This window comes from Robiginitalea aurantiaca (assembly GCF_030380815.1).
GTDB classification, from domain to species: Bacteria; Bacteroidota; Bacteroidia; order Flavobacteriales; family Flavobacteriaceae; genus Robiginitalea; species Robiginitalea aurantiaca.
In genome coordinates, this window is the sequence record NZ_JAUDUY010000004.1 from 57,672 (window position 1) to 173,014 (window position 115,343).

Genomic DNA, 115,343 nt, shown 5'->3' on the forward strand with positions numbered 1-115,343 from the left:
TGAAAATGAATGTCCCAAAAAACCGCAGCATGGGGGGGTATGCCAGATCAGGTTTCATGAATCAGAAGTTCGGAGCCAGCATATGCCCTTTGTAAAAGCTATCTATCAATGAAACTACTTCATCTGCCGTATCTACCAGCCGTATTAAATCGAGATCCTCAGGAGAAATATTCCCGGCTGCCAACATCGTATCCTTGATCCAGTCCAATAAGCCGGACCAGAATTCCGTGCCCACCAGGATAATCGGGAATTGCGCAATTTTCTCAGTCTGTATTAGGGTAAGGGCTTCAAAGAGTTCGTCCAGGGTGCCAAATCCACCGGGCATGACCACAAAGCCCTGGGCGTATTTAACAAACATCACTTTTCTGACGAAGAAATAATCGAAATCCAGACTTTTATCCTTGTCGATATACGGATTGTCGTTTTGTTCGAAAGGGAGATCGATATTAAGACCAACTGAAGTTCCCCCGGCAATACTGGCACCCCTGTTCCCAGCTTCCATGATCCCGGGACCCCCGCCGGTGATGATCCCATAGCCCGAATTCGAGAGCTGTTGGCAAACAGACACAGTTAATTTGTAATAAGGGTGATCGGGTTTGGTGCGGGCTGAACCAAAAATACTGACACAAGGACCGATGACACTCATCTTTTCATACCCATTGACGAATTCTCCCATTATTTTGAATATCGCCCAGGAATCGTTGGTTTTGATCTCGTTCCATCCCTTGATTTGCTGTTCTTTTTTCATAATGTAGTATTAAACGTCTGTAAAGGCTAAAATGTATAATGAGCTATCAACTTGTGACTAATTCATCCGGGAAGAGTTCCCGTTTTAAAAATTGGGCCGTATAGCTTTTAGGATGCTGGGCCACTTCTTCCGGCGTGCCCTCACATACGATTTCACCACCGCCACGGCCACCTTCATATCCAATATCGATTATATGATCCACTATTTTGATAACGTCCATATTGTGCTCGATCACCAGGACGGTATTTCCTTTGTCCACAAGTTTGTGCAGCACGTCCATCAAGACGCGAATATCCTCAAAATGCAATCCTGTAGTAGGCTCATCCAGAATGTAAAAGGTGTTTCCGGTATCTCGTTTGGAGAGTTCAGTTGCGAGTTTTACCCTTTGGGCTTCTCCGCCCGACAGGGTGGTGCTTTGTTGACCGAGTGAAATATATCCAAGTCCCACGTCCTGAATCGTTTTGAGTTTCCGGTAAATTTTTGGGATATGTTCAAAGAATTCAACAGCTTCATCAACCGTCATCTCAAGAACATCCGCTATAGATTTCCCTTTATACCGAATCTCAAGTGTTTCCCGGTTAAAGCGTTTTCCGTTGCAGGTTTCACAATCTACGTAGACATCCGGCAGGAAATTCATTTCAATAACCCTCAATCCACCCCCCTGGCAAGTCTCACATCTTCCTCCCTTGACATTAAAACTAAACCGGCCTGGTTTATAACCGCGAATGGAAGCTTCCGTGGTTTTGGCAAATAAGGCCCGAATTTCGCTGAAGACACCGGTATAGGTCGCCGGATTGGATCTCGGCGTACGTCCGATAGGTGCCTGGTTGATGTCGATAACCTTATCGATATGCTCAAGGCCCGTAATTTTCTTGTAGGGTTTTGGCTTTTTTACCCCGTTAAAATAATGGGCATTCATAATGGGGTAGAGGGTCTCATTGATCAATGTTGACTTTCCGCTTCCGGAAACTCCGGTAACCCCGATCATTTTGCCCAGGGGAAAAGATGCTGTAATGTTTTTAAGGTTATGTCCGCTGCACCCCTGAAGGAGAATATGTTTTCCTGTCCCTTCCCGGCGTCTGGTCGGGATATTGATATCCTTGCGACCACTGAGGTAATCCGCAGTAAGGGTGTCGTGCATATGCAGCGATTCCGGTGGGCCTTCAGAAATGATCTTTCCGCCGTGTTTCCCGGCCCTCGGGCCTATGTCGATCACATAATCGGATTCTTCGATCATTTCCCGGTCGTGTTCCACGACAATCACTGAATTCCCCGTATCGCGAAGGGCTTTCAGGGATCGGATAAGGCGGTTGTTATCTCTTTGGTGCAGTCCGATGCTGGGCTCGTCCAATATATAGAGGACCCCAACAAGCTGGGACCCGATCTGGGTCGCGAGCCGGATACGTTGTGCTTCCCCTCCGGATAGGGTTTTAGAGCCGCGGTCCAGGGAGAGGTATTCAAGCCCCACATCGAGCAGGAACTTAAGACGGGTTCTGATCTCCTTGAGGACTTCCTCTGCGATTATTTTCTGATCCCCTTTGATATCCCCGGAAAGGTTTTCAAAAAAAACAGCCAGCTCTCCAATATCCATAGCGGCGAGATCCGCAATACTCTTCCCGCCAACTTTAAAGTAAAGGGCTTCTTTGCGCAGCCGGCTTCCTCCACAAGATGGACAGGGGATGCGATCCATATATTCTTTCGCCCATCTTTTGATATGTACGGAATTACTTTCTTTAAACTGGCTTTTTAAAAATGCCGCAATTCCCTCGTAATCAATTTTATATTGTCTGCGAACCCCAAGGCTCTTGGAATCTACTTCAAAACGCTCATCCCCTCCATTGAGGATTACGTCCAGGGCCTCTTCCGGTATGGCTGAGATCGGGTCTTCAAGCAAAAAGCCATATCGGAGGCCAATAGTTTCCAATTGCTTAAACGCCCAGGACTTCTTAAACTCCCCTAAGGGTGCAATCCCACCTCCTTTAATGGATTTTGAAGGGTCGGGAATTATTTTTCTGGGGTTAACTTCATAGATATGGCCCAATCCATTGCACTGTTCGCACATGCCCCTGGGGGAGTTAAAGGAGAACGTATTGGGTTCCGGAAGGGCGTAGGAGATACCGGACTCCGGACACATCAGGTCCCGGCTAAAATACCTCGGGGCATTTGATTCGGCCCCAAGTACCATCAGTACATCGTCTCCGGTATACATGGCTGTTCGAATGCTTTCATCCAGTCGTTTAAGGGTTTCAGCTCCCTTGGAGACCTGCAGACGGTCAATCACGATTTCAATATCGTGCGTTTTATAGCGGTCTACCTTCATGCCTTTTTCGAGATCGACTATTTCTCCGTCAACCCTTACTTTGACAAAACCCTGCTTGGCAATTTGTTCGAAAAGCTCCCTGTAATGTCCCTTGCGAGAGCGAATAACAGGGGCGAGGATACTAATCCGCTTGCCGTCGTATTCCGAGACTATGAGATCCCTGATCTGCTCATCGGTATAGCTAACCATTTTCTTGCCAGTATTGTAGCTGTAGGCTTCGGAAGCCCTGGCAAAAAGGAGCCTTAGAAAATCGTAAACCTCCGTTATGGTGCCAACGGTCGATCGGGGTGAACGGGAGGTCGTTTTCTGTTCGATTGCGATAACCGGGGATAAACCATCAATTTTATCCACGTCCGGCCGTTCCAGGCTTCCCAGGAATTGGCGGACGTAAGAAGAAAAGGTCTCGATATAGCGGCGCTGCCCTTCCGCATAGATGGTGTCAAAGGCCAGGGAGGACTTCCCGCTCCCTGAGAGGCCCGTAATTACCACGAGTTTTTCTCTGGGGATCTCGACATCGATATCCTTGAGGTTGTGGACTCTGGCGCCCTGTACGGAAATAATTTGATCGTTGGAAAACTTCATGATTTAGACAAGTCGCGAAATTACGATTTTGACATGTAATTACGAAGCAGCCCTTGTTTTAGTTGGTTAATAAAAATTGCCGACTTAATTTCGTTCTCAAAGACAAGCTTATGAAGTTAATGGGGATTGGTTCGAGAATTTCGCACCCGGATTTTGGCAAGGGTGTTATTATCAATGTGAGTTCGGATCACTACTGGGTGTCATTTATAGATTCGGGAATTGAGACTATCGATATAGGCTCCGATTTTGAGGTTATAGAAGCCGTGCGCGAAGAAGTAGATACCATTAGTTTTTCCGAGGTTGAAACCATTTTGACAGACATACTCCGGAAGTGGAGCGATGTTACCTCTTTGGTAGCCTTTTCTGACAAATGGAAGGGAGGGACTATGATTTTACAACCCGGAGATCCCAATCTGACGTCAAAGGAGATTTCCATCACCTCATTTTTTCATAAAATAGTCATGGTACGCGACCGGTTGCGAGTGCTTGAACAAAAAATCAATTCGAACAAGCAACTCGATGATCAGGAAAAGGTCGAAATGCAGCAATACGTTACCCGTATTTACGGAAGCCTTACAACCTTTAACGTCTTGTTTAAAAACAAAAGCGATCAGTTTGTAGGGGAACGCAGTGAAAAGTCCTAGTACATTGGCGACCTTAAACAGCCTGCTGCTCTATTTCCTGAGCCCATTTTTTATTTCTGCCCAACATTTGAGTTCGACCTCCTGAACTCGACGCCTCCTTCGATCTGACACCGGGCTTTATTTTTTGGAGGGTGTACTTCCTTTGTTTTTCAAGATTCCCGTAAGCGGTTGATGCCCTGTTTGGCCTATCAAACTGCTCAGCGGACGAAAGAAAGAGCCCTCCGGCCATAGCACTGAGGGCCTGATTACGCCGCCTATCCACGACAACCCAGGGATCTGAGTGAAAGCGGGATCTGCAAAACCGTGAGAGGAGTGGAAGTACATGATGTTCAGCACTTATTTCAGCAAACCAAATTCCATCATCCGTTTGTTGAAATTGCATGCGCTGTTCCAGGGTCAATTTTTCTTTCGAAACTTCCCTGGTAGCGGTTGACAGCTCAGCATTCATGGCGTTTTCTGGGACAGCCGTACTGTGCAATTCAGGGTTTAACTGCCTGATGATGTAGCGATATACGTCGGAAAGCAGGTCTTTATTTTTATGAAGGAAGCAGTAATAAACACGCTTCTGAACTTCAGTTCCCTTAAACCCCAGCTCATTCCAGATCCGTTTGGCTTTTGTATTATCGGTTTCAATCCTTGAATCCGGTCCAAATAGCTGAAGGGTATTCTGATCTTCTGCTCCGCTAAATTTTAAATGGGCGTACCCTTCAGACTGTCCCCTGGAAACCGCAGTTAAATATCCCGTGAAACTCCCGTCGAACATAAAAATTGGTTGCATAATAAATAGAATTGGAATATATCCAAATATATGGATATAAACCATAATATGGAAATAATCCTATATATTTAATGGATTATATCCAATTTTTAATAGTTTTGGGTATTCGGCACATGGTGTTTCACAGGATTAAAGGAAGTGGCAATTATGGAAAATGAAATTGTAATCAAGCGATTTACGGAAGTCAGAAGGGACTTGGGATTCACCCAGGCCGAGTTTGCCGGCAAATTGGGGATACCCAGTACAACGGCGGATATAGAACGCGGTCGTACCCGCCTTACAGGCAAGGTGGTAGCCGAGCTGCTGCGCCTTTATCGCATCAATCCGCTCTGGTTGTATGGGGAAAGCACCAAGCGGTATTTGGATACGGAATCCGTGAGCGTGATGCCAAAAGTGGTCAGTGTCGATTCTGCGGAAAATGAAAATATCCTTCTGGTGAACGCCAAAGCTGCAGCCGGATATCCTCAGAACATTCAGGATACCAGTTGGTACCGCAAACTTCCGGCCTTTGATTTACCCCTTCCCCAATTTCGGAATGCGTCCTATCGCGGTTTTCAGGTTGAAGGGGATAGTATGCTGCCTAACCTCAGTCCGGGTGATTGGGTTCTGGCCCGGGGGATTGAAAATTGGGATGATATTAATGGAAATCGGATCTATGTCATCGTGCTTAAGGATGCGGTAGTCGTAAAAAAAATAGAAAAAATTCCGGGAACAGAGCGGGTACGGATGATTTCGCTCAATGGATCTTACCTGCCCTACGAAGTGGATACGAAGGACATTCAGGAAGTATGGCTTGTGAGCAGCAAGATCACATTCGGACTGGAGGCAACTACTGAGAATGGATTGCTGAGGGAATTAAAGCAGTCCATGGAAGAACTCAAGGAGAAACTTGGGGCTTCATGAAAATGGCAATATGGATTTTACTGGCAGGATTGTTTTTTAACCCCTCATATGGGGCAGTGCCAACGGACACCCTTTTGGTCGGATATACCCTGGCACCTCCGTTCATTTATGAAGATGATAAAGGAGTTCTGGATGGGCTGAACTATCGGATCTGGGAGGAAATATCAAAAAGGGAAGGCTATACCAGCAGGTTTGTCCGATTGTCTTATGAACAGACGCTGACCTCCCTTGAGAGCGGCAGTATCGACATATCTATAACACCCCTGAGCCTGACGGCGGCACGCGGAGCTAAATTCCAGTTTACAACCCCTTACTACGCCTCTCACGGGGCGGTGGCCGTCATTGCTCCATCTGCCTGGCGAAAATTTAGCGATACCTTTTGGGGCTTGCTCAACTCAAATTTTTTGAAGGGATTTTTTATCCTTCTTGCCATTATTTTTGTTTTCGGAGTGCTGGGCTGGTATTTCGAATGGAAGAACAATTCTGATCATTTCAGGGAGGGGATCCCCGGGATATGGGATGGTATATGGTGGTCAGCAGTTACCCTGACCACAGTGGGTTACGGGGACAAGACACCAAAGACGTTTTTAGGTAAAATGGCAGCCCTGCTGCTGATGTTCGGGGGTTTGCTTTTCGTGTCCGGAATAACGGCGGGTATAGCATCCAATATTGCCGTGAATGAACTCTCCAATGATATTTCAACCCTCAACCAATTTAAGAGTGTGAAAATCGGCACGCTTTCCAATTCGCAAATACACGACTACCTGAAAATACATTTTTTTAAGGATGTACAGGCGTACCCCGGGATTGAAGAAGGATTAAGGGCACTCTCATCAGGCGATATCAGGGCATTTATGTACGATGAGGAAATTTTGCGATCGGAAATTGCCCTCATGTCACTGTCTGAAGAAATTCAGATTCTGCCCCTTAAATTCGATTCCAAGTTTTACGGTTTTGGGATTTCCCAGGGTCATGACAGTCTAAAGCTCAGGATATCCGAACAGATACTGGAGATACGGGATGATAACGACTGGCAAATGGTACTGCACGAATACGGTTTATCCGACTTTAATTAATACCCCGCCGCCTGGTCATCCCCCCTCGGATCGGCACCCCCTTCAAGACGTCCGTCTTCCAGAACTCTGATTGCGTCTACTTTTCCGATAATCGGGGTACGCCCTTCATTGATCTGATACCCCCTTTTCCTTAAATCTTCTTTTAACAAATCACCAAAACCTTCATTTTCAAAAGTAATGACGTCGGGCAGCCACTGGTGGTGGAAGCGTGGGGCATTTACAGCATCCTGCATGGAGAAACCAAATTCGTAGACGTTCAGTATAGTCTGTGTGACCGCAGTGATAATTGTGGAGCCGCCCGGAGTTCCAACCACCATAAAAAGGGATCCGTCCCGCTCGACGATCGTAGGGGTCATGCTGCTCAACATCCTCTTTTCTGGTGCGATGCTATTGGCTTCAGCACCGATCAGGCCAAACATATTCGGGGCACCCGGTTTGGAACTGAAATCATCCATTTCATTGTTCAAAAAGAATCCGAGCTCGTCACAGTATAGTTTTGAGCCATACGCACCATTGAGCGTAGTGGTTACCGAGACAGCGTTTCCTTCTGAGTCCACAATGGAATAATGGGTGGTTTCGTCGCTTTCTACAATTTCCACGGCTCCATGCGAAACAGCATCGGAAGCAGTGGCTTTTTCAAAGCTGAAATCCTCCATGCGCTGTTCCAGATAAGGTTCGCTCAGGAGAATATCCAGGGGAATATCAACATAATCAGGATCGCCGAGGAAATAATTTCGGTCGGCGTATGCGCGGCGGGCAGCCTCCGTAAACAATTGAACCGTTTGAGTCGTATTATGCCCAAATGTTTTAAGATCATAGGGCTCCATCATTTTTAAAATCTGGTTCATGGTAACGCCCCCACTACTCGGTGGACTCATCGAAATGATGCGCAGGTCTTTGTATGAAAACACAATAGGATCACGCCATTTAACCTCGTATCGCGCCAGGTCCTCCTCCGTGACAAAACCACCTTTGTCCTGTATAAAGCGAGCGAGAATTCGGGCCGTTTCCCCTGTGTAAAATTCATCCCTGCCATTTTGGGCTATACGTCTGAGGGTACGCCCCAAAGCGGGGTATCTTAGCGTATCACCCGGCTTACAATGATTGTAAAACAATGTGTTAGGGCCATTTACTTCTATAATTTGTTCACGATATCTTTCCAGGCGCTCGGCCTGTTTCTCCGTAACTTCAACCCCGTTTTCCACAAGATCGATTACCGGTTGTATGATCTCTGTGATCGGTAGGTTTCCAAAGCGCTTATGCACGGCAAAGATTCCGGCCACGGTACCCGGAACCCCGGTACCCGTGGCCCCCACAGTACTCATACCCGGGATCACATTACCCAGGGAGTCCAGATACATGTCCTTGTGAGCAGACAGCGGTGCTTTCTCCCTGTAATCCAAAGCGCCAATCGCTCCGTTGTTTTTTCGATATACCATAAAACCGCCACCGCCCAGGTTTCCGGCAAAGGGATATGCTACAGCCAGGGCGAGTTCTGTGCCTACCATGGCGTCAAAGGCATTGCCCCCTTTTTTCAGGATTTCGACTCCGATCTGAGACGCCTCCTTCCGTGCTGAAACCACCATGGCTTGCTCGGTAACCAATCCGGTGGGAGGGGAAGGCGGTTCAGCTTTTTTGCAGTGATTGAGCGTTATAAGGATAAAGGTGGCAAAGAGGAGTTTAAACAGGTGGTTCAGGCGGTCAGACATGTGATTCTAGGATTTTAAATGCACTAATTTTTCACGCGAAAAGATAACCAAATCCTCAAAGAATGTTCTAAAATCAGCCTCAAAATCACTGTAATACATTTCGAGGTCCTCTACAGCCGTATCCATACCGCTCTTGAGTTTGGTCCTTCTGTTCATGCCCTGAAAAACACGCTGGAGTCCGTCAAATTGACTGTAATTATACAACCAGTTGTCCTGCATCATATAGTGGGACATGCGCTGGATTGGCTGAGGCATCCAGTGTAAATTTTCCCGTAACAGCCCGTAGAAATCAGTTGTGTACTCCAATAATGGGACTTCTGAATATTCTTCCCAGAGCTTTGCCAGGAAATGATCGTAATAGATGTCCACAATGACCATGCTGTAATGGTGGTATCGGTTGTGCAGGAGTTTACTGCTGCGTCTGGGGATGGGATGGGAATCCGTGTAAGTGTCAATTTCCCGGTGTAATAGCAGCCCGTGCTGCACCTCCTCAGGATACTCCAGGTAGTCTTTACCACGAACCACATCTGCGATAAAATTCCCAAGGGTAACCTTGGGATCACCAAAAGAGAGGTAAATGTGGGCGAGATAGTTCACGGTCGTAAAAATACGCAGATAAAAGTAGTATTGTTCCGGTAACGGATTTGGGAAGTTATATTTGTGTTCTCAAAAACCGTACAGAATGACTTTAATAAAATCCATTTCCGGAATCAGGGGTACCATCGGGGGCGTTCCCTCTGAAAATCTCACTCCCCTGGATGCCGTTAAATTTGCGGCCGCATATGGTGTTTGGCTCAAAAACTATCGCAACAGGGAAGACCTCAAAGTAGTCATTGGCCGTGATGCCAGGTTATCCGGGCCCATGGTCCAACAACTCGTCGCTGCCACCCTCACGGGTCTGGGCATAGATATTATAGATCTGGACCTTTCCACAACACCGACTGTTGAGCTTGCCGTACCCCTAGAGAATGCCGATGGAGGCATTATTCTCACTGCAAGTCATAACCCGAAGCAGTGGAACGCCTTAAAACTTCTCAATGAAAAAGGTGAATTTCTCAATGCAGCTGAGGGAAAGATGATCCTGGAGATCGCGGAAAAAGAGGATTTTGAATTTGCCGAAGTGGATGATTTGGGACAGGTCAAAAAGGATGACACGTATTTGGACCGTCATGTGCAAGCTGTCCTGGACCTTGAATTGGTGGATGAGGAAGTTATTAGGAAAAAGGGGTTTAAAGTCGTTGTCGACGGGGTTAATTCAAGCGGCGGCATCGCTATTCCCAAACTTCTGGAAGCCCTTGGTGTGGAGGTCATCCCACTGTTTTGCGAACCAACAGGGCATTTTCCGCATAATCCCGAACCGCTTAAAGCGCATTTAGGCGCTATATGTCAAAAAGTACAGGAAACCGGGGCTGATTTCGGGATCGTAGTTGATCCGGACGTGGATCGGCTCGCCTTTATTACGGAGAAAGGAGAAATGTTCGGGGAAGAATATACGCTGGTTGCCTGTGCGGATTACGTCCTTGGTAAAACGCCTGGGAATACGGTGTCGAACTTATCTTCCACCCGGGCATTGCGGGATATCACTGAGAAACATGGGGGAGACTACACAGCGGCAGCTGTTGGCGAAGTCAACGTTGTGGCAGCGATGAAAGAAACAGGGGCTGTCATTGGAGGTGAGGGCAACGGAGGTATTATCTATCCCAGTAGCCACTATGGCCGGGATGCACTGGTGGGCTCGGCCTTATTTCTGATGTTGCTTTCTGAAACCAATACTAGCGTTAGCGAACTCAAAGCGTCTTACCCACAATACTTTATGGGCAAAAAGAAAATCCAGTTAACTCCTGGGTTGGATGTAGATGGCATTTTGGAGTCAATTGCCCTGAAGTACGGGGATGAAAAGCTCACTACAGTTGACGGCGTAAAAATTGATTTTGAGACGAGTTGGGTACACATGCGTAAATCGAATACCGAGCCCATTATCCGAATTTATACAGAAGCCCCATCCGAAGTGGAAGCGGATTTACTCGCAGACCGTTTTATTTCGGAACTGGACCAGCTGGCCAAAGGGTCTAATTGACCTGCAATCGCGCGTTTGGCCCCCCATCTCTGTGTTTCCAGCGCTTGTGTGTCCAGAAATAGTATTCGGGAGCCTCTTTGATAGCCGTTTCCACTTCCCGGAAGAAGGCATCCGTGATTTCGTATTCGGGTACCTCCTGTGGCTTTTCAGCCAGGACGATAAAGGTCCCCTGGTAATGCCCGCGCTTTAATTTTCTGACTTTCAGATACAGGGCGGGCAGATCAAATTTTTTGCACAGGGTTTCTGCACCCACATGCATAGGGACTTCAATCCCCATAAAAGGAGCCCAGTACCGGGCTTTTTTTCGCGTAGGAGACTGATCGCTAAGCATGCCATAAGTAGCAAGAACCCCATCCGCTTTATTCTTGGCCATTACCTTCCAGGATTCGGCTGTTGTAATCAGGGTGGTGCCCAAGCGGGCCCTAACCCGCCGAACCCAGCGGTCAAAATACCTGTTGTTTAAACGTTGATACACCCCATAACCCTTACTCCTGATGTAGGGATCCAAAGCGATTGTCCATTCCCAGCTCGCATAGTGCGGAAAAAAGGTTACCGTACTCTTGTTGTTTGCCTCGAAATTGCGGAAGGTTTCCAGATTTGTGAACACGAATCGCTTTTGTAATTCTTCGGCGCTAATCCCAAGGGTTTTAACCATCTCAAGAAACATATCGCACATGTGCAAATAAAATGCCCTTTCAATCTTAGACCGTTCTTTTTCAGACTTCTCCGGAAAGACAAGTTGGAGGTTTTCCCGCACCACTTTTCGCCTGTATCGCACAAGGCTATAAACAATCAAGAACAAACCGTCGGATAAGAGGTATATGAAGCGGAAAGGTAATTTTGAAATACCCCACAAAACAGGGAAGACCACCAAGTACACGAGTCTTTGCATGCAAAGTAATATGGGCAAATATAGCTATATTTGGACCGATTTAAAGAGTGCTTCATGAATTTGCATATCGCTACGATTGCCATTATTGCTGCTAATATCCTGGTGTCTCTCCGAGGCTTTAAGGATTATGGTTTTTTTGAACGATACAAGTTTAATATCGGTGCCATTCTGGGGGGACAGAAGGACCGGATGTTCACTTCCGGGTTTTTACATGTGGATGGCAGCCATTTGTTGTTAAACATGTTTACCCTTTATTTTTTTGCCAGTGTCGTTATTCAGTGGTTCGGGCCTGTAAAGTTTCTGATCGTTTACGTAATCAGCCTTCTGGCCGGCAGTCTCTTGGCACTCTCATTCCATAAAAAGGAACCTTTTTACAGTGCCGTAGGAGCAAGTGGTGCGGTGACTGGTGTGCTTTACGCGGCTATTTTGTTGCAGCCCGATATGCGTTTGGCACTGATGTTCATACCCATTCCATTACCTGCCTACATTCTGGGGATTGCCTACCTGATGTATTCGATCTACGGGATGAAGAAGCGCCTGGGCAACATCGGACACACGGCGCACTTTGGCGGTGCGGTGGGGGGATATATAACCACACTTATCTTTATGCCTTCAATCATCACCACACATCCCGTAATGGTACTCCTGCTGGCCCTTCCGATAGTCTTGCTTTTTATTCTTGAAAAAACCGGGAAGTTATAATTCACCCAAACAGGATTTACGGCTTACCGTTTGTGCCTCTGGAGTTTAATTACGTCGAAATCACCAATTTCTTTATACCAAAGCACATTTTAGATCGTTAGTGGGTTATCTATTGATAACAAACGTTCCTGAAATGAAGCATTTCTACAAAGGATTAGTGTTGGCAGCCCTTCTGGTTTGGACGGGATGTAGTGATGAAACCGTGGTTTACGAAGATGGTCTGAAAACAGATTTGTATGTCGAAACCAATGCGGCAGCATTGAAATCCGCAATTTCATATGACAAGTCGGGGGTTTTAAAAGTGATTCCACCCGGTGTTGGCATGCCTGAAGGGACTATGGCCATGGCAGGTGATTATCCGTTAACGCTCATTGCCACCGTAAATCCCCCATCTTTTCCAGGAGAAGAACCCTTAACGGCAACCCATGCCGATCTGGATGGGGACTACGTCTTTGTGGGGTACAATAAAGCGGGAGATGTCTATCAGGGGGCCATTGATGTCATCGATATTTCGGATCCGAACATACCACAGGTCAGGTCCCGACTTTTTTATTCGAACGCAGATATCAACAGTCTTGCCTTTTCAAACGGTTACATCTATGCCGTTGGGGCTATCAATGCCGAAACATCGGATATTGCAACGGGTAATTCTTTTATTGCCCGAATCCCCGTTTCTTTTGGGGTGTTCGATACTGAGAAGATTATATATGGATTTCAGCAGGGCTTTAATGCCAATGACGTTTTAGTCGATGGCAGCCGTGCTATAGTAACCAGCGGAAAGCAAGGAGTAGTCGCGGCTTACAACACCTCGGATCTGGCTATTGCAGAGGAGATGTATGTTGAAGATGCACGTTCCCTGACGACCTGGTTGGACGGTTATGCCGTCCTGGATGCCGGATCCGGTGTTCGCCTCCTGAATGCTGCCTTGACTGAAACCAGCCTGATTCCAATTGGCACCGACCTCGGAGAAACGAGCAAGAAAACCCTCGGTATTTGGGAGAATAAAATACTCGTACCCGAAGCAGCACAGGGAGCGGGAATTTACAACGGTACTTCAGGTACGCTCCTCCAATATGTTGCCATCCCGACAATACCATCTGAGGTTTCGCCTGATCAGGCGGTAACCAATGCCGTTTCGGTAAATGACGATTTGTTGTTTATGGCCAATGGAGGTGCCGGACTGGCCCTGGCGGAGCTTCTCGCATCAACCATTACCACGGCAGGGACCATCAATCTCGACGGCTCCGTGAATTACGTGATTTCCAAAGACGATTATGCCTTCGTCGCCTCCGGCAGCGATGGTTTGCAGATTATTCAATTAAACCGTCCGCCTAAAACCTTACTCAACGCCTGTTCGGACTTGTCGTCCTATGACGGAAGTAGCATACTCAATGTAGGATTTGGAGAATCCCTGGCGTTTCAGGGCGGAAAGCAGCTCGATCAAATCAACGATGAGGGCTTCCTTATTTTATGTGGTTCCTGGACTGTTTCCCAACATGTCGATATCGCGCCTGACGCCGTTCTCCGCTTATTTGGAACTTTGGCCATTGGGACCAATGCAGACAAGGGGTCACTAACGGTTTCCGCCGGCTCCCTGCTTCAGATAGAAGGGAACGTTACAATTTACGGGGATTTGATCCTTGAAGATGGGGCGCAGGTAGAATTTATCGGCAATTCAATCATCGATATTTTCGGGGATGTTTCCGCCGGCAGAGAAGCTACCGTGAGTGGAACCTTCCGGGACGTGCGAAATAAGTTTTCTAACTAAGATCATCCACAGCGGACTTTGAGTCCCTGCGTACGCATCCTTTAAGGGAGTAGTTCCGCTATTTTGGCTTCCAGGTCTTCCCCCCTGAGGTTCTTGGCGACAATGACCCCATTTTCATCCAATATAAAACTGGCAGGGATTGCCCGAACATTGTAGAGCTCGGCAATTTCATCGAAATAACGCACATTTGACACATGGTGCCAGTCGAGCCCATCCTGCTCAATGGCATTTTTCCAATCCGTGGCTTTCCTGTCCAGGGAGACTCCAAGTACGGAAAGCCCTTTGTCCTTATACTTGTTATAGACCTTAACAATATTGGGGTTTTCAGCCCGACAGGGACGACACCACGCTGCCCAGAAATCAACCAGGGTAACTTTTCCCAAAACCTGATTCAGAGAGAGGTTTTCGCCGGTAGGGGTGGGGGCGGTAAAATTGGGCGCTTTGGAACCTATGGCAGTAACGCGCTGTGAGGCGATTTGAGCCTCTATCTGGGATCCTAAAGCGGATTGCCGCAAAGACGGGTCCAATCCTTCAAAAAGCTCCGCCACTTCAGCTACGGGTGCGGATCCGGATTGCAACATCCTATTGACGAGCATGGCTGATATCAGCGCGTCCGAATGTCCTTGAATAAAAGTCTTTTCAAAATCGACAGCGCTTTGCTGAAACTCAAAGAATTCATCCCGAAGTGCAGTCATATTTGCCGTATCGCGATTCTGCATGGCTGCCTGCATTTCAGTATTAATGGAGTTCCGACGCGCCACCAGTTTACGCGTTCCTTCCACAAATGCCCTGTAGGCCTCATTCTGTGGTGTCCCCGTTACTTCTGCGGCACCGAGACTGTCGCGATGTGCAATAACGCGGATGGAACCATTTTCCACAATGACCGGAATCGCTGCATTTACTCCATCGACAAAGATATACCTGAGTTCAGGAGTTGTGGCATCACCGGTAAATTGGAATGTGCCGTTGGTTACTGAAGTGGTATCCCCGGGAACCGGACGCATATTTTCGTCGCTCTTCCTGAGAAACACCTGCGTGCCTTCTGCCACATCCCCTTCAAGGGACCCGGTAATTTCATAACCTGATTTCGTTTCTCCGGAACAACTAAAAAACACGATTAAAACGGGAAAAAACCAAAAAATACGCTTCATGCCAAGCTTTTACGAATTAGCAGGCAAAGGTAGGCAAGGGTAACATGAAAAAAAAGCCCTTAACAAAAGCTTATGTGAGCAGGAATTTTAAAGGGGTTAAAACTGATATCGGATTCCCAGGGCGATGTCGAAATTGAAGTTGTCGGTGAAGCCATCATATCCGATAATGCCAATTTCAGGGCGGAAATCAACTGAGAGGAGTAGAGGGATGTCAAAATTGTACTCAATCCCAATGTCTCCTGCAGCAAATAGAAAAAACCCTCCGTTGGAATCCGTGTCGTAATCCTCATTGAAATTCACATTACCAATGCCGCCGCCCACGCCGTAGAACCAATTGAAATTTCCGTCGAGGTTTCGCACCCACTGATGTAGCCCGACCAGCTTGAAGGCATTATAGTTTCGGGTATCCCGCCAACCCATATCAAATTCAAGGCGACTGGACCGCGTAAGGGATTTTTGGTATGAAATTTCAGCGCCAAAACCGTCGCTGTCCCCCAATCGAAGTCCGATAGCATGATTCGATATGCTCTGGGCGCTCATTTCGGTACAAGCAAAAACAAACAGGATAAAAAGCAGGGAACTAAATCGCATAGCATTGCATTTAAAAAGGTCAAAAAAGAAAATCTATTAGGCTCTACAGTGTATAAAAACTTAATTTAGACTCCAAAATTGTGTTGAGGTGAACAAAGAATACATAATCGCATTGGGTGAACTTTCAGATAAGCTGTCAGGGAGTTTGCGGTCAGATTCACTGCACAAACATCTCTATGCTACGGATGCTTCCGTTTACAGAATGCTGCCCGAGGCGGTGGCGTATCCCAAAAACGAGACAGACCTCAAACACTTGATTCAATTTGCGGCCACGCACGGAACCTCCCTGATTCCCCGTGCTGCAGGGACTTCCCTCGCTGGGCAATGCGTGGGAACGGGAATTGTCGTAGACCTGTCCCGTCACTTCACTTCTATTATACACCTGGACCGTGAAAAAAAGCAGGTACGCTTACAACCTGGGGTGATCCGGGATGAATTAAACCTCTTTCTCAAACCTTACGGCCTCTTTTTCGGACCGAATACTTCCACGTCTAACCGGTGTATGATCGGTGGGATGGTCGGGAATAACTCCTGTGGCACCACATCTATTCGTTACGGGGTAACCCGGGACAAAGTAGTGGGGTTAAAAGCACTTCTTTCGGATGGTTCATGTGTGGAATTCACTGGCCTGAATCCCCGGGAATTAATCCAAAAAACAGAAAATCCTGATCTTGAAGGAAATATTTATAAAAATATACTCAATGAATTAACAAACAAGCAAATAGCAGATAATATAAGAAATGAATTCCCCCGGCCTGAGATACACAGAAGAAATACGGGCTATGCCTTAGACGCCCTTTTGGAAAGCCTGCCGTCAGAGCGTGGTGAGGCAGTATTTAACCTTTCCGAATTGTTATGCGGGAGTGAGGGAACGCTGGCGCTCACCACCGAGATTACCCTGCAACTGGATGAGCTGCCCCCGGCCGAAGCTGCCATGATCGTTTCGCATTATGAGTCATTGGAGGAATGCCTCTCCGATGTAGCTCCGGTCATGGAGCATACGCTCTATATGTGCGAGATGATGGATAGGGTTATTCTGGACTGTACAAAGAATAATATAGAGCAGCTGGAAAACAGATTCTTTGTGGAAGGGGATCCGGCAGCCTTGTTGATGCTCGAGGTGCGGGCGGATGACGCAGATACCCTTCAGGCAGAAGTTGCCTCCGTATTAGCTATCCTTGGCGCCAACGGAAGGTCATATGCCAATCCTGTCCTCAAAGGTCCGGATATTTCAAAGGCCATTGCGCTGCGTAAGGCTGGCCTGGGCCTCCTGGGCAATATGGTTGGAGATAAGAAAGCGGTTGCCTGTATAGAGGATACGGCGGTTGCACTCCCTGACCTCAAGGATTTTATCTCGGAGTTTACCTCAATTATGGATTCATACGGGCAGAAGGCTGTGTATTATGCACATGCCGGAGCAGGTGAGTTGCATTTGAGGCCTATTCTGGATTTAAAAAAGTCTGATGACGTCCGGTTATTTCGGCAGATAACCACCGATGTGGCCTTGCTTACCAAGAAATACAGGGGTTCCTTCAGCGGGGAACACGGAGATGGGATTGTAAGGGCAGAATTTATCCCCTTAATGCTGGGTTCGGAGAATTACGAATTACTCCGTCGTATAAAAACGTACTTCGACCCCAAAGGAATCTTTAATCCGGGTAAGATCGTAGATGCTTATCCCATGGACAAGGCACTGCGCTATATCCCTGACCGGCCAGCACCCGATGTCCGGACATTGCTCGATTTCTCGGATAGCCAGGGCATCCTCAGAGCTGCTGAAAAGTGCAATGGGAGTGGGGATTGCAGAAAAACAGAGCATGTGCAAGGTGGAATGTGCCCCAGCTACCACGCCACAAGAAATGAAAAGGACACCACACGGGCAAGGGCGAATGCCCTCAGGGAAATGCTTTCAGATCCTTCAAATGGAAATCCCTTTAATCGGGGGGAATTAAAAGAAGTGTTTGACGTCTGCCTGAGTTGTAAAGCCTGCGCCCGTGAATGCCCCAGTAATGTGGATGTGGCAACCCTAAAAGCGGAATTCGCCTATCAGTATCAGGAAAAAAACGGGTATTCGCTCAGGAATCGCCTTTTCGCCTATAACACCTCTTTGAGCCGGCTCCAGAGCTCGGTTGCCCCCCTGTCCAACTTGATTACCCAGTCCGGGCCTACGGCAGGGCTTTTAAAAAGAATCTTGGGTGTGGCTCCGGAGCGGTCGCTGCCTAAAGTCTATAAGGAGGATTTTGACGCCTGCCTTAAGAAGGTTCAAAAACCCGGCAATGCTCATCTTGGGAAAGTAGTCCTCTACCTGGATGAATTCACACAGTTTCTCGATACTCAGGTAGGGCTGGATGCCATTGCCTTGCTCGTTGGCCTGGGCTACCAGGTAAAACTCTTCAAGGCTGAAAGTGGACGGGCCTTTATTTCAAAGGGATTTCTAAAACAAGCGAAGGCACTGGCCCATGACAACTCAGGTGATTTAGTCGATTTTGCGAATTCCGAAACCCCTGTAATCGGACTTGAACCATCGGCCCTCCTTACTTTTCGCGATGAATACAGGCGTTTTGGGCTGCCGGAGGATCAGGTGTCCCGAATGGCTTCCAATTGTTTTCTCATTGAAGAATTCATCTCCAGGGAACACCAGGCGGGGCGGATAACCTCGAAGCGTTTTGGACGGGATGTCCGTGAAATTAAAATTCATGTACACTGCCACCAAAAGGCACTCTCGAATCAGAAAGTAACTTTTGACATGCTGAATATTCCCGAGGGATATTCCCCAACACTAATAACAGCGGGCTGTTGCGGGATGGCAGGCTCTTTCGGATACGAAAAGGAGCACTATGAGATAAGTATGAAGGTTGGCGGATTGCGACTGTTTCCGGCAATAAAAAAGACGTCCCCGGAAGTAATACTGGCTGCAAATGGCACGAGCTGCCGGCATCAGATATTCGATGGCACCGGACGAAAGGCCCTGCACCCCGTAAGTATCCTGAAAGCCGCACTTGCCGTCTAAATACCTCAGGGCAGGTGTCAGGCGATACGATTTTTGGCAAGCAAGGCTGCTAAATTCATTTCCTTCAGGCCGGCATCTGCAAAAAAGGGTGCGCGTTTGTCTTCGGTGTAACGATAGGTTTTCCAGCGCTTAAAATTGTATTCAAGGGCTGTCAGGTTTTGGGTCCAGTCCCCGGCGCACAAATACTGGCACGGACCCTTATTGTTTTCCACCCATAGTCGGTCGGATTCCTGTGGTTTTCCGCATATGACAAATTCGCAGGCTTTTCGAAGGGCCAGTTTAGCCGCAGCCTCACCTTCTTGCGTGCGGGTTGCCATCTGGCGCTCTGCAGAACTCTCTTCCAGTAATTCCGAATTCCCGCCAGGAGGAGACTGCTTTTTCCAAAAAACCCTCATGGAAGCGGTTAGTTTGGCCAGAGCCGCATAAAGCCCATCGCTTAATTGGTTTGCCCATTTCGCCTTCACGAGAGGTGAGCTGAGAAAATCCCCGTGGGTAAACCATGCCCTTTTTCCATCGAGATCCAAAATGAGATCCCTGCTGAAGCTAAAATTACCCCTGGATCTTTCTCTTAATTGAATAAGGGCTGGATAGGGCCTTCCATGGATACAGTATATTTTGGTTCCTGAAGTGCCCATCTGGTATATTTTCTTCAAAACCCTGAGATCTTCCTCAGGGAATTGCGGACTTTGAGTGGGTTCCCCATCCAAAATCTGTCCATTGAGAACGAGTATCCTGGGTGAAATGCTACTGAGATAAGCCAGAAGCGGCGCGACCTGAGAGTTCAAGGACCCCAGACGCATGTTGGAAAGTACGGCAATTTCAATTCGACGCTTCTTCAAGACACCCTTTTTTTTGCAAAAATAGAACGATTGGTATCCCTGTAGAAATCCAGAGTGTCAAGATTAGAATACGTTAGAGTTACCAAAAGTTTAAGACCGCACCCTAATGTAAATTCAATATTACTGATCGGGTTTTTGGCAGGCATAACCGTAAGGCCTACCTTTGAAGGCACCGCGAATTCAAAACAAATTTCATGGCAGGGAATAGTTTCGGCACAGCATTTAAACTGACGACTTTCGGAGAGAGCCACGGCCTGGGCCTGGGAGGGATTATCGATGGATGCCCTGCCGGTGTTACCCTGGATCTGGAGGCTGTTCAAAAAGAACTGGACCGCAGAAAGCCCGGCCAGTCTGCCATTGTAACCCAAAGGAAGGAGCCGGACGAAGTCTCTTTTTTCTCCGGTGTATTCGAAGGGATAACTACGGGCACGCCTATCGGGTTCCTTATCCAGAACGCCAACCAGAAATCCAGGGACTACGCGCATATAAAAGATACCTACCGGCCTTCACATGCCGACTTCACCTATGACAAAAAATACGGAATCCGGGATTACAGGGGAGGGGGTCGCAGCTCGGCCCGGGAGACGGTTTGCAGAGTCGTGGCCGGGGCCATTGCCCGACAGCTGATACCAGAGATTCAATTTAACGCCTATGTGTCGCAGGTAGGGGCCATTACACTGAAGAAATCCTACGGGGAAATAGACTTTTCCTTAACAGAATCGAATCCTGTCAGGTGCCCTGACCCGGACCTTGCCGGGAAAATGGAAGCACACATCAGAGAAGTGCGCAAAGCAGGAGATACCATTGGCGGGGTTGTGAGCTGTGTCATTCAAAATGTTCCTGTGGGCCTTGGAGAACCCGTTTTTGATAAACTCCACGCCCGTCTGGGCCAGGCCATGCTATCGATTAATGCCGTAAAAGGGTTTGAATTCGGAAGCGGATTTGCGGGTGTGGAGCTGAGAGGGAGTGAGCATAATGACAGCTTTTCCTCGGATGGTACTACCCAAACAAATTTTAGTGGAGGTATTCAGGGGGGCATTAGTAATGGCATGGATATTTACTTTCGGGTAGCCTTTAAACCGGTAGCCACCTTATTGCAGGATTACGATACGATTGATAAGGAAGGAAACTCGGTACAACTGAAGGGCAAAGGGCGGCACGATCCCTGTGTTGTGCCTCGCGCTGTACCAATTGTAGAGGCTATGGCAGCCCTTGTAATGGCCGATTTTTTTCTTCTGAATCGACTTTCCAAAATTTAGAACCGAGGTGAGCGTTCTCCTTAAAAATAGTATCTTACCCTTTAAAATCATTATCTCTTTATGAAGAAACTCGAACTGCATTGGCAGATTCTGATTGGCATGTTATTCGGAATCCTGTTTGGTTTCGCGATGACGTACCCTGAATGGGGACCTCAATTTGTACAGGATTGGATCAGTCCGTTCGGTACAATCTTCGTAAAGCTTTTGAAATTAATTGCGATTCCGCTCATTCTGGCCTCCCTGATAAAGGGTATTTCAGATCTGCAGGATATCAGCAAATTCAAAAACATTGGACTGAGAACCATAGCTATCTATATTGTTACTACCGTTATTGCCATTACAATTGGGTTAATTCTGGTCAATCTCATGAAGCCCGGAGATGGCATCTCTGAGGACACGATCACCAAACTGACCGAGACATACGCCACCGATTCAGGGGTGACCTCCAAACTCGAGGAAGCCAACAGGCAAAAGGACAGCGGACCCCTGCAATTCCTGGTCGATATGGTGCCCGACAATGCGTTTCGGGCTGTAAGTGATAACAGCCTGATGCTGCAGGTGATTTTCTTCACCATCTTTTTGGGAATTTCCATGCTGCTGATCGGTGAAAAGGCTGCAAGGCCTTTAAAGGAATTTTTTGATTCCCTCAACGAGGTCGTATTGAAAATGGTTGATCTCATTATGCTGACTGCCCCGATTGCTGTTTTTGCCCTTCTGGCCAATGTCGTGGTTTCTTCCGGAGATCCGGATCTGTTATATGCCCTCTTGAAATACAGTGGGGTAGTGGTTCTCGGCTTGATGCTCATGATTGTGTTCTACAGTTTGGTGGTCTCTGTTTTTGTAAAATATAATCCGATCAAATTCCTCAGTAAAATCAGTCCGGCACAACTGCTGGCGTTTTCGACGAGTTCTAGCGCGGCAACGCTTCCCGTTACCATGGAGCGTGTAGAGGAGCATATTGGCGTGGATAAAGAAGTCTCGAGTTTTGTCTTACCGGTAGGCGCGACCATAAATATGGACGGGACCAGCCTTTACCAGGGGGTGGCAGCTGTTTTTATTTCCCAGGCGCTTGGCTTTGACCTTACCCTGGGCGGACAACTAACCATTATCCTGACTGCCCTTCTGGCTTCCATCGGCTCAGCGGCCGTGCCCGGGGCAGGAATGGTAATGCTCGTGATTGTTCTCGAATCCATTGGGTTCCCGCCGGATAAACTCGCCATAGGTTTGGCCCTTATTTTTGCTGTTGACCGTCCTCTGGATATGCTCAGAACCGTAGTGAATGTTACTGGAGACGCCATGGTTTCTATGCTCGTAGCGAAATCCGTCGGCAAGCTCGGGGAACCGGTTGAAAAAAAATGGAATGATCATTTGGATGAAGTAACACACAAAGACGACTGATGAATATTTGTTTCTTAATGTATCCCTGGGAGGAAATCGACCCTCTGAACGATACCAGCCTCGCACTGATTCACGAATGCGTCAAAAGAGATCACGGGGTCGCCCTTTGTACCCCTGCAAACCTGACAATTCGAAATAGTGTAACGAGTGCTTTCTGTACAGTGATCAACAGGATGGAAAAAGTGCCTGCCAATCTTAAGGCATTTTACAACAAAGCAAAGATTAGAGAGGAAATGCTGCCCCTGGCGGGATTTGACGTGCTCTTTATGCGGGCAAACCCACCCCTGGATCCCTTGATGCTCAATTTTCTGGATTCCGTAAAAGATGATGTCTTTATCATCAATTCGCTACAGGGCATGCGCGAAGCAAACAATAAACTCTATACGGCAGCCTTCGGGGACAGCCATTCCAATATTATCCCCGTTACCCATGTATCCAAAAACAAGAAATATCTTATTCAGCAAATCAGGGAGAGCAAATCGGATAAGATGATCCTTAAACCTTTAAATGGATTTGGAGGATCCGGGGTGATTTTAATCGAAAAATCGGCCATGTCCAATATCAATTCTCTTTTGGACTTTTACATCACCAATGGAGATGGAACCTCGAGTTATGTGATACTTCAGGAGTATATTGAAGGCGCAGACAAAGGAGATATCCGCATTCTGCTGCTCAACGGAGAACCTATTGGAGCAATGCGGCGTATTCCGGGTGAAGAAGATCACCGGTCTAATGTCTCTGCCGGAGGCTCCGTTGCAAAGCATAGCCTGACCAAAGAGGAAAAAGCACTTTGCAAGCAAATAGGGCCTAAATTGGTCAATGACGGACTCTATTTTGTGGGTATCGATGTGATCGGGGGGAAGTTAGTCGAGGTGAATGTGATGTCCCCGGGAGGGATTACCTATATGAACAAGGTGTATAAAACCAAGATTCAGTCCCGGGTCATCGATTTTATTGAAAGCAGAGTCCTGGACCAGTTACAGGCTTTTGACCGGAGATCCCGACTTCGAAAAGAGGTAGACGATGCGTAGGTTGCTTCCTGAGGAGATGGTAGGGTTAATCCGGTCGGAAACACCCTTTGAGGCTGTGGCTGCGGACTACTCCTTCACCTTAAAAGTAGATTCGTATGCCCCGTATATCTGCGCAGCCGTTCACGACGGAGGCCAGTTCCGTAAATCCTTATGGGATATTTGCACCCATAGCACCTATGAACGATGGTATGAGGAAGATCCCTGTACCCGTGAAATGGTGGCTTCACACCCTATAGTTATATCGGGATCCGATAGTCGTTTTGAGTACGATTTGAACCGGCCTCCTGAAGAATGTATATTCGAAGATGCCTGGGGCAAACCGCTTTGGAAGTCCAGGCTGCCCGATTCCGAGCGAAAGCTAAGTCTGGAAAAGCACAACGCCTTCTACCGGGTGGCCCACGCTTTGGTTGCCCAGATTGAGTCCAAATATGGGGCTGCATTGGTTTTTGACATGCACAGCTACAATTGGAAACGCTGGGAACGGCCGGTTCCTACCTGGAACCTGGGAACAACCAATATCGATACTGACCGGTACGGTGTACAGGTGGAGTCCTGGAGATCTCGCCTGGGGGAAATCCAATTCCCAAACGACATTCCCTCCTCGGCCCTTGTCAACGATGTGTTTTACGGGAAGGGATATTTTCTGAAATCCATTACGGAGCGTTTTGACAATACCCTGGTCCTGGCCACTGAAATTGCCAAAGTTTATTGCGATGAATTAACCGGGATTATCTATCCGGAAGTAGTGAATGCAGCTGCCCGGCAATTAAAAGAATTGATACCTTTGCAGTTAAATGATTTTCAGGAATCTCTATGACTGAAATAGCCTTACTCCCTCAGCTTAAGGAGGATTATAAAACGATCTTCGAAATTGATGCCCATCTGGACCGTTTGGTGCAGCGGATTGAGCTGCTCAGTTATATCAATCCCCTGAACGCCGAAAAGGAAAAACACCGGTTTTTTACCTCAAAGTATACCGTAGAGCCCCATTTTAAATACCCTAAACTAAAATTTGATCCCTACAGGCTCCATCGGTTGTTCTTCTCGCACCGCATTGACCGGATTGAAGATGAGGTGATCCGGAACTTGTATAAAGACATAATCTACTTCTATTCCAATATGGTGCAGTGCATCGAAACGATTGGAGAGGGCAAGGATTTTTATTACAACTCCCTGCGAGTCTATGGCACACCGACAGACCGGGATGTTCAGAACGCCAGGTTTATCCTTCACTTCGAAGAAGATCCTCCCTCGAAGGCAATGGAAAAAAACAAAAGCGCCGAACACGCCCGATCGTATTTCACAGAATTTTCCAAAGCGTATAATTTTCCCCTGAACATCAGGCTTACGCCTCATATTTCAGCAGACGCCATGGTGAGCAATACGACCCGGAGTTTACTTTTAAAGCGCAATACCCGTTTTAGTGACAACCAACTTCTCACCCTTGCACATCATGAAATAGGGGTGCATTTGGTTACCACTTTTAACGGCCTCCAACAGCCGTTGCGCATATTCTCAAATGGATTACCCAATAACGTAGAGACGCAGGAAGGATTGGCTGTTTTTAGTGAATACATGGGCGGCGCTTTAACAGTAAAAAGACTCAAAGAATTAGCATACAGGGTATTGGCTACACATACCTTAAGTAAAGGTTATACATTTTCAGATACCTTTGATCTGATCCATAATCAGTATAAACTCAACCGGGATGATGCTTTTAACATCACCCTGAGGGCGCATCGGGGAGGGGGCTTCACCAAAGACCGCCTGTACCTCAGTGGCCTGAGAAAGATCTATAAACGCTACCTCAAAGGGAAAGCACTGGAACCCCTCTTATTGGGTAAGGTCTCCATGGAATACGAAAGTGAAATCCTCCATCTGCAAAGCCTCGGATTAAGTCAGCACAGTGCGCATGAGTCCCATAGCTTCCTCGAAAAGCGTATCGACAACCCCACCCTTGATTTTATCCTCAATAACCTGAAGTGATCAGGAAGTCGTTAGGAATTTAGCTTTCAGCTCTGGCGTGGGAATCATGCATTCCTGCTTTTTACCAAAGAGACGGTACCTGTTTTTTGCTATGAAATCGTAGATGACATCCCGAAATGCCTTCGGGATCCAGGAGGTAATGGCCGGAAGAAAACCATAACCTTTTAAGTTCCGTGCGATCTCCAGGGCGGCGTCAGATTTGATATAATAGGCCACTCCCGGATCTATAAGGATAATGGAATCAATCCGTGAAGTATCGATGTTGCGCTCTTCTAAAAGTTTGCCGGAGGCCGCGCTCTGTAAGGGCGCAAAGCGAAAAACATCTTCCTTATCCCGCTGGATGATCCACTGCACGGCCCCATTGCAGAGGTTGCAGACCCCATCGAATAATATGATCTTTTTGCCAGTGGCTTCCTGCATAGTGCAAAGGTATGCATAAGGACCTAAATGCAACGTTTGATTTTATTTTGAATCAGGGCATGAAGCAAGCGCGAGACGTTTTGATGGCTTTGTGATTTTGTTTTGCAGGGTGGAGTCCTACCTTGTAAGTGGGAGGGAGGGGGCGCCCAATATAGGGGGTACACCTACTTACGACCACCACCCCCGAATTAAGCAAATAAAAGAGCTACGGCAGCCTATGGCTTCGAATTATAAGGCTCTAACCCTTTGAGGATTCCACGAGTTCAAGCTGCTCCACGGAAACCTCCGTGGTAAATAACCCGTAATTCACAAATGCTTTTTGCTTTTCAATGCGGTCAATACTTCCCACGGATTTGCTGTCCTGAAGGCGTACCCGGTCACCAACTTTAAGGATGGGTTTCGGCTTTTTGTCTTCCGCTTTTTCGGCCGATTTCTTCTCAGCCTTCTTCTTTTTCCGAATGGTTTTTACTTCCTTTTCAAGTTCGAGCCTGGCGGCTTTGTCATCAACTGCTTTAACGGTTTTAACCTTTGAGGGCTTCGGTTTGCGCTTGCTGTTTTCCGTTTCCACGATTCTGAGCAAATCCGAGATAAGAGGCCGTTTCTTTTTGTTCTTATAGTATTTTTCAGCTGCCTTATCGATCCGGGTACCCAGGTGAATCATGCGTTGATTGTAGTCATAAAGCTCCTGATAGCTGCTTAGTTTTGCCTGTATTTTCTCATTGAGTGCTTCAAGTTTAAGTGCTTCGCTTCGCGCTTTGGATTCTTCTTCGTGCAAGCGGTCTTCGGTTCGGGCCATTTTGTTGCGTTCCTTTTGCAATTTGGCAATGGTTTGGTCGAAGCGCAGTTTTCCCCTGGCCACCTTTTTGCGGGCCTTGTTGATTAAACTATACGGAATGCCATTTTTTTGCGCGACTTCAAAGGTGAATGAACTCCCCGGTTGCCCCATTTCCAGTTGAAAGGTAGGTTCAAGGGTCGTGCTATTGAACAACATATTGGCATTTGAAGCCTCCGGCAACTCATCGGCCAGAGCTTTCAGATTGGCGTAATGCGTCGTGATTACGCCATATGCACCACATTCATAAAAGGTTTCCAGGAAGGTTTCAGCCAGTGCCCCTCCGAGTTCAGGATCGCTTCCGGTGCCGAACTCATCAATAAGAAACAAAGTATGCCGATCGCACTTACGCAGAAATCGATTCATGTTTTTTAGTCGATACGAGTACGTGCTCAAATGGTTCTCGATGGACTGGTGATCCCCTATATCTGTAAGGATTTGATTAAAAAAACAACAGGTACTGCCTTCCTTAACCGGTATGAGCATCCCGCTTTGCAGCATCAATTGCAGCAGTCCGATCGTCTTAAGGGTGATGCTCTTTCCTCCTGCATTGGGCCCTGAAATTACGATTATCCTGTTTTCAGGACTAAGCTCAAGGGTTTGAGGCCATGTTTTTTCGCCCCTCTTCTTGTTATTGAGCAACAGCAGGGGGTGATATGCCTCAAGGAGTAAGAGGGTGTCAGATTTGTTGATCTCGGGCAGCGTAGCGTCCATTTGTTTGGCCAGAAGGGCTTTTCCGGAACAAAAGTCAATTTCTGCCAGAACGTCCTGATACCCCTCTAAATCCGGAATAAAAGGGCGCAGTTCCCTCCCGAGTTCACGTAAGATCCGTTGGATTTCTTCCTTTTCTTCCAACAGATAGAGTTGCAATTCGCGCGATATAGCCACCGCCGCCTCAGGCGCAATAAAGACGATACTGCCTGTTTTCGATGTGCCCAGGGCACTTCCTTTGACCTTTCGGCGATACATTGCCTTAACCGCAAGCACTCTCTGGTTTTCCAGCGTGGATTCGCGAATCTCGTCCAGATAATCCAGTTTTGCATAACGCGAAAGAGCGGCATTGAAACTTTGATTGACCTTTCCCTGAAGCCTTCGAATACTGCTCCTGATGACCGAAAGCTCCGGGGACGCTGAATCCTTGATTTCTCCATGCCGGTCAATCACTACATCGATACAATCTGAAATTTCTTTTTTGTAAGGCGCCTGGCTTACCCATTTCTCGAGGGTTGGAAAATAGTCCTGGAACTTTTTCAGGAAACGCTGGTGATTCTTTATCAATGCTGTAATCGCCGAGAATTTTCGAAAAGCCTCTACAGGCAGAAGGCTATTTTCAATACGAAGGGCGTGCAGTTCATCATCTATAGCTTCAAACCCGTGATTGGGTAATTTGTTTTCACTTTCCAATGAACTCAGGTATTCCCTTGTCCGCTCCAGGGCTTCCAATAGGGTTGCCTCATCCTGAATGGGACTCATATTCTCTGCCAGGAATCTTCCGGGTCCGGTTACACAGTGGGATTTTATGAGTGTACAGATCTCGGGGAATTCAAGGTCTTCAAGGGTCTTTTTCGAGACTTTTTTCATAGGGTATGGAAAACACCCCAAAGTTACACATTGAAATTCATACCATCTACAGAAGTAGGATGGCGCTTTGTTTGACATTTCGCATTTTAAAAAGACAGGTCTTTTGCGTATCTTTAAGATAGCGTAAAATCAAGTCATGAGCCTCGAATCAAATTATGAATCAGCCGCCTGGACGCGCATCTACCGACTGCCGTATATGGTTGCTATGGCCATGGAAGGCGCAGGCAGGAGTGGGGTGACCGGTTCCGCCAATGAACGCATGGCGATGGTTCGAGGCCTGGCATCAGGGGTCAAAGACTTCCCGGAGAACCCCTTGATACGCAGCATTGTTCAGGCTTCCGGGGAAGAGAATCAGTTATTGAATGTTACTTCCAGGACGCATGACGAAATTCTCGACTGTCTTGCAGATATAGGAATTGAAGACCATTCGGGCCTTTTAAAGCATTTATATGCTATGGTCCCCACAGTTTTAACGGATCTCGGATCCCGGGAAACCTCCGATACCATTGAAGGCTATAAAACCTGGGTGCTCAATATTGCAAAAGGAGTCGCCAAGGCAGGCAAAGAAGGGGATTTTCTAGGTTTTGGGGGAGAGTGGTTTAGTGCAGAAGAACGTGAGATTTATAAGGAATTGATGACGCTTTTGTTTTGATTTCAAGCCAATGAACGCGCACGCAATATGAAGGTGTCTATCCACGGCGGTTGGGAGCCGGTTTTGGAACCGGAATTCAATAAGCCCTACTTCACCGACCTCGCCTCCTTCGTGCGGGGTGAATATCAAAACCATCAATGTTACCCCGGGGCAAGTGAAATCTTCGCTGCCTTTGAAGCCTGCCCCTGGAAGTCCGTACGGGTTGTCATACTCGGCCAGGACCCTTATCATGGCCCAAACCAGGCAAACGGGCTTTGTTTTTCGGTGCGGGACGGGGTGCGTCATCCACCTTCGCTAATCAATATTTTTCGTGAAATTCAAACAGATACCGGAACTGCTTATCCCGAAAGCGGGGATTTAACCCGTTGGGCGCAACAGGGTGTACTCCTGCTTAATGCAGTACTTACGGTGCGGGCCTCTGAGGCTGGAAGTCACCAGAAACAGGGATGGGAAACGTTCACAGATACCGTGATTCGAACCCTCTCAGAGCAAAAAAAGGGTTTGGTATTCCTGCTATGGGGTGGATATGCCAAAAAGAAAATATCCCTTATCAGCGGAGCGAAACACCATATTCTGACTTCAGGCCATCCTTCCCCCTTAAGTGCCAACAGGGGGCTGTGGTTTGGGAATCGACATTTCAGCAAAACAAATGCGCTTTTGCGCAGTCAAGATGACACCCCTGTCACCTGGTAATGCGCTCGTCCTTGTTCCATAATTCGCCTTATTCCCAATAGGGTGTCAGCGTTCTTGTGCCCATGAAATTTTAGTTCCCTGGTCGATCAAATCATAAATCAATGGGTTTGGAAAAGCAATGCATCTGGGGTTAAAAGATTGGATAAAAGGTTCAAATTATCAAGCGTTTTAATCACATTATCAATGTCTTGAATATCAATTTGATCCTGACTCCACTGCGTTAAGGAAAGCCATTCCTGCACGTCGCTTAACTTCAGGCCATAGTAATTTGAAAGCGTTCGGTCAATGCTAGGGATTTGCCTGAATTCAACTGTGTAACTATTGATTACTTCAAGAAGATCCGACAACAGTCCGGAATGCGCTGATGCAAATTCCGTTCTTACGGCAATGACAAAACAGGGCCAGGGGGTAGGACATACTCCGATTCGCCTGAAAACCTTTTGATCCACCAAGGGCTGGGTGGTGAACTTTTCCCACATAAAATAATCGGCCCGGGATGCTCTGAGGGCTTCAACAGCCCCGTCCAGGGTGTTAACCACTTCAAAATCCAGCGCATTTTCCGGCCACCTGAGGTTTTTGGCATTTACAAATGCCATGAGATGGCTTCCACTACCGTATCTGCTGATGGCTGCTTTTTTAAATGGCAGTTCTGCCACGGAGGTATAGGGGCTATGAAAGTCCACATGAATCCCCCAAAGCAGCGGAGAAGCGATGTACTCCTGAGCAATGACAGCCGGCAGCCCATCAGAAATTGCCCTTACAAGGCCTTCTGTGAGAATCACAGCGAGATCAGCTTTCCCCGTTTTGAGTAACTCTACCATCCGACCTGTTCCTTCAGGAACATCGGTCCATTCCAGGTCTATGCCGCGATCCTGAAAAGCGTTGTCATCCATGGCCAGATGCCACGGAAGATTAAAATGTTCCGGAACACCGACAATCTGTACTTTCTGATCCATACTTGTGTGATTTTATGTGCCCTGTGCAGCCAGGCGCTCGAGGGTATATCGTATCATATGGTCTACAGCAGCACTTGGGTCTGGGCTAAAGGTTCCATCAGAGCGGTTGGCCAGGATACAGTTTACAGATGCCGCCTTGTGCCCCAGAAGACGGGCAAGGCCAAAGATCGCTGCCGTCTCCATTTCCATATTGGTAATCCTCAGGTTTTTAAACCGGAATGAAGCTAGAGTCTGATTACTGTCCGCATCCGTGGCCATTAAACGCAGCGACCTGCCCTGAGGCCCATAAAAGCCAGGGTGGGTAGCCGTGAAGCCCCGCACCATATTTTCGGAATACAACAGCTCATTTAGCTCCGGATCGGCTTGGACGACATAAGGCACAGCCTTCAGGACTGACCAGTCTGCGTATTGGAGAAAAGCGTATTGAATGTCTGCCCTTTGAACGGCTTCACTCTCGTAAAAATGGAGCAATCCATCAAAACCAATCGCCAGATCACTCAAGACCAAGGTGTCTGCCGGTATGTCGGCCTGTATTGCGCCTGAGGTGCCCAAGCGGATCAGGTTAAGGATGGTAAGGGATTTACGTACCGCCCGTCCCTCAAAATCAATATTGACCAGGGCATCGAGCTCATTGAGTACGATATCGATATTATCCGTGCCGATACCTGTGGAAACCACACTAAGGCGACGTCCTTTGAAGGTGCCCGTATGGGTAGAAAATTCCCTCTTTGATTTTTTAAGTTCTATATGGTCAAAATACCGGGATACTTTGGGAACCCGGTCCGGGTCTCCAACTAAAATAACGGTTTGGGCTATGTCTTCAGGACGTAAATTGAGGTGGTAAACAGACCCATCCGGGTTGAGGATCAGTTCAGAGGCCTTAAGGGACATGTTAGAGCTTTAAAATCCGTCCCGCGTCGGTATTGTAGAGGTAGTTGTATTTAAGCGCGCCACCCAGGTAGGCATCGGTATCGCGAAGGGATGCGTAGTAATTGTCCTTATTTTGAAGGATTTCCCTTCCCTTTTTGCTTAAACGCACTGGGTTAAAGGAGTGGAATAGCGGTCTGATATTTTTGAGTATCCGCTCATACTGCGTATCTCCGAAACCATACCATCCCTGGTCGGCTAGTAAACTACCCATTAGGGCCTTCTTGGAACGCGGCTTCGTCGTCGCTGCGACCTGCAGAACCCTGTTCTCTATCTCGTTAAGTCCGTTCTTGATGGTCGGGAACCGATGGAGGTGCGTTTTAATGGCTTCTTCGAGGTAGTCAAACTGATACAGGTCAAAATCTGAGAGATTCTCCAGGCGTATAGGGTTGTCACTGCAATACAATTGCCAAACGTAATCGGCGTACTCAATATCGTTCTGACTCAGGGCCACCCTGGTTTCGAAGAGTTCCCTGATCCGTTCATCGCTCAATTCGTTTAAACCGTACAAATGATCCGAATCATCTTCATAACCCGAGCAGATAAGGGAAATCTGAACATGTCGGCGATGGGTTTTCAACCAGCTGATGACGGCCAGCATATTGATCTGGCAAAAAAGGTCATATTCAAACCAAAGAATAATCTCGTCCTGCTGTTTGTGATTGCACAGGCTCCGATATTCTTTTAGTGTTTTTTCAACAAACCAGGATTTGCTGACATTGTAGTTCTTGTGAAGGAAATCAAAACGCGTTTTCCAAAAGGCTTCGCTACCCACTGAGGTCTCCGTTTTACCCTCGCACAGCATTTCCCTCCAGGTAATAATCTCCCCCTTAAACTTCAGCTCTTTGAGCTTTGAGGTGAAATTATCTCCGTTGGTAATATGCAGTTGGGAACTCATGACGGCATAATTGTTAGGCTTCTAATCTTTAAATGTAGCATTTAATCGAAAAAAAAGAAAATAATTAACAGAATGACGCAACCTCTTGGGAAATTTATCCTCCCACGCGCTTCACTTTAAAGCCAAGATCCCTGAGGAATTCCATAATCTGATCCCGATAGTCTCCCTGGATAAGGATTGTTTCATTTTTAGAGGAACCTCCAACACCGAGGTGCTGTTTGAGTTGTCGTGCCAATTTCTTGAAGTCTTCCGCAGCCCCGGTATAGCCTTCCAGGACAGTAACAGGTTTTCCTTTGCGTTTTTCGTACTTGCACAGGATGGGTTCCTGTTGAATCCATAAGTCGGTATGCGGGTCAGCACTTAGGGCTTCCTGATCGGATTCCTCGTGATCCGGAAACAGATTTTTGAGTTGATCTTTTAAATCCATTCAGTCGGTTATTTGGGTGGTGATCGGTTTTTATTCCTGGTTTTTAACGAGACCCAGTTCCACCAGGCGTTCGTGCAGATACGCTCCTGCTGTTATATCTTCAAACGCTTTTGGATGAGCTGCATCAATACAGTTTGGGAGGCAGTTCAACGGCATTGAGCTCACCGGGTGCATAAAAAAGGGGATCGAATACCTCGAGCTTCCCCAGGCTTCCCTTGGCGGGTTTACCACCCTGTGGATGGTTGACTTTAATCGATTGTTGGAAAGACGCGAAAGCATGTCACCTACATTTATCATGAGTTGATCCGGACGCGCAATGGCATCGATCCATTCTCCTTCGTGATTTTGGACCTGAAGTCCTTTCCCGTGCGCTCCCATCAGGAGCGTAATTAAATTGATGTCACCATGAGCGGCTGCCCGGACGGCATTTTTGGGTTCTTCCGTAATTGGGGGATAGTGAATCGGCCTGAGGATGGAATTTCCATTTATGACAAAGTCGTCAAAATACGACTCCTCAAGGTCGAGGTGGAGGGCGAGGGCTCTAAGCACATAAATCGCCGTCTTCTCAAGCATCTGGTAGGCTTGTTTACCCACGGAGTTGAACTCCGGCAATTCGGCTACCTGAACATTGTCAGGATATTCTGAGGCCAGTTCTGAATCCCCTGTCACGTACTGCCCAAAGTGCCAGAATTCCTTCAGGTCCCCTTCCTTTCTGCCTTTGGCGTGCTCTTTCCCAAAAGACGTGTACCCTCTTTGTCCACCGATCCCGGGGATTTCGTATTGGGCCTTCACTTCCGACGGGAGGTCGAAAAAGCGTTTGATTTCTGTGTAGAGTTGGTTGACGAGCGACTCAGGCAGGAAATGACCGCTCAGGGCCACAAAGCCTATTTCCTCAAAGGCACCCCCAAGTTGGGCAACAAAAGCCGCTTTCTGTTCCGGGTCGTCCGAGATAAACTCACGTAAATCAACGCTGGGTATGGTATTCATGGGACACGGTTTTAGGTGAAACTCAAAGTTACTAATTATTGTTCCTTCTCAACTTCGATTCCTTAGATTTGTCTTTCAATGCGAATGACACAAAACAATAGTGTTTTATGAACTTCAAAACTCATAAGGTTTCAGAAACAACCCAGTTGCGCTTGTTTAAAGACATGCTCCTGTCGCGGTTGATAGAGGAAAAAATGCTGATTTTATTGCGGCAGGGGAAAATTTCCAAATGGTTTAGCGGGATAGGGCAGGAGGCTGTAGCTGTCGGTGTAACGGCAAGTCTTGAGGAGGATGAATTCATCCTTCCCATGCACAGGAATTTAGGGGTTTTTACAGGGAGGAACATTCCCCTGTACCGGCTATTTTCCCAATGGCAGGGAAAGATGAGCGGTTTTACCAAAGGACGGGATCGCAGTTTTCACTTTGGCTCCAAAGAACATCATATCGTCGGGATGATTTCGCATCTGGGCCCCCAATTGGGAGTGGCCAACGGGATTGCGTTAGGGCATTTGCTGAAGGGTGAAAACAAGGTCACGGCTGTTTTTACCGGCGAAGGTGCTACGAGTGAAGGCGATTTTCACGAGGCTCTCAACATCGCGGCTGTTTGGGACCTACCGGTCATCTTTTGTATTGAAAACAACGGATATGGACTTTCAACCCCCACCCGCGAACAGTTTCGTTGTGAAAACCTGGCAGATAAAGGTATAGGATACGGTATGGAGGCCCATATTGTGGATGGTAATAATGTACTGGAGGTATATACCAAGGTTAGTGAGCTCGCCGCCGACCTCAGGGATAACCCGCGTCCCGTGATGCTCGAATTTAAAACCTTTAGAATGCGCGGGCATGAAGAGGCAAGCGGCACCAAATACGTTCCAAAAAACCTGATGGATCAATGGGCTGCCCGTGACCCCCTGGAAAACTACACAGAACACCTCAGGAACTCGGGAATCCTGAGCGAAGCCCTGGAGGTTTCCTATAAGACTGAAATTGCACACCGAATCAATGATCACCTCGATAAAGCCTTCGGTGAAGACCCTGTTTCATTCGATGAAATAAATGAGTTAAATGATTTGTATTATCCTTTTGAATATAAGGCTTTTGAAAAAGATAGCACCATCAGGAATATTCGCCTTGTAGATGCTATTTCAGAGGGGCTGAACCTCTCGATGAAACAGCATCCCAATTTGATCCTGATGGGACAGGATATTGCGGAATACGGTGGGGTTTTCAAAGTGACCGAAGGGTTCCTGGAAACCTATGGGAAAGCCCGTGTCCGGAATACCCCCATCTGTGAATCAGCCATCGTATCCACGGCCATGGGCCTGGCCATTAATGGCATGAAGGCTGTGGTTGAAATGCAATTCGGGGACTTCGTGAGCTCAGGCTTTAACCCCATTGTGAACTATCTGGCCAAAGTACATTATCGCTGGGGACAACCCGCCGATGTAGTGATTCGAATGCCATGCGGTGCAGGTGTGGGTGCAGGTCCCTTTCATTCACAGACCAATGAGGCCTGGTTTACGAAAGTCCCGGGCCTTAAAGTGGTTTACCCGGCTTTCCCGGCGGATGCCAAAGGACTTCTGGCGACTTCGATAAACGATCCGAATCCGGTACTCTTTTTTGAGCATAAGGGCTTATACAGGAGTATTTACGGAGATGTGCCTGACGGTTATTACACCCTTCCCCTTGGGGAGGCTGCCCTTTTGAAAGAGGGGAGTGCCCTGTCGTTGATCACCTACGGGGCCGGCGTGCACTGGGCCTTGGAAGCGCTGGAGGAAATGGGGATAACGGATATAGATCTTTTGGATTTACGAACCCTTTGCCCTCTGGACATGGCAAGCGTTTTTAAATCGGTACGCAAAACAGGTAAAGTCCTGCTCCTGCAGGAAGATACTTTGTTCGGTGGGGTGATGGCCGATATTGCTGCCCAAATCGGAGAACACTGCTTTGAAAACCTGGATGCGCCCGTAAAACGCGTCGGGAGCCTTGAGATTCCGGTTCCTTTCGCAAAAACCCTGGAGTCCGGTTACCTTCCCCAAAATCGTTTGCGCAAAGCACTTACCGAACTCCTTGCCTATTGAAGACCATCCTGCCGATTCATAAAACCCGAAATGCGATCCGATGAAAACAACAGAAATTATCATTGTCGGTGGTGGATTGGCCGGGTTAACAGCCGCGCGAGAACTGGCGACCAGTGGTCGGGAGGTTGTTGTTTTTGAAAAACAGAAACTGCCACATCACAAGGTCTGTGGTGAATACCTGAGTAGAGAGGTCGTGCCCTACCTCGCACAAATAGGGGTTCCCCTGGAGGACGCCCCCTCAATAGATCGATTGGTACTCAGCAGCCCGGGAGGCAGGAGCCTTACCTGCCAGCTTCCCCTCGGGGGTATCGGCATCAGTAGGTTTGCACTCGATTATCGCTTGTTTCAGGCTGCCCAAAAAGCCGGCGTCAGCTTTGTGTGGGAAGCTGTAGACTCCGTAGTTCATAAAGAATCCGGGTTCAGGGTAATTACAAGGGGAGGCGAGTGGCAGGCAGAACAGGTTCTTGGAAACTGGGGGAAGCGCAGTGTCCTGGACCGCGTTCAAAATCGCAGTTTCTTTACGAAATCGAGTCCCTGGTTGGGCATAAAAATGCATTATCGGGCAACATACCCTTCAGACCAGGTAGGTTTATACGGATTTAAAGGGGGCTATGGTGGCCTTTCCGTAACCGAATCGGGGGCTGTAAATTTCTGTTATCTGATTCACAAAAATCGGTTTAAAGAAACCCCGGATCTGGAAGGCTGTACAAAAGGATTGTTAAGGGAACATCCGGCCCTGCACGAAGTCCTGGATGCCGCAGAGCCACTTTTTGATAAGCCATTGGGAATCTCAAACATCTATTTTGGGCACAAAGGCCTGAGCGCAAATCGCGTTTTAATGTCCGGAGACGCGGCCGGGCTTATTCACCCGCTCTGCGGAAATGGCATGGCCATGGCGATTCAGGGGGGTCGGTTGCAGGCAGAAGTGCTACAGGAATACCTGAATGGAGACTTGGCTGACCGGGAGCTCTTGGAAGCGAATTACAGCAACGCCTGGCAAAAGGAATTCAGGACACGCCTTTGGATTGGGGAACGACTCCAGAATGTTCTTGTTAGTCCTAGTGGTTTAAATCTGGGTATCCGACTCGGAGCCCGGGTTCCGTTTCTGCCTCGGGCGGTTATTCGTAAAACCCACGGAACCCTATGAGTTTAAAGGCTTTTAAAACGCGCAGCAATGCCCCTGAACTGATGGATGACCTGGATTTACCGGAATCCGAACTCAGGGCAGCCCTTGCAGACCTGAGAAAAGTCAACACGCTTTTAGGAGGGCATGCCGTGGGTATTGCCGGGCTGAAACCCTACCTATCCGAAGCTTCGGAAACGCCCTGCCATATCCTGGACATCGGCTGTGGAGACGGAGAATTCCTCAGGCATCTCGCATCCTACTGCCAAAAAAAAGACCTTAAGGTGAAGCTCACGGGCTGGGATCGGAATGCAGAAAGCCTTGAGGCTGGCCGGAAGAAAAACGGAAAGCAAATCCAGATATCCTATGAACTCAGGGATGTGTTGGAATACCCGGAGTTACCCGAAGGCCCGTTTATTATCATCTGCAACCTGTTTATGCATCATTTCAGGGATGGAGAAATCCTGAAAATGATCGGACACTGGAAACTTTCAGGGTGCAAAGCCATTGTTATCAATGATTTAGACAGAAACCCTTTGGCTTATTACTTATTTCGGCTATTTGGGGTTATTTTTATGAAATCAAAAGTTGCTATACACGATGGGTTAGTTTCCATCCAAAGAGGTTTCCGCAGTTCAGATTTAATCCATTACAGCCAGGCCCTGGGGTTCAAGGCCTTCCAAATTCGCTGGAAATGGGCCTTTCGCTATCTCTGGGTCCTTAACATGAATGAAAAAGAATGACTGATGTTCGTATAACAGGAGCTTCAAAAGCCCTGCCGGAGTATGCCCGTTCCACTGCTGAGATTCTGCCCTTTGTTCCCTTGTGGCTTGAGGGGGAATCGGATCGGTTAATTCGGAAGGCTGTAAAAATCTTCGAAGGGGCCGGAGTTGATCATCGCTATGGAATCATGGACGCAGGGGTGGTTTTTACGCCGCTTTCCTTTGAAGATCGCAACCGTATCTATGCCCGGGAAGTTCGAAAACTGGGGGAGGAAGTGCTTTCAAAAGCCTTGCAAAAAGCCGCATGGGAAGCACAAAGTATCGATTACCTGATCACTGTGAGCTGCACGGGGATAATGATTCCATCCCTGGATGCCTACCTGGTCAATGCGCTTTCCCTCAGGGGGGATGTCTGCCGGCTTCCGGTCACGGAAATGGGGTGCGCTGCCGGAATTTCGGGGTTGATTTACGCCTATAATTTCCTCAAAGCCAATCCTGGGAAACGGGCTGCCGTCATTGCGGTGGAAAGCCCCGCAGCAACTTTTCAGCACTCGGACCACTCCATGGCGAATATAATCAGTGCCGCGATTTTTGGAGATGGGGCTTCCTGTGTACTCATGACCTCTGAGCCCGAATCCACGGGGCCCAGAATCCTCGGTGAAGGAATGTACCATTTCCCAAATACAACGCATTTAATGGGGTTTGACCTGACCAACTCAGGGTTGAAGATGATCCTGGACCCTGCCGTTCCCTCGACTATTGCAGACCATTTTAACCCTATGCTGGCTCCCTTTCTGAAAGACCATGGAAAACAGCTTTCGGACCTGAACCATCTTATTTTTCATCCCGGGGGTCGGAAAATCGTTCAGACCGTCTCTGAACTCTTTAAGGACCAGCAGGCAAACCTGGACGATACCCGTGAGGTTCTTCGGTGCTACGGGAATATGAGTAGCGCTACCGTACTCTATGTGCTCGAGTGTTTTCTCGAGAGGAATATCGAAGCAGGGGAGCTGGGGCTTATGTTGAGTTTTGGGCCCGGATTTACCGCCCAGCGGATATTGTTGGAGTTTTAATTAAGATGAAGGAATTCAAAGAAAATACAGCGGATTTTGCACTGGTCATAGGCGGCAGCCAGGGCCTGGGCCTGGCAACGGTCCACAAATTGCTCCAGGAGGGCATTCCGGTCATTGCGGTGCATCGGGATATGCGGAAGGATCTGGCAGGGATACAGGTCCATTTCGACCGGTTTACAGGTATGGAAGTGCCTTTTTATTCCATTCACAAAGACGCAATACAGGAGAAAGGGCAGGAGGAAATCCTCAATGAAATTAAAGGGATTCTCAAACCCGATCAAAAAATCAGGTTGCTGGTTCACAGCATAGCCAAAGGGAATTTGAAACCTATGGATCCCGGTGAGGGAGTTGCTGCCCTGTCAGATGTTGATTTCAAACTCACCGGGGAGGCCATGGCTTATTCTATTTACAAATGGGTACAACTGCTCTTTCGGGAAAATCTTTTCTCGGGAGATAGCAGACTGGTTGCTTTTACCAGTGAAGGAAGCAACAGGGTCATTCCGGGTTACGGGGCGGTCGCGGCGGCAAAAGCGGCTATGGAGGCGATCATCAGGCAGATCGCTGTTGAGTATGCACCCAGAGGCCTTCGTGCCAATTGCGTTCAAGCCGGGGTAACCCCAACGGCGTCCATGAAACGAATCCCCGGGAGCGCTGAGCTATTGGCCCACAGTACTGATCGAAATCCTTTGGGCAGGCTTACCCGGCCCGAAGACGTGGCCAATGCCGTCTACCTTTTAAGTCGTTCGGAAGCCGCCTGGATAACCGGCACAGTAATTAAAGTAGATGGAGGGGAAAGCCTTTGCTGAGCATGGAAAACGCCTTTGACCATATCATCGCACAATTGCCCTACAGTTCTCCATTCCTTTTTGTGGATGGGTTGACGGGCCTTACTTCCGAATATGTAGAGGGGTATTACCAGTTTCGACCTGAGAGTGATTTTTACAGGGGCCATTTTAAGGATGCACCGGTTACGCCGGGGGTGATCCTCACAGAATGTTGTGCACAAATCGGCCTGGTCTGTCTTGGCCTGCATCTTATCGAAAATCATATTCATGCCGCCAAAGGTGTGATTGCCATGACGGAGTCCCAAATGGAATTCCTAAAACCGGTGTATCCCGGGGAGAAGGTTAGGGTGCGGGGCGAAAAAATTTATTTTCGATTTAATAAGCTCAAAGCAAAGGTGCGGCTGTACACCGCTGATGGCACCCTCGCCTGTAAAGGCCAGATTGCAGGCATTTTAAATTCCACAGAGGGATGAAGCGACGCGTAGTGATTACGGGAATGGGAATTTGCGCCCCGAATGGCATTGGACTCTCCGCGTTTCGCAGGGCCATGTTTCAAGGGGTTTCCGGCCTGAGGCACCTTCCGGAACTCGAGGCCCTGGGGTTCCGGTGCCAGGTAGGTGGCCTACCCCAGGTCTCAGAAGAACATCTGAATAAATACTTCACAAAAATAGATTTAAGAGGCTTACTGTCAACAGGTTTGATTTACGGAACGCTAGCAGGCATGGAAGCCTGGGCGGATGCCGAATTACCCCTGGCCGATCCGGAAAACCCCGACTGGGATTCCGGGATTATTTTTGGGACGAGTATTCTGGGGGTAGATAAATTCAGGGAATCGATGTTAAAAATCGATGCCGGAAATGTACGCCGCCTGGGCAGTACGGCTGTACCCCAGACCATGTCCAGTGGGATCAGTGCATTCCTCGGAGGTAAAATTGGGTGCGGGAATCAGGTGAGCAGCAATTCTTCTGCCTGTAGTACGGGAACGGAGGCGATATTGATGGGGATGGATCGGATCCAAAGCGGAAAGGCCGAAAGGATGTTGGCAGGAAGTTGCGGGGACAGCGGGCCCTATGTATGGGGTGGTTTTGATGCCATGCGCGTCGTTCCTTCCACTTTTAATCAAACCCCGGAACGTGCGAGCAGGCCGCTATCTGCCACGGCGTCCGGGTTTGTCCCGTCGAGTGGGGCAGGGGCGCTGGTCCTGGAGTCCCTGGATAGTGCTTTAAAGCGAAATGCACCCATATATGCTGAAGTCCTTGGCGGGGCGACGAATTGCGGGGGGCAACGCAGCGGGGGTTCCATGACGGCATCCAATGGGAAGGCTGTACAGCGCTGTATTTCAGATGCCCTTAAGATCGCCGGGGTGGCGTCCGGAGAGGTAGATGTTATCAACGGGCATCTCACGGCTACTTCGAGGGATTCCGAAGAAGTACTCAACTGGACGGAGGCCCTGGGTCTGAAAGGTGCTGAATTCCCTTATCTGAATTCCTTTAAAGACGTATTGGGTCATGGTTTGTCAGCCTCCGGAAGCATGGAATGCGTAGCTGCTGTATTGCAATTCGCGGAAAATAAAATTATTGGAAACAGGAACGCCAAAGACCTCCATCGAGAAATAAGCCGACTTATCGATCCTGAAAAAGTCCCGACAGAAAACGTACAGGTAGCCCCGAACGTGATCGCAAAAGCCAGTTTAGGTTTCGGGGATGTCAACGCTTGTGTTATCTTTAAGCGCTTTGATCGCGACAGCCATGAAAAACACTGAATCCTATAAGGAGGTTTTGGAAATTATCAGCCCGTATCTGCCTGAGGATATCGATCCCAAATCCGTTACCCTCAACAGTCACCTAATCGATGAGTTAAATATCAACTCCGCCCATTTGGTGGATATTGTCCTCGACCTTGAGGATCGGTATGACATTCAGCTGGAAGATGACGATATGCAGCAAATGCAAACCGTTGGGGATGCCCTTTCCATTATCGCTGCCAAAAAAGAAAAGTAAAATCCCAGGTTCCCGAAAATAGGCGCAACAAGGAATGCCCGTACAGAATACACTGGGCTACATCACATATTCACCGGGAAAAATCAGGCGCGGCTTTTCATTTTATCCTTTCGCTTCCTCAATTGGCGTTCGAGGTCGCTAATGGTCTCAGAAATGGAAACTTCAAAAGTGCCGTGGCTCGATTCGGCAAAAATCAAGGGACCCGGTACGCTTAACCGAATCTTACAGATCATTCCCGTTTCAGGACTTGTGGTGTTCTCTTTCTTAAAAAAGACTTCGGCTCGAATGACGAAGTCGAATTTATCAAAAAGCTTCTGGAGTTTTTTCGCGGTAAGTATTTCCAGGCGTTCGCTGGCTTTGACTGCATCGTACTGAAAGTTGATATCCATGCACTTCGTTTTTGTGAAATTTACATTTAGTTCCTTCAATTTCCAAATTTAAAAGGGGTAGAAAAATGACTTATATCATTATGGGATATCATATTCCCGACAATTGTACGTTAGCCCATGGGACACTGGTGTAAAGCCCTGTTAAAAAACGCGCCAGGGAGAACCAATTAAATACCAAATCTTATGATTACGACACAGTTAAAAAACGTTCCAGCCGCAATTCCCTTACGGTTTCAATTAGACCGGCTCAGGGTCCTTGGAACTCAGTTAAAAGGCTCATTGGGTCGGTATCGCCAGGAACCCCGGACCCGTGACCAGTTCGTCCGGAGAGAAATGCTAAGGTCCAGGCTTCAGACCCTTGAGAAACGCTGTAACGAATTTCGCGTCAGGGCCGAGAATGATGCCGCCCTTAAGGATCGATCCCTGGAGGAATTGGACCTGCTTAGACGGGAATTCAGGAATTTGGAAATGCAGGTAAAAGGATTTACTCAGCGGTAAGTACGCCTATTGGATCTCCGGTTCTTCTCCTTTATCCGGTTTTTTTTCCGGGAAATAAAGCGAAGCAAGGATACCCCCTGCCAGCGAAAGGACAATTACAGACAGTGAAATCCACTCAGGTATGTGGATATAGTGGGAGAGGAGCATCTTCATCCCTACAAATCCAAGGATTACCACGAGGCTGAAATTGATAAACCGGAATTTCGATAACATTCTGGATATCAAAAAGTACATGGATCTCAAGCCCAGGATGGCCAGGATATTCGAGCTGAAGACTATAAACGGATTTGCTGTAATGGCCAGAATCGCCGGGATGCTGTCGAGGGCAAAGAGTATATCAGTAAGTTCAATAATAATAAGGGCGACAAAGAGGGGAGTGGCGGCCCGGATCCCGAGGCGCCGGATAAAAAAGTGATTCCCGTCCATACTTGAAGTAATGGGGAAAACCTTAGAAATTTGCCGGAAAACCGTTGATTCTTTTGGATTAAAGTCGTGGGAATCCGCCTTGAGCATTTTAAAGGCCGTATAAAGCAGGAATACTCCAAAAACATAGATAATCCAGTCGATCTTATTGATCAGTGCCACGCCAAACAAAATCATCAGGGCCCTGAATACGATGGCCCCGAGAATCCCCCAGAAGAGTACCCTGTGCTGATAGATGGGAGGGATGGCAAAAGCGGAAAAAATCACGGCAATAACAAATACATTGTCAATACTCAGTGACAATTCGATCAGGTAGCCCGTAATGTATTTTAAAACAGCTGTTCCCGGGGTCAATCCAGTAGGGTTATCAACGAGATTTGCCGAAAAAAGCCAGTAAATCACCCCGCTGAAAGAAAGGGCAACCGTAACCCATATCGCTGTCCACATACCCGCTTCCTTGGAGCGGATCACATGGTCATTTTTATTGAAAACACCCAGATCCAGTGCCAGAAAGACAATAATACAAGCAATAAAGGCGATCCAGATCAGCATGGACTCAATATAGTTTTAGGTAAATATAAGAATCGAAAGCGCTCATTCCATACTTGTAACGATCTAAATGCATAGCAGGACTCAGGGTCATTCAGGTGAATATTCTTTTGAAACTATTTTGACTGGCCCCCAGAAGCAAAAGTGACACCAGGCCACAAATGAGGAAACCTGAAAATAAGGGAATAACTGTCTGGTCGAGGAAGCTGCCAATCCAGGAACTCAGGCTCACTGAGATCACGGTTGCCAGAAATCCCGTTATGGCGGCTCCAAGGCCAGCAATATGTCCGAGAGGCTCCATTGCCATGGCCCGCAGGTTACCAAAAAGAAAGCCTATGGCAAAAAACTGAAGGCACAAAAAGACCATTAGCACCGCTAATGGCGGGTTTGTCCCTCCATAATATAGCAGGATATAGAGCAAAGGTATTGCAGTAAAGGTCAGGAGGGAGGCCCCAATCAACCGCTGCATGCCGTATTTCAAAACAAGGGAGCCATTCACCAGGGTTGCACCGCCGATAGTTACGGCAAGTGCTGCAAATAAATAAGGAAACAAATCCACGACCCCATATTGTATTTCAAAAATTACCTGGGTAGTGCTCAGGTATACCAGAAAGGAACCGGTAATCAATCCCCAAATCAGGGTGAAAATTACGGTCTTCCGGTATTGCAGGACTTCCCTGAAACCGGTCCATAGAATGATGGGGCGGAAGGTTTTGCGATTTCTTACGGGCAGGGTTTCAGGTTGGCGTAGCCAAAACCAAAGCGCTACAGCGATCCCAAAGACTACCTGGAAATGAAAAATGGCCTCCCAGCCGAAGGCATCCAGAATGGCTTTACCCAGGGCAGGAGCAACGACGGGGATCAGGATAAAAATCGCGGTGACGAAAGACATAATCCGCGCCATAAAGTCTCCGCTGAATTTATCCCGGATCATGGCGATGCTCACCGTGCGCGGGGCTGAAAGGGCTACCCCCTGGAGAAATCTTCCGAAAACCATCCAGCCAAAATTTTCAGCGCTTACACAAATAAAACTGGCCACAATAAACAGGGCAAAGCCTATATAGACAACCGGTTTTCGGCCGATGCTATCCGAAACCGGCCCAAAAACCAGCGGACCGCTTCCCACGCCGAGAAAGAAAATGATAACCAGCCACTGATTGGTTACCGGATTCGTGTTGCCTACTGCTTTTCCAATCAAATCCAGGGCAGGCAAAAGCGCATCCAGCGAAAGGGCCACAGAGGCCATCAATGCGGCCATGAGCGTAATAAACTCAAGTTGCTTCTGTGGCTGTTTTTCCATCGGGCAAAGGTACGTTGTTTCTAACGAAGCCCGTGGATCTGGAAATAACATTAGTTGTATCTTTATGGGGATTAATAAGTATTATGAAAATCAGAATTGAAGATAATTCAGTGCGCTATCGCTTACGTCGGTCAGAAGTCGATTCGCTGGCTGAAAAAGGGAGTATATGGGCAACCACCCAATTTCCGGAAGGCAATTTTACCTATGGCCTTCGCACCGTCGAGGGGTTATCCGATCTCCGGGCATCCCTGGAGGGCAGCAGCATCGTCCTTGAGATCCCGGCGGACTGGACTGCCGACTGGCCGGAATCCTCACGTGTTGGATTTGAAACCGAGATACGCGTAGACGGGAAGGCCCTGCATTTGCTCATTGAAAAGGACTTTGTGTGCCTGGACAGGGACATTGCCAGCCAGACGGATCAGTTTCCGAATCCCAAAATCTGATCGGCCTCAGTCCGAAAAATTGTAGCGATAAATAAATCGGACTCCAAAAAGGAATCCATCCCCAACAGTCTGGTTTAAAGGGGTTCGGTTGTCATTGAAAAAGAAATTCGCAATCGAAACGCCCGCCGTATCCCGGGAATCATATACCCTGTAACTTCTGAAAAACGCGTATCCCGCCCTTACGGCCAATAGCAGGGAAGGCGTCAGGTCAAAGCGCAGGTAGGCCTGCAAATCATTGGAAATCCGTTGTACATATGATGACCCGAACTGTGGTGACTGCAAATCGTGGGTGGAGCCCAGGCTATCGAAATAAAGGCCGAGGCGCAGCTGATCGGAAAGCCGATAATTGACGTCTCCCCGGGACGGAAAAAAGATCCGTAATTCGTATCGATCCTCCGGGTCCTTCAGGTAAAAACTGGCCAAAGGTACCAGCATCCACCCATAGGATTCTTCACTGGCATAGATTCCAAAACCATAGGTAGCAGTAGGGGATTTCTGTTTTTCGAAGAGTTGGATGGTTGCAATTTGAAATCCACTTCGGTATTCATTCAGGGCAGAGGAAATCCGGGGTATCAGGTAGTGTAACCCGGACCAGTTATTCGCATAGGGAATACGCACCCCCAGTTGAAGTCCTACTTTAAAGACCCCTGTGGATCCGTTGCTATCAGGGTCCAGGCTAAGTTGGTTTACCGTTGTGCTGAGGCCCGGAAGTAATACCACATCCTTCTTTAAGGGAACCGGGAGGGTAAGGCTGATATCCGCATTGTGTATGTTGGTTTTCTGGTCGGAAAATTCAAATGAAGCAGGGGGGCTATAGTTGTACGAGGCGGTAACCAGGTCTATATATGTCTGGGACAAGGTTACAGGGCCACTGAGGATTATAAGAAACACTATAAGCCCTCTTTTTATCATTTAATTGATTTTCAGTAAGATACATATTTTTTTGAAGTGAAGACAGGGATATGCGATTTTTCCAAACCGTTAATTTAACAGGGGCTATGCCCAGGCAGAAGAAAAAGATAATCCGCAATTCTTCGTATCTTTTACCTAATAATCATGCTTTTGTAAAATGAAATTATCGGGACGAATTGGGAGTGTTTTCTCATGCTTTTTAGTGTTGGTCAGCCTGAATACGGCCTGTAAATCTGCTACAACTCCTATGTCTGAAGCAGAACAACAGCGACTGGACCGGATTATAACGGACCGCAATTTTACGATGATTGCCCAGTGGGCTGAACCCACTCCTGATGCGGGGATCAATGCTGCCGCGAATGCCGGGCTTTTTCCGCCGGGAAGCAGTCCAAACCGGATAAATCTCGGGGAGAATTCCAATTACCTTAAAATGAAGGGGGATTCCGTGTTTATCCAATTGCCGTACTACGGGGAGCGGCAGGTTGTTAAAACATACGGCCAGGCCGAGGGAATTAACTACGAGGGCCTGGCAAATGACCTGAAAATCAATCGAGATTCAGATCGCAATTATTACGATATTGATTTCAAAGCCAAAGACCGGGGAGAAAGCTTTATCTGCAACCTCAGGTTATATGGGGGTACACGGGGTTTGCTGACCATTCAGAGCAATCAGCGAAATCAAATCAGGTATGATGGAACGATAACGATAGCAAAAGAATGAACCGCCACCGGATTTGTCCATTTATCTGGAGCGTTTAAAAATCCCTAAAGCGTCAAACATTATTTAGTTTTCAAGCAAATCAGTCATCATGAACAATACAGGTAAAATCATCTATAGTTTATTCCTCTCTGTGAATCTCTTGTTGCTTATGGGATGTGGTGCCTCAAAGGAGCCCATAACGGAAGCGACCTGGGAGCAGATGGAAAATATGGTGGAAGGACAAAATTTCACCTTTGTCGCCAAGACCATTGAAACCATGCGAACCGGTTCCGCCAATCGGATTGACAATCCGGGTTATCTGAAATTCGAAGGGGATCAGGTGGATATGGATCTCCGGTATTTTGGGTCGAGCCAAATGAGCCGGAGTTATGGTACTGCAGAAGGATTGCGCGTGGTAGGTACGGCCAAAGATCTGAGCAGCAGTCGCAATACAGCTACGGAATCCGTAGACCTCAAATTCAGCGTGGTCAATAAATCAGAAACCCTGCAATGCAACCTGAGGATTTATTCCGGCAAACGAGCAGTTCTTGATGTCAACAGCAACCTGCGCAGTTCCATTCGCTACGATGGAATCATCCAATAATTTCTATTTCGGCTTTTCTTTAAAACAAAATCACAAAACCCAAACAGGGAAGACCACACCCATATCCTGATATTTTCTATTTGACATAATATAAATTATGGTTCAAATACGTCAAATCCCGTAATACGAAGTATTCAACATAAAATGAGTTATAACCCGCATGGAATATAACGTCCAGGATTTTATGTTGAGGGATTTGCACGTTCCTTATGGTTCAATTCCACCAATTCCCGCAATACGAAGTATTTGGCATAAAATCAGTGATGACCTGATAAGGACATAACGTTACCGATTTTATGTCAAGGGAATTGTTTTATTACAGTTATTGTAAGGTTGTAAAAATGATTGATATCAGGTTTGATAACAGGGATATGGTTCTGGACAAACTGTTGTTGTAACTTCTGGAATTGTGAGATTAGTTATTGAATTAGCAATATTTGTATTGGCGACAATAGCAATATTCAACTCTGGACGACAAAAAATTAGCTATGCTTTTGCTCTTATTGTTATTATTCATTATTTAACCTCTTATGATAGAATTCTTTGGCTTTTGGAAAATTAGAATCACTTAAATGTTTTAAAAAATAATTGTTTATGGCAAATAAAGAAATAAAAACATCGATTGAAATTTCAGCTTCTCCGGAGTCAATATGGAAAATTTTAACCGATTTTGAAGATTATGAAAATTGGAATCCATTTATAACTAAAATAAGTGGAGAACAAAGAAAAGGAGGAAAATTGAAAGCATTAATAGGTGGCATGAAATTTAAACCATTGGTTTTGAAATATGACGATAATAAGGAATTAAGGTGGTTAGGAACTCTATTTTTAAAAGGTCTATTTGATGGCGAACATAGCTTCCAAATCATTGATAATATGAATGGAACTTGCACTTTTTTACAAGAAGAAAAGTTTAACGGAATCTTAGTTGGCCTTTTCGCTAAAAAATTAGAAACTGATACAAAATCTGGCTTTGAGCAAATGAATCTTAAACTAAAAGAATTGGCTGAACAAAAGTGACTACTGACAACAATGTATATGAAATCATAGCGGCCTATCATCGGCAGGCTAAGAGTCATATACCAACCGTTGTGCGTCATTTAAGAATAATGAATGATAATGAAAAAAATAACAATAGATAATTATTTGGATAGCCACTACATTCACCGAAGCAATTGGTTAAGAGCTGCAGTTTTAGGAGCAAATGATGGGATTATTTCTATTTCAAGCCTTGCCATAGGTATTGCCGCAGCTAGTTCAACAAGAGAACCTGTTGTTTTAGCAACAGTCGCTGGACTCGTGGCAGGTGCATTATCTATGGCGGCAGGAGAATATGTATCTGTAAGTTCACAAACCGATACTGAAAAAGCGGACATAGAAAGAGAAATTAAGGAACTTGAAGAAATGCCAGATGAAGAGTTAAATATATTGGCTCAAATCTATGAAAAAAGAGGGCTAAAAAGTGAAACAGCACGTCAGGTGGCAAAGGAACTAACTGAAGCAGATGCCTTAGGAGCTCACATTAGGGATGAACTGGGAATTAATGAAATAAGCAAGGCAAACCCTATTCAAGCTGCACTAGCATCTGGCGCAGCCTTTTTGATTGGTGGTGTTTTACCACTATTAATGATTCTTTTCGCCCCAATAAAAGAAATGGAATATTGGCTGTATGGGTCCACCATCATTTTCCTAATGATTTTAGGAGCAATGGCTGCAAAAACTGGAGGCTCAGATATTAAGAAAGCAATTGTCAGAATTACTGTTTTGGGAACCATTGCCATGGGACTTTCTGCATTGGTGGGTTATCTTTTTGGTGTAAATGTTTAAAAATTAAAAAATAGAAAAGCATTTAAAAAACGAAAGCACAACAATGGCCATAAGTAATTGCTTGTTCTCACCTACTTCTGAAAATTCAAAAGGATTTTCAGTTCCGTGCATACTGGAATAGTTAAGTCCTTACCCAAACAACTAATAATAACCTTGGCAGTTAGCAAGAACCCACACTAGACATTCCTATTCCCCTCAACCCACCCGCCAAGGCGGATTAACCCGGTTCTCCCCCGCATAATACAAAATGAGCTGATTCCCATCGGGATCTTTAAGCCTGGCCTCTTTCCATAAATAAGGCTGCTCCGTGGGCTCCTGCTCAAAAACAATCCCTTTTTCCTGTAACAAACGAACCTGATCCTCAAGATTTTCACATTCAAAATACACGTAGATCCCATCACCCGTGGGCAATGCTTCGGTACGGTGAATGGAAAAGGTTGAAGCCCCATTCGGGCATTGAAATCGGGCATAATGTGGTAATGCCTTTACAATTAATTGTAACCCCAGTGTTTCATAAAATGGGATCGCTTTTTCCAAATCTAACGAAGGAATAGTGATTTGATTTAAATCCATGGATTTAGATTTTATGTAATTTCATAGGCCAAACAGGATTCCGGTATCTCAACCCTTTAAAAGTTGAATGCTATAAAAATATCCTTTTTACACCAGGGAACACGAAATGAATACCCGCATCTTATGAGAACATTCACCCTCCTTGCCCTGACCCTATTACTCTGCTCCTGTAAGCAGGCCCCAAAAGATCAGTCCATTGAAATCGAAAGCGCCACTACCCTGTCGACTTCTGAGGTCTCCTTTAAGTGGCTCATGGGCTGCTGGGAGCGCACCAATGAAGCAGAAGGAAAAGCCACCTTTGAGTTTTGGGAGCCGGTAGATGAAACGGAATATTCCGGTTTTGGATTTACCCTCCAAAATGGAGATACCATCTGGCAGGAGCGCATGCAGCTTAAAAAGGACCAAGGTATCTGGGCACTGCATATAAAAGCGCCCGAAGACCCGGAACCGGTCGTTTTCAGGATGACCCACTCCGATAGTCTGGGCTTTACCTGTGAAAACCCTGAAATTGCATTTCCACAAAAAATCAAATACTGGAAGAGCGAAAATGGCATTCAGGCTGCAGTATCTGATAGTACAGCTGTAATCCCTTTTGAATTTAGCCCATGGAAAGACCAAAATTGAAAATTAAGTTGCAGCCTATAGATAATGTGATCGAATGGATTGGAATTTTAGGGCTCGTGATTCTGATAGGCCTGCCAATCTATTTTTATGACCAACTGCCTGATATTATTCCAACACACTTTGGGGCCAACGGAGAAGCTGATGCCTTCAGTGGAAAAGGAATGATTTGGACCCTTCCAATAATCGGATTCGTAATGTTTATGGGATTATTTTGGCTCAACAAGCACCCCCATAATTTCAATTTCCCTCAAAAAGTAACAAAGGAAAACGCCAAAAGATTATATACCACTGGAACCAGGATGATTCGGACTTTGAATGCTTTGATTACCTGGCTATTTACCTATATCACCTATTCCACCATACAAGTGGCCATGGGAAATCAGTCAGGTTTAGGCAAATGGTTTTTGCCGGTTTTTATGATCTCGACTTTAGGAACTACTGCATATTTCTTATACAGGTCCATGAAAAAAGATCCGCAAACCGCTGGGAACAAATAAAAGGACTATAAGGCAACTTCAAAAAGGCATTATAAGGCCAAACGCCCCCTTAACCCTACTACGAATGCACTATTCAAATTGGGGTCCAGGGCCGGGTTTTTAAAGTACTGCACGCTTGGGGTTATCGCAAAATTCTGGGAGAATTGAAATCTGTAAAACAGTTCCGAGGAGAACTGCCAAATATCACTTTGGGTTTGGCCCCAATTAACACCCAGGCCAAACAGGTCTTTATTTAAATTCGGTTTAAGGATAAACCCGCCTGTATAGGATTGCGAATAAATAGGTGCACTGCCCTGGGACCATCCTGCTTTAAAAAAAGGCATAAGGGTTTCGTGAAAAGTCCAGTTCCCCCCTATCGCAATCCCCTGGCTTTCTTCAAGCTCGGCCCTATCTCTTGCATCCGCATGCCAGTAGGTTACATGAAAATTTTTAAAAAACCTCATATCCCTAGAAGGGGACCATGATAGCTCAACGGACTTGTATAGTTCATCAAAATCGTTAAAAAACTTAACTTCCGTGCCCAATCCGTTAGCATCATTGACTGTGGCACTTATTAGGACTTGATCTGTGATCCAATGACTTGCTCCTATCCCTGTGCTTAGATCAGGAAAAGCAATACTGGGATTTAGGAGGATTGCAAGGTTTTGAAATGTAGTAAAGGGATTTACGTATCCTAAGACATCAAAATAATCATTGGGGTCATATCGTCCGATTATCACACCAGTTCGACCGTTATTGAATTTCTGTTGCCAGTTCAAATCAATAAGCATCCACTTAGCATCTGTAAATAGTAGGGCTGGTATTCCATTATAGCCAAGTTCAAAGCCTAGTGATCCTGGAGGAAAAGGAGAATAACTGTGACGATGGTCAACACCAACTGCTAAAACACCCGTATTCAATTTGTTTCTATTTACCAATGTCCACCTGGAGTAGAACTTTAAAAAACCACTACCGGAATAGTCCCAAACCTTTTCAGGCGATGATCTTCCCCACATATTGGTACTAGAGTACGTCAAGCTGTATATAAATCCGGTCCTTTCGTTTAGCTGTCGTTTCCAGTCATAATAGGGCTGAGATAAAGAGTCTATCAAAGGTAATCTCAATAGCGTATTTTTTTCCTTATCATCTTCAAGCATGAAAAAAGTAGTGATTGAATTAATTCCTTTTTGAAGGTCACTTGTGTATCCTGATTTCTCTGGAATTGTATCTAATTGCATTTTATCCTCCTGAGCAACAACCGATAATAAAGGTAGAAGCATCACAACCTCTAATAAGAATAGTTTTCTATAATTCATATGGCCTTAAACTCATTCCTTATTTTGAAGTAAGTCAGATTATTAATTATTCTTTAGTAGACCATCTACAGGCTATTCGTTACTCATTTATTTTGGATGATTTTATCTTGACCCATGCCTTTCAAAAGCTAACTTAGTCATATCTACTGCATCAAACACCTCTAAGCCGGTCACTTCTTCTACAGCACTTTTATACTGACACATATCGGTGCATTCCAAGATAATCTTTCCCACTTCTGGATTGTCCTTTACAAATTGAGCAGCTACTTTAACTAATGAGCGTTCCACAATTTTAGGATCATATTCATCACCTACTATCTTCATAAAATCAGCCCCGTCAGGTGATTCAGTCATCCCTTGAACGATCAGCATGTCATCGGTAATTCCCAGTTGCTTATATAATTGATCATCGTAGGCTCTAAGTACTCTGGAACTCACCGTTAAAACCCCTACTTTTTGCCCTTCTGGCAGATCACCATAAAGCTCTGGCACAAACACCATGGTTGAGGAGTACACAGGTATATTTACCGCATCCTGAAGGTCTTTTTGAATATTTCCAGTCAAACCACAACCACCAACAATTGCCTTGACTCCTTCTTGTTCCAATTCTTTAGCAGCCTGCACCCAAGATGGCAGGTTCCATCCACCCCATCCATCAGGACCTCCGCTGAATCCTTCAGGACCCTGATAGTTTGGAACGAATTTCAGATTTACAGGAAAATCGTATGTCTTTAAATTCACATGGTGCCCTGGGTAACTAATCGGTGGATACCATACATCAAAAAACAATATTCCTACATCCTGACCGAATGAGAATCTGGCTTTTTCTTCGCTATTCATGTTTCGCTTATAAACGTCATTAATAGCAGGGTCAAAGGCCAGAGTTGTTATTCGTTCCAGGTTGTTTGTACTGGTGTGTTCCTCAATATTTGATATTTCTTTACTGACTAAATCATTGTTACTTTTTTGACCTTCATTTTGGCATGTAGCAAGTAATAGCATCAGTATTATTTTAATTACATTTTTCATTTTGGTTAATTACATTTTTCATTTTGGATTAAACTATTTCCTTTTCCAGTCAAACCAGGAGACAGTAAGTGAATCCAATCCTGGAAATCTTAATAGCGTTTCTGCCACTGCATCGTCCTGCAATGCTAAGAAGGAGGTTAAAGAAGCGATTCCCTGTTCAAGTTCACTTGTATATCCCGCTTTGTCCTTCCTGGAAACCTGGAGTGAATCTTCCGATTGAGACCATCCGATTTGAGGCAATAGGATAAGGAGAAAGACAAAGAGGTATTTCATCATAAATAAAGGAACTTAATTCCCTTTGGGTACTCCCCCTCCGGTCTGTTTCTCTATTTCCAACAGTTCCTTACTTTTTACAAGGGCCTTGCTCATTTGGTCACTGGGCATCAGTTCGATGATATGATACGAAGCCAGAAGCCCCGTTGGAAGGCGCATTACATATACGGCCTGGATCAATTCGTTGTCGTTTGGCAATTCACAGATGATGTAATTTTTACCATCCCCCAGGCCAAAATAGTAACTGATGATCTTACCTCCTATTTTCTCGAATGCAGCCGAAACCGCTTCCTTGCGGTCGCCGGGATCATCCATCATCACTTTCCAGGCAGCCGCATTTGGTTCGCCTATAAACATAAAAGTACGGTTCTCTTGAGCTTGAATACCATAACTCATTATCACGATGAAAAAAATTAGAATAAAACGATTCATGATTAGTTTTTTAGAGTATTCTTATAAATCGTACCATCCTTCATGATGATTTTAAAATTGTTCTCATAGTCTTCCAGTACTTTGATGTTCTCAAGAGGATCGCCTTCTACCAACAATAGATCGGCATAAGCCCCTTCTTTTAGTACCCCGAGAGCTCCTTCCGTATATGGATTTAATTCTCCGCTTAGCTTTAATAGTTCAGCATTAGTAGAGGTTGCTTGTTTTAGAATTTCAAAAGAAGTCCAAGCCTCAAGCCTGTATCCAAATTCGTTATTTTGTTTCTTCAGGGCTTTAGAATCACCAATAATATCTGTTGAGAATCCGACCTTTTCGATGCCGTACTCCTTTAACAATTTCATTTGATTCCTGGCCCCATTTTGGACAATTAAAAACTTCTCAACAGCTTGTGCGCCAAGAACTTTTGTTACTACCTCCTCATCCAATCCCAAGATGGAGAAATAGGGCACTACAAAGACGTCTTTTTCTTTGATCAACTTTGCAGACTTTTCCGTCATGAGTGTAGCGTGGTCTAAACTCAATACACCCGCGTTTATTGACCTGATGATCGATTCATCATTGTAAACATGGACCAGTACGTAGGTATCGTAATCCTTCGCTGCCTTAACTGCTGCTTCCAGTTCCTCGGGCAAGTATTGTACTGTATGCAAGGGGTCTACAGCCGAAGATACACCTCCACCGGCCATTACCTTAACCTGCGAAGCCCCTAACCTCAAAACCTCGCGAGTTGCACGCAACACCTCCGGAACTCCGTCGGCCAAAAACTCCAGGTGTTGGTTCCAGAAATGTGGGGTATTACCTGGCATGTTGGGATGGGGTTCGGTATAATGACGGTGTTCTCCATGTCCGGAAGTTTGAGAAATCACGGGGCCTGAAGGGTAAACCCTAGGTCCAGGTAGCTTACCTTGGTCTATGGCTCTGGCCAAACCGATTGCAGGTCCGCCTGCGTCTCTCACAGTGGTAAACCCCCTCAATAACATAAATTCGGCTTCTTTTCCTGATACAGCACCCCAGTACATCCAATCTTGTTCATCTCTGAGTACATTAATGGGTTCTGTAATGGCCAGGTGAACGTGGGCATCTATCAAACCCGGCATCAGGGTCTTTCCTTGTCCGTCGATGACTGTGGTGCCTTCTGGCTTCTTCAGGTTGCTGCCGGTTTTGGATATGAGATTGTTCTCGACCAATACCTCCTGGCCAGTTGTCAATTTATCGGAGGTTCCGTCAAAGATGCTGACGTTGGTAAACAGGGTTTGTGCAAAAGTGGTACTGACTGTCAGCGCCATAGCGGCGATAAGTGTCAATATGTTTTTCATTTTTTCATTTTTTTGATTAGTCCGTTAACTTCCTATACTTCAATTGTCCATCTACCCAGGTTTCCAGCACATGGATTTGGTCAATTTGATTGGAAGAAACTTTCATTGGGTTGGCATCCAAAACCACAAAATCAGCGAGCTTACCTACTTCAAGTGAGCCCACTTCATACTCTGACATAAGCTGCCAGGCTGCAGTTGAAGTAATACCTCTCAGAGCCATTTCCCTTGAAGCGCGCTCTTGCGGAGCCAACACATAGCCCGGCTCAGCATACGTTTCGCGCATCACTGCAATCTGGACCATTTCTAATGGTGAGAATGTTGTAACGGCAGCATCTGAATGCAGAGAGTACGGTATGCCTGCTCGTTCAAAACTTCCGGTGCGATCCAGCTTTTCAGCCTTCTCTAACCCGAACACTGAGTTTTTGTACGCGGTACCCCAAAGTCTCACATGCCCGATAAGGAAGGATCCACTGACACCCAGCTGTTTGAATTTTTCGAATTGGTCATCTTGTACAAAAGAGCAGTGTTCGATTCGCGGGCGTATGAGGGTGGCACCATCTGCCTGTGCCCTATCCAGAGCAGATAGTATGTTGTCAATAGCGGCATCACCATTGCCATGCATCGCCATTTGAAATCCTTTGTTGGATTTATCTAAAATATACTCGTACAAGGCGTCTTCAGACATATAAGCCAACCCATAGTCGTTGGTACCCATGTATGGTTCACGTTGCAGACCTGTTCTTGCCTGGTTAGACCCATCTGCGGATAGTTTGTACCCAACGATCCTAACTTTCTCGTCACCGGTATTTACCCGATAGCCCCTTCGGTTCCATTCATTATCATACGAGGAACTCAGATATCCCCTTATCCGGACATTAAGACTTTCGGTTTTGGCGTAGTTCGAGAGTTTCTCAAATTCTTCAAAATCACCCGTATTCCCAATACCTGCATCTCCCATGGTTCCTATACCCGTTGACAACCAATGATTCGAAACTTTTTTGATGCCCTGATCCAGATCAAACTGGTTCCATGGATCCAAAACTTCCAGGGCCGACATAACAGCAAACCCATAAAGCACACCGTCTGGCTGGCCATCGGTTTTTCGACCAAACTTACCACCACTTTCAGGATCAGGCGTCTCTTTAGTGATCTTCATCAAATCGATCATTTTGCTATTGACAGATGCGATATGTCCCCCGGCATGAAACACAAATACCGGTAGCTCTGAAGATACTTGGTCTAACATCTCGGCAGTTAATTTATCATAGCTACTGGGTTGTGTTCCAAAATCAAGATTGACAAATAGCAGCCAATCTCCCTTCTTAGCCTTTTCTCCAATTTGAATCATATGATTCAACGCCTGCTCTATAGAATCAAATTTGGTTAACCCAACGTCCTCAAAAATATCATTCTGTGCAGCAGAAATTGTATGGACGTGAGGATCAATAAATGCAGGCATCACTGTCTTACCTGTTAAATCCACAATCGTAGCCTGACCACCAAATTTTGTTTCCACTTCTTGTTGAATACCGATCGCTACAATTTTATTTTCGGCAATGGCAAATGCCTCCACCTCTGAAAATGTGCTATCCATGGTCAATACTTCAGCACCCACAAAAATTTGGGTCTGAGATTTCTGGTTCTCACCTGATCGGTCATCGCAGGCCAGTAGGGATACCATTGCTATTGCAAGGGTTAAAACATGGTAAAGCTTATTCATAATCAATAATTTGAGCCTATTCCAATGTGTTTTTATAAATCTTTCCATCCTTCATGATAAGCTTTATTGAGGGTACATCCTGCTCCCTTGGCTCTGCGCCAAACCATTTATCACTTGCGCCAATTACTTTGATATCCTCCAGCGGATTGCCTTCTACAATCAGGATATCGGCATAGGCTCCTTCTTTAATAACACCCAGATCCCCTTCGGCATAAGGATTGCCCGGCCCTGTAAGTTTGGCCAACTCACCCCCATTCACAGTCAGGGTCTGCAAAGCCCAGAAATTCCCGAACTCCCGTGCCATATGGAATTTGGTAAAATCCATGCATTGCCTGTAGGGAACTCCGGTTAGCAAAACATAATCGGAATTAAAGACCATTTTGGGCTTATACTTTTTCACATAAGCCGTCAGGTTGGTACTTTGTTCTCTCAGCGTCATGAATTTTTTGGTCGAAGGAAAGTCAGGATCCTGATGTGCCGGATGCAGTAGTGCCTCAGGAGCCAATGCCGTTAGATTCGGAGAGAAGAAAGCGCCTTTCTCTACCAGTAATTTCATGTTTTCTTCTGAAATATTAAGTCCGTGATCGATCACTTTGACACCTAGTTCTAATGACCTTTTGAGATCGGGATTTTGAAAGACATGAACGGCCACATAAGATCCCCAATCTTCTGCTGTTTCCACCGCAGCACTTAACTCATCATCACTAAACTGCGAGGCATAAATCGGATCTTTTAAGGAAGTTACACCGCCACTTACCATGACTTTGGTATACACTGCACCCAGGGCATAATTGCGCCGAACCCCTTCCAGTACTTCATCTCTTCCATCAACCACCCGGGCTATTTCCAAACGCTCCATGTTCGTTTCCCCCTTGCGCTGGGTTAACATCCCAAAATCACCATGACCTGATGTCTGCGACACAAACCCACCTGCAGCATAAATTCTGGGACCATCTAATAATCCTTCATCAATTACATTCTTCAGGCCCACATGAGCGCCACCCATATCACGTATTGTAGTAAATCCCATGGCCAACATTTCCTGCGCAAAGGCGGCGGCTCGTGCACCTATTTCTTCCCAGGTAGTACCTTCAAACTCATGAAGTGAGCCCGTTTTATACATATTGAGATGCGTGTGACTATCGATAAGACCGGGCATCAGGGTCATCCCCTGGCCATCAATGATGGTCACATTATCAGTTTGAATAACCGCGAGTGGCTCCTCTGAAACCGCTTTAATCAGGTTGCCTTCCACTAAAACATCGCGATTTAAAAGCCTATCTGTAGTGCCGTCAAATACCTGTACATTGGTGAATAGTGTGATTTTTTTTGGAGTCCCAGATTGAGCCCCTAGCCAGGAGGCGGAGCCGATAAAACAGATAATAAGCAGGAGTTTTCTCATCGTAAATTCATTTTTCGAAAATTAGGAATAAATGAACTTACAAAAAGGTAAATATGATAATTATTGCGGTAAATTATGAACTAGCTTTTTCCTGAATTCCTTTGGCTTATGGCCGGTGCGTTTTTTGAAGTATTTACTGAAGTTACCTACCTCGGGGAACCCCAGATCAAAGGCAATTTCAGAAATGGTACCCGTACTGTTGTCCAGTGCAATTTTTGCTCGTGTAATTATATGATTATCAATATATTGCTTTAATGTCTGTCCTGATATTGATTTACATATATGATTGAGTTGACTGAAGTTCACGTTAAGCCTTTCTGCATAATAGCGGCCGTTTCTTGAGGATTTAAGGTCCTTTTGCAATAAAGATTGAAATTCCTGAAACAGCATTAGTTTTTCGGAAAACCTCAGGGAAGGATAATAGTTTAAATAATCTTCCTCCAGTTTCACCATAAATCCGGTAAGCAAAAAAGGTAAAATTTGTCGCTCAGACCTATTAAATCCTCTTTGAACTAAATCTAACAGATCGAAATAAATCTGCTGCCCAGGTAGTTGCCCGATCGTAAAATTGGGCTTGGGTAGTTTTAAATTTCGATTGGAGAATACCAAACTGGTATATCCTTCTGTAAAATTACTTTCGAACCCCTCGGAGAAAAACAGTAGAAATCCATTTTTATCGGGATTGGGGTACCAGTGATGGTATTGCTCATTTTTAATGATAAAGACACTCCCGGGTTCATATTCATAATCGATAAAATCTACATTGTGTATCCCGGAGCCATGGGTAAAAACAATAATCAGATCGAAATACAATTGATGCGGATTGTAACGGATGGAGTTGGGGATATTCGGGTTGTCGTTGAATTCCCGGATCGAAATAATTTGAAATCCATTAACGGGATTGGAACCGGTTAAGGGTCCCCTTGGCGTTTCTGAAATATGTTTTGATGTGGTTTTGGCCATCTGAAAATGCAATGTTACCTAAAATACACAATAAAACCGTCGGAGGTCCAGAATGCCTCCCCATCCATAAATTATTGTACCTTTTAGTCGCCAACCAGACTGAATTACCCATGGAGAATCCATCCGGTACACCAAAAAAATTCGGAACCTTCGGAGGGGTGTTTACCCCCACCCTACTGACCATACTCGGGGTCATCATGTACTTGCGTCTGGGCTGGGTCGTCGGGAATGCCGGGCTGTTAGGCGCCTGGTTGATTATCATCATTTCGTTTCTGATCACCTTGTGTACGGCCCTTTCCATGTCTGCGATTACCACGAATATTCGCATCGGCGCCGGGGGCGCCTATGCCATTGTTTCCCAGGCCCTGGGATTGGAAGTTGGCGGTAGTTTGGGCATCCCAAGATACATCTCACAGGGACTGGCCGTAACCATGTATATTTTTGGTTTCAGGGAAGGTTGGCTGGGTATTTTTCCGGACCATAACCCCTTTTTGGTGGATGTTATCGTTTTCGCCCTCCTGGTTACCATTGCTTATATAAGTGCCAACCTGGCGATCAAGACGCAATTCATCATTATGGGGATCATTGTCTTATCCCTGATTTCTATCGTTATCGCCGCCTATGAGGGTTCTATGACCATTCCCACGAGCGATGCCCTTAGCTGGGGTTCTTTTAAGGGCTCCATCGAAAATGGATTCAGCGGCAGTAACTTCTGGATCGTTTTTGCGGTCTTCTTCCCAGCAGCAACCGGGATTATGGCAGGGGCCAATATGTCCGGTGAGCTCAAAGAACCCAAACGCAGTATCCCCATTGGCACCTTATGGGCCATAGGCGTCAGTTTTGCGATTTATATGGGGCTGGCCTTCTGGATTTCCCGCAGTGCTACGGAAACCGAATTAGTAAGCAATTATTACGTCATGGTGGATAAGGCCTATTTCGGCCCCTTAATCATCGCGGGGATCCTTGGGGCCACCTTCTCCTCTGCCCTGGCCTCCATAGTGGGTTCTTCCCGTATACTCTTTGCCATGGGCGAACACCGGGTCCTCCCCTTCTCGGATTTCCTGGCCGGCAAAAGCGCCAATGGCCAACCCAGGAATGCGATGCTTGTTACGGGCATCCTTATTTTTGCCACCCTCTTACTGCGTAACTTAAATGCGGTTGCCCCCCTGGTAACCCTGTTCTTTCTGATAACCTATGCGATGATCAATATCGTGGTAATCATCGAACAGAACCTCGGGCTGATCAGCTACCGGCCCGTATTTAAAATTCACCGGTGGGTACCCTGGTTCGGCCTGATTTCATCGATTTTTGCGATGTTCATTATCAATCCGGCCATCAGCCTTGTATCCATCATGATTGTATTGATGGTGTATTGGTATTTGTCCCGCCAGAATCTGGAAACGCCCTTTGAAGATGTCCGATCCGGACTGTTTGTTTCTTTTGCCGAGTGGGCTGCCAAACATACCTGGGGCATGAAGAAGATGCAGCAGCGCGCCTGGAAGGCCAATCTAATGGTACCGGTCCGGGACCTGAACGGACTTAAGGGAACCTTCGAATTTTTAAGGAATATTGCCCGGCCTAAAGGTTCGATAAAGCTGTTGGGAATTGAGCCCTATTCCGAGGAAAGTTCGCTTGCCCAGGAATTGGAGGACATTTCTGAGTCTTTCCGGAAAAAAGGCGTCTTTTCATCCTCCGCGGTCATTCATACCGATGAATTTGCCAAAGGCATCAATTATGGAAGTCAGGCGCTTCAGGGGGCTTTTTTCAGACCTAATATCGTCTTTCTGAATTTGCAGGACCACGACGATTACGAAACGGAACTAAGACCGGTGATCAGAGAATCCATTCGTTTGGAAATCGGGGTGCTCCTGTACTTTTCGCATCCCGTTGCCCTGCTGGGCCGGCGCAATACGATCAATGTCTGGGTGAGTGACCGTAAAACCAAATGGGACCTCGGCTGGGATATCGGCAATCTGGACCTCTCCATTCTGGTTGCCTACAAGCTTAAAATGAATTGGGGGGCACGAATACGCCTGGTAACGGTCATTAATGACCCTGAGGAAGCTGAGAAAGCCCAGGACTTCCTCCAATTACTCATCAACCTGGCACGGCTTCCCGAAACGCTTACCGAGGTCATCGTAGGAGATTTTAACGCGGTTATCCTCAACGCCCCTTCAGCCGACCTGAATGTTTTCGGGATGGACGATGATTTAAAATTTGAGTTTGTACAGGATATGTCAAATAAGACAAAAAGTACCTGCCTGTTTGTGAAAGATTCCGGACATGAAAGCATTCTCGCCTGAAAAGGCGCCCATGGCAACAGAGAAAATAGTATTGGAATTCCGTAATTAGGCCCCTGCCCTATTCGACTACCGTTACATTGACGGCATTCATACCTTTCATACCCTTCCGAAGTTCAAAAGTGACTTTGTCATTTTCGGCGATTTCATCAACCAGACCACTGACGTGACAGAAATGTTTTTCCTGTGTGTCTGAGTCGATAATAAATCCAAAGCCCTTGGAGTAATCAAAAAAGGATACTTTTCCTTTTCGGATTGGATCAAAAGGATCTTCGTCCGTCTCCTCTTTCTTAGGTATGCCAAGTTCGATACTGGACGCATCGACCTTAATTTTTTCAGACGGATCCTGCGGCGTATCGGTTAAATTCCCGTCCTGATCCACATAGGCAAAAGGGATTCCGCCGCCACTTTCTTTGGCTTCAGCCCGTCTGGCATCTTTTTTCTTTTGTTTTTCTTCTCGTTTTTTTAAACGCTTTTTTTCCTTCTCGCGCTTACTGAAGGTTTGTTGTGATTTAGCCATAAATGTGTTTGAGCTGTAAAAGTTAGGATTTTATAGGCAACTACGGAAGGAATTGGGAATAAAAAAGCCCATCCAAGGGACGGGCTTTTCAGAAACTTAAAATATAGTGTCTTAGATGACTCTTACATTCAAGGCATTCAATCCTTTACGGCCTTCTTCTAAATCGAATTCAACCTGGTCACCTTCGCGAATTTCATCAATCAAACCGGTAACGTGTACAAAATGATCTTTTTCAACGCCTTCTTCAGTGATAAAACCAAAACCTTTGGCATTGTTGAAGAACTTAACTGTTCCTTTACTCATAATTACTCTACTTTAAAAATTAAATTAGCTGCAAAGATGGGGCTAATAATTTAATTATCAGTTTTTTATTTGGATTATTTTAACTCATTGTTTTTCAAACCTGAGTTTTCGCTACCGATACGGCCCATCCAGAGGCCTGAAAATTTACCTTCTGCTTTACGTGCCGCTGGGGTAATTTGATTAATTTGACGTCGCGAGTTGGCCAATGAATCCTAAAACCATACATTTTTGTATTCGTTCTATCTATTGAAGGGGTTATGCTGCTTGGGTCGTAACAGCAACGAATCTGCATTTAGAAACACCTATCCCAGGGTTGCATCGTCCGGATCTCTCTAATTAGCTGGAGGTATAATAATATGAGCACTTACAAATGATATTCCGTCTGTCCCCTAAATCTCGCAGGAATCTCTCGCGAATCATTCCCTACGGAGTGATCTGGCTGTTCTTGGGATGGTTTATCCTTACCCTTGAATTCTTGGCAACAGGGAATGAAAATCAGCGTCCCGAAACGGAGATCACGCTCTCCTTTGGAGTTTTGGTTTTTGCGTCGCTCGCTGTCTTTATTGCGGGCTTACTGATGGGTGTGCTCGAGGTTTTTGTATTTAAGAACCTGTTCAGATCGAAGGGTCTGGGGGCAAAAATCGCGCTCAAAATGGGGATTTATCTGCTCTTTATGTTAATCCTCAATGCCCTGACCTTCCCGCTGGCTGCAAGTCTGGAACTTGGAACTACCCTAACAGACGAGAAAGTCTGGGAAAAATTCTGGAGGTACCTCGGGAGCGTCACCTTCTGGAGTACGCTGATATCACTCTCCTTCCACATACTGCTTTCACTGATTTATTCAGGCTTTAGCGATCATTTGGGTCATGGTGTTTTGCTGAATCTTTTTACGGGCCGTTATCACCGACCGCTTGGCGAATCGCGGATCTTTATGTTCCTCGATATGCAGTCCTCAACTTCCCTTGCTGAAAAATTGGGCCATCAGCGTTATTTTGATTTTCTCAGTTCCTACTACAACGAACTCTCAGATGCCATAGTAGAACACGAAGGGTCCGTTTACCAGTATATTGGTGATGAAATTGTTATTACATGGGAAACGGAAAAAGGGTTGAGAAATGGGCAGTGCGTGGCCTGCTTTTTCGCCATGCGCAAACAGCTGGAATCCAAAGCCCGCTACTTTCAGGAAGTTTATGGGGTCATTCCCGCCTTCAGGGCCGGACTGCATTGCGGACAGGTTACCACGGGTGAAATTGGCGCCCTCAAAAAGGAGATCTTTTTTACAGGCGACGTCCTCAATGTCACATCCCGGATCCAGAAGCTCTGCAAAATTTACGGCAAAGAGCTCATCACAACGCAGGTCCTGAAAGATCAATTACCGCAAGCCATGGCAGATCAGGCGCAATCCCTGGGCGATTTGGAACTCGAAGGACGGGCTGAAAAAATAGAGCTGTTTTCACTGGCTTAACCCGGGCAGCAGGCTTAGTGTTCTACCGGCTCCAGGGTTTTAGTCAGTTTTTTCTGTACATGCTCCGGTACGGCTTCATAGGAGGAAAATTCCCAGTGAAAATTACCCTTCCCCTGTGTAAGTGACCTTAAATCCGCAGAGTATCCAAATAGTTCCGCTTCCGGGGCTGCACTTTTCAGGACCTGGTATTTATCCAGGCTTTCGATCCCTTGTATTACGGCGCGTCTCGATTGCAGGTCTGTCATGATACTTCCGACCATTTCCCCCGGCACTTTAACGGTAAGGCTTAGAATAGGCTCCAGGAGCTGGGGTTTGGCATTGAGGAAAGCGTCCCTGAATGCATGGGCCCCGGCGATCTTAAACGAGATATCGTTGGAATCAACAGTGTGCATTTTACCATCGTAGACCATAACCCTGACATCCCGTATATACGATCCGGTAAGTGGTCCTGATTCCATGACCTCAAGGATCCCTTTTCTAATTGAAGGAAGATACCGCAGGTCGATTACCCCACCGACAATGCAATTGTAGAAGACGAGCTTGCCTCCCCAGGGTAGCTCTACCTCCTCCTTACCTCGAATATTGAAGCCCTCGGGTTCCGGCATGCCTTCGTACCAGGGTTCAATTTTTAACTGAACCTGTGCGAATTGACCTGCTCCCCCGGACTGCTTTTTATGTCGATAATTCGCAGTGGAAGAACGTTTTATTGTTTCCCGGTACGCTATTTTAGGGGTTTCAAACACCGCCTTAACCCCATAGACGTGTTCCAGCATCCATTCGATTGTACTTAAATGCAATTCGCCCTGGCAGCCCAGGATCTGTTGTTTCAATTCATTTGAAAAGGATATAGAAACCGTAGGGTCCTGGCTGTGAACTTTCCGCAGTGCTTCATTGAGTTTTTCTTCCTCATGTTTATTCTCGGCATAGATAGCCCTTTTTGTCCGCGGCTCGGGATAGGCAGTGGGTTTGATCGTGATTTTTTCACCCTCGGCATGGAGTGTATCCGTAGTTTCGGTAAACTTCAATTTAAGGGTGGCACCAATGTCCCCTACTACAAGCTTGTTCACCCCTGATCGCTTCTTACCGTCCATGATAAAGAGTTGATTAAAGGTCTCCGTTTCCCCGTTCCGCGCATTGACCAACTTATCACCCACCCGGATCTCCCCGGACTTAACCTTGAAAAAGGTGACTTTCCCCACGTTGGGCATCTGCACCGTTTTAAAAGCATAAAGTGTTGTTGGGGCCTCCACAGTGGGTTGCACGACCTTACCTTCCACACTTTGTTCGGGTTTTAATTCTGAGGCCGCGGGGGCCACATTATCAATAAAACCCATCAACCGGCCACTACCCATATCCCGGAGGGCAGATACACAGAAAACAGGAAATAATTCATGATGCAACATCCCTGCTTTGATCCCCTGTCGCATTTCATTCTCCGATAAGGTGCCTTTTTCAAAAAACAATTCCATCAGGGCTTCGTCGTTTTCGGCTGCTTTTTCTACCAGTTCGTTGTGCAGGTGGTCGGCGAGCTCTTGCTGATCCTCAGGTATTGGGAATTTTTCGGGTTTCCCTCCCTCGGATGAGAACTTGTACATCTTCATCTTCAGCACATCGATAATACACTGTGCTCCGTCAACTTTAATCGGGTATTGCACTTTCACCGCATGATTCCCAACCAGGTTCCGGATTTCGTTAAAACTTTCCTCAAAATCTGCGTTTTCGTGATCGATCTGATTTACCACAAACAAGGAAGGCTTATTGTATTTATCGATATAATTCCAAATGATCTCGGTGCCGATCTCCACACCGTGCTGCCCATTCACTACCGTTACCAATGTATCGGCTACGCGTATGGACGATAGGATCTCGCCAATAAAGTCATCCAGACCAGGGGTGTCAATAATATTGATTTTGTAATTACGCCACTCCGTATGCAGGGGGGTTGCAAAAACGGAACTACCCCGCTCCTGTTCAATATCGTGGTAGTCAGACACGGTGTTCTGCTGCTCGACAGATCCCCGTCGGTTAATGAGGCCCGCTTCGAATAACATGGTTTCCGCCAGGGTTGTTTTTCCGCTGCTGTGCGCACCTACAAATACTACGTTCTTAATGTGTTTATCGTCAAATACCTTCATGTATATGGAACTTAGAATTGAAAATAATAGTAAAAATCAAGCCTAAATATACATTCGCCCAAGTCGGAAAAACATGACATTTACCCATGTTACAGCTAAATTTCCAGTTTTGAGCAGGGCGGTCTTCACCGGTTTTTCAAAGGCTGTGAATTTATCCATAGGACTTAAAAATAGGCTGGGTCCATTAAGGGGCTGGAGCAAGCTATTTATTGATTAGGAAGCCTTAGAGATAAACAAATAGATAAACAAAGATCCTGCAAGTGCTTAATACCGAACCTCCAGAGTATACCCAAGGCCAAGGCCTTTGAGTACCTTTTTCATTTCCACCTCCTTGGAGACCCGCTCAAAGGTGCCCCCGGTGAGCATACCCAGGGAAACGGCCAGGGCCTCCGTGGATCCAACCTCCGCTTCGGCATCGATCCATTCCAGGGTTACCAGGACATCTTCGGTCAGCACGATATCGTAAGGCCTTAAGTCGACGCCTATCCGCCCCGTCTCTTTGGACTCCACAGCAATAATGATGTTTTCCTTTAAGATGTTCTCAGTGGGTTTTCCCCTATCTAAACGATACATATTGAGCCTGAAATAGACTTTGCCACTAAACCGGTTATAGGAAACATGAAAGCTGAAATTATCCACAAGAAGCGGCTGCCGACCCACTTTCATGCGAATGCCCATCTCTTTTCCAAATTGCGAATAATGAAAAAGGTGGCCGATAAACTTAGATTCGGTATTATTCCCAAGGGTCTTGCGTTTCCATTCCCGGGCTGTTAGGACGATTTCGTCTAATTCTGAAATCGCCTCCTTCATCTGGATGGCTACAGGTTCGGAATTTGCCTGTAGCTCGCTAACAGGGAATTCCTGACTTTCATAGCCCACCATCGAAATTCTGAGTGTATCTAAGTAGTTTGCTTCTGTAAGCTCAAAACGAAAAACCCCCTGGGAATTGCTCACGGTTCCAATGGGTTTGCCGATTAGCCCGATATTCACGTAGGCCAGACCCTCCCCTGAGTTCTTATCAGTAATGTTTCCGGAAATCGTAAAGGAATCCAAAACCTCGGTTACGTATTCCAGCGGCTTATCCGTTTTGTCCGCCTCTTGAAGCAGTTCCCGGTAATAGGCCTCAAAGCCGCTCCTACCAGTTAACTCCTGCTGAAAAAAGCGCAGGGAAGCCGTCATAATTTCTTCGTAAACCTGCACTTCCGTAGGGCTGGTCTCTAAAACCCAGGCCAGGCTGGCAAAGTCTTCATGCCTGGCGTTTACAAGCCGTATATAATGAACCGGGCTTTGTATTTTTTTATAGTAGCAGTATTCCGAGGTGGGTGCGAATTCTGCAATCCGATCCCCGGCTTCCATATGGAGGAAAGCCGCCCGGGTCTTCTCCGGGTGCAGAACCCCGGCCTCGTAAATTTCAGAGAGATAGGCGTCATCTGCATCGGTGTCCCCGTAATAAAACGTATCCGAACCGTCCAGGGAAACCATGGCCTTAAAATCCGGGTGGCGGTCTAACAATAAAATGCCACTCATCCCGCCCCAACTAAGCCCGAGTATCCCCTTCCGGGACATATCCACAGCAAATTCGCCTGATCTTTTCAGGTATTCCATGGCGTGTTCGGCATCGTAAACCTGCTCCATGGTATTCTCAAGACCATTGGTCATGTCTCCCGGATAGGCACCGATTGAGGATATGGAAACAACCACAAATCCTTGTTCTGCCAATTGCTCCAGGAGTCGGAAACTCTCCCAGCCCATCCCGTTATACCCAGCCATATAAACAATTAAAGGAAAAGACCCGCTTGCCGCAGGGGCTCCCCGAAAACTGCTTGTTTGCTTCTTTAAAAGGCGTTTGCCTTCTTCTGCCTCCAGGCCAAAGCCCGCTGCCAGGTACATGATAAGTTCATCGGAATAACCCGCGTAATCGGTTTCATCCTGATAGGCGATCGCACGCTGTTCATGAAGCCGGAATAAGTCCTCAAAAAGCATGGCATCTCCAGATGCGCCCGCAGGGGCCGGATACCAGATATCCAAATCTAAAGGGCGGTAATGCAAGCGGTCACCCTCAGCCGTTCCGGGTTTATAGATGCGGGAAGAATCCACAAGGTGAACTGTCCTGAACCCCGCCGCATATTCCGGGGGTTCCTGAGAACATAAAGGGAGTACACCCCCGATCAGCAAGCAGAAAAAAAGACGGTTCATATAATTCGTCCGGGGAATCGGCTAAGCGCCTGTATATCGCACCCGGTATATCGCATTCCCGAAGTCATCGGAAATCAGCATGGAACCGTCCTCCAGCCAAAGGAGGTCAACAGGCCTGCCGAAGGCTTCCTGAGATTCTTCATCCAGCCAGCCATCAATAAATGGGGTGTAGCTTACGGCCTTGTCGCCTTCAAGTTTTACCATGGATATACGGTATCCGACTTTCGAAGAGCGGTTCCAGGAACCGTGTTCCGCGATAAAGGCATGTCCTTTATAGGCTTCCGGGAAATTATCCCCGGTATAAAACTTTATCCCCAGGGGAGCTACATGAGCCCCTAAATTCTGCACGGGCGCTACAAAATCTTCGCAGGGGCGCTGATCGCCGTATTCAGGATCAGCAATCGTGCCCCCATGGCAAAAAGGGTATCCGAAATGCTGTCCGGCCTCGCTGACGCGATTCAGCTCGCAGGGTGGAATGTCATCCCCCATCATGTCGCGCCCATTATCTGTAAACCAGAGTTCCCCGGTTTCGGGATGCCAGGTAAAGCCCACGGTATTGCGTACCCCATTGGCATATACCTCCCGGTTGCTGCCATCGGGATCCATCCGTGTAATGGAGGCATAGCGTTTATCGACCTGTGCTGAATCACAAATATTACAGGGTGCACCCACAGGTACATACAATTTATCATCTGGCCCGAAGGCGATATACTTCCAGCCATGGTGGCCTTCGGTAGGGTAATCCTCATAGATTACCTCCGGTTCCGGAAGTTTATCCAGGTTATCCTCAATGTTCGGGTACCGAAGCAGCCTGTTGATTTCGGCTACATAGAGGGCTCCGTCTCTGAAGGCAATCCCGTTGGGTACAATTAAGGTCGTATCCAGAATAAGGGTGCGATCCGCCTTGAAATCCCCATCCAGATCCTGAATGGCGTATAGTTTGTTCGCCTTACGCGTCCCGACAAACAAGGTTCCCTTGTCCCCTATCGCCATGGACCTGGCATCCTCGATGCCCTCTGCAAATGTTTCAATGGTAAAACCGTCCGGCAAGTTCAATCTCTCCAAAGGAAGGCCACTTGTAACGGCTTCGGCCACTGCATCTACTTCTGGCTTCGCCTCAGTGGGTTTTGATTCTTTACAGGAGAAAATGGTCAGGCATACGCAGCCCGCAGCCAACAATCTAAGTTTAAGTCCAGTGCGTTTCATAAAAATGGTCGTGTTTAGCATTTCAAACTTAACAATAGTGATAACACCAAGGGCCGGGTTTAACGCAGAATTTGCATTTTCCCTTGCTATCCGGACGTAAAATTATAAAAGCTGCCCCTAGAAATCAATGACAATGCCCAGGCTTGGAATCAACTGACCCCCTCCGTTTTGAATTTCCACCAGGCTTTGGGGTTCAATAATCATCCCTGAAGGATCCCGATTTAATCCGTATTCCGGAGGGCTTGGAATATCCTGGGCCAGCACATTCTGGATTTCGATAAAGACATCAAAAGCAAAATTTCTCAGGTTCCACTTTTTATCCAGCCGTATATCCAACTGACTGAAGATATCGAGTTTCTCCTCCCCGAGCCGGGAATAATCCAGGACGATTTCAGGATAGTTTTCAAGGGTGGCATCGAGATCGGTTGGCACAAATGGGGTACGCCCGGCGAAGCGATACCGGGCACTGAATTCCCAGTTTCTGCCAAACTTATATCCACCCACAAAAGAGAGCAAATGCCTGCTGTCCCATACCGAGGGCAGGTACTGCTTCGAATCGAAGCCTGTAAATTCACTGTAAAACCAGGTATAGGAAAGAATGCCGTAAAAATTATTTGTCAGTTTTTGCTGAAAGGATAATTCGGCCCCATAACTCCTGCCCTTACCAACGGTTTCAATGGGCTCGCTCCCAAGTACTTCGAACCCGCCCCCTTTGTTTGCAAGGGAAACACTATCGCGAACGGAGACGGGATAGTCGCTATACCGCTTGTAAAACCCTTCGAGGGAAATACTTGAAGAGGGCGAAAAGTAGTGCTGGACACCCAGGACAACGTGATCGCTCCGGGTGTAATCGACATTTTGGTTGATCAGCTCATCCTGGTTGTTTCGAAATCCGAGGATTGTATATGGGGGGATCTTAAAGTATCTACCCACCGAGGCATTGAGGTTCCATTCCGGGGCGAATTCATAAGAGGCTGAAATCCTTGGCGAAAACGTGCTGAGTAAACTCTCATTTTGGGTAAACGTATCATCATCCATCCGGAAGCCGAATGAGAGGTCGAGTTTATCGTTTATAAAAGAGCGGGTAAGGTTGGCAAAAAGCCCGTATTTGACAAAGTCGATTTCGGTATCAAATTGTGCCTGATTGACACGGTCTACGGTGACATTGCTGTAGTCGGAGTATTGTACATTGGCTCCTGAGCTCAATTTCCAATCCCCGAAAAAACGGGTAAACTCGTAACGGAGTTTTGTTTCCGCTTCTGTGGCATCGTTATTAAAGAGGACTCCTGTTTCTGTTTCAGGGTCCTGATACCTGGTAAATTCATTCACCAGGAAATTGTTACTCAGGGTGGTCAGCATATAGCCTTTCCCATTTTTAAACCGGTTCCTCCAGCTTACCCCTATTGCATTGGTGCGTTGTTGGATAAAAGGAGCCTGATCCAGTTGCGCCTGCTGTTCAGGATCGAACTCCTCGGGAGCGTTGACCGAGAAATCATCAATGGACCCCAGGCCAGTCAAACTAATGGTATTGTAGGCGTCCAGTTCGTGGTTGATCTTAAACTGATAATCCCAGTAATCCGGTCGGAAAGGCAGACCGATAGCCTGAAATAAAAATTGCAGATAACTTCTCCGCACAGAGGCCAGAAAAGTGGTTTTCGATTCTTCTCCCTCTTTTTTAAACAGCGGCCCCTCTAAGGTCAGGGCAGCCTCACTGGCACTGACTCTGAAATTTCCCGCAAATTTTCTGGAATTACCTTTTCGTTGCTCAAATTGAAGTACTCCCGAAAGTGGATTGTCATATCTCGAGTTAAAGGCTGAAGTAGATAAGGTAACGTTTTCAATAAAAGAGACGTTAATCATTCCTACCGGCCCCCCGGCACTCCCCTGGGTGCTAAAGTGATTGATATTGGGTATTTCCATCCCGTCCAGATAATAAACGGTCTCATTGGGCGCACCCCCTCGAATGATGAGGTCGTTTCGAAACCCGCCAATCGAGGGTGAAACACCTGGCAGGGTTTGGGCCACCTGGACCACATCGTTGTTACTACCCGGGTAGGTTGCAATTTCAACAGCAGATAACGTCTGTGTGGAAAGTGGCGTTTCACGGGGCCTTGAAATGGTATTTTCGTTGGAAACCACGACCTCTTCCAGCTGCTCCGACGCCGTTTCGAGCTCAAAATTATAAGCCGGGGTCCCTTTAGAACGTACGATAATATTATATTTCGTCTGGGTTTTAAACCCCAAATAACTGGCTATAAGATTATAAGACCCCGGGGGGACTTCAGAAATTTCGTATTTCCCGTCAAAGTCTGTCTGCGCCCCCATTTGAGTGCCTTCCAGAAATACACTGGCTCCAATGAGTGGCTCTCCGAGTTCATCGGTAACCGTACCAAAAACAGAAGTGTTGACCTGAGAAAAAACGGGGCTTCCCATAAATAGCACAATTCCAACAAGAAGTACATTGATTCCTCTTACCATGTTATTGTTTGATCTTTACTACTAAATATTAAACAAAGTAACTTCAAATAGCACGGAATAAATCTAAAACGATGTTAAAATGAACGATTTCAGACCCCATAGAAGGAGTCCCCTAATGTCCCTCGTTCCAGAGGCTAAAGCCTGCCTTTATGTTAACGCTAACGCTTTGTCATGTATATAAAAAAGCCGCCCTTTTCAGGGCGGCCTTACCAACATATAATAGGTTAACTTACTTTATTTCAACAAGCTCCAGATCAAAGATGAGATCCTGACCTGCAAGAGGGTGATTGGCATCGACCACAATACTGTTATCACGAACTTCTGTAATAATCAGCTGGCGCTCGCTTCCATCCTCACCCTGCGCAACCAATCCCATTCCGATTTCAGGGGCAATTTCTGCAGGTAATTGCTCCTTAGCAATTTCCTGAAACAATTCTTTTTGCACATCTCCATAGGCTTCCTCCTTTGGAATTTCAATGGTCTTCTTTTCGGCGACCACCATATCGATAAGACCCTGTTCAAATCCGGGTATCAGGCTTCCCTGTCCCAATTGAACCTCAAGGGGCTCACGCTCCAGGGAGCTGTCAAATATTTCACCTGTAGAAAGTTTTCCGGTGTAGTGAACGCGTACTGTATCGTTCTCTTTTACTTTACTCATTACGTGTTTTTTAATTTGAGATAATAACGGCCGCAAAGTTACGCGCAAATTCGCGGATAGACGAAGAAATGCCGTGATATCTGAAGCGGAATAGTGTTAAAAGGAACCTAAAACATTAGGGCTTTCCGGACTGCCTTACAAAGGGAACAAAGCGCACTGCCATGAGCTTTTCGGATTTAAACTTTCCGTTTTTCCGTGTAATCAGGGTCAATTGACGTACCCCTCCGTGAGGTCCTATGGGAATCACCATGCGTCCCCCATCCGCGAGCTGCTCCATTAAGGGCTGGGGAAGGGTCTCCGCCCCCGCGGTAACCATAATAGCGTCAAAAGGAGCCACCTCAGGCCATCCATTATACCCGTCTCCTATACGCAGGGTTACATTCCGGTACCCAAGCGCTTTCAGCCGTCTTTTTGCCGCCATACCTAAAGGCTCCACAATTTCTATAGTATATACCTCACCTCCCAGTTCCGAAAGGATAGCTGCCTGATAACCGGAACCCGTACCTATTTCCAGGACCTTTTCACCCTCCTGCACCCCGAGGACCTGAGTCATATAGGCTACAATGTACGGCTGCGATATTGTCTGGCCTTCCCCTATGGGTAAAGCCCGGTCATTATATGCCAAATCCTTGTAATCCTCAGGGACAAATTCATGACGTGGTATTCGTCTCATTACTGCAAGAACACTGCTGTCGCTAATATCCCTTGCCTCTAACTGTTCCCTGACCATGACCTCCCGCAGGGCTGTATAGTCCTGCTGGGCAAAGCCTTCCTGAAGAAACATCAGGCAAATTAGAAGTAAAACAGCTGCTTTCTGCATGTTTGAAAACGAATTAATACGAGCCTAAAAATACAACTTATCAATAAGAGTGCTAAAACGAGAATTGCGCCCATCTTTAGCGGCTTTTATTTTCGAAAACGCCTGAGTCCGGCAATCTTCTTTTTTGAATTGATAAAATAGACCCCTGTAAGCAAGATAAAGGCGGCAACGATCGATTGCATGGTAATGGCTTCATCGAGAAAATACCAACCCAAAAACATGGCTACAATCGGATTGACATACGTATTGGTGGCAACCTTCTCCGGGGAAACTACTTTAAGAAGGTAGTTAAAAGAGGTAAAGGCGACAATACTGCCAAAAATCACCAGCAGGATCATGGATATAAGGGTGTCGGTATCCCATCCTTTCAGGGGTAACCAGGGTTCATTAAAGCCCAGACTCATCAGGCAGAGCATAACACCCCCGGTTATCATCTGATAGCCTGTATTGACAAAATAATTCTGAGGGAGATCCGCTTTCCCGACAAACAAACTGCCATAGGCCCATGCGAGCATGGCTGAAAATATCATAAGGATGCCAAGCAGGGCATTTTCCTCCTGTACCACGGTATTCTGATTGATCAGAAGATACATCCCAAGCACTCCAAGAGCGACACCCACCATAGACATGGGTTGAATTTTCTTTCCCTGTAAAATCCACATCATCAGCAGGATTACAAGGGGCTGTGCTGAAATTTCGAGGGCGGCAAAATTACTGTCCACATACTTCAAAGCCCATACCACTACCCCATTTCCAAAACTGAGGAATAAAAAACCCGCCAAAGTGACGTTTAAAAACTGCTTTTTGGTGATGCGTATGCTCTTACCCATCAAAAGCGCAATACTAAAAATCAATATACCTGCCGTCAGAAAACGGATTCCAGCCAGCATAAAAGGCGCAAGCTGGGCAACAGCGATTTTATTCAGAAGATAGGTGGAACCCCAAATCACATAGATCGCAAAAAATGCAGCCAGTATAAAGGGCAGTTGTGATCGGTTCTCCATTCCGCAATATTAAGGCATTCCCGATCAAAAAATACACTTCAAAGTCAAAAAAACCAGGAGGTTAGACCAGACCCGCCACCATAAACCCAAGATAGGTGCCCAGTGCATTTCCAAGTGACCCTATAAGGATCGCCGGCAAAATCAATTCATTGCGCCCAAAATTCTTGGCAAGGGCCATAGCGGTTGTCCCGCCCCCCACATTTGCCTGTGAAGCAATAGCCGCCATATCCCAGTCATACTTCAGAATATAACAGCCGAGAAATACGATAATGCCATGCCCCAACATGGTAATGGAAATAAATCCCAGCAAAAGCAATGCGAGTTCTCCGGCCTCTCCCAGCGCACTAAAGTCACAATAGGCGCCAACAACAGCCAGAAAGAGGTATACCCCCCAACTGCCCAGGAACATATTCCCCTTTTGTCTGTAGATCGCCGGTATCTGGGCGAGCACTAGCGCGAGGGTGGTAATAATGATCATTCCCGGCACATTCCATCCCATTTCCTTAAGCACACCTGCTAGCCAATTTGTAAGCAGAAGGCCAAAGGCGCTCAGGCCAATCCAGAGGGAGAGCGACCGGATATTCAATTCCGCAGCCTCGTCCTCTACTTTATCCGGAGTCTCCTGCTCTTCACGTACGGTTGCTTTCATTTTCTTAAGTGGAAACCACCTGCCGAGCAATACAGGGACGGCAATTGTAACAAAAAACCACAAGGTGGTGATTACATTGTCTGCAGCTACGGCACTGGTATACACCAATCCCTGATCCATCACGCGATAATGCAGGGCAACCGCATTGAAATTTATACTTCCCCCGGTATAGGTGCCGGCAAGCATGCCTGCCAATGCCGGGTACAGGCCTTCAAACAAGGGTCCGTCTTTAATAATTAGGGTTGCGACAAAAACCCCGAGAACAGTGCCCAGACTTCCGAGAAGAAAAAGTACGAGTATGGGAAATCCGGTTTTTTTGAGCTGTGTCAGATTTACATCCATCAACATCAGAAAAAGGGAAGCAGGGGCCACATACTCGAATATAAAGTCATAAGTGGGATTGGCCCGGCTTGGAAGAAGTCCGGAGTTGGCAAAGATTGCTCCAAGTACGATTACCAGAAGCGCAATTCCAAAGGCCTTGAACATTCGTTTCTGACTTACCCAATCGGATAAGAAAAGAACCAGGGCAAGCATGAAAATAAGATAAACGGGGGATTCGAGAAAGGTCATTCAGTAGTTATTTCCGGATTTGAAGATAGGGTTTCTAGGGCAAACCGCGTCCATGGGAGAAACCAAGGTAGCTCCATATGCCGCCGGCCTTATGAAGACTGTATGACCTCTCCGGGGCAGGATTTCATCCCCTGGCTCAGGCATAACCACCCTGATTATTCGGAGTTCAGGTTTAAAAAAGACCAGGTAATGCAATCCTTTCCTGAGGTGAATACTATAATTTAGGAAAACGCCGTACCCATGTACCTAAACGAGACTACTGCGATTTAAGGGATTGCATATCGATGACGAAACGGTATTTCACATCTGAAGCTACCACGCGCTCATAAGCCTCATTGATCTCCTGCATATCGATCATTTCAACATCACAGGTAATGTTGTGTTTTCCGCAGAAGTCCAGCATTTCCTGGGTTTCCGCAATACCTCCTATGAGTGAACCCGCAATGCGCTTTCGCCCCATCATTACCCCACCCCCGTGAAAGGGTTTTAAGGGCTCTACAGCCCCTACAAGAACCATGGTGGCATCGATCTTGAGCAAACCGATGTAGGGATCCATCTCGTGACCGACAGGAATGGTATTAAGGATGAAGTCGAAGGAATTCGCCTGCGCCTGCATCGCTTTGGAATCCGTGGAAATCAGGACTTCGTGAGCACCGAGAGCTTCTGCATCCCGGGCTTTTTCAGGAGAACGTGTAATCATAACTACATGGGCGCCCAGGGCATTGGCAAATTTGATGCCCATGTGACCAAGGCCTCCCAGTCCGACAACGCCAACGCGGTCCTTTTTCCCCACCTTCCAGTGTCTCAGGGGTGACCAGGTGGTAATCCCGGCGCACAATAAGGGTGCAGCTCCCCTGACGTCTATCGTCTCAGGAATCTTCAAAACAAAATCCTGGTCTACTGTGATGTGCGTCGAATAACCGCCGTAGGTGCGTCCGAAATCCGGTTCGGGGCTATTGTAAGTCCATGTACATCCTTTTTCACAAAACTGCTCCAGGTCTTTTTTACAGGGAGCACACTCTTTACAGGAATCCACCATACAACCGACCCCCACAAGGTCACCTGCTTTAAATCTCCGGACTTTGGACCCCACTTCCAATACCCTGCCTACGATCTCATGACCCGGAACAACGGGATATGTGGAATTCAGCCATTCATTGCGAGCTGTGTGAATATCACTATGGCAGACGCCGCAATACGTAATTTCTATATACACGTCCCGTTTACCCGGGTTTCTGCGGTTAATATTCATTTTATCCAAGCGTCCCTCAGCGGACTGGGTTCCGAATGCTGAAACTGTTGTACTCATTATTTCAAAGTTTAAAGTCTATAACTGTTCTTAAGATGTATTTCTAAAGATAATTAGTTTTAAAGAATACCGGGACGAATCAATAGTAAATAGCATTTCCATGCAGCAATTGGCCAAGTCGGCAGGACTGAAAGGCATTTTTTCTTAAATGTTTAACTATTATGCTAAAACTTTAAACATTATTTAATAACTCCCCCTGCAATCATTACCTACATTCGTCACCTAATCTAAACACACTAAAAAATGAATCTTATTAAATCAACTCTTGTTGCGGTCCTATGTGGGAGCTTTACAATGGTAAATGCCCAGGGAACCGAAAAGGTAACTGCTGATGTTAAGGAATCGACTCAGGTACAAGTAATGGGCACAGAAGCTCAATCCACACCAAGTATTGTAGGAGTGGCTGCAAGCAATGAAGCTTTTGCAACCCTGGTGGCTGCTGTAAAGGCGGCTGATCTTGTCGGAACGCTTGAAAGTGCCGGACCATTTACGGTTTTTGCACCAACGAATGACGCCTTTGCCAAACTTCCTGATGGAACCGTAGAATCGCTGCTGAAGCCAGAAAACAAAAAAGCACTTGCCGGAATCCTCACCTACCATGTGGTAGCTGGAAAATTTATGGCTGCTGACGTAGTAAAGGCTATTCAGGACAACAACAATGCTTTTGTTGTCAAAACTGTGAATGGACAGTCCTTAACGTTGAGCGTTAAAGATGGTTCCGTTATGGTAACTGACGCCAATGGGAATGCTGCCAAGGTAACTGCTACGGATGTTAAAGCTTCCAACGGAGTTATTCACGTAATCGATTCGGTTGTATTGCCTAAGTAATTCGGTTTTACACACGGATAAAAAAATACCGCTCAATTTGAGCGGTATTTTTTTTTCATAGCAATCGTAATCCCATCTTAATCTACACGTCCACCCGCATTTTAAGTCGCTTTTCGACCTTCTGCTTAATGGTTGTAAGTCGTTTCATAACCTCCATTAAATGCTGATCACGTGATTTCTTGTATACTTCGTTGATCTCCAGGATCAAATTCTTTAAGTCGCGGGAAGCCTGAACGCGTTCACTAGTAGTAATTCTGGACCACTTCCGGCTTTCAAACTCCTCGGCTCGCTGTAGTAATTCCATAACCTTCCTTTTTTTAATTTATCCTACCAAAATCGTTCCAGAATCCGCAGAAGGACATTTTGCTCCCGTCTTATTCCAAAGTACTCTTAGACTCACCAGGATAGACGCTAAAAAATTCCAGATCTGAGGTTTCAATGAACTTAATGTGCGTAAGATACGATAATGGATTATTTTGTTCAATGCTATTAACATATGTTTAAACAATAGAACTATAGCCCTGAACAATGGATGCCCTTCAATGCATGTAACTACCGGCATTTAAGTCTATTACCGTACCCGTTGCGTGGTCCATTTTACCTTCGCAAATGAAGGCGGCCAGTGGAGCAATATGCTCCGGCCGTGTAAGCTCAGGTAAGGATATTTCATCCAGCAATATGGATTCTCCATGTGTCTCAATAAAGGATTCGGCCATAGCCGTTCGCGTAAAACCAGGTGCCAGTACAAAGGAAGTAATCCCGGATTTGCCGAATGAACGAGCCACGGTTCGGGCCAAAGAGGTCAACCCGCCTTTTGAGGCTGCATAAGCCATATAATCTGAAGTTTCGCCTCGGAAAGCCGCACGGCTTCCCACATAAATAAAACGACCGCCACCGTGTTTCAAAAAGTGATTAATCCCTAGATGTGTTAACACACCCGCGCTATCGAGATTGATTGACAATGTCTTTTTCCATACTGCAAACCATGAATCAGGTGGCATATCTGGCGGGTGCGGCAGAAATACACCCGCGTTTACGATAATGGTATCGAGTTTCCCCAGTCGGTCGATACAGGTATGGAATAAGCGAGCAACATCCTCAGGCTTTTCCAAATCTGCTCCAATGCAAATGGAATCGCTTTCAGGGAATTCAGAAAGTAATTCAAGGCCAGCATCTTTATTGGAATTGTAATGTACAGCCACGCGCCCTCCCTGGGCCATGAGTTCACGGGCGATCGCCCTGCCGATACCTCTGGAAGCCCCCGTGACCAAGATGTGTTGTCCTGTTAAATTCATCTCTACAGGTGAAATGTAGGCAGAATTGAACAGAATTCCAATGCCATAAAATCCGGTTTTCGCAAGCGCTTTCCATACCGGCAGATGCCGTCAAAAGATCAGAGGGTTCTCCGGAAGTGTTTTTTTAAAAACTGATGCCCATTTTCAACAAATACCCTTTGGATTACCTCGGCCGCCGAAATGCGATTTTCTGGAAGGGTCCATTGTGCTGTTCTTAAATAATTGTATGCATGCCTTTCTGTGAAATCAGCCAGGAAAGGAAGTTCTTCTGCTGTCCAAAATCCGTTTAAGGAATCGATAATGCCGTCAAAATCTGAGCCAATAGCCATGATATCCCAGGCAAATAGTCCCTCATTATCAAGTGTTTCAGCTATATGCTGAATTTGTCTCCACAGGAGTTCGGACCTGTAATGCATAATTTTGTTCCTAAAAAGGGACCGACTTGTACTTTGCAGCATTTCCTTACTGGCAATTCGGCGTTCGTCCAATTGCAAACCGATAAGTCCACCGCTTTTGGCCAGCCGGATAATTTCTTCGTCATAAAAGTTTATCGAAACCGGGTTCAAAAGCGCAGAGGTTTGCAGTGGGCCGGGAACAGGATTCCGAAAAGAGACCAATCCATTACAGGCACCATGGCTGATAAGCAGTGGAAAATCACTGGAGCCCAGGCTTCCAGATTCCCTTAGCTGGTATAACTCCTCCCGTGCCCGCGCACTCATATGTTTGATATCCGGCAGGATCCCGGGGCCATTCTCCTCTGAGAGCATTGCCTTTAGAACGGCTATCCCCAAAGGAGTAATTCCGGTTCCCATGCCCTCAAGTTGGTTCGTGCTGCGCTCCACGATGCCCGAAAGACTTGGGGCATGCCCGCAGATGTGATTCCAGAAGTGATGTGCAACGGTAATAAAGAAGGGAGTGTATTCCCATTTTTTAATGCGCCCTAAACAGGCGAGAACTTCTTCCTCGTCGGGTTCCTGGTTCAGCCCGGTATTCAGGACGTGTAAACCTTCAATGGACAGGACTATACATATGGTTTGCGGACCCTCCGGGTTCGCATTTGAGAATCGCGCTATTTCCGAATAGTCCCGGACAAGGCGATAACGGAATCGCCCTTCAGGCAGTCGGACAATCCGGCCGTTCTGCTGTGTATAGAAGTTGTACTCCCGTACTAGGTCCTCAAAGTAATCCGGCATTTCCTGCAGGTAATCTATTCGATGCTTCCCCAGGCCTGTGGCCAGGTCGAGGAGCAGGTCACTCAGCGTATCGCTTTTGATTGTATTATTTACAAAACCCTTTTCCAGTGGATAGAGGGAAGCACAGATTACCCTGACCCCACCACGTGCAAGGCAATGACCGTTGGCCTGAGAAAACTTTGTGAGACGGGCGGTGTAGTTCAGCAACTTATCGGTCAGGTTTGGCGGATCGTAGTACCAAAAGCTCGTCTTATTTGAACGATGCGGGCTTTGGAGGCCCACAGGCTTGTTTCGGAAACTCTTTCCGAAAGGCTTCAGGGCCGGATGGCAATGGAAATCTATGTAGTCATTCGATTCGGACACAGGAGTACTATTTTATCCTATAGGTAAGATACTAATTCTGGAAGGTTTAATATCCTTTTTTAAGGTACCTCTGCACGGCTGCAGTATACTCCTCCCCTCTCATAAGTCTCCTAAATTCGGACGATTGCTATTCAGGTTCACTTTTAAAACAGCTGTTTCCCGTTTTTTTTAAAATTTTATTGAATAACACCTATGCCGTTGTATTTGTGAGGGTTACCCCGGATCTGGCCTGCCGTTTCATGTTAAAAAATGTTTAAAATGGTACCTTTTATAGCATAGTACTGTAACAATTCAAATTTGTGCTCGTCTTATTAAGTGTAACGCAGTTTATTTGCTGCCATTCTAAAACAAATTCATCAATTAAAAAACAAATCATCATGAAAGCACTCGGAAATTCATCATCGACAAGTCACAGGAGATTTTCACATTACTCCAATTTTAAAACGTCCCTCAGGGTACAATGGTCAGAATCCAGGCACTAACTTTTTAAAGTATTCATCAATCATCAATCACTATTCATCAATCATCAATCACTATTCATCAATCATCATTCATCAATCGCCATTCATCAGTCATCATCAAAAAACGCAACAGTCATGAAAACAAGTATCAATCATACTCCGACCGGGTCCAGAAGGTATACCTACTTTTCTAATTTCAGGGACAGCAAACGTGTAAGGTGGTCCGAAAATCGGAATTATGTGACCTAGGCCCAGCTTTTTTTGCCAGGGCGGGACATGCGAAAAAAAGAAATCCCGTATGCGACCAGCATACGGGATTTTTAATGCGCAATCGCAATCGGGGTGCTATAGTTCAATTTCCTCTGTTGCCCCGCTGGGATATATGATCGTAACAAGGTTATCACAACTACCATCACCAAAGTCCACACGTAATTCAAGACCGTTTTTATCGATGTCCATAAGACCGCTGACCAGGTATTCGCATAGCAATGTCCCGTTCAGGGGTTCAGTCGTAGACACACTGTATATCGTATTCCCATTGGTAACCGTCCAGTCCCCGGTAATGGAATAGGATGTTTCACCCAGGGATTCCCCGAATTGGAATTCCAGGTTTTTAATGCCGTTTTCGGTCAGGGTTGTCCCATCTTCGAAAACCACAGTCATTTCACTAGATACCGACAGCAGGAGGCTCCTATCACCTTCTTGACTTACGGTGATGGTGCGAATCCCGTTAAGTTGAACCGAACCAACAAAGAAATCAGAATACGAAACGGTAAATGAGGTTACCTCCGGGTTTGAAGCATAGGTAACTTCAAGGACGCCATTTACGGCATCTGTTGTATTTAAGATACAGTTGTCAAATACAACCCTAAAACCCGTTTCGGTATAGGTTATTTCATAACAATTGTCATCGGCAAACTTTGCTGCCGCAGCCGTATTTTTTTCATAGAGGTCTAATAGCACTTCATCCAGGACACCTGTCCACTGGTCCGCTTCTAAAATCGTTGACAGTTCTGTCTGTGAAAGTTGGCTGTTCTCCGCCATCAGATCTTTTTCCGCGTCTTTGCTGCAGCTCTGAATACCGCCGAGCAAGGCCAGAAAAAGAACAAAATTAAAAATTCGAAAGGAAGAAAAGTGTTTCATCAGAATACCTGTTTAGGGGGTTCCTCCTAAAACGATTTTTCAACTCTTTTAGTGCACTCACCCCATTGAGATAAGTGGTCGTTCATCGAAATCATTTATTCTCAAAAAGCGAGGCGTCCAGTTTGGGTAGAATTTTCAAGGCGTTTTGGTAGTATACTTTTCGAAGTACATCATCGGGCAAGTCCATACCATACATCGCCCAGAAAGCATGGTACTTCTTGTGGTAAGGGAAATATTCATCGGCGGTTTCGAGGACTCTGAAATACGTCGGAAATTCAGAAGGTTGCCAGCTGTCTTTCCCGAAAAGAATCCGATCCTGATACCTGATGAAAAATGCCCTTGCCCGGCGTGGTTGCCTTCCCAATTCCGCAATAATTGCCCCAATCCCCACATACATATTGGGAAACTCCTCCATGAGTTCCGATAACTTGTCCAGGTTGTTGGCGTACCATCCCATATGTGCATTGATAAAGATTGTACCTGAATGTTTTCGGAAAAGGTTATGCTGCTCGTCTATGATCTGTTGCCATGCCGCAGGATCCGTATCACTCCTTTTCCTCCTCGGTCGCGTTTTTAATTCAAGCCATCGTTCATTTTTTTCATCCATGGGATCCCAGAAAGACCTGGGGTCTGCCGAGTGGATCAACACCGGAATGCCAAGGGTTGCACACATTTCCCAGACCGGATCTAACCTTGGATCATCCACGGCTATCCGATTCCCTTTTACATCCTTGTTACGCAGGCCAAGGCTCTTAAAGATCTTTAAGCCTACGGCCCCGTTGGCTACATCTTCTCTGAGTTGGGCAGCCGCCCGGGATCCCCAACCCGGTTCCCCTACCCCATTGAAATCCACGTTTGCAAATAACAGGAAACGGTTTGGATAGTTTTTTTGAATATTCGCCATGGCGCCCTGGATTTTTGCGCCGGAGCCCCCGCTAAGATTAACCAGCACAGCAAGATTAAGGCTGTCCATAGCGGCTATCAAAGCAGAAAGGTCCTGTTCGGGCATGTTATAGTGGTGGCTGTGTATGTCCACTACAGGAAATTTGGCGCGGGTAACAGGGTTTTCAGGCACAACCAGGGTCGACTCCGGGTTGTATGCCTCAAAGGAAAGTTCCTGTGCCCCTGCAAAATCAGAACAGAATAGGAATGAGAAAGCTAAGGTCCAAAAAATACGCTGCATAGTTTATTAGGGTTTAGATTGACGAAATCCCTGCAATTTTTAGGGCTTTCTGATAGGCTTCAGGTGTGTCGATATCCACAATAACGTCTTTGGGATTGAGAATTACGGATTGCTCATGGAACCTGGCAATTAGTCCTTTGGCGCCACGACCGGAAGGAATTCCTTTCAGGTCATTCCAGAAACGCCTCGGAAAAAGGGCCGGAACTCCGGCAAATTCACCGTAATCCGAGGCGATAATGATACTCGGGTCCTTTTCATGGGATGTCATGAGTTCCCTGAGATAAGCCGCGGTGATCAGCGGTTGATCCACCAGGAGAATAAGGACGGCATTAACTCCTTCAAATTGTTGTTCAACTGCCCGGATTCCAGCTGAAATACTTGAGCCCATACCCGAATCCCAGTCCGGGTGATAGCAGATGATTGCCGATTCCTCCTGTAACGCATTTTGAATTTCTTCGTGGTGGGCTCCTGTCACTAAAAGAACATTATGCAATCCCGTCTGTTGTATTTGCTGCAGGATATGCCGGAGCACCGTGTTCTGTCCCCATGGCAAAAGGGCTTTGGGTTTTCCCATTCGGCTGGAAGACCCGGCTGTCAAAACCAGAGTGGCTATGCTGTCCATTAAAGAACTTAAAATGGGTTTACCGTACAGGTCATAAAAAGATCAAATCTGTTTGAACCCCTGGAGCTCAGTTAAGGTAACTACTTGATGTACTGGGCGGGATTTTTATCAAAACTGACCTTACATCCGTCACAACAGAAATAGACCAGCTCTCCTTTGTATTCTACAATATGTTTCGGGTTGCGCTTGGAGACAGGGACCTGGCATACAGGGTTTATATAATATTCTTCCTCAAAGGCACTTCCAGCCGTTATTTCTTCTTCGGCTGGTTCCGTTTTTTGCTGCTGTTGTGACCGCACGGGTTTTACCCCTCCGTTTCTGAAATCATCGATGATTTCTGCCAGAATGCTAATGGCCACTTCACTCGCTAATTTTGCATTGATGTCCAGGCCTGCCGGACTCCTTAAACGATTGATGACTTCCTCCGGCATGCCGGCCTTAGCCAGGGTATCCTTCAGATCCGCCGCTTTTTTTGCACTGGCCACAAAACCGACAAAGTGAGCCCCTGATTCCAGGGCTTTCTTTACGGATTGATCATCGTTTTCACCTCGTGTGGTCACAATGACATAGGTGTTCTCCAGCACCTTGACGGGCGAGAAGTCTACGGTATCATAGACCGCCTGCGCTTTTGGAAACATCTGTGATTCTGCATCCACGGCCATCACACTGACCCTGAAATCCGAAGCTGCGGCCAGGGCCACAAGCTTTCGGGCAATGTTCGATTTGCCAACTACAATTAATTCTGGTTGAGATATCATCGGTTCTATCAATAATTCTACGGTTCCCTTACTTTGACAAGACATAACGTACTCCTTATAATCAGCGGTTTCCCGCGTACCTCCTTCAGGGGATATCCGTATCCTCCTGAATCGCCTAGCCCGTATGACCTCCAGCGCCTCCTTGATCACTATGCCCCGTACACATCCGCCGCCGACCCAGCCAATCAATTCCCCTGATTCCAGAACAAGGGCCTTGTCGCCTATTTTTCCCGAGCTTGGAGCCACCCGATCCACCACCTGTACAACAGCGAAGTTATTCCCTTTGGCCCGCTGCGCTTCAATATTATGTATGAGTTCGTTAAACATCCATCAGCAATTTTTCCAACTTCAATAAACTATCCAGATTATGTGCAGATTCAAAGGCATCCAGATGGGGCATCACGTTCACCATCCCCTTTTGAATGGGCTGGTAGTCCTTCATACCTTTTAAAGGATTCAGCCATACCAGCGTCTTGCATCTTCTCCTGATTGTTCCCACAGCTTCTTTCAGCTGGGTCACATTGCCCGTTTCCAATCCGTCACTGAGAATTACCACAATATGCTTTTGGCTTAAAAACTTGCTTCCATACACGTCCAGAAACTCCGTCAGGGATTCCCCTATCTTAGTTCCACTGGACCAGGATTGCACATTTGCGCCAATTTCCTTTAAAACCTGAAATTCCCTGTTTGCCCTCAGCATAGGGGTCACATGGGTCAGGTGGGTGCTAAAGGTAAAGAACTCCAACTCCCGGAAGTACTTTTTTAGCACCATCACATATCGCAAAAGATAATAACTATACGTATCCATGGAACCGCTAACGTCCAGGATAAAAACGACTTTTCGCTTTTCCTTTCTTTTTTTACGATGCGCCAAATCCAGCATCAGCCCACCCTTCGAAATACTGTGGCGAATGGTCTTGCGAATATCAATCCTCCCTTTATTTGCATCTTCAAGCCGCCTTTTAAAGCGCATGCTCATCTGATGGAACAATTCTTCCGCTAATTCCTCCAAACGTTCCTTATCTGCAACATCCACTTTGGAAAAATCCGTGAAACGAAGGCGGGTATTCTCATTCGCTCCTTTTGTTTGCTTGGCTTCTTTTTCCTCTTTTTGCTGCTTCGGCTTGTTGAATTTGGCGCCCAAAAAAATAATGGTATCCGTTTCCGGTTCTTTTTTTAATTGTTTGACCGTCTTTTTCCGCGCCTCGAGTTTCTCTTCATAATACCGACTCCAAAACCGGTTGAACATTTCATCGAAACGGTCATAGTGCTCTTTGCGCTTGCAATAAATAGCCTTTAAACTATAGTGGAAAAGCTTTCTGTCCAGCCAGTACCCGCGTTCGGCGATTTCAAATGCATCCCGGGTATCCTGGGGCCCAATCACAAACTGTCGTTCCCTACAATAGAATGTAAAGTCGATCAACCGTTCTTTGAATGTTTTATCTATTGCGACCAAAGTACTCTAAGGACTAATCTATTGGCATAAGAAACTCCTGAACGGTCCGGTTCCGAACAAATTCAATATCGTCTTTGTGTTTTAGAACACTACCTATGGTATTTCGCACGATCTCATCTGTGATATTATCAGCATTGAGAAGCAGCAGTGTTTTTGCCCAATCCAGGGACTCCGCGATGCCTGGTGGTTTCTGTAAGCTGGACTTTCGCAAATTATGTATAAAATTTACGACCTGTCCCGCTAACTCCGCATCGATCTCAGGTAGTTTTCGCGCAATGATGTCAATTTCCATGGCCTTGGTCGGGAAATCTACCCAATGATAGAGGCACCTCCTCCTGAGGGCATCACTCAATTCCCGGGTCCGGTTTGAAGTGAGGATAACCAACGGTTTGGAAACGGCTTTAATGGTACCCAACTCCGGGATGCTTATCTGAAAATCAGATAAAAGCTCCAGGAGGAAGGCTTCAAACTCCTCATCAGCCCGGTCAATCTCGTCTATCAGAAGGACCACGGGTTTGTCGGCAGTTATGGAACGCAACAAGGGTCGTTTAAGAACATACTCCATCCCGAATATTTCTTCGCCCAGGGTACGTTTGTCCTTTTCCTGTTCAAAAAGTTTTATATGCAACAACTGCTTTTGGTAATTCCACTCGTAAATGGTTGTACCTACATCCAGCCCTTCATAGCACTGCAAACGAATTAAATCCGTTTTTAAATGTCCGGCCAGCGTGCTCGCCAGCATCGTTTTACCTACTCCCGGGTCCCCTTCCAAAAGCAGGGGCTTCTCCAGGTTATTCAGCAGGAAAACGGAGGTTGCCAATTCCTTGTTCAGTATATAGCCTTGCTCATAAAAACTACTTATAAGCCCTTCAATTTCTTTGTTCAATAGCCTGATTTTTTAAATAGCGTAAAGCCATGCCGGGTTGGGCATAGCTTTTAAATTTCAAATCAAAAGGTGCTTATACAGCTGCTTCAGCAGCCGCCAGCTTCTTAGAGAAGTTAGAAACAAATTGCTTGAACAACTGATTCGAAACCGTGGTGATCAGGCGGGATCCAAACTGAGCAATCTTCCCATTGACCGTGACATCCATAATGGCGTCGAGTTTTGAGCCACCGGTCTCGGTTTCCGTGATGTTCATGGTCATGGTCATTTCTGCATTTCCATTGCCCTTAACATCCACCCCGTTTCCGGTTAGAATGATCTTACGGTTATCTGCATCTACTTCATCGTAATAAATGTCCGCATCGTACTTCGCGCCAATAGGCCCGAACTTCATGCCCACCTTACCTTTATAATGGTTATCCCCAACCTTTTCATCAATAGATACACCAGGAACGCAATCCATTACTTTGTTGGGATCGATCAGGTGTTCCCAAACCAATTCACCGCCCTGTGGAACCTCAAACGATTTTTCTAATTGTGCTTTCATATCCTTTTTTTATAGCTGATTTAAACTCCCGAAATTGACATCCGATCCCTTCCGGGAGTTTGTATTTTTATGAATGTGCCTGAATGGCTTCCCACACCTTGGCAGGGGTAATTGGAATGTCCAAATGCTCGATTCCCAGGGGCGCCAGGGCATCGATAATGGCATTGGCAATGGCCGGTGGCGCCCCAACAGTAGGGGATTCCGCTACACCTTTAGCCCCCAGGGGATGGTGGGGGGACGGAGTAATGGTATGGCCCGTTTCCCAATGCGGGGATTCCACTGCAGTGGGTACAAGGTAATCCATGAAGGTTCCATTTAATACGTTTCCTTCATCATCATACTCAATACCCTCGTACATCGCAGGGGCAATACCCTGGGTAAGCCCACCGTGTACCTGCCCTTCTACGATCATGGGGTTAATGATATTCCCGCAATCGTCGATGGCGACAAATCGCTTGACATCTATAGCCCCGGTCTCTTTTTCAACCTCGACCACACAGATGTATGCCCCGTTGGGAAAGGTCAGGTTGGGTGGGTCGTAGTAATGGGTAGCTTCAAAACCAGGTTCCATTCCAGGTGGAATATTGGTGTAGGCCGCGAAAACGACCTCTTGTATGGTTTTTGATTTTTCAGGAGCTCCTTTTACAAAATATTTACCCACTTCCCACTCGATGTCTTCTTCACTCACCTCAAGGAGGTAGGCAGCTATTTTCTTTCCTTTATCCCTGAGTTTACGCGCCGCTATGGCCGCAGCTGCACCAGCTGTTGGGGTACTCCGGCTCGCGTAGGTTCCCAAACCATATGGGGCAGTATCCGTATCCCCTTCATCGATCTCTATATCGGTATAGGGGATACCCAGTTCCTCAGCGAGAATCTGTGCATAGGTAGTCTCGTGCCCCTGCCCCTGAGATTTTGTACCAAACCGCGCCAGGGCCTTTCCTGTTGGATGTACACGAATCTCAGCACTGTCAAACATGGCAATACCCAAAATATCGAAATCTTTGGACGGACCAGCACCTACTACTTCTGTAAAGGTGGAGATCCCAATACCCATGAGTTTCCCTTCCTTGCGCTTTTGAGCCTGTTCCTTCTTATAGTCGTCATACCCGAGCATGTCCATGGCCTTTTTAAGGGTAGCCTCATAATCCCCACTATCATAGCTCCAGCCCAGTGGAGAGGAGTATGGGAATTGCTCCTTTTTGATGAAATTTTCCAGCCGGAGCAGGGCCGGATCCTTGCCGATTTTAGCCGCGAGTTTGTCTACCATCCGCTCAATGGCATGCACGGCCTCCGTCACCCGGAATGAACAGCGGTAAGCTACCCCACCGGGCGCCTTGTTGGTGTAAACCGCATCCAGTTCGGCAAAGGCGTGTTCATAATCATAGGAGCCTGTACAAATGGAAAACATTCCGGTCGGGTACTTTGAAGGATTCGCTGAAGAATCCGTATATCCGTGATCGGCTAATGTGGATACTTTAAACGCCTGTATTTTACCGTCTTTAGTTGCAGCCAGTTCACAGTCCATATGATAGTCACGGGCAAAACCATTGACTAGATTCTCAGACCGGTCCTCTATCCATTTCACGGGCTTGCCGATCAGGAACGTAGCTGCAATGGCTACAACATAGGCCGGGTAAACCGGTACCTTCCCCCCAAAACCGCCTCCGATATCCGGGGATATGATACGTATTTTTTCTTCGGACAGGCCTACATGACCAGCTACCAATGCTACTACGGTTCGTATGGCATGTGGTGCCTGAGTCGTCAGATATACCACAAGCTTCTCCGTATCCTTATCATAGGAAGCCACACAACCACAGGTTTCGATAGAAGCCACGTGAATTCGGGGAAGGTGAATACGTTCTTTAACAACTACATCTGCATTGGCTATAACTTCATCCGTTTTGGCTCTGTCCCCCCGTTCCCAGTGATAGATCTGATTGTCTTTCTGGTCCTCCTTGTCGGGTCGCAATAAGGGGGCGTCTTTATCCAATGCCTTAAAAGGATCCACAATGGGGTCCATAGGTTCGTATTGGACGTCAACCGCCTCGGCCCCATCCACAGCGATATAACGGTCTGTCGCTATAACCGCGCAAACCTCCTGTGCCTGGTGCATCACCGTATCTGTCGGCAATACCATTTGGGTATCGGACAAAAGGGTCGGCATCCAATGCAGGTTGTACTGTGCCAGGTCTTCTCCCGTAATTACAGCCAGAACACCCGGGATAGCCAGTGCCTTTTCCTTATTGATGCTTTTGATTTTTGCATAGGCATAAGGGCTCCTGACCATTACCATGGTCAACATTCCAGGTAATTTTACATCATCTACGTAATTCCCTTTGCCGTGCAAAAAGCGGGCATCTTCTTTTCTTTTCACAGAGTGACCCATTCCGCCTACCTCTGCTGATGTTTTACATTTAAACATAATTTCTTTGTTTCTTGAGGTTAGACCGTGGTTTCTTTTTCTTTCTGCATCTCCTCAGCGGCTTGCCGGATCGATTTTACAATATTGTTGTACCCGGTGCACCGGCATAGATTTCCGGATATCCCCCAACGGATTTCCTCCTCTGTAGGATTAGGGTTGTTGTTGAGCAAATCGATGGAACGCATGATCATCCCGGGAGTACAGAATCCGCAATGCAAACCATGCTGATCGTGGAAGCCTTGCTGGATCGGGTGGTTCGTGCCCTCCGCAGCAATACCTTCTATGGTGGTGATTTCCGCCCCGTCTGCCCTAACGGCGAGATAGGTGCAGGACTTCACGGACTTACCATTCAACAAAATAGTACAAGCCCCACAATTGCTGGTATCACAACCAATGTGGGTTCCTGTTAAATCTAAATTTTCCCGAATAAAGTGTACCAAGAGCAGACGGGAATCCACTTCTGCTGTAACGCTCTGCCCATTGATGGTCAGTGTAATTTCGTGTTTCATAGTTTATTTTTTACTGTCTCGCTCTTTCCAAAGCTTTATTCAACATTCTTTTTGTGATCGTATCGACCAGTGACCTTTTATAAGCTTCAGAACCTCTCAAATCAGAAGTAGGCTCACAGTCTTCACTGGCGAATACGCCAGCCTGACCGATGAGGTCATCAGTTATTTTTTTACCCCTTAGAAGCTCCTCGGCGCGATCTACCCGCATCGGTACGGCGCTTACGTTGGTCAGTGCAATTCCAATTTCCCGGCATACACCGTCATCATCGAGTTCAACATAAACTGCAACACCTGCCGTGGCGTAGTCACCGACCTTGCGTTCTACCTTATGATAGGCACCGCCGCTGTGTTTTGATGCCTTGGGAATGTGAATTTCTACCAAAATATCCGTGGGTTCCAGGGCCGTCATATAGAAGCCGTGAAAAAATTCATCAATAGGTATGGATTTCTGTCCATCCACCCCTTCTGCAATGACCGTGGCCCTCATAGCCAGCATTAATGCCGGTTGGTCATTGGCGGCATCCCCATGGGCGATATTCCCACCCAGGGTTCCCACGTTTCTCACGGAAGGATCTGCCGTTAGCTTTATGGCATCGCCAAAGATGGGATACTTAGATCGGAGCAGGTCCGAGTATTCCATCTCGGTCTGCGTAGTCATGGCTCCGATCTTCAACAAATCGCCTTCCTCCTTAATAAAGGAAAGGCCCTGGATTTTACTGATGTCAATAATGTGCTCGGGGGTGGCAAAACGAAGTTTCATCATGGGTAACAGGCTGTGCCCCCCAGACATATATTTCGCTTCCTCACCAAGAGATTCTGCCAAGGCGATGGCATCTTTGAGGGATGACGCCTTGTGATAGGTGAAATTGGCTGGAATCATAATGTTATTTGAATTAAAATACGAGGTTTGTAATAAAGATATGCATTAATTTGGATTACGGCAATAGAATAAGTTCTTCGCTAATTATTTAATAATTCTTTATGATTTTTGATGCGTCTTGCTTTTTAGCCTGCCACCATCTGAGGGACTGTTTTTGATTAAATCCTTACTTTTATGATTCCTGCACTCATCCTTCATTTATCATGTATTCCCAGCTGTATCTAGACTACAATGCCACCACCCCATGCTCGCGTGAAGTGATCGATGCGATGTCTCCCTACTTTGGTCAGCATTTTGGAAATCCTTCCAGCAGTCATCATCCCTTTGGGTGGCTGGCTAAAAGTGCTGTAGAGGACGCCCGGAATTCAATGGCAGAAAATTTAGGGGTAGCTCCAGCGGAGCTGATCTTCACTTCGGGAGCTACAGAGAGTATCAATGCGATTTTAAAGGGAGTTGTCGGAACGGCCAGTCCAGGGAAGAAACATATCATTACAACCAAAGCAGAGCATAAAGCGGTTCTGGATACCTGTGCCTTTCTGCAAACCACAGGCGTCGAAGTCACGTATCTCGATGTGGATTCCAGGGGATTGATTCCAATGGAAGAATTCAGGAAGGCCCTGCGACCGGACACGGCTTTGGTTGCTGTAATGTACGCCAACAATGAGACCGGGATCATACAACCCCTTGAAGAAATTGCGGAACTCACCCATGGGAATGGATCCCTGCTGTTTTCCGATACCACTCAGGTTCTCGGCAAGGTAGCTGTGAATGACGTTTTGAAACTTGTGGACTTTGCCTGTTTTTCAGGACATAAAGTTTATGGGCCTAAAGGCATCGGACTTCTTTATACCAAAAACAATTCAGGTTACGATGCGCTGCCGAGTTTTATACAGGGCGGGGGTCAGCAGAAAGGCCAGAGGGGCGGAACATTGAATACGCCTCTTATTGTAGGAATGGCAAAAGCGATCGAACTTGCTTCCCGGAACCTGGAGGAAGAACAGGTCCGGCTCACAACACTGAGGGATCAATTGGACAAGGGATTATCTGCAATTGAACTCGCCATTTCTAACAACGCAGGTGTAGAGCGTTTGCCCAATACTTCCCATTTTTCCTTTCCCTATGTGGATGGCGCCTCCCTCCTGACTTCTTTAGGCCGGGAAATCGCAGTCTCCAATGGGTCTGCATGCAACTCAGCTTCTGTGGAGCCCTCCCATGTACTGCTCTCTATGGGTATTGAACGAAGTTTGGCCTATGCTTCCATCCGGTTAAGCCTTGGTGCTTATACCACAAAAACGGATATTGAGAAGGCGGTTGAAATTATTTCGAAAGCAGTAGCCAGACAAAGGGAAGACAATATTTTGTGGGAACGGAGAAAACAGGTTTAAAACATCGAAAGCCCTGGAACTATGTTGGGTTGTAGCATGCGTTATTTCATTAGCACCAAAACATTCCCTTTAAGATCGGGCCCCGATAACCAGAAAATCCATGTCAAAAACAGTTTACCGGATTTATGTCATTGAATTGTCCAAAAGGGTCTTCACCGAAAACAGGAGGTTCCGCGAAGCGAATCCGCAATTCAATGGTGTCCTGCAGTGCCTGTATGTTGGAATGACAAGCAAAACCCCAAAGGAGCGGTTTACACAACACAAAACGGGCTACATCAATAAAAAAGGACACAACCTGGCTTCGAACATGGTCCATAAATACGGTCTGTATTTAAGGCCCAGCCTCTATAATCACATACTGCCGGTTAAATCCAGAGAAGAGGCCCTGGAAATGGAAAAGCAACTCGCCCTTGAACTGAGGAGAAAAAAATATGCGGTTTGGTTCAATTAAAGGGTGTCCGATCTTTCGATGTACATACCAGGAAACAAGTTGTCTTCAGGAGATAAGCCCTAAATGGACATGAAGAAACAAGCAGGAAGCCTTTCAAACCCTTTCGTGTATCGGGCCCTTTTTATTCCTTAGCATTCCCCCACGCTTTCCGGAGAACACACTGAGGATTTCAGCGAAAATACTGGTTGCGATCTCCTCCGGGGTATTCGCCCCAATTTCAAGGCCGCAGGGTGCGAAAATCCGGTCCTGCTGCTGAGCAGAAAACACAACCCCTTTTGATGCTAATTCCGCGACCATTTTTTCAAAACGCTTTTTTGGCCCGAGCGAAGCGATGTATGGAGCCGGACTGTTAATAAGTTCCCGGAGGTTGGCTATATCCGTTTTATAGTCATGGGCCATCAGAAGGACCGCTGTCCGTGAATCGATCTCGGGCCGCGCATCCGCATCTTTGGGATAGAGGTTTGAAACCGACTTCAATTTTTCCTTCTTTAATTTTTGGATATTCCCAACCAGGCTTACTTCCCAATCCATGACCTCCGCCATTTCCAGTAAAGGGTACACGTCGTAATTATCCCCATAAATCGCCAGGTGAAAGGCAGGGGGAATAAGTTCGATAAAAACTTTAGCTACCCCACCCTGTTTTTCATAAGTAAATGTCCTGGATTTTTTCTGATCTTGAACTTCCGTGATTTTCGTGAGAATAAAATCTCTAAGGTCTGTATTTAGGCAATTGTCCAGGGTTGAACGCTGGGCATCGTAATAAAAGCTCTGCCCCAGAGAGACGGATTCCCAACTTCCGCTCAGGGCGGTAATCGTGGCAATGATATGCGCTCCTCTTTCAGCGAGGCACCTCTGAAGCATTTTCATCATTTCGGAGTCTTCCGAAATAGGGGAAATCAGCACGTCGATGATCCCGTTACAACCCAGCCCTACGCCTATTTCCTTTTCTTTTGAGGTATCATAGGTGACGATAGAGGGCTGCTGCTTTAATATGGCAATCTGTGATCTTTGAAGGGCATCTCCCTCCAGACATCCTCCACTTATCCCCCCTTCGAAGACGCCGGATTCAAAAACAATCATTCGTGCCCCTTCTCGCCTGTACGAAGACTCTTCCACGCGTACCACCTGGGCAATCGCACATTTTTCTTCAGAAGTCTTCAGTGTATTGTACAGATTCAATATCGATTTTATCTCTTTCATAGTTCCTCAGAATAAGGTCGTATTCATTTCTTTTGCGCCCCATTTACAATGAGTGAATCAAAGGGAGATTCGTGCAGGCAGCCCATCTTGAAAACAGTTCATTCAGCAGGGCGGAATCCCTGATAAAAGTACCATTAAGACGGTTCAGACAAAAGTCGCAAAACATTTTTACGGTCCAGTCCTATACGTTTCTCCTACGACAATTCCTTCTGTACCCGGGGTTAAAACTCTAAATTAATAGGTATCTTGGATACCCCTGAATCCTTTAACAAAGGTTTGGGTTTTCAATGGGTTAATGCTCAGCCCTATCAACTTAACAGCTGATGTGCATGGAAAACATTTTTATCACCTATGAGAATGCCCTGTCGATTCTGGCAGCCCATTCTGAAGACTTCCCTGTTGAAGACAGGAAACTGGAAGATTCTATTGGCGGCTATCTGGCTGAAGATCTTATAGCGGATCGTGACTTCCCCCCTTTTGATCGGGTGACCATGGACGGTATCGCCATTTCCTATCCGGCCTTTGAAAAAGGGCAGCGGGAATTTGCGATTGAGGATATCGCACCAGCGGGAACGCCGCAGAAATCACTTCAGGATACCCAACACTGCATAGAGGTTATGACCGGTGCCATTATGCCGGAAAATGCGGATACCGTTGTCCGATATGAAGATCTGGAGATAAACCAGGGGAAAGCGCGAATTGTCCCTCCCACCCTTATGCCTAAACAGAATGTGCATTTCAAAGGGATCGATCGGGATAAGGGAAGTATTATTGTCCCTGCAGGGGTACAACTATCAAGTGCTGAGATCAATATCGCAGCCGCAGTGGGAAAAGCTTCTTTAAAAGTAAGGCGCATGCCCAGGGTCGTCATTGTTTCGACCGGGGATGAACTCGTGGATGTACATCAGCAACCCGAACTACATCAAATCCGCAGGTCCAACATTTATGGGATTCAAAGCACGCTAAAGACCTGGGGGGTTTCCTCGGATCTCAGGCACTTACCGGATGACAGGGACGAAATGGAACTTCTGGTATCCAAGTATCTGGACGCCTATGATTTGTTGATTTTTACGGGTGGTGTATCCAAAGGAAAATTTGATTACCTGCCCGAGGTACTGGAAAGCCTGAACATTGAAAAACACTTCCATAAAATTCAGCAGCGTCCCGGAAAACCTTTTTGGTTTGGCAGCAATAAGGAAGGGAAAAAGATATTTGCCCTCCCTGGTAATCCGGTTTCTTCCTTTGTCTGTGTATATGTGTACCTGAAATTCTGGTTGAACACCTGCCTCGGCGTGACGTCCAAACCCCTTTATGTATCCTTAAAGCGGGACGTAAACTTCAAGCCCAATCTGGTCTATTTTCTGGAGGCGCGTCTGGAAAGCCAGCCTGACGGAACCCTTGTGGCTGACCCAGTTTCCGGCAATGGTTCAGGAGACTTTGCAAACCTTGTCAATACGGACGGCTTTTTGGTTCTTCCCCAAAATAAAACGGAGTTCAAAACGGGAGAAGTATATCTTTTTGTACCTTATAGGTGTTATTCGTGAAACTTCGGATGGAAGCCGTAAAATCCAATTGCTGTAAGACAAAATCCTCCTCTACCTCCCTCAGGAAAACAGCGGGAAGCAGGGGCTCCATGTCTTTACTCTCCACAGCTTTGTTAATCCTGCTTCCTAAATGTCCGTTATGCCTCACAGCTTATTTGAGTGCAGCAGGACTGTTTATAGATATTGAAAATGAGCAATTGGCTCCCTTTTTACTTCATGCAAAACCGCTGCTTGGAGCGGTTATTATAGCTATGATCCTTTTAAATCAGCGTGGTCGCCGAACATACATCGCACTGGGGGTTGCCGTGGTTGCCATGGTACTTTTGGTAGTGCAGACCTATTTTATTCCAGCCCTTCTGCCGGACTGGATCATTTATGGCGCATTTTTTATGGCCATCTGGTACAATGGGAATTTCCGGTATTTCTATCGCTTTATCCGATCTGGAAAACAACAAAAGCCCCTTCAAGGTTAACACGGATCTTGCCTGTACTCCATTTCGTATATGCGCCTGAAAGCAGGTAAAGGATAACGGCTATTACGAATTGCGATACATGAACAGGTCAGGAAACTTCCGGCTCCAGGTTTCGCATTCCTCCTGAAATCCAGCTCAAAGTGGCGGACTGAAGCCTGCCCTCAAGTTTTTGGTAAGCCTGGGCGCTCCTGCTCCCGGAATGGCAAATAAGATAAACAGCTCCTGCATGGTCCAATTCAGCAATGCGTTGCTCAAGTTCCATCAGCGGGAAATTTTGTGCCTCCGGCAGATGGAAAGCTTCAAATTCCTCCGGTTCCCGAACATCGACGAGCAAAGGGGCTTGATCCGATTTGCTCCTTTCCAGGTAATCCGAAAGGCTTACCCCTTCTCCAGTGCCACAAAATCCGGAATTGTAGTGGGCTTCATCCCGGACCTCCCGGGATTCTTGTGAAGGATCCTTCTGAAAACGCACCTGTCGCGATTCCTGGTCCAGGGCACTGAACAGCAACAGTTTTCCGGATAGAACCTCTCCCAGTCCACAAATTACTTTTACGGCTTCCAGTGCCTGTAGGCTCCCGATGATCCCGGGCAGGATACCAAGGGTCCCGAGCTGGTTACAATCGGGGATTTCCCCGGGTTTGGGTATTTGTGGAAACAGGCAGCGGTAGGTGGGACCTTCTTTGTAATTAAAAACACTGAGTTGCCCCTCGAAACCGTGAAGGGCTCCGTAGATCCATGGAATTCGTTTGATTACACAAACATCGTCCAGCAGGTATCGGGTAGGAATACGATCCGTTGCGTCCACCACCAGGTCATAGGAATCGACCAAATCCAGGGCATTTGAAGGCTGAAGGAAGGTTGGGTGTAATTCTATTCGCGTATCGGGGTTCTGTTCCTGTAATTTCTGGCCTAAAATTGTGATTTTTGAGTTGCCGCAATCGGATGGCGTATAGATGGGTTGACGATGTAAATTGGTTTCTTCGATAGTGTCTCCGTCAACAATCCCCAGGGTGCCCACCCCCATGGCATTGAGGTATTGGCATACCGGAACTCCTAAACCCCCTGCTCCCACAACCAGGACCCGGGCAGCACCCAGAAGCTCTTGTCCTCTGGCCCCAAAGGCCTTTAGGCGGATTTGACGATCATATCGGTTAACGCTCATTTTGAATTCAATTGAGAAAGGATGTCCGCATATTCCCCGGGTTCATTTGCATTGGAAAGCCAGAGATCATCTTCCGGGAAAACCAGCGCAGTATTCCCATTGATTAAAAATTTGCGGGGACAACTGCTTTCTGAAGTTTGCATATACGTTTCTGCTGTTTTAAGGCCCAGTGGCTCCCAAATCGCAGCAAGGGGCTCAGGCAGTCCGGACTTGTGCGTGGCAAAGGCGGTGGCCATTGCCCCGGGATCCCGGCGTTCTATCAGGTACTGGAGCACTTTTTTGTCAACAAGGGGAAGGTCACAGGCGACCACCAGCCAGGCGGCCTCAGGATAAGCGTGATGCGCAGACAACAACCCGTTAAAAGGTCCCTTAAAAACGTTTTCATCGAGGATGAAATCCATTCCTTCCGGGATTTCGGATGCCTGTTCGGGACGGATGCTCAGAAATACGCCGGAGCACAGGGTTTTGAGTTCCTCGTAGAGATATTCCCGCTGGGGTTTGTTATGATACTCCAGCTTTCCTTTGTCTGTACCCATGCGCCGGCTTTGGCCTCCGGCCAGGACCAATCCCATAATTTCATTGCCTTGCAACATATCAGCATGTATGAGGTTAGCCTCCTATTGAGGTCATGGAACTTCCAAATATAGAGCCGAAACGGTCCTGTGCTTCAAAGCCATCTTTGGCCCTGGATCCGACAGCGCGCACAAGGGCCTCTTCCACAAAAGAATCCTGCAGACCTGACCTGAGGGTATCCCTGAGATTGGCCACTGGTTTTCCATACAGGCAGGTAATGAGATCCCCTGTTGCCGTTACCCTAAGGCGATTACAGCTTCCGCAAAAGGTCCGGCTAAAGGAAGGGATGATGCCAAAGGAGCCGGTGTGTCCAGGTATTTTATAGTTCACAGAAGTAGAAGTAAGCGGGGCTGGAAGTTTTTCAAATGAAGGATACCGCTTTTGAATGTGCTCCAGGATTTTTCGATGGTTCCAATTGAGGTCCTTGAAATTCCGACTCCCACCATTAAAAGGCATTTCTTCAAGAAAACGCACGCTAACAGGATGCACCCGCTGGAATTCCAGCATATGATGGATATCCTCCTCGTTCTGCCCCTCGAGGACGATAAAGTTTATCCGCACCTTTATTTTGGATTCGATAAGTCGCATCAGGTTTTCATGCACCAGTTCGAATTGATCCCGACGCGTGATTCGCTTAAAAGATTCCGGGGTAATCGCGTCCAGACTCACATTTACGCTATGCACCCCATATTCCTCCAGTTGTTCAATGTAAGGACCTATAAGTGTCGCATTGGTTGTGATCGATATCTCGCGTAAGCCTTCGAGGCCGGAAAGGTGCTCAATGAGCTGCATTACATCTTTGCGAACGAAGGGTTCCCCCCCGGTTAACCTTATTTTATCGACACCCCTGCTTGCCAGAATATTGCAAAGGCGCTTCATTTCGTCTATACTCAGGAGGGATTTCCGATCCGAGAAGGCGATTCCCTCTTCGGGCATGCAATAATTACATCTGAGGTTGCACCGATCGGTGACCGCCAGGCGGACGTAATTAATGACGCGGTTGTGATTATCTATCAACATATTTTTTCTTTCTTTCTATCCCCCACTAACCGGAGGAATCAAAGCAATTTCATCTGTATCCTGTATAGGATCCCTGTGTTTCGCATAGGATTGGTTCACGGCTACAGCCATAGAAGTCAAATCCGCTAATCCGGGAAATCCTTTTTTGAGGTATGTGACCAGATCCTCCACGGTTTTGAGCCCATCCGCTTCTTTAGAAGGAATTTCAAGGCTGCCTGAGCCCACAATATCCCTGGTTACCCCAAACAGCAGTACTGTCATACTATCCAATGATTTCTTTTTCCGGAATGCGAAGATCCTTTAATTCTGTGATAAAGGGCTGATTGTACAAACGCTTACCCGTAGCCGCTTTAATGGCATTTGCCAGGGCTGCACCGGCAGGCGGCAGGGTTGGTTCTCCAAGACCTGTAGGCGATTCCGTGTTTTTAATAAAATGGGTTTCCACTTTGGGAACGTCTTTGATGCGTATCATGCGATAGCCGTCAAAATTAAGGGATTGAGGTGCTCCATTGCTAAAAGCAAAATCCCCGTACATGGCATGGCCTATACCATCAATCACACCCCCTTCTACCTGATTGCGCGCACCAAGCGGATTCACGACAATGCCGCAATCCACAACGCACACCACGCGCTTGACAACAGGAGCCCCATCTTCAATAACGACATCCGCCACTTCTGCCACATGACTGTTATGGCAGTAATAGGCAGAAAAACCCTGGTAAACGCCATCAGGGGCTTTCCCCCAACCCGATTTGTCCACCGCGGTACGAATGACCTTCTGCATCCTTTCGGGGGAGTACTGTATGCGGTCATCTGTAGTTCCTTTTACTTTATCCAGAAGATCCAACCTTAACTGAATCCGGTCGGTTTCCATCATTTCCGCCAATTCATCAAAGAAGCTTTGTTCGGCGAAGGCGAGGAAATTCGTGTAAGGAGCTCTCCATGCACCTGTGGTTATTTTACTGTCAAATTTGGCGACATCCACCTGATAGTTTTCCAAAGCTCCTGCAGGAAAAAAATTAGGGATAAGTCCATACATATTGGAGTTTATCGCGGCTTCTTTGAGGTGGTATCCGGTTACTTCCCCGTCTTTTACCGAAGCTGCTATGCGGTATTTAATGGCCGGTCGATAAATCCCGTCGGCCATATCGTCTTCTCTTGAAAAAACGACCTGTACCGGCTTGCCGGACAGATTGGAAATCTCTGCGGCTTCAAGGACAAAATCTCCGTATAATCGCCTGCCGAAACCGCCGCCCTGCCGGGTCATTTCCAAATGTATATCTCCCACTTCCCTTTCCAGCACTTGCGCCACCCGCTCTGCCGTGCCCTTGGGGGTTTGTATGGGCCCGACAAGATGGATTTTCTCAGAGGTCACATCCGCGTAAAAATTCATGGGCTCCATACAATTATGAGGCAGAAACGGCGACTCATAAGTGCGTTCCAGTACGAAATCCGCACTGGAGAAGGCCTTTTTCACATTCCCATCCTTTCGCAGGGTTTCAAATGATTTTCCGTCGAGGAGTCCTGTGAGTATTTTATGGTGATCCTCTGTGCTTTCAAGGGCTGCATCCGATTTCCAGGAGAGCTTGAGCGCTTTTTTACCCTTCATGGCGGTCCAAGTATCTGTGGCAATTACAGCTACTTTATCCCCGAAACGGACAACGTCCTGAACTCCGGATATGGCACGGGCCTCTGAATCGTCGACTGCATCTAGGGTCTGCCCAAAAGCAGGAGGTCTTGCCACACATGCGTAAAACATACCCTCTTTTTTATAATCCAGTCCGAAAAGGGGTTTTCCCGTAATGATCTCATCGATGTCCACATTGGGAATTTCCTGCCCGATGATATGGAAATCCCGCACGGATTTTAGTTTCACATCTTCGGGTATTTCCATACCTGCTGCCTGATTTACGACGTCGCCATAAGTAAGGGTTTCGCCTTTGGAGTTGGTGATCACTCCCCTGCTCGAAGTACACTCTGAGGGGTCCACGCCCCATTGGGCGGCGGCGGCATTGACGAGCATTTGTCGGGCGGTGGCACCTGTTTTACGAAGGGGTTCCCATCCATGACGGATGGACTGACTCCCCCCGGCGACCTGACGGTCGTAGTTTTTGGCGTCCAGTGGGGCCTGAACCACAAAGACATCCTCCCAATTGACATCGAGCTCCTCTGCGATAATCATCGGCATGGAGGTCTTGACCCCCTGTCCGATTTCCGGGTTTGGTGAAAAAATAGTTACCGCCCCATTATCGGCAATTTTTATAAAGGCGTTGAAATCGTTGTAATTCAGGGAAGCCAAATCAATGGCGGGCTCGGCTCCTGGCTTACAAGATTCAAATAAAGTGAACCCTATAAGGAGTCCACCTCCGGCCAGGGAAGTGGCTTTCATAAAATCCCTTCGGCTAAAGTGCTGATCGTTCTTTTTTGGTGACATTTCGGAGTCTTTTAAGGTCTTTTGTATTCGTTCTTCTTCAATCACTAAGATTGTGTTTCACGGGCGGCCAGGGTGACGGCTTCATGAATCCGCTGGTAGGAGGCGCAACGGCAAATGTTCCCGTTCATGGCTTCGCGGATTTCAGCTTCAGAGGGGTTCGGGTTCTTTTCAAGTAAGGCAACGGCAGACATTATTTGGCCGGACTGGCAATACCCGCATTGCGGCACGTCGACAGTTTTCCAGGCTTTCTGAACCGGGTGGGACCCATCTTCGGACAGCCCTTCTATGGTTGTGATTTCACTGTCCTTAACCTGTCCTACAGACATGACGCAACTTCTTACCGGATTGCCATTGACGTGAACCGTACAGGTGCCGCACAAGGCAATTCCGCACCCGTATTTTGTCCCTACCAGGTCGAGATGGTCCCGTAGAACCCATAATAGCGGCGTATCCGCACTTACATCTACCGAATGGGAATTCCCATTAACCTTAATCGTATAATTTGGCATGGTTTGAAATATTAATTCGTGGCTACCCTTAAAAATATCAAATTTTGGGCGAAGTGTGCTCAATTTAACAGGATATTTAAGTTTTAGGGTGCTGTATGGCGTGAAAACTACTTCTATTTCGATACAGTCTTTTTTGATTGGGGCCAGATACTAGGATTCTGAAAAGGCCGTTTTCCTTGAAACGAACAAATCCATGAAAATGATCACACACTTAAAATCAGCATTGCTTTTCTTTGGGCTCCTGGCAGTAGTTTCCTGCGGAAATTCTGATGACGATGTCCAATTCAACCCGAACCTCGATAACGATCTGGGTATCGGACAGGCCGTAGACGACTGCATCGATCTGGGAAGCGATGAATTACTGCTTTCGATACAGGATAAATTTACAACCCTGCCGGGGAAGGTATCTGTATTTTTTAGGGTTACGGATGTCACAGGGAATCCGGTTGCCGGGTTAACTGCCGACCAGTTTACCATCTACGAACAGGGAAGGAATGACGATTGTTTCAAAACGATTTCTCCCTCCGAATCTCTGGCGCGAATCTCTCCCAATTCACAGGTGTTTACAAATCATACGCTTCTGGTTCTGGATTTGAGCAACAGTGTTTTGAGTTCAAGTCTTACGGAATTGAAATCAGCTTCAAGTAGTTTTATCAATAATGTAATGGACAGCCAGCAATCCGATTCGTTTCAAATGGCCATATTCTGGTTCGACGGACAGGACATCCTGCACGAATTGCATCCCCTTACCCCTTCCAGGGAAGCCCTATTGGAAGCCATTGACGGCATTACACCGGAAATTAGCGACGATCCTTCTACGGACTTATACGGGGCCGTGATCAAGAGCACAGAGGCAGCGGAATCCCTGGTGCAGGAAAGTTCGGAAAGCAACACCATAGGAGCCGCATCGGTCGTCCTTTTTACAGACGGAACCGATCAGGCGTCGCGCTATAGGGAGCAGGATGCCCTGGATAAAGTTGCAGAGGCGAATTCGAACATCTCATTTTTTACCATCGGCCTAGGAACCGAAATCGATACCCAGATTCTGGAATCCGTAGGAAAGACCTTCAGCGTTTTTGCCGGAAATAAAGAGGAACTGGAGACTACATTCAACCAATTATCCCAGAAGGTTTCGGAGCGCGCGAACAGCTTTTACCTCTTTGAGTACTGCAGCCCGAAAAGAGATGGGAGTGGTGAAAACAACCTTGTCATCCAGGTTGTAAGGGGCAGCCAGCAGGGCGCCGTCCAGACCCGCTTTGATGCAAGCGGGTTCACCGGAGGCTGTCAGTGATTGGGTGCCTATCGGAAAATCATGCTGTTTTTCCCTTTACCTTCCTGTTTGGGAATGTGATAGAGAAACCCATTGATCACAGCATATTGGGCTTTCCCGCCCGAATTGAGGAAAAAAGTAGGGTTCGTCCCGTTTCTCAGCCGGAATTCAGCGGGTTTATAGCTTTCGGAAATCAGGTGGACGGGATAGGGAGAATTCGACAGGTTCAGCGGCAGGTTTTTGACGCGCACGTAGCCGATGCCCTCCCTTAACAAGGCCCAGAAGTCGAGCTTTTCAATCGCCTTGAGGTCCGCCAGGACTTCAGGATACACTCTGGCTGCCTCCAGGCGATATCCGGACCCGTCAAGGGTCTGATACCCGTAATAGGTCGAGAGGTCCCCAAGGTCTACAATCCGGCTGCTGTACCAAAAATCCTGATGATCGGCATCATCCACCTCAGGTCTCTGGATGCCTATATCCATTATATAATCTTCGCCCAGGAGTGGATAGGTAACTCCCTCAATCTTTAAATCGAAGAGTTTACGATCATTTTCGGGGATAGACTCGTAGCCCTCCAGGGAAGTATTTGCATAGGAACCTGTGGCGATGGTGTAAATAGCAGAAAGAATTGAGACGTAATTAAGTTTCCGAATTTCTTGTTTTTCGACATCGTCGGCATATCCCCCGGATTCAATAAGGATGGCACTGGTACCCCATTTCTGAATGTTGTCCCCAAAGGCCCGCGGTTCAAAATCGTCGTTGTATTTACCGACCTGCCCCGGGGCGTAATTCTGTATGATACCATTCATAAAGGCGATCACCCTCATGGCATTTTCCCGAACCAGGTTAATCTCCTTTTCGTAGTTGTAAGCCGGGGCCAGATACGAAATGGTCGCGGGTTTGGGGGTTCGCTCTGCATTGTAATACGTGCTCTGATCATGCAGGTTAAAGCCAAATTCTGCGTCCAGACTGTCTCGGACTCTTTTTAGGGTTCGCCCCTCGGGGGATTGCAGGCGAAGTGCATCCCGATTGATATCAATACCCAGGGTATTGTGCCTGGCAAAAACTTCAGCCCCATCCGGGTTCAACATAGGCAGAAAATGGAGCCGCACCGATTTTAAAATGGCCTGCTTTTCCGATCCCTGATCCGGAGAAGCCAGAAAGTTCAGAATATCGAAAATAGCCTGGGTTGCCGTCGGCTCATTTCCATGCATCTGGGACCAGAGATAGACATCCGTTTCCCCCTGCCCGATACTGATCAGCCGCAGCGCCCTGCCCTCGATAGATCTGCCTACAGTACGCACTTCAAATCCGGAACGCGCGTCAAAGGAATCGATAAGGGGTTGCAGGTCCGCGTGTTTGATCCTCCGCTTATTGAGGCTTTCTTCTTTATAAGAATCATAGGTTTCATAGAGGTTGGATGTAAAACGGTCTGTCTGGCCCTGAAGCGAAAAGGTCACAACCAGTAAGAAAATTGTAATAAAGGATCGGATCATGGTTAGGGTAATTCTGGATTAGGTTTAAAGGACAGGTCACTGAGGTTTTGGCGGACCTGATCCATAAATGCTTCTCCGGGATCGGTTTTCAACGTCCGATACCCGCTATCTTTTTCGAGCCACAGCGGATGTCCTTCAAAAGCAGTGTACTCATAGTGGCCGATTAGGTATTCAATCGGATATTTCTTAGCCAGGAAACGCACCAATAGCGTATTGGACTCAAGCTGTGCTTCGGTAAGCGGAGTCTCCGGGGTGCCTCCCACATTTTCGATCCCAATGGCGCAATGATTTAAGCCAATGGTATGCCGCGCCATGACGGTATCCGGTAACAGCTGATAAATCGTCCCGTCCTGGTCAACCAAATAATGGGCGGAAACATTCAGGGCCCCGGCTTGTTGTATGTCCCCCCTGGCGGAGGGCAGACGCTCAGGTTGAAAGGCCTCGAGGGAGCCTTCCAGTGTTGGAATGGCCGTCCAGTGAAGGACTACCATCCGGGGGGTAATAGCAGGTGTTCTGGCAGGCAGATCGTAGCGGGATTTTAAATATGCTATGGTAAGGGCCTGCCGATCCGGACCAAACGAAATCGGGCGTTCGACAATAACAGGTCGTGTACTGCCACAGGCCATGACGCCCAATAACAGGACAGATAAAGCGAATAAGGTATGTAACCTGAGTAATCTGTAAATTTTCCTTTTCATTGCCCCAATCAATTATCTGCCCGGAGACGGTCCAAACCCCAATCCTAAAAGTTCTATGGGCAAAACGAAAGTAGGTTATTCCTGTTAATTTTTCAACGGGGAATTCGATTCCGGTAAGGGAATATAACTCAGTTCCCCCTCCATCATCGGAAAGGATTTTTCCTTCCAGGCCAGTCTGGCCGCATCAATTTTGGATCGATCAGAGGAAACAAAATTCCAGTTGATATAGCGCTCCCCTTCAAGAGGTTCGCCTCCAAAAACCAATAAATGAGTCTGGGAATCACAGGAAACCTGGCAGGAGTCCCCGGGTTTTGAATACAGGATGCTCCCTACCGCTACCTCCTCATTACAAGCCCTGACAATACCACTTACCACAACGATGCCTATTTCTCCAGACACCCCTTTAGAAAGATCCAGAACGCTGGGCTGCCCTATCCGTAGTTCAAGGAAGAACATTTCTGAATAATGAGGTATGGGGGATTCCCTTCCGTAAGCTTTACCCGCAATAAGGGTATAGGAAACCGAATCCTGCTTCCATTGGGGAAGCTCAGACTTGTCCGCATGGAAAAATGCCGGTTCCATGTCCTCAAGATTCGAAGGCAATGCGATCCAAATTTGATATCCGTGAAGCGTGAAAACCGCCCCATTCCGCAATTCCTCAGGCGTCCGCTCCGTGTGTGTGACGCCACTGCCCGCCACCATTAAATTGACCGACCCGGGCTCGATGCGTTGACGGGTTCCCAGGCCGTCCCGATGCTCCAGAGTACCTTCGAAAAGATAGGTAAGTGTCGCAAGGCCAATGTGGGGGTGCTGCCCGACATCCATGTAACGTTCAGGCCCGAGCGCTACCGGGCCCATATGGTCTATAAAGATAAACGGGCCAATCATTCTTTTTTTACGAAAGGGCAACAACCGGCCGACAAGAAAATCGCCAATATCCCGGCTCCGTTCAGGGATGATCATACCGCTGTGTGACATAGTGTATTTGAGTATATTCGCTTCAGAAAGATACTGTAATTGAAATGAAAACAGGAATGCGGAAGCTAAAGTGGGTACTCCTTTTTGTACTCCTTCTGGGAATCGGGGTTTACACCCAATACCCGAAATTAACGATCATCAGCGGTTATACTGCCAAAAACATGACCTCCTCCGTTTTTGTGGCGGGAAGATCTGCTGAATCCGTCGTAGCAAGTGATCATGCTTCCGGGCTTATTTCACTGGCCACGGAACAGGTGGATCCCGAATCTGAAAGCGCATCGTCCAGCGTTTTTGGGATGCAGAAAAGACGGGCAGTCTACCGGAAAGGCCTTGGTGCGGTCCTGCTGCCAAAGGACACTGAAATACCGGAAACCTATCGTACCCCAGAGCGCAGGCAAACGCCTTCACCCCTGCCCTATCCCATCGGGCATGGCCAGCCTGCAGACACCCTGTTTCCGGAAGTGGATTACGAACAGCTGGAACGGGGCGTGGACCAGGCATTTGCCAACCCCGACCAGCAAAAGACCCGAACCCTGGCCATTCTCTATAAAAATCGGCTGCTTACGGAACGATATGCTGAAGGTTTTGGCCCGGAAACCCCAATTTTAGGATGGTCTATGACCAAGAGTATCCTGGCCACCTTATATGGTATTCTGGAACACCAGGGTCGCCTGGACCTTCTTGACAGGCCTGAAATCACTCAATGGAAGGCAGATGCCCGAAAAGAGATCACCTATAATGATTTGCTGCGCATGCAGAGCGGCCTCTCATGGGAAGAGGATTACACGCGTATTTCTGATGTTACCCGTATGCTGTTTTTAAGTGAAGACATGACCGTGCCCCAAATCGAAAAAGAATTGGTGGGCCCGATTGGAAAAACCTGGTACTATTCCTCGGGCACTTCGAACTTATTGTCGGGGCTGCTGAGAAAACACTTAAAAGACGATCAGGCGTATCTGAATTTCCCCTATAGAGAACTCATCGATCGCATCGGGATGTACACCATGGTCCTGGAAACAGATTTGGCGGGAAATTTTGTGGGATCATCCTACGGGTGGGCTTCTACCCGGGATTGGGCAAGGTTTGGTCTGTTATACCTGAATCGCGGGAAATGGGGACAGGATCAGATTTTCGATCCCTCCTGGATCGATTATGTTACCCGGCCCACGGATAATTCTGAAGAGGACTATGGAGCGCACTTCTGGCTAAATGCCGGAGGAAAGTATCCGGAGGCTCCATCCGATATGTATATGGCCAATGGATTCGAGGGACAACACGTTTTTATAATCCCCTCTAAAGATCTGGTGATTGTGCGGACAGGGCTGGCAGAAGATCCCGATTTCGACCTGAACGCCTTTTTCAGGGAAGTCCTTGCCGCCTTCCCATGACAGGATCCTCGGAATTAATCCTTCCCTGGCAGTACCATTCTACAGCTATTTCCAGTCTGACAACGTAATTACCGCTTTTCACAACAATTAGTTTTCCGGTAAGGCCTGCTGGCGTAAGTTTACATCGTAATCAAAAACAAATATCAAGTTTTTTTTCATTTTCATATAGTGTTCTCGTAAAAGAGTCCTGTCGATAAGGCAGGACTCTTTTTAGTTTTAGGAAAATCTGAACACTTACGGAATCCATTTGTCTTTCCCGAAATCCGGTTTCCGCTTCTCCAAAAATGCATTTCTCCCTTCCTTGGCTTCATCGGTCATATAGGCCAGACGTGTGGCCTCCCCTGCGAATACCTGCTGGCCAACCATGCCGTCATCTGTCAGGTTCATGGCGAACTTCAGCATTTTGATGGAGGTCGGAGATTTAGCGAGTATTTCCTGCGCCCATTCATAGGCAGTATCCTCCAGGTCTTTATGTGGAATAACCGCATTGACCATTCCCATGTCGTACGCCTGTTGGGCGGAGTAATTCCTCCCCAGAAAAAAAATCTCCCGCGCGCGTTTCTGTCCGATCATCTTGGCGAGATAGGCAGACCCGTATCCCCCGTCAAAACTGGTGACATCTGCATCAGTCTGTTTAAAGATCGCGTGTTCTTCACTGGCGAGGGTCAGGTCGCAAACCACATGCAGGCTATGACCGCCCCCAACGGCCCATCCCGGGACAACGGCAATAACGACTTTGGGCATAAACCGTATGAGCCGCTGTACTTCGAGGATATTCAACCGATGGTAGCCATCCTCCCCCACATATCCCTTGTGCCCCCGGGCCTTTTGGTCTCCACCACTGCAAAAGGCGTAGCCCCCGTCTTTAGGCGAAGGACCTTCTCCTGAGAGCAATACCACACCGATGGAGGTGTCTTCCTGTGCATCGTAAAATGCTTCGTAAAGTTCTTTGGTCGTCTTGGGACGGAAGGCATTGCGCACCTCCGGGCGATTGAAAGCTATACGGGCTACTCCATTTGCTTTCTTATAGGTTATGTCTTCAAAGGCGCCAACAGATTTCCAGGGTATGTTCTTCATGGTACAAAAGTTTTTGTGGACTGCAGATTAGGTTGTAAAGATACTATCCCCACCCAAATTAATCTTCTCCTTTTTCTTTGGCCTCGATCCATTTGGAAAGATAGCGCACCCTCCCGAAGGCCTCGTCCCGGAGCATATTTTCCAGGATTCGGGTTTCTTCCGGTACGACCTCAATGGGCTTTTCAAGCATCTCCAGAGCCTTAGTAAGCGGTGAAAAGGTGGTCATATGGTGTTTGGCCGCCTCCGTTTTTTGGATCGAAAGCGCGCGCTCCCATACCGTGGCATGGTTGTAAAGATGAACCGCCTTCCGGGCAAAATCATCGGCGGTGTCCGCCGAAAATGCGACTTTGCCCGATGTGTTCAGGATGCCCTCAAAGGCCATTGAAGTCCCCATAGTTGGCAGGCCGTGCCGGGCTGCTTCCAGCACCTTACCCTTGACTCCTGCCCCGAATCGCAGAGGTGCGATTTGTACCCTGGCCTTCCCGAATACTGTTTTAAGGTCCGGGGCCCAGCCTTTTACTTCAAAACCTTCTTCAGGCTTGTGGAGTTGCAGAATGTGCTCCGGAAGGTACGCCCCGTAAATCTGGAGTTTCCCTTTGGGAAGGAGGCTTCTGATCCTCGGCCAGATTTCGCCTTTTAGTTGTAAAATAGCGTCCAGGTTGGGCCGGTGTTTTCCATTCCCTATAAATACAAAATCGGATCGTCCGTCAAATGATTGTACTTTACCCTGTTCCTCTATAAGTGATCCAAAGGGGACGTAAACGAGTTTATTTCGAAGCAAGGGCACCTCGCCTGTGAGCAGTTCCATTTCCGGTTTTGAGATGATCAGGTTTAAGTCTGCCCGAAACAGGCTGGCAATTTCCCGATAAAACCTGGGGTCCCTAACCCAGTCAGAAGGACGCCACACCCTCCCCTTTCGAACCGCTTCTTCTCTGGAATACCTCAGGGAATGAAGGTCTTCCGTATCCAGTAACAGACGGGCATTTGGAAGGCAATCCCGTATCCGCCAGCTGAATTGCTCTTCGGTAAGGAACCTGTCAAAAAGAATGAGGGAAAACCTTCGGGCGCTGAGAAAACGATCAAATGAAGTATCGTTAAGCCGTATTCGCACCTTCTCAATTCCGAGAGATTCCAAATCCGCCTCATAAGCCCCAGGGCCCGCAGTACTGGCAAATGTGATCTGATACCCCTTCTGGAGAAAGCCCTGCAGGAGCCACATTATTCGCTGCCCGGCCGCCGTGGCGTTTGGCTCTGGCCAGGTGTAGCCAATTACCAGCAGCGATTTGGGGATGGTATCCGGCTCAGACATTTCTTAAAAGCTATAGACGGGCGGCAAAGAGCTGGGAGATCCGAAGTCGCAGTTTGCGTTCGTAATCCTCCTGTAGCCAGTCCCGGTAATTCTGCGTATTGTTCATAATGCAATAGGAATATTGCTTGATTCTGAAGTGAATCTCATCCTGCAGGGATTTGGCGAGGATCCGCGCATCAAAAATATCATTTGCATTCTCCACGCAAATACGGGCGTGCTGCTCGATGCTCTGTTCCAGAACCTCCTTGGACTTTCGGCCATTCGCGAAGGCTTCCTTATACGCCGCTTTGATGTCCATATCAATAGACTCAGAATTCTTGAACCGCTCCCGGAGTTCATCGGGCATGACGTAGACGAATTCCCGTTCGATTTCTTCATCATTGCGGATGTTTTCAAGGTAGAAGTCAGGGAAATGGAATATCTCCTGCCAGTCCACAGGGCCATCCCAGGGACCGAAGCGGGCGATATTATTCCCAAGGTCAATTACAGTAAATTCTTCCTTATCCTTAAGGATTCGGGAACCCCTCCCGATCATTTGAAAATACAGTGTAAGGGATCGCGTAGCGCGATTCAGAATAATGGTCTGCACGCTGGGTTCGTCAAAACCGGTGGTCAGGATGCTTACAGAGGTCAGGATGGCATCCGGTGTATTCGAAAACCATTCGAGAATTTCACTGCGCTCAGAAGCGGTATTCTTGTTGTCGAGATGCCTGATGGGGTACCCTGCCCTTTTAAAGATCTCATGTACGTATTTTGAGGTGTTTATCCCATTGTTAAAGATCAGGGTTTTGGTGCCTTTTGCCAACTCTTCGTAGGAGCTCACCAATTTGCCGAGCATCAACTGGTTGCTGTATAAGGCATCTGAAGAACGGACGGTGTAATCCCCGTTGATCCCCAGTTTAAGGGATTTCAGGCTGACATCGTTATTGTACATATTGGCCCTGGCCAAAAACTTCTTGGAAATCAGGGAGGAAATGGACTCGCCTACGATGAGCTTTTTGTAGTGGTCCTTCATGGGAAGCTTAATATTCGAACTAAGCGGGGTCGCGGTCACCCCCAGAATAATGGCCTTTTCGAAGTATTTAAAAAGTTTCCTGAACGAATTATAGTGGGCTTCATCAATGATCACCATACCTATACCATGCAGCTCGATAGCCTGTTCCTGAAGGCGATTATTCAAGGTCTCTACCATGGCGACAAAACATTGGTATGACTCCTCATCCGGGAGCTCTTTTACGTCGCTGTTGATGATTTTGTTGTGCACCCCGAAGCCTTCGAGCATCCGGGAGGTCTGTAAACTCAATTCAATCCGGTGGGTAAGGACGACTACTTTTTTGCCTGTCTCGGCGATATAGCGTTTGGCAATTTCAGAAAACACGACGGTTTTACCGCCACCTGTAGGCAGCTGATAGAGCAGGTTGATATCTTCCGGAGATTCCTCCAGAACCCCAAAAATCTTATTCAGATCCTGGAGTTGGTAATCGTAGAGCGTTTTTTCAGAATAGGCTGTTTTAGTCCCCAATACTTCAGTTTTTCACAGTCGAAGAGCCGGAAGGATTGTACAAACCGGATCAATTTGCAAAACTACTGGATTTTTATACTTTGACGAAATCCAATCGTTGGATAACCGAATAAATTTAGTAGCCCGCCTTGCGGGAGACCAGATTAGCCGGGGTATCACCCGTCAGAAGTTTGTTGTAATTCGAAAGGATTTGAGGGGCTACCGAATCAGGATGTGAAACACTGGCTATATGCGGAGTGATATGCACCGAAGGGTGCTTCCAGAACGGGTGTTCCCCGGGCAGGGGCTCATTGTGAAAAACATCCAGACAAGCCTCTGAAAGCAGCCCCTGGTCCAAAGCATGCAACAGGTCATCATCTACCAGTAAGGGTCCGCGGGCCACGTTGATCAGGCTGGCTCCAAAAGGGAGATTCCGGAATACCTCCGTGTTTAGGATTCCACGGGTTTGTGGGGTAAGGGGTAAAAGGCATACGAGCACCTCGGCCTGCTTCAAAAAATCAGTGCGGCCGGATATTCCGCTGTAGACCGGGAAGGCTACTTCGGGGGTGGAGTTTCGGGTCCACCCGACAACGGACATCCCAATGGATCTGAGGGAAGCGGCTACAACCAGGCCGAGCTCGCCCAGTCCCATGATGCCAACAGTGACTTCAGAAAACCTCTTATAAGCTTCAGGCTGCCATAGTGCCGAAGCTTCGTTGTATTTATAGCGCTGCAACCTTTTGAGTATCCCTGCGATTTCCGCAAGTACAAATTCGGCCATATCTGACGCCAAATACGGATCTACAACACGCATAACAGGGATTTCCGGGGAAATCGTCTCATCCTCCATAATAAAGTCCACCCCTGCACCCAGGCCGTGTATCCCCAAAAGATTGGGGAATGCCGACAAACTTCCGGGCGGGTGTTTCCAAACGGCGGCCATTTTAACCTCACCCGGGTCAAAAGCATCCCCGGGACCGTATACGGGAATGTCGGGCCTGTGCTTTTTCAGGGCTGCTTTCCATAGTCCTGTTTTTTCGTCATTTCTAAGAATTACAATTGCCATCGGCTACAAATTTTAAACAATGCTCTGATTCGTGCTTTTCGATTCCCGGGGAAGATAGCCCAGGGTAATGAGTTCTGCCCTGTCCCTGAGTTTTTTGAGAAATCCGTTCTTAAGCAACATGAGCGAATCGGAAATTTCACAAATACGTCCAGCATCATGATCGGATATGAGTATTCCCTTACCAGGTTGAACAAGGCGCAGATGATGCACAATCTGATCCCGGATCAGGGGTGCAAGTCCCTTGAAGGGCTCATCGAGAAGTACAAAACCTGCTTCGGAGTAGAGCGTCAAAAGAATTTCAACATAGCGCCTTTCCCCAACGGACATTTGGACTGCCTTCTTCTGAAGCAACGGCAAGAGAAAGGCATCTTCCTTCAGGCCGGCGGGCAACGCCCTACCGAGGTACAACTCAAACGCATCCCTGATCCTCACATGGTGGGGCAAAAACCCGTATTCCGGCAAGTAATTAATTTCTTTCCTGGTCTCTGCAGATCCCCGCAATACCTTATGATCCACTTTTACAAAACGCGAATCTGCAGAAACCGTTTTAAATATGATTTTAAACAGTGTAGACTTGCCCGAACCATTGCGGCCCATCACCCCTGCTATTTCACCGGTTTGGCACTTTAGATATACATCGCTGAGTATGATTTTATCCTTGTACCTTTTCCGGATACTGTCTACATGAAGGACACTCATAGGAGGAAAGATAACACCGTCAAAACCAGGCCAATTCCAAATGTTGCCATCCAAAGTGCCAATCGGCTAAAACCCAGGTTATAGTAGAATACATACTCATTTTCAGACCTGATTTCATAGGTGTAATAATGCAGGACCGGGGCGACAACTAAAAACACAAGTCCAATACCCCAGGGTTCCCGGAAAAGGAGTATCCCCAGCGCAATGGAAATGAGCAGGGCAGGCGGAACAATTCTTTTTTGGAATAAAATAAGGGGCTTAAGTTGTTTCATCACTGGTTCAGGAAGGGTCCAACTGTTCGACAAAGTCCAGGAAAAGTTCCTTATTCGGCCAGTTGGCCCGTTCAACTGCCAATGCAATCTCAGAGTATTGTCCGGCGTATTCCCCATAGATCCGGTGGTGAACCAAATGGGCACCCCATTCGCGAAACGACCTGTACATGCTTTTATAAAAGGCCTCCGGACACTTTTTGACTTTCTCATAACGCAATCCGGTTTCGAGATTAAATGCCATTAAATCCGCCTGTAGGGACGGGTCCACCCCCAGCTTTTTAAAGTGTTTCAGATACTTATGGGCTACGGAGCGCCGGGCCCTGGCCCGTCTGCGCCGCTTCGGAAAATACTCTTCGGCTATGCGGCCCATTGCCTCGGAGAGGAGTTTATCTTCCTTGGGGTTAAAAATGAAGTCGTAATAGGTCTTGACCTCGGGAAATCGCTCGTATAAATCGTGAATTTGTTCCCGAAGGGCATCCTTATCCAGTTGATCCGTATACGTTTTCAGGGCTCGCTTGCTCATCAGAGCTCAAAATAAAGCAGAATTCCGAACTAAAGGGTCTTTCCCTTGCCATTTTCTCACAAATCTTTGTGAAAGCCTCATAAATTATGTAAAACAAATACACCAGGCTTTTGGAAAAGATCAAATAATAATGTATGTTGAGAGAATCTTAACCCGTAATCCAAAAATACATACATGAGGCAACTAAAGATTGTCAAGCAGGTGACCAATCGGGAGTCCAAATCCCTTGATAAGTACCTGCAGGATATCAGCAAAATCGATTTAATAACAGCCAATGAAGAAGTAGAACTTGCACAACGCATAAAGAAAGGAGACCAGGTGGCCCTGGAAAAGCTCACCAAAGCAAATCTCCGATTCGTCGTTTCTGTTGCAAAACAATATCAAAATCAAGGACTTAAACTACCTGACCTTATTAATGAAGGCAATGTAGGCCTGGTTAAAGCTGCAAAGCGGTTTGACGAGACCAGGGGATTTAAATTTATATCCTATGCCGTTTGGTGGATTCGCCAGAGTATCCTTCAGGCATTGGCAGAGCAATCTCGTGTTGTTCGCCTTCCTTTGAATAAAATTGGATCCATCAATAAGATTAAAAAGACCTTCTCTTATCTGGAGCAGGCCCATGAGCGTCCCCCTTCTGCGGAGGAAATCGCCAAAGAACTCGATATGTCCATCAGCGAGGTCAAACAGTCCATTCGGAATTCAGGCCGTCATGTTTCCATGGATGCCCCCTTAAAAGAGGGCGAAG

Annotated in this window: 111 protein-coding genes and 1 pseudogene (2 of these 112 cut by a window edge); 41 read left to right on the top strand and 71 right to left on the bottom strand. The window is 46.9% G+C overall.

The window, feature by feature from the left end; all coding sequences use genetic code 11:
- The 3 genes in view from QU605_RS09255 to uvrA are tightly spaced (at most 46 nt apart) and all read right to left on the bottom strand, a layout consistent with a single transcriptional unit that may run on beyond the window.
- On the bottom strand, positions 1-58 hold the beginning of the coding sequence (locus QU605_RS09255; RefSeq protein ID WP_289725019.1) for a gluzincin family metallopeptidase. The gene continues 2,789 nt to the left of window position 1, outside the view; the window shows 58 of its 2,847 coding nt (coding positions 1-58); its start codon is at positions 56-58; the stop codon falls past the left edge of the window.
- A 3-nt stretch (positions 59-61) separates the two neighbouring features.
- A complete protein-coding gene (locus QU605_RS09260) occupies positions 62-748 on the bottom strand; it encodes an LOG family protein (RefSeq protein ID WP_289725020.1) in 687 nt (228 codons plus the stop codon).
- 46 nt (positions 749-794) lie between these two features.
- Complete coding sequence (gene uvrA / locus QU605_RS09265; protein WP_289725021.1) at positions 795-3,650, bottom strand: excinuclease ABC subunit UvrA; 2,856 nt, start codon at positions 3,648-3,650, stop codon at positions 795-797.
- A 110-nt stretch (positions 3,651-3,760) separates the two neighbouring features.
- On the opposite strand from uvrA, the gene QU605_RS09270 reads away from it, so the two are divergent.
- Positions 3,761-4,294: a DUF8685 domain-containing protein gene (locus QU605_RS09270; protein WP_289725022.1), complete on the top strand. Its 534-nt coding sequence runs from the start codon at positions 3,761-3,763 to the stop codon at positions 4,292-4,294.
- 13 nt (positions 4,295-4,307) lie between these two features.
- On the opposite strand, the gene QU605_RS09275 is transcribed toward QU605_RS09270, so the two are convergent.
- Positions 4,308-5,072, bottom strand: coding sequence for a DUF4130 domain-containing protein (locus tag QU605_RS09275; protein ID WP_289725023.1), 765 nt, complete (start codon positions 5,070-5,072; stop codon positions 4,308-4,310).
- A 147-nt stretch (positions 5,073-5,219) separates the two neighbouring features.
- On the opposite strand from QU605_RS09275, the gene QU605_RS09280 reads away from it, so the two are divergent.
- Positions 5,220-5,975: an XRE family transcriptional regulator gene (locus QU605_RS09280; protein WP_289725024.1), complete on the top strand. Its 756-nt coding sequence runs from the start codon at positions 5,220-5,222 to the stop codon at positions 5,973-5,975.
- Entirely contained in the window at positions 5,972-7,051 is a 1,080-nt protein-coding gene (locus QU605_RS09285) for a transporter substrate-binding domain-containing protein (RefSeq protein WP_289725025.1), read from the top strand. Before QU605_RS09280 ends, QU605_RS09285 begins: the two co-directional genes overlap by 4 nt.
- On the opposite strand, the gene ggt is transcribed toward QU605_RS09285, so the two are convergent.
- Positions 7,048-8,760, bottom strand: a complete 1,713-nt coding sequence (gene ggt, locus QU605_RS09290) for a gamma-glutamyltransferase (RefSeq protein WP_289725026.1) — start codon at positions 8,758-8,760, stop codon at positions 7,048-7,050. The two genes, QU605_RS09285 and ggt, sit on opposite strands and share 4 nt — an antisense overlap.
- A 6-nt stretch (positions 8,761-8,766) precedes the next feature.
- Positions 8,767-9,357 (bottom strand): acyl carrier protein phosphodiesterase, encoded by a 591-nt coding sequence (locus QU605_RS09295; RefSeq protein ID WP_289725027.1) that lies wholly within the window; start codon positions 9,355-9,357, stop codon positions 8,767-8,769.
- Between the two features lie 85 nt (positions 9,358-9,442).
- Here QU605_RS09295 and glmM point away from each other — a divergent pair, with 85 nt between their 5' ends.
- Positions 9,443-10,837: a phosphoglucosamine mutase gene (gene glmM / locus QU605_RS09300; protein ID WP_289725028.1), complete on the top strand. Its 1,395-nt coding sequence runs from the start codon at positions 9,443-9,445 to the stop codon at positions 10,835-10,837.
- Here the strand turns inward: glmM and QU605_RS09305 are convergent.
- Positions 10,830-11,729 (bottom strand): lysophospholipid acyltransferase family protein, encoded by a 900-nt coding sequence (locus tag QU605_RS09305; RefSeq protein WP_289725029.1) that lies wholly within the window; start codon positions 11,727-11,729, stop codon positions 10,830-10,832. The two genes, glmM and QU605_RS09305, sit on opposite strands and share 8 nt — an antisense overlap.
- Positions 11,730-11,783: 54 nt before the next feature.
- Between QU605_RS09305 and QU605_RS09310 the strand changes: the two genes are divergently transcribed.
- Together QU605_RS09310 and QU605_RS09315 are read left to right on the top strand one after the other, a co-directional pair.
- Positions 11,784-12,431 carry a rhomboid family intramembrane serine protease gene (locus QU605_RS09310; protein ID WP_289725030.1) on the top strand — a complete coding sequence of 216 codons (648 nt, stop codon included), beginning with the start codon at positions 11,784-11,786 and terminating at the stop codon, positions 12,429-12,431.
- Between the two features lie 133 nt (positions 12,432-12,564).
- Positions 12,565-14,199, top strand: coding sequence for an LVIVD repeat-containing protein (locus QU605_RS09315; RefSeq protein WP_289725031.1), 1,635 nt, complete (start codon positions 12,565-12,567; stop codon positions 14,197-14,199).
- 41 nt (positions 14,200-14,240) lie between these two features.
- Here QU605_RS09315 and QU605_RS09320 read toward each other — a convergent pair whose 3' ends face one another.
- Together QU605_RS09320 and QU605_RS09325 are read right to left on the bottom strand one after the other, a co-directional pair.
- Positions 14,241-15,350, bottom strand: a complete 1,110-nt coding sequence (locus QU605_RS09320; protein WP_289725032.1) for a TlpA disulfide reductase family protein — start codon at positions 15,348-15,350, stop codon at positions 14,241-14,243.
- A gap of 96 nt (positions 15,351-15,446) precedes the next feature.
- The gene (locus QU605_RS09325) at positions 15,447-15,941 is read right to left on the bottom strand and encodes a hypothetical protein (RefSeq protein WP_289725033.1); all 495 of its coding nucleotides are present in this window, start codon (positions 15,939-15,941) and stop codon (positions 15,447-15,449) included.
- 88 nt (positions 15,942-16,029) lie between these two features.
- Between QU605_RS09325 and QU605_RS09330 the strand changes: the two genes are divergently transcribed.
- Positions 16,030-18,951 (top strand): FAD-binding and (Fe-S)-binding domain-containing protein, encoded by a 2,922-nt coding sequence (locus QU605_RS09330; protein WP_289725034.1) that lies wholly within the window; start codon positions 16,030-16,032, stop codon positions 18,949-18,951.
- Positions 18,952-18,968: 17 nt separating this feature from the next.
- On the opposite strand, the gene QU605_RS09335 is transcribed toward QU605_RS09330, so the two are convergent.
- Positions 18,969-19,790, bottom strand: coding sequence for a hypothetical protein (locus tag QU605_RS09335; protein WP_289725035.1), 822 nt, complete (start codon positions 19,788-19,790; stop codon positions 18,969-18,971).
- A gap of 194 nt (positions 19,791-19,984) precedes the next feature.
- Here QU605_RS09335 and aroC point away from each other — a divergent pair, with 194 nt between their 5' ends.
- From aroC to QU605_RS09360, 5 genes are read left to right on the top strand one after another with little or no spacing between them, the layout of a single operon-like run.
- On the top strand, positions 19,985-21,049 hold the full coding sequence (gene aroC, locus QU605_RS09340; RefSeq protein ID WP_289725036.1) for a chorismate synthase: 1,065 nt from the start codon (positions 19,985-19,987) through the stop codon (positions 21,047-21,049).
- Positions 21,050-21,109: 60 nt separating this feature from the next.
- Positions 21,110-22,447 (top strand): dicarboxylate/amino acid:cation symporter, encoded by a 1,338-nt coding sequence (locus tag QU605_RS09345; RefSeq protein ID WP_289725037.1) that lies wholly within the window; start codon positions 21,110-21,112, stop codon positions 22,445-22,447.
- Positions 22,447-23,478 carry a glutathione synthase gene (gene gshB / locus QU605_RS09350; protein WP_289725038.1) on the top strand — a complete coding sequence of 344 codons (1,032 nt, stop codon included), beginning with the start codon at positions 22,447-22,449 and terminating at the stop codon, positions 23,476-23,478. Before QU605_RS09345 ends, gshB begins: the two co-directional genes overlap by 1 nt.
- A complete protein-coding gene (locus QU605_RS09355) occupies positions 23,471-24,295 on the top strand; it encodes an N-formylglutamate amidohydrolase (RefSeq protein ID WP_289725039.1) in 825 nt (274 codons plus the stop codon). The genes gshB and QU605_RS09355 overlap by 8 nt, the downstream gene beginning before the upstream one ends.
- Positions 24,292-25,464 carry a peptidase MATCAP family protein gene (locus QU605_RS09360; protein ID WP_289725040.1) on the top strand — a complete coding sequence of 391 codons (1,173 nt, stop codon included), beginning with the start codon at positions 24,292-24,294 and terminating at the stop codon, positions 25,462-25,464. Before QU605_RS09355 ends, QU605_RS09360 begins: the two co-directional genes overlap by 4 nt.
- On the opposite strand, the gene QU605_RS09365 is transcribed toward QU605_RS09360, so the two are convergent.
- Positions 25,465-25,884: a thiol-disulfide oxidoreductase DCC family protein gene (locus QU605_RS09365; protein ID WP_289725041.1), complete on the bottom strand. Its 420-nt coding sequence runs from the start codon at positions 25,882-25,884 to the stop codon at positions 25,465-25,467.
- 238 nt (positions 25,885-26,122) lie between these two features.
- Complete coding sequence (locus tag QU605_RS09370) at positions 26,123-28,297, bottom strand: endonuclease MutS2 (RefSeq protein WP_289725042.1); 2,175 nt, start codon at positions 28,295-28,297, stop codon at positions 26,123-26,125.
- A 136-nt stretch (positions 28,298-28,433) separates the two neighbouring features.
- Here QU605_RS09370 and QU605_RS09375 point away from each other — a divergent pair, with 136 nt between their 5' ends.
- Both QU605_RS09375 and QU605_RS09380 read left to right on the top strand, forming a co-directional pair.
- A complete protein-coding gene (locus QU605_RS09375; protein WP_289725043.1) occupies positions 28,434-28,949 on the top strand; it encodes a hypothetical protein in 516 nt (171 codons plus the stop codon).
- A gap of 27 nt (positions 28,950-28,976) precedes the next feature.
- Positions 28,977-29,642, top strand: coding sequence for a uracil-DNA glycosylase (locus QU605_RS09380; RefSeq protein WP_289725044.1), 666 nt, complete (start codon positions 28,977-28,979; stop codon positions 29,640-29,642).
- 98 nt (positions 29,643-29,740) lie between these two features.
- Here the strand turns inward: QU605_RS09380 and QU605_RS09385 are convergent, their stop codons facing one another.
- The 5 genes from QU605_RS09385 to QU605_RS09405 form a co-directional block, all read right to left on the bottom strand.
- Positions 29,741-30,598, bottom strand: a complete 858-nt coding sequence (locus QU605_RS09385; RefSeq protein WP_289725045.1) for a substrate-binding domain-containing protein — start codon at positions 30,596-30,598, stop codon at positions 29,741-29,743.
- A gap of 12 nt (positions 30,599-30,610) precedes the next feature.
- Positions 30,611-31,489 carry a nucleoside phosphorylase gene (locus tag QU605_RS09390; protein WP_289725046.1) on the bottom strand — a complete coding sequence of 293 codons (879 nt, stop codon included), beginning with the start codon at positions 31,487-31,489 and terminating at the stop codon, positions 30,611-30,613.
- 1 nt (position 31,490) lies between these two features.
- Positions 31,491-32,423: a DUF1835 domain-containing protein gene (locus QU605_RS09395; RefSeq protein WP_289725047.1), complete on the bottom strand. Its 933-nt coding sequence runs from the start codon at positions 32,421-32,423 to the stop codon at positions 31,491-31,493.
- Positions 32,424-32,517: 94 nt separating this feature from the next.
- Positions 32,518-32,850, bottom strand: coding sequence for a translation initiation factor (locus QU605_RS09400; RefSeq protein WP_289725048.1), 333 nt, complete (start codon positions 32,848-32,850; stop codon positions 32,518-32,520).
- 30 nt (positions 32,851-32,880) lie between these two features.
- Positions 32,881-33,837 (bottom strand): isopenicillin N synthase family dioxygenase, encoded by a 957-nt coding sequence (locus tag QU605_RS09405; RefSeq protein ID WP_289725049.1) that lies wholly within the window; start codon positions 33,835-33,837, stop codon positions 32,881-32,883.
- A 107-nt stretch (positions 33,838-33,944) separates the two neighbouring features.
- On the opposite strand from QU605_RS09405, the gene QU605_RS09410 reads away from it, so the two are divergent.
- From QU605_RS09410 to QU605_RS09445, 8 genes are read left to right on the top strand one after another with little or no spacing between them, the layout of a single operon-like run.
- Positions 33,945-35,921: an alpha-ketoacid dehydrogenase subunit alpha/beta gene (locus QU605_RS09410; RefSeq protein WP_289725050.1), complete on the top strand. Its 1,977-nt coding sequence runs from the start codon at positions 33,945-33,947 to the stop codon at positions 35,919-35,921.
- A gap of 40 nt (positions 35,922-35,961) precedes the next feature.
- Positions 35,962-37,068 carry an NAD(P)/FAD-dependent oxidoreductase gene (locus QU605_RS09415; protein WP_289725051.1) on the top strand — a complete coding sequence of 369 codons (1,107 nt, stop codon included), beginning with the start codon at positions 35,962-35,964 and terminating at the stop codon, positions 37,066-37,068.
- Positions 37,065-37,787: a methyltransferase domain-containing protein gene (locus QU605_RS09420; protein ID WP_289725052.1), complete on the top strand. Its 723-nt coding sequence runs from the start codon at positions 37,065-37,067 to the stop codon at positions 37,785-37,787. The genes QU605_RS09415 and QU605_RS09420 overlap by 4 nt, the downstream gene beginning before the upstream one ends.
- Positions 37,784-38,839 (top strand): type III polyketide synthase, encoded by a 1,056-nt coding sequence (locus QU605_RS09425; protein ID WP_289725053.1) that lies wholly within the window; start codon positions 37,784-37,786, stop codon positions 38,837-38,839. Before QU605_RS09420 ends, QU605_RS09425 begins: the two co-directional genes overlap by 4 nt.
- A 5-nt stretch (positions 38,840-38,844) precedes the next feature.
- Positions 38,845-39,645, top strand: a complete 801-nt coding sequence (locus QU605_RS09430; protein ID WP_289725054.1) for an SDR family oxidoreductase — start codon at positions 38,845-38,847, stop codon at positions 39,643-39,645.
- Positions 39,646-39,647: 2 nt separating this feature from the next.
- Positions 39,648-40,097: a 3-hydroxyacyl-ACP dehydratase FabZ family protein gene (locus QU605_RS09435; protein ID WP_289725055.1), complete on the top strand. Its 450-nt coding sequence runs from the start codon at positions 39,648-39,650 to the stop codon at positions 40,095-40,097.
- Positions 40,094-41,386 (top strand): beta-ketoacyl-[acyl-carrier-protein] synthase family protein, encoded by a 1,293-nt coding sequence (locus QU605_RS09440; RefSeq protein WP_289725056.1) that lies wholly within the window; start codon positions 40,094-40,096, stop codon positions 41,384-41,386. The genes QU605_RS09435 and QU605_RS09440 overlap by 4 nt, the downstream gene beginning before the upstream one ends.
- Positions 41,373-41,624, top strand: a complete 252-nt coding sequence (locus QU605_RS09445; protein WP_289725057.1) for an acyl carrier protein — start codon at positions 41,373-41,375, stop codon at positions 41,622-41,624. The genes QU605_RS09440 and QU605_RS09445 overlap by 14 nt, the downstream gene beginning before the upstream one ends.
- Positions 41,625-41,707: 83 nt before the next feature.
- Here the strand turns inward: QU605_RS09445 and hpf are convergent, their stop codons facing one another.
- Positions 41,708-42,013 carry a ribosome hibernation-promoting factor, HPF/YfiA family gene (gene hpf, locus QU605_RS09450; RefSeq protein WP_289725058.1) on the bottom strand — a complete coding sequence of 102 codons (306 nt, stop codon included), beginning with the start codon at positions 42,011-42,013 and terminating at the stop codon, positions 41,708-41,710.
- Positions 42,014-42,196: 183 nt separating this feature from the next.
- Between hpf and QU605_RS09455 the strand changes: the two genes are divergently transcribed.
- Positions 42,197-42,511 (top strand): hypothetical protein, encoded by a 315-nt coding sequence (locus tag QU605_RS09455; protein ID WP_289725059.1) that lies wholly within the window; start codon positions 42,197-42,199, stop codon positions 42,509-42,511.
- A gap of 6 nt (positions 42,512-42,517) precedes the next feature.
- Here the strand turns inward: QU605_RS09455 and QU605_RS09460 are convergent, their stop codons facing one another.
- The gene (locus QU605_RS09460; protein ID WP_289725060.1) at positions 42,518-43,486 is read right to left on the bottom strand and encodes a TerC family protein; all 969 of its coding nucleotides are present in this window, start codon (positions 43,484-43,486) and stop codon (positions 42,518-42,520) included.
- 91 nt (positions 43,487-43,577) lie between these two features.
- Positions 43,578-44,783: a multidrug effflux MFS transporter gene (locus QU605_RS09465; RefSeq protein ID WP_289725061.1), complete on the bottom strand. Its 1,206-nt coding sequence runs from the start codon at positions 44,781-44,783 to the stop codon at positions 43,578-43,580.
- Positions 44,784-44,866: 83 nt separating this feature from the next.
- Between QU605_RS09465 and QU605_RS09470 the strand changes: the two genes are divergently transcribed.
- The gene (locus QU605_RS09470) at positions 44,867-45,226 is read left to right on the top strand and encodes a DUF7009 family protein (RefSeq protein ID WP_289725062.1); all 360 of its coding nucleotides are present in this window, start codon (positions 44,867-44,869) and stop codon (positions 45,224-45,226) included.
- A 6-nt stretch (positions 45,227-45,232) separates the two neighbouring features.
- Here the strand turns inward: QU605_RS09470 and QU605_RS09475 are convergent, their stop codons facing one another.
- The gene (locus tag QU605_RS09475; RefSeq protein ID WP_289725063.1) at positions 45,233-46,138 is read right to left on the bottom strand and encodes a DUF6268 family outer membrane beta-barrel protein; all 906 of its coding nucleotides are present in this window, start codon (positions 46,136-46,138) and stop codon (positions 45,233-45,235) included.
- A 247-nt stretch (positions 46,139-46,385) separates the two neighbouring features.
- On the opposite strand from QU605_RS09475, the gene QU605_RS09480 reads away from it, so the two are divergent.
- From QU605_RS09480 to QU605_RS09495, 5 genes and pseudogenes are all read left to right on the top strand, one after another.
- Positions 46,386-46,859, top strand: coding sequence for a DUF4251 domain-containing protein (locus QU605_RS09480; RefSeq protein WP_289725064.1), 474 nt, complete (start codon positions 46,386-46,388; stop codon positions 46,857-46,859).
- A gap of 199 nt (positions 46,860-47,058) precedes the next feature.
- A complete protein-coding gene (locus QU605_RS09485) occupies positions 47,059-47,442 on the top strand; it encodes a DUF4251 domain-containing protein (protein WP_434967926.1) in 384 nt (127 codons plus the stop codon).
- A 391-nt stretch (positions 47,443-47,833) separates the two neighbouring features.
- Positions 47,834-48,004, top strand: a pseudogene (locus tag QU605_RS15440) (DUF2568 domain-containing protein); the annotation flags it as partial.
- 32 nt (positions 48,005-48,036) lie between these two features.
- On the top strand, positions 48,037-48,462 hold the full coding sequence (locus QU605_RS09490; RefSeq protein ID WP_289725066.1) for an SRPBCC domain-containing protein: 426 nt from the start codon (positions 48,037-48,039) through the stop codon (positions 48,460-48,462).
- Between the two features lie 99 nt (positions 48,463-48,561).
- Complete coding sequence (locus QU605_RS09495; RefSeq protein ID WP_289725067.1) at positions 48,562-49,269, top strand: VIT1/CCC1 transporter family protein; 708 nt, start codon at positions 48,562-48,564, stop codon at positions 49,267-49,269.
- A gap of 195 nt (positions 49,270-49,464) precedes the next feature.
- On the opposite strand, the gene QU605_RS09500 is transcribed toward QU605_RS09495, so the two are convergent.
- Positions 49,465-49,842: a VOC family protein gene (locus QU605_RS09500; RefSeq protein WP_289725068.1), complete on the bottom strand. Its 378-nt coding sequence runs from the start codon at positions 49,840-49,842 to the stop codon at positions 49,465-49,467.
- Positions 49,843-49,965: 123 nt separating this feature from the next.
- Between QU605_RS09500 and QU605_RS09505 the strand changes: the two genes are divergently transcribed.
- Together QU605_RS09505 and QU605_RS09510 are read left to right on the top strand one after the other, a co-directional pair.
- Complete coding sequence (locus QU605_RS09505; RefSeq protein WP_289725069.1) at positions 49,966-50,466, top strand: DUF6265 family protein; 501 nt, start codon at positions 49,966-49,968, stop codon at positions 50,464-50,466.
- Entirely contained in the window at positions 50,448-50,963 is a 516-nt protein-coding gene (locus QU605_RS09510) for a DUF1648 domain-containing protein (protein ID WP_289725070.1), read from the top strand. The genes QU605_RS09505 and QU605_RS09510 overlap by 19 nt, the downstream gene beginning before the upstream one ends.
- A gap of 29 nt (positions 50,964-50,992) precedes the next feature.
- On the opposite strand, the gene QU605_RS09515 is transcribed toward QU605_RS09510, so the two are convergent.
- The 8 genes from QU605_RS09515 to QU605_RS09550 all read right to left on the bottom strand — a co-directional run bounded on the left by QU605_RS09515 (position 50,993) and on the right by QU605_RS09550 (position 59,411).
- Positions 50,993-52,258 (bottom strand): carbohydrate porin, encoded by a 1,266-nt coding sequence (locus tag QU605_RS09515; protein ID WP_289725071.1) that lies wholly within the window; start codon positions 52,256-52,258, stop codon positions 50,993-50,995.
- A 102-nt stretch (positions 52,259-52,360) separates the two neighbouring features.
- Positions 52,361-53,287: an aspartate/glutamate racemase family protein gene (locus tag QU605_RS09520; protein WP_289725072.1), complete on the bottom strand. Its 927-nt coding sequence runs from the start codon at positions 53,285-53,287 to the stop codon at positions 52,361-52,363.
- Between the two features lie 33 nt (positions 53,288-53,320).
- Positions 53,321-53,563 (bottom strand): hypothetical protein, encoded by a 243-nt coding sequence (locus tag QU605_RS09525; RefSeq protein WP_289725073.1) that lies wholly within the window; start codon positions 53,561-53,563, stop codon positions 53,321-53,323.
- A gap of 12 nt (positions 53,564-53,575) precedes the next feature.
- On the bottom strand, positions 53,576-53,917 hold the full coding sequence (locus QU605_RS09530; protein ID WP_289725074.1) for a GYD domain-containing protein: 342 nt from the start codon (positions 53,915-53,917) through the stop codon (positions 53,576-53,578).
- A gap of 77 nt (positions 53,918-53,994) precedes the next feature.
- Positions 53,995-55,326, bottom strand: a complete 1,332-nt coding sequence (locus tag QU605_RS09535) for a metal-dependent hydrolase family protein (RefSeq protein ID WP_289725075.1) — start codon at positions 55,324-55,326, stop codon at positions 53,995-53,997.
- 16 nt (positions 55,327-55,342) lie between these two features.
- Entirely contained in the window at positions 55,343-57,046 is a 1,704-nt protein-coding gene (locus QU605_RS09540; protein ID WP_289725076.1) for an amidohydrolase, read from the bottom strand.
- Between the two features lie 16 nt (positions 57,047-57,062).
- Positions 57,063-58,448 (bottom strand): metal-dependent hydrolase family protein, encoded by a 1,386-nt coding sequence (locus QU605_RS09545; RefSeq protein ID WP_289725077.1) that lies wholly within the window; start codon positions 58,446-58,448, stop codon positions 57,063-57,065.
- A 60-nt stretch (positions 58,449-58,508) separates the two neighbouring features.
- Positions 58,509-59,411 (bottom strand): AraC family transcriptional regulator, encoded by a 903-nt coding sequence (locus QU605_RS09550; RefSeq protein WP_289725078.1) that lies wholly within the window; start codon positions 59,409-59,411, stop codon positions 58,509-58,511.
- Positions 59,412-59,422: 11 nt separating this feature from the next.
- On the opposite strand from QU605_RS09550, the gene QU605_RS09555 reads away from it, so the two are divergent.
- Complete coding sequence (locus tag QU605_RS09555; RefSeq protein ID WP_289725079.1) at positions 59,423-61,714, top strand: amino acid permease; 2,292 nt, start codon at positions 59,423-59,425, stop codon at positions 61,712-61,714.
- Between the two features lie 58 nt (positions 61,715-61,772).
- On the opposite strand, the gene QU605_RS09560 is transcribed toward QU605_RS09555, so the two are convergent.
- Together QU605_RS09560 and QU605_RS09565 are read right to left on the bottom strand one after the other, a co-directional pair.
- Positions 61,773-62,231, bottom strand: a complete 459-nt coding sequence (locus QU605_RS09560; protein WP_289725080.1) for a cold-shock protein — start codon at positions 62,229-62,231, stop codon at positions 61,773-61,775.
- Between the two features lie 111 nt (positions 62,232-62,342).
- Complete coding sequence (locus QU605_RS09565; RefSeq protein ID WP_289725081.1) at positions 62,343-62,534, bottom strand: cold-shock protein; 192 nt, start codon at positions 62,532-62,534, stop codon at positions 62,343-62,345.
- 370 nt (positions 62,535-62,904) lie between these two features.
- Between QU605_RS09565 and QU605_RS09570 the strand changes: the two genes are divergently transcribed.
- Positions 62,905-63,999: an adenylate/guanylate cyclase domain-containing protein gene (locus tag QU605_RS09570; protein ID WP_289725082.1), complete on the top strand. Its 1,095-nt coding sequence runs from the start codon at positions 62,905-62,907 to the stop codon at positions 63,997-63,999.
- A gap of 14 nt (positions 64,000-64,013) precedes the next feature.
- Here QU605_RS09570 and QU605_RS09575 read toward each other — a convergent pair whose 3' ends face one another.
- The 9 genes from QU605_RS09575 to QU605_RS09615 form a co-directional block, all read right to left on the bottom strand.
- Positions 64,014-66,134 (bottom strand): elongation factor G, encoded by a 2,121-nt coding sequence (locus QU605_RS09575; protein WP_289725083.1) that lies wholly within the window; start codon positions 66,132-66,134, stop codon positions 64,014-64,016.
- Between the two features lie 264 nt (positions 66,135-66,398).
- A complete protein-coding gene (locus QU605_RS09580) occupies positions 66,399-68,330 on the bottom strand; it encodes a carboxypeptidase-like regulatory domain-containing protein (RefSeq protein WP_289725084.1) in 1,932 nt (643 codons plus the stop codon).
- 21 nt (positions 68,331-68,351) lie between these two features.
- Positions 68,352-69,536 (bottom strand): PQQ-dependent sugar dehydrogenase, encoded by a 1,185-nt coding sequence (locus QU605_RS09585; protein WP_289725085.1) that lies wholly within the window; start codon positions 69,534-69,536, stop codon positions 68,352-68,354.
- Positions 69,537-69,653: 117 nt separating this feature from the next.
- On the bottom strand, positions 69,654-72,014 hold the full coding sequence (locus QU605_RS09590; RefSeq protein WP_289725086.1) for a TonB-dependent receptor: 2,361 nt from the start codon (positions 72,012-72,014) through the stop codon (positions 69,654-69,656).
- A gap of 229 nt (positions 72,015-72,243) precedes the next feature.
- Entirely contained in the window at positions 72,244-72,672 is a 429-nt protein-coding gene (locus QU605_RS09595; RefSeq protein WP_289725087.1) for an FKBP-type peptidyl-prolyl cis-trans isomerase, read from the bottom strand.
- A gap of 115 nt (positions 72,673-72,787) precedes the next feature.
- Positions 72,788-73,492 carry a protein-L-isoaspartate(D-aspartate) O-methyltransferase gene (locus QU605_RS09600; RefSeq protein WP_289725088.1) on the bottom strand — a complete coding sequence of 235 codons (705 nt, stop codon included), beginning with the start codon at positions 73,490-73,492 and terminating at the stop codon, positions 72,788-72,790.
- A gap of 86 nt (positions 73,493-73,578) precedes the next feature.
- The gene (locus QU605_RS09605) at positions 73,579-74,496 is read right to left on the bottom strand and encodes an EamA family transporter (RefSeq protein ID WP_289725089.1); all 918 of its coding nucleotides are present in this window, start codon (positions 74,494-74,496) and stop codon (positions 73,579-73,581) included.
- A gap of 61 nt (positions 74,497-74,557) precedes the next feature.
- Positions 74,558-75,715, bottom strand: coding sequence for a DUF819 family protein (locus tag QU605_RS09610; RefSeq protein ID WP_289725090.1), 1,158 nt, complete (start codon positions 75,713-75,715; stop codon positions 74,558-74,560).
- 256 nt (positions 75,716-75,971) lie between these two features.
- A complete protein-coding gene (locus tag QU605_RS09615; protein WP_289725344.1) occupies positions 75,972-77,027 on the bottom strand; it encodes an NAD(P)-dependent alcohol dehydrogenase in 1,056 nt (351 codons plus the stop codon).
- Between the two features lie 240 nt (positions 77,028-77,267).
- On the opposite strand from QU605_RS09615, the gene QU605_RS09620 reads away from it, so the two are divergent.
- Positions 77,268-77,852: a fasciclin domain-containing protein gene (locus QU605_RS09620; RefSeq protein WP_289725091.1), complete on the top strand. Its 585-nt coding sequence runs from the start codon at positions 77,268-77,270 to the stop codon at positions 77,850-77,852.
- An 82-nt stretch (positions 77,853-77,934) separates the two neighbouring features.
- Here the strand turns inward: QU605_RS09620 and QU605_RS09625 are convergent, their stop codons facing one another.
- The 13 genes from QU605_RS09625 to QU605_RS09685 all read right to left on the bottom strand — a co-directional run bounded on the left by QU605_RS09625 (position 77,935) and on the right by QU605_RS09685 (position 91,570).
- Entirely contained in the window at positions 77,935-78,156 is a 222-nt protein-coding gene (locus QU605_RS09625) for a hypothetical protein (protein ID WP_289725092.1), read from the bottom strand.
- A 235-nt stretch (positions 78,157-78,391) separates the two neighbouring features.
- On the bottom strand, positions 78,392-79,147 hold the full coding sequence (locus QU605_RS09630) for an SDR family NAD(P)-dependent oxidoreductase (RefSeq protein ID WP_289725093.1): 756 nt from the start codon (positions 79,145-79,147) through the stop codon (positions 78,392-78,394).
- A gap of 98 nt (positions 79,148-79,245) precedes the next feature.
- Entirely contained in the window at positions 79,246-80,703 is a 1,458-nt protein-coding gene (locus tag QU605_RS09635; protein ID WP_289725094.1) for a membrane dipeptidase, read from the bottom strand.
- An 806-nt stretch (positions 80,704-81,509) separates the two neighbouring features.
- Positions 81,510-82,307 carry a hypothetical protein gene (locus QU605_RS09640; protein WP_289725095.1) on the bottom strand — a complete coding sequence of 266 codons (798 nt, stop codon included), beginning with the start codon at positions 82,305-82,307 and terminating at the stop codon, positions 81,510-81,512.
- Between the two features lie 91 nt (positions 82,308-82,398).
- Complete coding sequence (locus QU605_RS09645) at positions 82,399-83,490, bottom strand: amidohydrolase family protein (protein ID WP_289725096.1); 1,092 nt, start codon at positions 83,488-83,490, stop codon at positions 82,399-82,401.
- Positions 83,491-83,503: 13 nt separating this feature from the next.
- The gene (locus QU605_RS09650) at positions 83,504-84,112 is read right to left on the bottom strand and encodes a nucleotidyltransferase family protein (protein ID WP_289725097.1); all 609 of its coding nucleotides are present in this window, start codon (positions 84,110-84,112) and stop codon (positions 83,504-83,506) included.
- Between the two features lie 80 nt (positions 84,113-84,192).
- Positions 84,193-85,197: an XdhC family protein gene (locus QU605_RS09655; protein ID WP_289725098.1), complete on the bottom strand. Its 1,005-nt coding sequence runs from the start codon at positions 85,195-85,197 to the stop codon at positions 84,193-84,195.
- On the bottom strand, positions 85,190-86,293 hold the full coding sequence (locus QU605_RS09660; protein WP_289725099.1) for a vWA domain-containing protein: 1,104 nt from the start codon (positions 86,291-86,293) through the stop codon (positions 85,190-85,192). Before QU605_RS09660 ends, QU605_RS09655 begins: the two co-directional genes overlap by 8 nt.
- Positions 86,294-86,339: 46 nt before the next feature.
- A complete protein-coding gene (locus tag QU605_RS09665; protein ID WP_289725100.1) occupies positions 86,340-87,212 on the bottom strand; it encodes an AAA family ATPase in 873 nt (290 codons plus the stop codon).
- Positions 87,213-87,285: 73 nt separating this feature from the next.
- Positions 87,286-87,756, bottom strand: coding sequence for an SRPBCC family protein (locus QU605_RS09670; protein ID WP_289725101.1), 471 nt, complete (start codon positions 87,754-87,756; stop codon positions 87,286-87,288).
- 67 nt (positions 87,757-87,823) lie between these two features.
- On the bottom strand, positions 87,824-90,181 hold the full coding sequence (locus QU605_RS09675) for an aerobic carbon-monoxide dehydrogenase large subunit (protein WP_289725102.1): 2,358 nt from the start codon (positions 90,179-90,181) through the stop codon (positions 87,824-87,826).
- Between the two features lie 20 nt (positions 90,182-90,201).
- Positions 90,202-90,690: a (2Fe-2S)-binding protein gene (locus tag QU605_RS09680; protein ID WP_289725103.1), complete on the bottom strand. Its 489-nt coding sequence runs from the start codon at positions 90,688-90,690 to the stop codon at positions 90,202-90,204.
- A 10-nt stretch (positions 90,691-90,700) separates the two neighbouring features.
- The gene (locus tag QU605_RS09685) at positions 90,701-91,570 is read right to left on the bottom strand and encodes an FAD binding domain-containing protein (RefSeq protein WP_289725104.1); all 870 of its coding nucleotides are present in this window, start codon (positions 91,568-91,570) and stop codon (positions 90,701-90,703) included.
- Between the two features lie 203 nt (positions 91,571-91,773).
- Here QU605_RS09685 and QU605_RS09690 point away from each other — a divergent pair, with 203 nt between their 5' ends.
- Together QU605_RS09690 and QU605_RS09695 are read left to right on the top strand one after the other, a co-directional pair.
- Positions 91,774-92,955, top strand: coding sequence for a cysteine desulfurase family protein (locus tag QU605_RS09690; RefSeq protein WP_289725105.1), 1,182 nt, complete (start codon positions 91,774-91,776; stop codon positions 92,953-92,955).
- A 100-nt stretch (positions 92,956-93,055) separates the two neighbouring features.
- On the top strand, positions 93,056-93,406 hold the full coding sequence (locus tag QU605_RS09695) for a ribose-5-phosphate isomerase (RefSeq protein ID WP_289725106.1): 351 nt from the start codon (positions 93,056-93,058) through the stop codon (positions 93,404-93,406).
- Between the two features lie 93 nt (positions 93,407-93,499).
- Here the strand turns inward: QU605_RS09695 and QU605_RS09700 are convergent, their stop codons facing one another.
- On the bottom strand, positions 93,500-94,606 hold the full coding sequence (locus QU605_RS09700) for an XdhC family protein (protein ID WP_289725107.1): 1,107 nt from the start codon (positions 94,604-94,606) through the stop codon (positions 93,500-93,502).
- 329 nt (positions 94,607-94,935) lie between these two features.
- Here QU605_RS09700 and QU605_RS09705 point away from each other — a divergent pair, with 329 nt between their 5' ends.
- Positions 94,936-96,150, top strand: coding sequence for a molybdopterin molybdotransferase MoeA (locus tag QU605_RS09705; protein ID WP_289725108.1), 1,215 nt, complete (start codon positions 94,936-94,938; stop codon positions 96,148-96,150).
- Positions 96,151-96,158: 8 nt separating this feature from the next.
- Entirely contained in the window at positions 96,159-96,623 is a 465-nt protein-coding gene (locus QU605_RS09710) for a hypothetical protein (RefSeq protein WP_289725109.1), read from the top strand.
- 88 nt (positions 96,624-96,711) lie between these two features.
- On the opposite strand, the gene QU605_RS09715 is transcribed toward QU605_RS09710, so the two are convergent.
- The 6 genes from QU605_RS09715 to QU605_RS09740 are packed head-to-tail and all read right to left on the bottom strand — an operon-like array spanning position 96,712 to position 102,321.
- Positions 96,712-97,785, bottom strand: a complete 1,074-nt coding sequence (locus QU605_RS09715) for a HesA/MoeB/ThiF family protein (protein WP_289725110.1) — start codon at positions 97,783-97,785, stop codon at positions 96,712-96,714.
- A complete protein-coding gene (gene mobA, locus QU605_RS09720; protein WP_289725111.1) occupies positions 97,782-98,378 on the bottom strand; it encodes a molybdenum cofactor guanylyltransferase in 597 nt (198 codons plus the stop codon). Before mobA ends, QU605_RS09715 begins: the two co-directional genes overlap by 4 nt.
- Positions 98,379-98,394: 16 nt before the next feature.
- A complete protein-coding gene (gene moaA, locus QU605_RS09725) occupies positions 98,395-99,378 on the bottom strand; it encodes a GTP 3',8-cyclase MoaA (RefSeq protein ID WP_289725112.1) in 984 nt (327 codons plus the stop codon).
- 15 nt (positions 99,379-99,393) lie between these two features.
- Positions 99,394-99,639, bottom strand: coding sequence for a MoaD/ThiS family protein (locus QU605_RS09730; RefSeq protein ID WP_289725113.1), 246 nt, complete (start codon positions 99,637-99,639; stop codon positions 99,394-99,396).
- A 1-nt stretch (position 99,640) separates the two neighbouring features.
- On the bottom strand, positions 99,641-101,812 hold the full coding sequence (locus QU605_RS09735; protein WP_289725114.1) for a xanthine dehydrogenase family protein molybdopterin-binding subunit: 2,172 nt from the start codon (positions 101,810-101,812) through the stop codon (positions 99,641-99,643).
- 44 nt (positions 101,813-101,856) lie between these two features.
- Positions 101,857-102,321, bottom strand: coding sequence for a (2Fe-2S)-binding protein (locus tag QU605_RS09740; RefSeq protein WP_289725115.1), 465 nt, complete (start codon positions 102,319-102,321; stop codon positions 101,857-101,859).
- Between the two features lie 199 nt (positions 102,322-102,520).
- Between QU605_RS09740 and QU605_RS09745 the strand changes: the two genes are divergently transcribed.
- Positions 102,521-103,612: a vWA domain-containing protein gene (locus tag QU605_RS09745; protein WP_434967924.1), complete on the top strand. Its 1,092-nt coding sequence runs from the start codon at positions 102,521-102,523 to the stop codon at positions 103,610-103,612.
- Positions 103,613-103,620: 8 nt separating this feature from the next.
- Here the strand turns inward: QU605_RS09745 and QU605_RS09750 are convergent, their stop codons facing one another.
- From QU605_RS09750 to QU605_RS09760, 3 genes are all read right to left on the bottom strand, one after another.
- A complete protein-coding gene (locus QU605_RS09750; protein WP_289725117.1) occupies positions 103,621-105,087 on the bottom strand; it encodes a M14 family zinc carboxypeptidase in 1,467 nt (488 codons plus the stop codon).
- 2 nt (positions 105,088-105,089) lie between these two features.
- The gene (locus QU605_RS09755; protein ID WP_289725118.1) at positions 105,090-105,785 is read right to left on the bottom strand and encodes an N-acetylmuramoyl-L-alanine amidase; all 696 of its coding nucleotides are present in this window, start codon (positions 105,783-105,785) and stop codon (positions 105,090-105,092) included.
- Positions 105,786-105,869: 84 nt separating this feature from the next.
- Complete coding sequence (locus QU605_RS09760) at positions 105,870-106,763, bottom strand: pirin family protein (protein WP_289725119.1); 894 nt, start codon at positions 106,761-106,763, stop codon at positions 105,870-105,872.
- A 56-nt stretch (positions 106,764-106,819) separates the two neighbouring features.
- Between QU605_RS09760 and QU605_RS09765 the strand changes: the two genes are divergently transcribed.
- On the top strand, positions 106,820-108,151 hold the full coding sequence (locus QU605_RS09765; RefSeq protein ID WP_289725120.1) for a serine hydrolase domain-containing protein: 1,332 nt from the start codon (positions 106,820-106,822) through the stop codon (positions 108,149-108,151).
- Between the two features lie 234 nt (positions 108,152-108,385).
- Here QU605_RS09765 and QU605_RS09770 read toward each other — a convergent pair whose 3' ends face one another.
- From QU605_RS09770 to QU605_RS09800, 7 genes are all read right to left on the bottom strand, one after another.
- A complete protein-coding gene (locus QU605_RS09770) occupies positions 108,386-109,228 on the bottom strand; it encodes a 1,4-dihydroxy-2-naphthoyl-CoA synthase (RefSeq protein ID WP_289725121.1) in 843 nt (280 codons plus the stop codon).
- A gap of 58 nt (positions 109,229-109,286) precedes the next feature.
- Complete coding sequence (locus QU605_RS09775; RefSeq protein ID WP_289725122.1) at positions 109,287-110,537, bottom strand: glycosyltransferase; 1,251 nt, start codon at positions 110,535-110,537, stop codon at positions 109,287-109,289.
- A gap of 10 nt (positions 110,538-110,547) precedes the next feature.
- Positions 110,548-112,059, bottom strand: a complete 1,512-nt coding sequence (locus tag QU605_RS09780; protein ID WP_289725123.1) for a DEAD/DEAH box helicase — start codon at positions 112,057-112,059, stop codon at positions 110,548-110,550.
- A gap of 115 nt (positions 112,060-112,174) precedes the next feature.
- Entirely contained in the window at positions 112,175-113,104 is a 930-nt protein-coding gene (locus QU605_RS09785) for a 2-hydroxyacid dehydrogenase (RefSeq protein WP_289725124.1), read from the bottom strand.
- A gap of 12 nt (positions 113,105-113,116) precedes the next feature.
- Positions 113,117-113,803 (bottom strand): ATP-binding cassette domain-containing protein, encoded by a 687-nt coding sequence (locus tag QU605_RS09790; RefSeq protein WP_289725125.1) that lies wholly within the window; start codon positions 113,801-113,803, stop codon positions 113,117-113,119.
- A complete protein-coding gene (locus QU605_RS09795) occupies positions 113,800-114,075 on the bottom strand; it encodes a hypothetical protein (RefSeq protein WP_289725126.1) in 276 nt (91 codons plus the stop codon). The genes QU605_RS09790 and QU605_RS09795 overlap by 4 nt, the downstream gene beginning before the upstream one ends.
- Before the next feature lie 7 nt (positions 114,076-114,082).
- Positions 114,083-114,598: a DUF6155 family protein gene (locus QU605_RS09800; protein ID WP_289725127.1), complete on the bottom strand. Its 516-nt coding sequence runs from the start codon at positions 114,596-114,598 to the stop codon at positions 114,083-114,085.
- Between the two features lie 174 nt (positions 114,599-114,772).
- Here QU605_RS09800 and QU605_RS09805 point away from each other — a divergent pair, with 174 nt between their 5' ends.
- Positions 114,773-115,343 carry the 5' portion of a sigma-70 family RNA polymerase sigma factor gene (locus QU605_RS09805; protein WP_289725128.1) on the top strand. It continues 293 nt past the right edge of the window, so the window shows 571 of its 864 coding nt (coding positions 1-571); the start codon lies at positions 114,773-114,775; the stop codon falls past the right edge of the window.

Excerpts from the sequence above, each read along its gene's own strand:
- QU605_RS09710 (WP_289725109.1), top strand. The coding sequence starts at position 96,159 with ATGGAAGCCGTAAAATCCAATTGCTGTAAGACAAAATCCTCCTCTACC.
- QU605_RS09440 (WP_289725056.1), top strand. The coding sequence starts at position 40,094 with ATGAAGCGACGCGTAGTGATTACGGGAATGGGAATTTGCGCCCCGAAT.
- QU605_RS09470 (WP_289725062.1), top strand. The coding sequence starts at position 44,867 with ATGAAAATCAGAATTGAAGATAATTCAGTGCGCTATCGCTTACGTCGG.
- QU605_RS09640 (WP_289725095.1), bottom strand. The coding sequence starts at position 82,307 with ATGAAACACTTTTCTTCCTTTCGAATTTTTAATTTTGTTCTTTTTCTG.
- QU605_RS09535 (WP_289725075.1), bottom strand. The coding sequence starts at position 55,326 with ATGAAAAACATATTGACACTTATCGCCGCTATGGCGCTGACAGTCAGT.
- QU605_RS09305 (WP_289725029.1), bottom strand. The coding sequence starts at position 11,729 with ATGCAAAGACTCGTGTACTTGGTGGTCTTCCCTGTTTTGTGGGGTATT.
- QU605_RS09460 (WP_289725060.1), bottom strand. The coding sequence starts at position 43,486 with ATGCTGATCTGGATCGCCTTTATTGCTTGTATTATTGTCTTTCTGGCA.
- QU605_RS09405 (WP_289725049.1), bottom strand. The coding sequence starts at position 33,837 with ATGAATACCATACCCAGCGTTGATTTACGTGAGTTTATCTCGGACGAC.
- QU605_RS09310 (WP_289725030.1), top strand. The coding sequence starts at position 11,784 with ATGAATTTGCATATCGCTACGATTGCCATTATTGCTGCTAATATCCTG.
- QU605_RS09680 (WP_289725103.1), bottom strand. The coding sequence starts at position 90,690 with ATGAAACACGAAATTACACTGACCATCAATGGGCAGAGCGTTACAGCA.
- QU605_RS09740 (WP_289725115.1), bottom strand. The coding sequence starts at position 102,321 with ATGCCAAATTATACGATTAAGGTTAATGGGAATTCCCATTCGGTAGAT.
- QU605_RS09700 (WP_289725107.1), bottom strand. The coding sequence starts at position 94,606 with ATGAAAGAGATAAAATCGATATTGAATCTGTACAATACACTGAAGACT.
- QU605_RS09675 (WP_289725102.1), bottom strand. The coding sequence starts at position 90,181 with ATGTTTAAATGTAAAACATCAGCAGAGGTAGGCGGAATGGGTCACTCT.
- QU605_RS09550 (WP_289725078.1), bottom strand. The coding sequence starts at position 59,411 with ATGGCCAAAACCACATCAAAACATATTTCAGAAACGCCAAGGGGACCC.
- QU605_RS09325 (WP_289725033.1), bottom strand. The coding sequence starts at position 15,941 with ATGCGATTTAGTTCCCTGCTTTTTATCCTGTTTGTTTTTGCTTGTACC.
- QU605_RS09760 (WP_289725119.1), bottom strand. The coding sequence starts at position 106,763 with ATGTCACACAGCGGTATGATCATCCCTGAACGGAGCCGGGATATTGGC.
- QU605_RS09790 (WP_289725125.1), bottom strand. The coding sequence starts at position 113,803 with ATGAGTGTCCTTCATGTAGACAGTATCCGGAAAAGGTACAAGGATAAA.
- QU605_RS09505 (WP_289725069.1), top strand. The coding sequence starts at position 49,966 with ATGAGAACATTCACCCTCCTTGCCCTGACCCTATTACTCTGCTCCTGT.
- QU605_RS09455 (WP_289725059.1), top strand. The coding sequence starts at position 42,197 with ATGATTACGACACAGTTAAAAAACGTTCCAGCCGCAATTCCCTTACGG.
- moaA (WP_289725112.1), bottom strand. The coding sequence starts at position 99,378 with ATGTTGATAGATAATCACAACCGCGTCATTAATTACGTCCGCCTGGCG.
- QU605_RS09390 (WP_289725046.1), bottom strand. The coding sequence starts at position 31,489 with ATGTCCCTTAAGGCCTCTGAACTGATCCTCAACCCGGATGGGTCTGTT.
- QU605_RS09570 (WP_289725082.1), top strand. The coding sequence starts at position 62,905 with ATGATATTCCGTCTGTCCCCTAAATCTCGCAGGAATCTCTCGCGAATC.
- QU605_RS09580 (WP_289725084.1), bottom strand. The coding sequence starts at position 68,330 with ATGAACCGTCTTTTTTTCTGCTTGCTGATCGGGGGTGTACTCCCTTTA.
- QU605_RS09730 (WP_289725113.1), bottom strand. The coding sequence starts at position 99,639 with ATGACAGTACTGCTGTTTGGGGTAACCAGGGATATTGTGGGCTCAGGC.
- ggt (WP_289725026.1), bottom strand. The coding sequence starts at position 8,760 with ATGTCTGACCGCCTGAACCACCTGTTTAAACTCCTCTTTGCCACCTTT.
- QU605_RS09285 (WP_289725025.1), top strand. The coding sequence starts at position 5,972 with ATGAAAATGGCAATATGGATTTTACTGGCAGGATTGTTTTTTAACCCC.
- QU605_RS09795 (WP_289725126.1), bottom strand. The coding sequence starts at position 114,075 with ATGAAACAACTTAAGCCCCTTATTTTATTCCAAAAAAGAATTGTTCCG.
- QU605_RS09600 (WP_289725088.1), bottom strand. The coding sequence starts at position 73,492 with ATGCAGAAAGCAGCTGTTTTACTTCTAATTTGCCTGATGTTTCTTCAG.
- QU605_RS09385 (WP_289725045.1), bottom strand. The coding sequence starts at position 30,598 with ATGGATCAGAAAGTACAGATTGTCGGTGTTCCGGAACATTTTAATCTT.
- QU605_RS09375 (WP_289725043.1), top strand. The coding sequence starts at position 28,434 with ATGAGCCTCGAATCAAATTATGAATCAGCCGCCTGGACGCGCATCTAC.
- QU605_RS09275 (WP_289725023.1), bottom strand. The coding sequence starts at position 5,072 with ATGCAACCAATTTTTATGTTCGACGGGAGTTTCACGGGATATTTAACT.
- QU605_RS09345 (WP_289725037.1), top strand. The coding sequence starts at position 21,110 with ATGAAGAAACTCGAACTGCATTGGCAGATTCTGATTGGCATGTTATTC.
- QU605_RS09545 (WP_289725077.1), bottom strand. The coding sequence starts at position 58,448 with ATGAGAAAACTCCTGCTTATTATCTGTTTTATCGGCTCCGCCTCCTGG.
- QU605_RS09685 (WP_289725104.1), bottom strand. The coding sequence starts at position 91,570 with ATGATTCCAGCCAATTTCACCTATCACAAGGCGTCATCCCTCAAAGAT.
- QU605_RS09605 (WP_289725089.1), bottom strand. The coding sequence starts at position 74,496 with ATGGAGAACCGATCACAACTGCCCTTTATACTGGCTGCATTTTTTGCG.
- QU605_RS09510 (WP_289725070.1), top strand. The coding sequence starts at position 50,448 with ATGGAAAGACCAAAATTGAAAATTAAGTTGCAGCCTATAGATAATGTG.
- QU605_RS09670 (WP_289725101.1), bottom strand. The coding sequence starts at position 87,756 with ATGAAAGCACAATTAGAAAAATCGTTTGAGGTTCCACAGGGCGGTGAA.
- QU605_RS09480 (WP_289725064.1), top strand. The coding sequence starts at position 46,386 with ATGTCTGAAGCAGAACAACAGCGACTGGACCGGATTATAACGGACCGC.
- QU605_RS09655 (WP_289725098.1), bottom strand. The coding sequence starts at position 85,197 with ATGTTTAACGAACTCATACATAATATTGAAGCGCAGCGGGCCAAAGGG.
- QU605_RS09415 (WP_289725051.1), top strand. The coding sequence starts at position 35,962 with ATGAAAACAACAGAAATTATCATTGTCGGTGGTGGATTGGCCGGGTTA.
- QU605_RS09690 (WP_289725105.1), top strand. The coding sequence starts at position 91,774 with ATGTATTCCCAGCTGTATCTAGACTACAATGCCACCACCCCATGCTCG.
- uvrA (WP_289725021.1), bottom strand. The coding sequence starts at position 3,650 with ATGAAGTTTTCCAACGATCAAATTATTTCCGTACAGGGCGCCAGAGTC.
- QU605_RS09530 (WP_289725074.1), bottom strand. The coding sequence starts at position 53,917 with ATGTTTATAGGCGAACCAAATGCGGCTGCCTGGAAAGTGATGATGGAT.
- QU605_RS09595 (WP_289725087.1), bottom strand. The coding sequence starts at position 72,672 with ATGAGTAAAGTAAAAGAGAACGATACAGTACGCGTTCACTACACCGGA.
- QU605_RS09430 (WP_289725054.1), top strand. The coding sequence starts at position 38,845 with ATGAAGGAATTCAAAGAAAATACAGCGGATTTTGCACTGGTCATAGGC.
- QU605_RS09400 (WP_289725048.1), bottom strand. The coding sequence starts at position 32,850 with ATGGATTTAAAAGATCAACTCAAAAATCTGTTTCCGGATCACGAGGAA.
- QU605_RS09320 (WP_289725032.1), bottom strand. The coding sequence starts at position 15,350 with ATGAAGCGTATTTTTTGGTTTTTTCCCGTTTTAATCGTGTTTTTTAGT.
- QU605_RS09475 (WP_289725063.1), bottom strand. The coding sequence starts at position 46,138 with ATGATAAAAAGAGGGCTTATAGTGTTTCTTATAATCCTCAGTGGCCCT.
- mobA (WP_289725111.1), bottom strand. The coding sequence starts at position 98,378 with ATGTTGCAAGGCAATGAAATTATGGGATTGGTCCTGGCCGGAGGCCAA.
- QU605_RS09715 (WP_289725110.1), bottom strand. The coding sequence starts at position 97,785 with ATGAGCGTTAACCGATATGATCGTCAAATCCGCCTAAAGGCCTTTGGG.
- gshB (WP_289725038.1), top strand. The coding sequence starts at position 22,447 with ATGAATATTTGTTTCTTAATGTATCCCTGGGAGGAAATCGACCCTCTG.
- QU605_RS09490 (WP_289725066.1), top strand. The coding sequence starts at position 48,037 with ATGGCAAATAAAGAAATAAAAACATCGATTGAAATTTCAGCTTCTCCG.
- aroC (WP_289725036.1), top strand. The coding sequence starts at position 19,985 with ATGGCAGGGAATAGTTTCGGCACAGCATTTAAACTGACGACTTTCGGA.
- QU605_RS09555 (WP_289725079.1), top strand. The coding sequence starts at position 59,423 with ATGTTACCTAAAATACACAATAAAACCGTCGGAGGTCCAGAATGCCTC.
- QU605_RS09515 (WP_289725071.1), bottom strand. The coding sequence starts at position 52,258 with ATGAATTATAGAAAACTATTCTTATTAGAGGTTGTGATGCTTCTACCT.
- QU605_RS09495 (WP_289725067.1), top strand. The coding sequence starts at position 48,562 with ATGAAAAAAATAACAATAGATAATTATTTGGATAGCCACTACATTCAC.
- QU605_RS09540 (WP_289725076.1), bottom strand. The coding sequence starts at position 57,046 with ATGAATAAGCTTTACCATGTTTTAACCCTTGCAATAGCAATGGTATCC.
- QU605_RS09575 (WP_289725083.1), bottom strand. The coding sequence starts at position 66,134 with ATGAAGGTATTTGACGATAAACACATTAAGAACGTAGTATTTGTAGGT.
- QU605_RS09485 (WP_434967926.1), top strand. The coding sequence starts at position 47,059 with ATGGAAAATATGGTGGAAGGACAAAATTTCACCTTTGTCGCCAAGACC.
- QU605_RS09735 (WP_289725114.1), bottom strand. The coding sequence starts at position 101,812 with ATGTCACCAAAAAAGAACGATCAGCACTTTAGCCGAAGGGATTTTATG.
- QU605_RS09270 (WP_289725022.1), top strand. The coding sequence starts at position 3,761 with ATGAAGTTAATGGGGATTGGTTCGAGAATTTCGCACCCGGATTTTGGC.
- QU605_RS09445 (WP_289725057.1), top strand. The coding sequence starts at position 41,373 with ATGAAAAACACTGAATCCTATAAGGAGGTTTTGGAAATTATCAGCCCG.
- QU605_RS09630 (WP_289725093.1), bottom strand. The coding sequence starts at position 79,147 with ATGAATTTAACAGGACAACACATCTTGGTCACGGGGGCTTCCAGAGGT.
- QU605_RS09420 (WP_289725052.1), top strand. The coding sequence starts at position 37,065 with ATGAGTTTAAAGGCTTTTAAAACGCGCAGCAATGCCCCTGAACTGATG.
- QU605_RS09365 (WP_289725041.1), bottom strand. The coding sequence starts at position 25,884 with ATGCAGGAAGCCACTGGCAAAAAGATCATATTATTCGATGGGGTCTGC.
- QU605_RS09750 (WP_289725117.1), bottom strand. The coding sequence starts at position 105,087 with ATGATCCGATCCTTTATTACAATTTTCTTACTGGTTGTGACCTTTTCG.
- QU605_RS09625 (WP_289725092.1), bottom strand. The coding sequence starts at position 78,156 with ATGGAATTACTACAGCGAGCCGAGGAGTTTGAAAGCCGGAAGTGGTCC.
- QU605_RS09435 (WP_289725055.1), top strand. The coding sequence starts at position 39,648 with ATGGAAAACGCCTTTGACCATATCATCGCACAATTGCCCTACAGTTCT.
- QU605_RS09395 (WP_289725047.1), bottom strand. The coding sequence starts at position 32,423 with ATGAGTTCCCAACTGCATATTACCAACGGAGATAATTTCACCTCAAAG.
- QU605_RS09610 (WP_289725090.1), bottom strand. The coding sequence starts at position 75,715 with ATGACCTTTCTCGAATCCCCCGTTTATCTTATTTTCATGCTTGCCCTG.
- QU605_RS09650 (WP_289725097.1), bottom strand. The coding sequence starts at position 84,112 with ATGGACAGCATAGCCACTCTGGTTTTGACAGCCGGGTCTTCCAGCCGA.
- QU605_RS09315 (WP_289725031.1), top strand. The coding sequence starts at position 12,565 with ATGAAGCATTTCTACAAAGGATTAGTGTTGGCAGCCCTTCTGGTTTGG.
- QU605_RS09465 (WP_289725061.1), bottom strand. The coding sequence starts at position 44,783 with ATGGAAAAACAGCCACAGAAGCAACTTGAGTTTATTACGCTCATGGCC.
- QU605_RS09560 (WP_289725080.1), bottom strand. The coding sequence starts at position 62,231 with ATGGCTAAATCACAACAAACCTTCAGTAAGCGCGAGAAGGAAAAAAAG.
- QU605_RS09765 (WP_289725120.1), top strand. The coding sequence starts at position 106,820 with ATGCGGAAGCTAAAGTGGGTACTCCTTTTTGTACTCCTTCTGGGAATC.
- QU605_RS09360 (WP_289725040.1), top strand. The coding sequence starts at position 24,292 with ATGACTGAAATAGCCTTACTCCCTCAGCTTAAGGAGGATTATAAAACG.
- glmM (WP_289725028.1), top strand. The coding sequence starts at position 9,443 with ATGACTTTAATAAAATCCATTTCCGGAATCAGGGGTACCATCGGGGGC.
- QU605_RS09380 (WP_289725044.1), top strand. The coding sequence starts at position 28,977 with ATGAAGGTGTCTATCCACGGCGGTTGGGAGCCGGTTTTGGAACCGGAA.
- QU605_RS09260 (WP_289725020.1), bottom strand. The coding sequence starts at position 748 with ATGAAAAAAGAACAGCAAATCAAGGGATGGAACGAGATCAAAACCAAC.
- QU605_RS09705 (WP_289725108.1), top strand. The coding sequence starts at position 94,936 with ATGGAAAACATTTTTATCACCTATGAGAATGCCCTGTCGATTCTGGCA.
- QU605_RS09620 (WP_289725091.1), top strand. The coding sequence starts at position 77,268 with ATGAATCTTATTAAATCAACTCTTGTTGCGGTCCTATGTGGGAGCTTT.
- QU605_RS09785 (WP_289725124.1), bottom strand. The coding sequence starts at position 113,104 with ATGGCAATTGTAATTCTTAGAAATGACGAAAAAACAGGACTATGGAAA.
- QU605_RS09800 (WP_289725127.1), bottom strand. The coding sequence starts at position 114,598 with ATGAGCAAGCGAGCCCTGAAAACGTATACGGATCAACTGGATAAGGAT.
- QU605_RS09645 (WP_289725096.1), bottom strand. The coding sequence starts at position 83,490 with ATGCAGCGTATTTTTTGGACCTTAGCTTTCTCATTCCTATTCTGTTCT.
- QU605_RS09775 (WP_289725122.1), bottom strand. The coding sequence starts at position 110,537 with ATGTCTGAGCCGGATACCATCCCCAAATCGCTGCTGGTAATTGGCTAC.
- QU605_RS09520 (WP_289725072.1), bottom strand. The coding sequence starts at position 53,287 with ATGAAAAATGTAATTAAAATAATACTGATGCTATTACTTGCTACATGC.
- QU605_RS09410 (WP_289725050.1), top strand. The coding sequence starts at position 33,945 with ATGAACTTCAAAACTCATAAGGTTTCAGAAACAACCCAGTTGCGCTTG.
- QU605_RS09525 (WP_289725073.1), bottom strand. The coding sequence starts at position 53,563 with ATGATGAAATACCTCTTTGTCTTTCTCCTTATCCTATTGCCTCAAATC.
- QU605_RS09565 (WP_289725081.1), bottom strand. The coding sequence starts at position 62,534 with ATGAGTAAAGGAACAGTTAAGTTCTTCAACAATGCCAAAGGTTTTGGT.
- QU605_RS09280 (WP_289725024.1), top strand. The coding sequence starts at position 5,220 with ATGGAAAATGAAATTGTAATCAAGCGATTTACGGAAGTCAGAAGGGAC.
- hpf (WP_289725058.1), bottom strand. The coding sequence starts at position 42,013 with ATGGATATCAACTTTCAGTACGATGCAGTCAAAGCCAGCGAACGCCTG.
- QU605_RS09695 (WP_289725106.1), top strand. The coding sequence starts at position 93,056 with ATGTCAAAAACAGTTTACCGGATTTATGTCATTGAATTGTCCAAAAGG.
- QU605_RS09745 (WP_434967924.1), top strand. The coding sequence starts at position 102,521 with ATGATCACACACTTAAAATCAGCATTGCTTTTCTTTGGGCTCCTGGCA.
- QU605_RS09355 (WP_289725039.1), top strand. The coding sequence starts at position 23,471 with ATGCGTAGGTTGCTTCCTGAGGAGATGGTAGGGTTAATCCGGTCGGAA.
- QU605_RS09770 (WP_289725121.1), bottom strand. The coding sequence starts at position 109,228 with ATGAAGAACATACCCTGGAAATCTGTTGGCGCCTTTGAAGACATAACC.
- QU605_RS09585 (WP_289725085.1), bottom strand. The coding sequence starts at position 69,536 with ATGAAACGCACTGGACTTAAACTTAGATTGTTGGCTGCGGGCTGCGTA.
- QU605_RS09590 (WP_289725086.1), bottom strand. The coding sequence starts at position 72,014 with ATGGTAAGAGGAATCAATGTACTTCTTGTTGGAATTGTGCTATTTATG.
- QU605_RS09755 (WP_289725118.1), bottom strand. The coding sequence starts at position 105,785 with ATGAAAAGGAAAATTTACAGATTACTCAGGTTACATACCTTATTCGCT.
- QU605_RS09425 (WP_289725053.1), top strand. The coding sequence starts at position 37,784 with ATGACTGATGTTCGTATAACAGGAGCTTCAAAAGCCCTGCCGGAGTAT.
- QU605_RS09500 (WP_289725068.1), bottom strand. The coding sequence starts at position 49,842 with ATGGATTTAAATCAAATCACTATTCCTTCGTTAGATTTGGAAAAAGCG.
- QU605_RS09370 (WP_289725042.1), bottom strand. The coding sequence starts at position 28,297 with ATGAAAAAAGTCTCGAAAAAGACCCTTGAAGACCTTGAATTCCCCGAG.